This window comes from Paenibacillus humicus NBRC 102415, from assembly GCF_004000905.1.
Classification (GTDB): domain Bacteria; phylum Bacillota; class Bacilli; order Paenibacillales; family Paenibacillaceae; genus Paenibacillus_O; species Paenibacillus_O humicus.
This window is the reverse complement of the sequence record NZ_BIMD01000001.1, coordinates 226,693-341,183: the sequence shown is the minus strand read 5'-3', so window position 1 is coordinate 341,183 and position 114,491 is coordinate 226,693. Positions and strand designations below refer to the sequence as shown.

The window sequence follows — 114,491 nt, the reverse complement described above, 5'->3', positions numbered from 1 at the left end:
AAAATTAACGGTTCGACTACCGGTCTGCCCGCGCCTGTTGAATTGCGACGGGTTGTTTGCCGCGGGCGCCTGCTTGGAGACGACGGATAGATATTCGATACGGACAGGGGGCATGAAGCATGTTGATGTGGACGGGGTTTGCTTTGTTTTGCCTGGTGGCGGTCGCTTGGCTTGCTGCCGCAGCTGCGGCGGAGAACGGACTCAGAAGAAGCGGGTATCGCTCCATGACTCGCTACGCCGCTTACATCCAGTTCATGCAGGACAAAAGGGAGCTGAACAGACTCGGCATACCGCAGCAGCTCAAACGAGCTTTCGGACCGTTCGCCGCCTTCGGCGTCTCGTTCAATGCCCTGTCGCTGCTTGGAGGAGCGGCGCTGTTCTACGCTTACGCATGGAATACAGGCAGAGAATGGCTGCTTGTATGGGCCTGGCCCGTCCTCGGACTGCTGGCGCTCTCGATCCATGCCGGGCAAGCGGAGCTCATGTCTGCGGTTCCTTCAGCCGGGGGCAGCTACCATGCGGCGCTGCTTCTGGGCGGCAAGGGAAGGGGCTTCCTGACAGGCTGGCTGCAGCTTGGCGGCCAAATCAGCATGCTGGCCTTCGTGAATTTGGCGGCAGCGGATTGGATGCAGGGCTTATTGGCTTCATGGAACGGATGGAGCCATGCAGCAGGCGTTGCCATGCTGTTTGCCGTGCTGATGCTGGTCCAGCTGTCCCTGTGCCTGTTTGGCAATTACGGCTTTTCTATGCTGCAAAAAAGCGCGGCGCTGCTGCAAATCGCATCGGTCGCAGCGGTTATTGCCGTCATGACGGCCTACTTATGGCCTTCCTTCGGATTGGAGAAGCTTTATTCCGCCCGGTCGCTCGCGGCTGCCGGGGAGCCGCGAGCCGTCGGAGCGGGATGGATCATGGGACTGCTTCTGCTTTACCGGATGTTCATGGGGTCGGCGACGGCGGAGCACTTGTCGGAAGAGACGGTCGAGCCGAGAATCAGGCTTCCCTGGGGGCATGTGCTGTCGGGGGCTTATGTATACGTCGGCGGGTTCATCCTGCTTGGTCTGGCTGCTATGGCGCTTCTCCAGCTTCCGCTTGGAGCGGAGCATGATTTCTTTCTGCAGGCGGCAGCGCCTTGGGGCGGCGGCTGGAGGGTAACAGCGGCCGCAGCGGTGGGAGTCAGCCTGTGCGTATCGGGCGGATCGGTGCTGTTCGCTGCAAGCAGGCTGGCCGGAAGCCTCTCGAGGGATGAGGCGCTGCCGTTCAGCAGGCAGCTGTCCTCCATTGTTCGCAAGGGCAGGACATTCGCCTGGGGTGCATGCGCTGCCGCAGCTTGCGCGGCTCTGCTGGCGCTGGCGGCCGGCATGCTGATGAATGCGATGACGGGTGCCGTCCTCTTTTTGCTGGCGCTGGCGATTGTGCTGCAGCACAGTGCCCAGCTGATACCGCTCGTCCTGTCCATGACACGGGAAGGGAAGGATAAGCTGGCGGCCATGCAGCCTCTCTGGTCGCTCGGAAGAGCGGGCACTTATGCGAAGCCGCTCGCCGTCGCGGCGCTGGCGGCGCTGATGGCCGCCGCGGCATTCGCAGCTCCTGCCGCAGCCGCTGCTGCGGCAGCATGGCTGCTTGTCTCCGGAGGCATGTTCCTGCTCAAGGGCAGACATCGTTACGAGGGCATGGAGAAGGGAATGAGACTTAGCCAGGAAGAGCTGCTGCGGACGGAGAGGTATCATCCCCAATAAAAACGGAATACGGCTTGCGGGGCAGAGCATCGAGAGAGCGGGAAATTTCCCGCTCTCTATTTCCCGGGGAAGCGCATAAAGCAACAAGATGGAGAAAAGTTCGACAGCCGTTGTCGTCAATGCGAACCGAATGTCGAAATGGGAGGGTTTCGCACCTGCAGCCATTTCTTTCCCTCCGTCCATCCTTTATAATGGAGCCTGAAAAAGGAGGGGAGCCCATGGAATTGGGAACGATCACATCGGTCAATACCGGGCTGCCGGCCGAGATGGCCCACGGCAGACAGACGATTACGACGGGAATAAGGAAAACTCCGCGCGAGGGAGCGGTCCGAGTCGGATGGACAGGCCCGGAAGGCGACGGCCAAGGGGATCTTGAGCATCACGGGGGACCTGACAAGGCCCTATGCGTTTATGTTCATGACCATTATCCTTATTGGGAAAGGGAAATGGGCAAGCGGCTCGAGGCCGGTGCTTTCGGGGAAAACGTCACGCTGGAAGGGACTACGGAGCAGGATGTCGTCATCGGAGATATTCTGGCGGCCGGAACGGCGCTGCTGCAAGTAAGCCAGCCGCGGCAGCCATGCTTCAAGCTCGGCCTGCGGCATGGACAAGCCGACCTGCCGCTGAAGGTGCAGCAGACAGGCAAGACAGGATTCTATCTGCGCGTTCTACGGGAAGGGGACATTCAGGCCGGAGACAGCTTGACGCTTGTCAGCAGGCCGGAGCACGGGATGACTGTGGCGGCAGCCAATGTCATCTATTATTTGCACAAAACCGATAAAGCGGAAATGGACATGCTGGCGGCCATCCCTGAACTTTCCAGCAGCTGGAAAGAAACCTTAACGACGCGAATCAATAATTTGAACAAGTAAAGATAATTATGTAAACCAAAATGAGGCAAAGTTTCAAACCAGGGCCAAAAGGGGAGAAATCCCCAATCAGCCCTGAATTGAACTCGAAAAAACGTAAACCCTGGTTCACCGTGTGCGGAGCCAATGATTCGCTATGCGCTGTCCGTGGAAACGCCCTGACTCGATGAAGATTTCATTGGCTTGATGCCTGGAAGCAACGACTCCGGCGAGATAAATGCCGGGAACATTGGTTTCCATCGTCTCCTCGTCGAAGCGGGGGTAGCCCTCTGCCTCGATGGCGACGCCAACCGACATCAGGAATTCGCGGTCGGGATGGAAGCCGGTAAGAGCAAGCACGAAGTCGTTGTGAAGCTCGCGGATGCCGGCCTCATCCTGAACGACGATGGCGCGCGGCTTGATCTCGATGACTTGGGAGCCGAACAGCATGGAGATCTTGCCCTTGGCGACCAGGCCTTCAAAGATTGGTCGGACCCACGGCTTGATCGAACGCGAATAGTCCGGCTTGCGGTAGACGACCGTCACCTTGGCGCCGGCGCGGTTCAGCTCGAGCGCGGCATCGATGGCGGAATTGCTGCCTCCGATGATGGCGACCTCCATGCCGGTATAAGGATGAGCTTCCCGGAAGAAATGGGACACTTTGCCCATGTCCTCTCCCGGAATTCCGAGCCGGTTCGGATGGTCGAAATATCCGGTCGCCACGACGACGGCTTTGGCGGAATAAACTTGCTTTTCCCCGTAGCGGTTGTCGGTTTCCAGCACAAAGCCTCCATTCGGCCGGGCTGTAATCGAAGTGACCGCTTCATAGGCGTTCACGCGGACGCCGCTGCGAAGCGCCACGGTCCGGTAATAATTCAGCGCCTCAAGACGCGAGGGCTTGTCCATCGCCGTCGTGAACGGCAAGCCTCCGATCTCGAGCATTTCGGGTGAGCTGAAAAATTGCAGGTAAGTAGGGTATTGGGAGATGGAATGGACCAGATTCTCTTTCTCGATGATCAAGGAGCCGATGCCGCGGCTCTGGAATTCGACCGCTGCGGCCAAGCCGCATGGGCCTGCTCCGACGATGATGATTTCTTCTTCTTGCACTTGCTGACGACCTCCGATCATGCAACTGTAACCTATATTGTACAATTCAAGCCGGGGAGGGGCAAGCTGAGCAAGCGCCTCTGTGTACGGAGCCTCTATTTCATGTATAATGAATTCATTGATTTCAAAAGTTTATTGGGTGAGGGGGGATCTGGGATGCGGCGGAGATTCGTCATTGAAGCGGTCATGGTTGCGACTTACGGACAGCTGCTCGTTCCGAGCCTGCCGGTCGACTTCGTGCTGCCTTATTCCACCATTCTGGAGCTCTACGAAATGAAGGACAGCGAGGAGCCGATCATGGACGATCCGGCCGAGGATGTGTTCGTGCGCGGCAAAGTGGCCGAGCTGATCCAGTTTTTCGAGGATTCGCTGAACCGCAAAAAAATCGAGAGGGCTCTCCAAGTGCCGTGGAGGGAAAGCTCTCCGCTTATATTGGATGAACGGATTCAATTCACGGTCGTGAATGCCGTAGACAATGCGCATTACGGGGATTATTTCGACCCTGTGGAGACGGAGCTGCTGCTTACGGCATCCAAGCTTCAGATTCCGCTCTTGTCGGATCAGTACGAGTTCCAGGATAAGCTGATCGAGGCCGAGGTGCCGGTGCTTGTGTTCGACATCGAGGATTTCGATTATGCGCTGGAGGAGGCGCCGCAGCTTTAAGGCGGCAAAAAAAGAGGAGCAGCCCGCGGAGACGCGGACTATTCCTCTTTTTTGTTCCGGTCGATCGCCTCGGACATCGTTTTGTCGGTCAGATGCGCGTAGATCTGCGTCGTATCCGGGGAAGCATGGCCGAGCTGCTCCTGCGTCTTGTACAGGTCGTTGCGCAAATAATAGTCGGTCGCGAACGAGTGCCGGAGCTTGTGGACGGACAAATAAGGCTTGCCGAACCGCTTGGCATATTTGAGGACCATCTGCTGGATGGCTCTCTTCGTCATGCGCGAGCCCTCCTGATTGCCGTTCGCGATGGCGAGGAACATCGCCTTCTCGCGGCGGGGCGCCTTGTAGCGGCTGTCTCGAAGCTGGATATAGCCGCCCAAGTCGTCAAGCGCCTCCTGGCGGAAATAGACAGGCGTCTTGAACGTGTCGTCGTTGCTCCCTTTGCGGTAGACGTAGGTAAGCTTTTTCTTGAGGTCGATATCGTCGACGTTGAGATTGACGACCTCGGAGACGCGCAGTCCGGAGTGGAGGATGAGGCTGACAATGCACGCATCCCGGACGGAATTACGCTCGTAGGCGGACAAAGCCTGCTTGTTGTTCGCCACATCGGCGCCATAGCCGACACGGACATAATGCAGGAATTCGGAGATTTCCTCTTCCTGGAGCAGCTTTCCCTCCAGCTTCGCCGCTGTATCCTTGGGCTTGTGGGTGCGCTTGATCGCGACCTTGGCCATGATGTTCCGCTTCAGCAGCGGGTAGAAGTCGTCATCCTCGGCAATTTGGCTCAAGTAATGGAAAAGCGAGCGGAGCGAGCTCAGCTTCCGGGATATCGTCGTCCGCGTATTGGCGTGCTCGGGGCGGGAAGCCAGGTGCATCCGGTAATGGTCGATGCTGTCCATGTGCAGCTTCTCCAGCTCCAGCAAAGCGACGTCCCGCAGGGCTGGGCCTTCGGCCAAGCCTTCGGCGATCATCCAGCCGAAGAAGGTTTCGTAATCCCGTACATATTCAAGCAAGGAAGAGGGGGAGAGGTCCGGCAGCTTGTAGTTGATGAACTTCTCCACATACCAGGGCATGGAGGGGACGCGCCGGTCGAGCTCCTGACGGTCTTTTATTTTTAAAATATTCATGGCATGAACGGCCTCCAGTCTAGACCTTTATTTTATCAAGCCGGGACGTTTCCAACAATCATCTATAAGTAAGAATAGTTATGTAAACCATATTGCAGAAAATAAAAAAACAGGCCGGAAAAAGGCCTGTACCTGAAAATCGTGTTCAAGTCCATGCTTAAACAAAATGAATGGTAATATGCAGAATCTCGCTGCGGCTGAACAGCCGGATCGGCGGTCCCCAGGTGCCAAATCCGGAAGAAACGAGCACATGCATGCGGGACTTGATCATATATCCCCAATCCAGCTCGAAAAGGCGGCGAGTGACGAGATGATTGGGAGCGAACTGGCCCCTATGGGTATGCCCGCACAGCAGGAGATCGGCTCCGGCCGCCGCTGCCTTGTCGAAGGCGTAGGGCTGGTGGTCCAAGACGATCAAGGGAGCCGATGGATCGGCGCCGCGCACAAGCTCCTGGACGGAAAGACGGCCGCCGAAGGCCGGACTTTCGGCTGTTTTGTCCTTGCGTCCGGCGATGAAGACGCCGCCGGTCTCGACCAGCTCGTCCTGCAGGACCGGAATGCCGGCTTGAGCCATGGCTGCCGCATACTCATCGATATGGCCGCCGTAATACTCGTGGTTGCCGAGCACGGCGTAAGTGCCGAGCGGAGCTTTGAGCCCGGAGATCGTATCGGCCATCTTGTTGCGCAAAAACGGCTTGACGCTGTCGTCGATGACATCGCCGGGGAGCAGGATCAGATCCGGCTTCAGCTGTTCGGCCTTGCGCACGAGCTTGCGCAGATGCCTGTTGCCGACGATGTTGCCCAGATGGATATCCGATGCGACCATGATGCGGATGCCGGTTCGTCCCGGCACGGATTTGGCGATCTCAAGCGTATGTTCTCTGACGACAGGGCTCCATGCGTTCCGGGAGCCCCAGAAAAGCAGGATCGCGAGCAGCGCCAGCACCGTCCATCCGGCTGCTTGGACGTAAGCATCCGTATCGCCGCCTGCGGCGTTCCATGCGAGGCCGATAAGTCCGGCAGCGGGAAGGAGAAGAATCAAGTATTCGAGAATCGCGACATAGAAGGAAGAGACGACTTTGACTCCGCGAATGAGCGCCGAGTCCCAGACGCGGATCAACCCCATGGCCGCAAAGTAGGAAAGGGCGAAGAAAATGACGGGCAGCCATATCCAGCCCGTCTGGAGATGGTAGGATTGCATGAATGCGGATGCGGACCATCCAATATAATAGGTAATGGCCGCGTAGATGAGGATAAATACCGCGGCTCCTGCGCTTCTTTTAACCTTCATGTTGTCGTCTGGCAGCTCCTTTTTATTGTCCGCGCTGGAATCCGTTTGGACAAGAACATAGTCTTTAAATACAGGTTACAGCCTTTTGTAACTTTGTTGCAACTTCTTGGGGAGATGAGCCGTTTATAATAGGGAACGAGGGCAAATGATTCAGGGCGATCGAGAACGGGTAATATGCCAATGAATCGGCCTGCGAAGAGAAAGGGAGTCGAACCCCAATGAAAAAAACGATGTTCAGCATGATGGCTGCAGCGGCAATCGTATTCTACTTCATCTCCACGGCCAACGCGGTCGGCGGCGATTATCAGCCCGTGAAGAAGACCGCAGACACCCAAACGGACTATATTAATGGATTGACTCATAAAGACGGCAAATGGTACATAACCGCCGACAAGATCGACTGGTACGAAGGCGCTCAGGCGGATGAGCAGTTCCTCAAGCATGAGCCGGATTCCGGCTTGGACGGAGCTCCGGACGGCTATTACATCGTCAACGACGATCCTTCCGTCCAAACCTACGAGGTTGCTCCCAATGCCGAAGTGCTTATGCAGATCTATGACAAAGGAAACGACGCTGCTGATACCGAGTGGAACGAGCCGATCTCGCTCGAGAAATTCGCCCAGCTTTATCCACAGACCGATGTGCTTGATTTGAGCTATTTCCCGTATCACATCACCGTCAAGGACGGAATCGTAACGAAGATCGTTCAACAATTCGTTCCTTAATGAATGCAAAGCCCCGCTGACAGCGGGGCTTTTTTGTTTCCAACATTACTTCAATGGAAGGTCGAGCTTCCGGTTGTTCATGAGCTTGCATGCCCATGCAGCCGCGGCAACGCCGTATAGCAAGGGATAGACAATCGCGGCCAATCGAACGGAGGTGGCTGCGCCGTCATACTGCGTCAATGTGCGTACCATATGCCAGGCCGGAGGAGCAAGCCAGGCCAATCCGTTTGCCGGCGCCGGAAGCTGGTCCAGAATGCCTTGTCCCGAGAAGGAAAGGGCAATGACGGCCAGCAGCAGCAGATAGGAGATCGAGCGGGAAGATATCAACCGGCTGTTGAACAACGATGCAATTCCGACGCCAAGCACCGACATCATGATGTGGCTGCCGAATGAAAAGGCTAATTCGGACACCTCGGGAGCTCTGGCGAACTTGTGGAACAGGGCAGGGTACAGAACGGCGAATGCTGCCAAGGGAAGCGAAAAGCACCACGCGTAGAGCAGCTTGGAAGCGAACAGCCGCAGGAACGAACCCGCCTGCAGCGAGAGGATCATGTCCTGATTGGCTTCTTCCCCTTCCATGACTCCGATGCAGACCCATATCATAATCAAGAACAAGAAGGAAGAGGAAAACGCATAGCTGCCCATGACCGGATTCGGAACCTGGGCGTAGATGAACAAAAGGGCCAGCAAGAACAGCGAGAGCGGCGCCGCATAGCGGTAAGAACGAAGATGGCAGCGGCAATGGTAGGCCAGCAGGTGGCGCATTTTCAGCCCTCCTTTATCGGTATCACGACGTCGACGACCGCCCCGGCTTGCAGCAGCGCAAGGAGGAGCTGCTGCGACTGTCCATAGGGGAGATGAACAATGAAATCATCGGACCCGAGCAAATCGTTGGACTCGGCCAGCTGACGTCTGGCTTGCGGATATCTCATCAGAATTTGTGCCAGCATGTCCGGCTCGGCTCTGCCTTTGATTTCGACCTGGCTGTGGGAGGGCGCTGCCGCCGCCTGGGATGGAACGTTCGATTCCACCGAAAGGACGCCTTCCTTCAGTTGCAGCATGGTGCCGCCAAGAGCCTCGATCAGCAAGGAATCATGCACGGCTGCCACAACCGCTGTGCCTTCCATATGAATCTTCTGCAGCGCTTCCAGCAGATGAGCCTGCGATTCCGCATCCAGGCCGGACAGCGGTTCATCCAGCAAAAGCAGATCCGGCTTTTGCAGCGAAGCCTGCATGAGGTTTACTTTTTGGAGCATCCCTTTGGAATAGTGGAGCAAATAGGCGGAGGAACCGGGATCCAGCTGAAAAAGCCGATGGAGCTCGAGGATTTTGTCCGCTAAGACATGCTTGTCGATGCCGGCAATCCGTCCCATATATCGGAGGTATTCGGACGATGACAATTTCAGCTTGGGAAGATGATCGGGCGCGTAGCCGATCCGAATGGTTTTATGCGCGGCTACCTTGCGGATTCCGGAAGTAGGGGCGACCAGGTTCGCGGCAATTTTGATGAGCGTGCTTTTGCCGGAGCCATTGCTTCCCTGCAGCATATAGACATGTCCGGGATGAATGGATAAATGGACGGAAGATAATATTTTTCGCTTATGATAAGATTTGGAGATATTGGAAAGAGTGATGATCGGTTCCTGCTCCACAAGCCTTGCCTCCCCTGCGTTTTCGCTTCAGACCGTATCCAGCGTACCTTATTTGACTGTTGAAAGGCAATGTTTGGAAGATTCCGTTTGGTAGAGAAGTCGAAAGATGCTGAAATGAAGATCGATAAAGGCTCATGGACAAACCGTTGCGGGAAGTATCTGGGGGCTCCGGAATTAAAATACGGATCGCATCGAAGCCGCTCTTCTCGTGCCTTGCATCATATCGGAATGATAAAGGCGCCTTTCCTGGAGGAAAGGCGCCTTAAATGAGGTCTATGATTAGGCTTTATCTTTTTTTCGTACAGGAAGGAGCAGAGTCAGACTGACCAGGGACACGAAGATCGTGGCGCCCATATCCGACAGGATCGCGATCCAAAGCGTCAGCCAGCCCGGAATGGTGAGCAAGAGGGCGATGAGCTTGAGGCCGAGAGCTACGCCAAGATTGAAGCGGATAATCCGGTTCGTTGTTTTTGCGGTCCGGACAGCAGAAGGAAGCTTCGTCAGATTGTCCTGCATGAGTACCAGATCAGCCGTTTCAATGGCGCTGTCCGTGCCTTTTCCCATGGCAATGCCGAGATCGGCCGCCGCCAACGCAGGAGCGTCGTTGATGCCGTCGCCGATCATGGCCACCTTGCCGGACGACTTGAGCTCTTGGATGCGCTTGACTTTATCTTCCGGCAGCAGGCCGGCATACACATCGGTCAAGCCGGCTGCTTTTGCCATGCGGTCTGCGGATTGAGCGTTGTCGCCGGTCAGCATGACCGTGCGCCGGATGCCGGCTCGGCGAAGCCCCTGCAGCACCGCCGGGCTTTCCGGCCGCAGCTCGTCAGATATGCCGAACATGCCCAGCACGCGGGTATCGTCGGCAACGAGCACAAGCGTATAACCTTGCTTCAAGAACGAATCGACCGATGCTCTGATGTTGTCATAGTCGGCAAGGCCGAGGCTCTCGATGAGCTGCTGGCTGCCGAGGGTATAGGTGGCTCCGTCCTTCGACGCCTTCAGCCCGCGTCCTGCGGCCGTCTCGGATTCCAGCGGCTCGACATGCACGGAGTGCTGCTCGGCATAATCCAGAACCGCTCCCGCAAGCGGATGGGACGAACCGCTCTCGATCGCGGCCGCGATCGGCAGGAACCGGTCATCCCAACTTTCCGCGGCCGCGACATGCGGCCGGCCTTTGGTCAACGTTCCGGTTTTATCGAAGGCGATCAAGTCGATCTTGCCGAGCTGCTCCAAAAAGGCTCCGCCTTTGACCAGAATTCCTTCGCGCGCCAATCGGGTGATTCCGGCCAGGATGGCAACGGGCGAGGAGAGGATCAAAGCGCATGGACATCCTACGATAAGGACGGCCAGCCCTTCATAAAGCCAGTGGTTCCATGAACCGCCGAGCAGCAGCGGAGGGATGAGGATGACGAGCAGGGAAACAAGCATAATAAAGGGCGTGTAGTATCGGGAGAAGCGGTTGATGAACAGCTCTGTCGGCGTTTTCGATTCCTGGGCTTCCTGCACGAGCTGCAGGATTTTGGCCAGCGAGGACTGCTGGTAAGCCCGGTCGATCCGGACTGTCAGCATGCCTTCATTGTTGAGGCTGCCGCCGAAAACCTGATCGTCGATCTTCTTGTCGACAGGGAGCGACTCGCCTGTAATCGCCGCTTCGTTGACAGAGCTCTGACCGCTTACGATCGTGCCGTCCGATGGGATCTGCGAGCCTGCTTTCACTAGCACGAGATCGCCTTCGCGAAGCCGGCTTACCGGGACGGATTGCTGGCCGCCGTCGGCCAGCAGCACGGCTTCCTTCGGCGCAGCCTGCAGCAGCCGGTCCATGGAACGGCGGGCACGGCTCATGCCGAGGCCTTCAAGCAGCTCGTTGATGCCGAACAGGATGGCGACGAGCGTAGCTTCCTTCCATTCCTGAATCGCTGCCGCGCCGACCAGCGCGACGGTCATGAGCGTATCGATGTTGAAGCGAAAGCGCAGCAAATTGCGGAGTCCTCTCCAGAACGTCGACCAGCCGCTCAAAATTATCGCCGCGACATAAAAGACGATTTGCATCGTGTCGGAGAGGAGGGAGCCCGACCATGCCGCCAGAGCGAACAGCAGGAAGGAGACGCCTATGAGATACAGGGTGAAGCGGCTTCCATCTCCATGATCGTGGTCATGATGGCCGTCATTGTGATCGTGTCCGTGGCCATCGCTGCCGGTGTGAGAACCTGTTTGAGCATTGCCGGTGTCTGGGGCTTCGCCTGAAGCAGCCGCCGCTACGCCAGCAGTGCTGTTCCATTTCGATTGGCTATGGTTATGGTTATGGCTATCTTCGCTGCTGCCGTGTTCATGCTCCGACGAATGGCCTTGGCCTGATTCCGGCAATACGCAAGAAGAGGAAACTCCAGCATGAGGGCTTGAAGCCGCCGCGGCTGAACCGATCAAAGCCGCTCCGTCCGATTTCAATATTTTTCGCAGCTTATCGAGCGGCACCCGCTCGTCGATGACAAGCCGAGCCGAGGAATAATGAAGAGTAGCCGTATCGCCGTAAGGAAGCTTGCGAATTTCACGTTCGAGCTCGAGCGTGCAATTGCCGCAGCTGAGACCTTTTACCCGGTATTCCGTCATCGTCGGTACCTACTTTCCAAAAAGAGAATTAATATAACATATGATCACTTGCTCATATAATATGATTAAACCGTTGGAGTGTCAATGCAACCAGCCCATAGAGCGTCTCTTTTTTTATTATCCGTAAAAGTTCCGCTTTAACTCCCCGTTTGATATAATGAAACCACCTTAGAGAAACCGGAGTGATGAAGAATGACCGATGAAACATTCTATTCTTCGGCTGAGCGGCCTGCTTCCGGTGACGGGCGGTTGGAGACGGCCGAATCGATGGACGAGGACTCCGGGGAAGGATCGACAGCCAATCTGGATGCGGTGCGGGCATCGATGCTTGACGAGAATTCCGCCGGCCAGCTGGCCGATTGGATGAAGGCCTTTTCGGATCCTACTCGAGTGCGGCTGGTCGGAGCTCTGCTTCATGCCGAATTATGCGTGCATGACTTGACCGTGCTGCTGGACATGAACCAGTCGGCTGTATCCCATCAGCTTCGATATTTGCGCAATATGCGCATCGTCAAACGCCGCAAGGCAGGCAAAACCGTGTTTTACTCCTTGGACGACGACCATGTGGAGCAAATCTTCACGCAGACGCTGCAGCATATCCGGCATTCCTAGCCTTAGGATTGCCGATTTTTCTTGCCTCAAAAATGGCGTGAAATACATATTTTACGCAACTTCGATTTTAAAGCGATAAATGAATTCAAAGCGGGAGGTTGGAGGACTTGTACGCAACGAATCATGAGCTTCAGGACACCTATGGAACGGAGCTCGAGCTGTTCGGCATCTGGATGAAAAACCAGGGCATGACGTCTTCGACCGAAAGAGCCTACAAAGCCGATGTCGGCCAATTTCTCTCGATGATGCATCCCGCTCCGCTGGAGCAGTCCACCAAGCTCGACATCATGCGTTATTTGTCCCGCACGAGAGAAGCGGGGGCAGGGGATGAAGCGCGCAACCGGAAGCTGTCCTCGCTGAGAGCCTTTTACAAGGCGCTCAACGAGATGGAGCAGCTGAATGTGAATCCGGCCGCGCTTACAGCCAAATCCAGGCAGCAGAAAAACCGCATCCCGGTCTATCTGGAGGAGGAGCAGCTGCAGCTGCTGTTCGAGCATATCGAAGGCAGGCATCGCGAGCGCAATCTTTCGATCTTGCTGCTGATGTCCTATGCCGGACTTCGGGTCGGAGAGATCCACAGGCTCAACCGACACGACCTGACGTCCGAAGGCATGCTGTCCGTGCTGGGCAAAGGGCGCAAATGGCGTTATCTGCCGCTGCCGTCATCGCTCGCGCGGCTCCTGCTCCAAATGATGGAAACCTCCGAGCTCAAGATGAAGCAAGGAAAGGAGCAGCCGATGTTCGTGTCTCAGCTGGGCAGGCGCCTGTCGATCCGGATGATTCAGAACATGGCGGATTCCACGCTCTCCCGGCTGCAGGCCAGCTTGCCGGAGCTGTCGATGAAAAAGCTGTCGAGCCATAAGCTGAGGCATAGCTTCGCCACGATGCAGATCCGCAGCGGCACGGATATCCGGACGCTGCAGGAGCTGCTCGGGCACGCCAGCATCGAGACGACTCAAATCTATACGCATATCGACAACAAGCAGCTGCGAGAGGCTATGGATTCCGTTGCCGGCAAAATACCGACATGGGTGAAGCGTGGATAGCCGCTTGTATGTTTCAGCCGAGATCGCCTGCAGACCGCAGCTTCCGCCTTTGGCCGAAGCTGCGGTTCTTTTTTTTGGCTCGGCAACGGGAAGGCATTAGCCGCCAGCAAGGAGAGGATCTGCTGCCGAATATCCATGGATGAAAATGGATACTCTAAGCGTTACTTGCTGCATAGGAGGCGAAAACTACATGTACTCGCGGACGCAGGTCATTTTCCTTCTCCTGTTATCGCTCGGCATATCGAATCATGTTCTTATCCTGCCGCAGCTGCTGAAGACTTCCGGAAGGGATTCCTGGATCAGCGTCCTGGTCGCATATGTATTTCTGCTTGCATGGGGCCTGTTCTTTGTGCGGATATCGAAATCCATCGGCAAGGAGAAGCTGTACGGCTGGCTGAAATCGCGGATGGGCGTCTGGATCGCCGTTCCGCTTATCGCGGTTATGGCATTGAACTATTTTCTCGCGGGGTATATTGCCCTCTTCGATATGATCGAGGTCGTGACGATTTTTTTCCTGCCTTTTACGCCCATCTGGATTGTTACCGTCTTGTTCATGCTGTTTGCCCTGGGCGCCTCTTACAAAGGAGGAAGCACGCTGTTTCAAATGTCGGCCCTGCTTCTGCCGATCATCTGGCTTCTGGGGCATTTCGTATCGGCGTTTACATTCTACGCCAAGGACTACGGTTATTTGATGCCCGTCCTGGCCAACGGAGCCGGTCCTGTGCTCAAGGGAAGCATGATCGTCGTCGGCGGTACGACGGATCTGCTGCTGCTGCTTCTGCTTCAGCACAAGCTCAAAAAGCCTCTCAACTATACCAGCCTCGTCATCCTGATCACGCTGTTATGCGGACTGGTCATTGGACCCGTAACGGGCAGCCTCGCTTCGTTCGGACCGTCGGTGGCCGGCAGCTTGCGCTTTCCCGCCTTCGAGCAATGGAGGCTGCTCATTGTCGGCAAGAGGATTTCCCATGTCGATTTCCTGGCCATCCTGCAGTTGATGGCCGGCTCTCTCGTGCGGGTCGCTCTGATGCTGTTCCTGCTGACGGATATTCTCGAGACGAAATCGATCCGATTCCGTCAGTGGTGGACAACGGGAATAGCGCTCGCACTGGTCGTCATGATCCTGCTGCCGATCAGCGACATCACGATGCAGCAATTCATGGAGTTCCTTTATTATCCGGGTCTCGTCCTGTTCGGTCTGGCTATGCTGCTGATCTTGTTCATCGCCAGCTTCATTCCGCCTGGAAGAGGGTTGAGCCGAAATGAAGGATAATCAGGAGCCAAAACAGCCGCCGGCGATAGCGCATCTGGAGGAGCTGCTGGCGGCGGGCAAGCTGAAGGGGGAGCATCTGAAGCAAGAGCTTTCGGTCTACTCGGATCTATGCTTCGCTCCCGTTCCGGAAGGTTATGCATCCAGGTTCGCTGTTTTCTACTGCGATGGAATGATCGATCATGCCGAGCTGAACGAATATATGAACCCGCTTATCGCTTGGCTCGACCAAGGAGGGAGCGAGCAGGGCGGCCCGCCGGTGTCCCCGCCCATCATCGAGGCGGATACCGCCAGCTGGATGATCGATCTGCTTTTCACCGGTTATGTCCTCTTTCATCAGGCGGGAGAGCGCAGGTTCCATGCCCTCAACATCGCGGATATTCCGAAGCGGCAGCCTGCGGAGTCCAATACGGAAATTTCCATCAAAGGACCCAAGGACGCCTTCACCGAAGAGGTGAATACAAACCTGGCCCTGATCCGCAAAAGGCTGCAGACGTCCCATCTATTCAGCGAGCAGTTCGATATCGGGTCTTTGAGCCGCACGAAGGTATACCTGGTCTATCTCGAGCATAAAGCCGATCCGGTCCTAATCGACGAAATCAGGAAGCGGCTCTCCAGCTTCGAGACGGAGAGCATCATTGGGAGCGGCCAGCTGGAGCAGTGGCTGTCGGACCGTTCTTTTTCCCTGTTTCCTCTCCTCGATTACATTGCCCGGCCCGATTTTGCTACGGAATGCCTGCTTAGAGGAAGGTTCATCGTCATCGTCAACGGGTCTCCGATGGTGCTGATCGGTCCAATCAATTTCTTCGAGGTGCTCAAGTCGCCGGAGGATGTGCATTACCCGTATCATTTCGTCATGCTTCAGAGGCTGATCCGGATGGTCGGGTTTCTGATCGCCATCTTCCTGCCCGGCTTCTGGGTCGCGATAGGTTCGGTGAACGTATCCCAAATTCCTTTTCAGCTGCTGGCGACGGTGGTCGTCTCCAGAAGCGGCATTCCGCTTCCGCTGGCGCTGGAGGCGCTTACTCTCCTGATTTTGTTCGAGCTTCTTAGGGAAGCGGGGGTCAGGCTGCCCAAAGCGGTCGGCCAAACGGTGGGCATCGTCGGCGGCATCATCATCGGCGATGCCGCCGTCCGTGCAGGACTGGCTTCGCCTACGATGCTCGTAGTCATCTCGACATCGGCAGTCGCGACGTTCGTGCTCGTCAACCAATCCCTATCCGGCACGGTGAGCGTCATCCGGCTGTTCGTCCTGTTCTTCTCCTCTTACTTGGGCGTGTACGGATTCATGCTGTCCGGCATCGGCATCCTGATCTATCTTTGCCGGCTGGATTCGTTCGGGCTCAACTATTTGGAGCCGATCGCTTCCCTGCAGTTCCGGGAATGGATGTCCGCCTTGGCCTTGAATCCGCGCCAAAGGCGCAATTATACGGCAACGATGCTGAAAAAACGGAAGAAGGGATAATCTATGTTGCGGCGCGCGCTGGGCGGAATCGCGGTCCTGCTGACGCTGACATCCTGCTCGGGAAACACGGATATCGTCGATCCTCAGGATCTCAATTACGTCACCGCGATCGGAATCGACTATGTAGACGGCAAGTACGTCGGGTATTATCAAATGCTCGATTTTGCATCCGTCGCCAAAACGGAACCCAATGCGAACGATCAAAGCCCGATGATCTGGGTCGGCCATGGCGAGGGCTCCACGCTGAACGACGCGATGTTTCAAATCTATAAAACGAGCCAATCCATGATTGTCTGGTCGCATATGACGGCTGTCATCTTCGGCGAAGGAGCTATCCGGCACGGACTCGAGCATGTATTCGACAGCTTGCCCCGCTACCATGAAATCAGGCTGACGCCATGGGTATACGGGACGAAGGACAAGATGGAGGATATTCTCATGATGAACGGATTTTTCCGGCAATCGGCGCTGAATACGATTTTGCATGAGCCCAAGTCCATCTTCATTCAGAATTCTCAGCTTGAGCCCGTGCAATTGTTCGAGTTGATGCGCAGCGCTTTCGAGCCGGGAGAGACCGCTTATATACCGGCGGTGTCCATTAATAAGACGCAGTGGAAGGATCAGAAAGGGAAAGAGGAAAAGCCGTATGTAAGCGGGGCTTACTTTATCAAGGAAAAGCGGCTGCAATCGCTCGTTCCGATCAAGCAGCTGCAGGGAATGCGCTGGCTTGCCCAAGAGTCGAACCGGATTTCGCTGCTTGTGCCTTCGGAGGACAAAACGGATGTGCAGATTATCTTTCTGGATCCGAAATCCAGCATTTCCGTCCGCCCGGGCCCGATTCCAACATTCGAGGTCGAAATCCAGACCAAAGGGTATCTATCGTCGCGGCAAGACGAGAAGTATATGTCTTTGTCCCAATTGGAGGCAGCATCCAACAGGAAAATTGAAGAAGAGGTCCGCCAGATGGTCGAGCAATCCGTTCGCACCAAGACGGACCTTCTGAATTTGGAGCATGCCATGTATAAAAAAGCCAATCGGGCGTGGAAAGCGCTTGGGAACGATACCTCGCTGTTCGACATGAAGCCGGTTGTGGAAATCAAGGTCAATGCTCGAATCAGCCATTCCGGCGCTCTCAAAAATCCCATGATCGGAGAAGTCAGCCGGTGATAGTCTAAAACGGATAGATTGGAGAGGCGATCCTGTGAGGACCCGATCGGATCGAGGTGAAGCCGGCGCTAGCGTCCGAGAAGCTCCGACAGGAGCACCTTCCGCCCGCTTCTTGAGCTTTCCATCGCGCCGAGCACCATAGCCATGCTGAGAAGATTGTCCCGACAGTCCGTTTCGGCGGGGCGTTCCTGCAGCAGGGAGTCGAACAATTCGTCCAGGCAGCGGTGATGCCAGGACGCGCCGCCGGCTGCAGGGGAGGTTTCGATCCGCTTCGTCGCCTTCAAGAAGGCTTGCTCCTCCTGCTGAGGGGTGAGGATGTCCGCATATGGGCTGTCCGAGCCGTTCCATATCGCCGTTCCTGCAGAGCCTGTAATCCTCCACTGAGCTTCCCACGAGGTGGGGGCGCCTTCTGCGCACCAGGAGCCCCGATAGTTGAACACGGAGCCGTCGGACATTTCGAATATGCAGACGGCAGCCGCGCTTCCCGCATACCAGGAGCCGGCGGGGTTGAATTCATGGCAATAGACGGAGATAGGATCGGCGCCGAGAATAAGCCTCGCCTGGTCGAACGTGTGGATGGCCATATCCAGAATGAGAGGGCTTTCCATGGCATCCCGGAAGCCGCCGAAGTGAGCGCCGATAAAAAAGTCCGCTCCGGCGAAACCGGGCTTGCCGATCGTTCCTTCCTTGATAAGGCTCCGCAACGCCCGTATATTGGGGTCGAAGCGTCTGTTCTGCATGACGGCATGCGATCGTCCCGTCTCATCTGATACCCGGACGAGATCGAGGCAGCCATCGAGCGATTCAGCGAGCGGCTTCTCGGAGAATACGTCGCAGCCAAGCTTCATCGCAGCTGTGCCGATCTCATGATGGCTGGCCGGGATGGTGACATCGAACACGAGATTGGCTTCGTTTTCCCTGATTGCTTCCTCAAGCGACACATACTTCCCGCAGCTCAGCCCATGTCTCTCGGCCATGCACTCAGCGGATTCCAGACGGATGTCGACGAGTCCGACAATTTCCGTGTCCTGCCTGCCCATGGCGTATTCCACCCAAGTATTCGCCATGCCGCCGCATCCGGCGACGACAATTCGAAACATCTTCTCTTTCATTTGTATTTGCCTCCTCCAGCCTGGCCCTTCCTATCGGGCTTGTCATTCACTCTGATTGTGAGCTATAGTAAACGCTGTCAAGTGAATTATAACGCATTCCAGCCCTGTATTCTCGATCCTAAATTGCGCAAAACCACTCTTATCTTGTGCAGGTGAAGCCGATGGAGATGAACCGGGAGCATTGGGAGAACAACCCTTTGGACCGCAGCTATCCATTCAAACTGTTTTTCAACGCTTCGGGAGAAACGAAGCCTGGCCAATGCGTCCTGTTCCTGCACTGGCACGAACATTTCGAGTTCATCGTGATGCGGCGGGGACGGGCCGTATTCCATATCGGCAGCCAGGTATGCGAGGCCGAGCCGGGAACGCTGCTCGTCGTGCAGGCGGGCGATCTGCATACGGGGTTCAGCCGCGGCTCGGAGCAAGTGGAGTATGTCTCTATCGTGTTCAACGGGGCGCTGTTCAGCGATTGGGCCAAGGAAGAGGACTATGACACGCTGCTCAGCCCTTTTTGGATGGAAGAGCTTCCCTGCCTGCCTATCCGGGCCGATGCGGAGAAGAAGCGCGGCGCTTGATCGACATGGCTGTCGCGGAGTCCGGGACAGGGTTCTCCGCTTCCGGGCGGATGATCGCCAAAACCTATCTGTTTCTTGCCTTTGCATGGCTGGCTCGGACTCATTTGCCTCCGGGACAGGCGGGACGGGCAAGGGAAGCCGGATTCCGGCAGGAAAGGTTCAAGGAATTGATTCGGCACGTGGAAGACAGCGGCGCGCCCATGGGAATCAGGGAAGCGGCCAGGATGGTGAGCGTGAGCCCGCATCATTTCTGCAAGATGTTCAAGAGGCTGACCGGAAGGACGTTCACCGATTTCGTGAACCGCTGCCGGATGCGGCAGGCGGCCAAGCTGCTCTTGGAAACCGGCTTGTCCGTCACCGAAGTCGCGGAACGCGTCGGCTGCAGCAATCCCAATTATTTTACGAGGCTGTTCAAGCAATATGTCGGCATGACGCCGTCGCAGGCGAGAAATAGAGCCTTGCCTGACAGGACGCAGGCTGGCGGCACGGATTGGTAGAACCGTCCGTAGAGTCTGTTGCGGCGATGCCTTGGGCATCGGTGAGCGAAGGAACGGCATACCGGGCGATCAAGGATGCTTACTTGCATGACGGCGGCAAGTGGCGCAGTCCATGCTGACAGCGCGTTTGATGGAATAGCCGCCTCTGGCCGATGCATGCCGATGATCGGTATCAGTCCGATGGAAAACCCGCGATGAAGGCGGGTTTTTTTGTGCTTGTTTTTCCCGACCGCAGCCTCTTCAAGATGGACTCGCCGTTCATGGCCGCTTATGCGCGGCTTGCGGTCCAGACCTGCCACCGGCGGGGAGCGTCTGCATCGGCGGCATGGCGGCGCAAATTCCTTTCAAAAACAAATCCCGCCGCCAACGAACGGGCGCTTGAAAAGGTTCGCCTCGACAAGCTGAGGGAAGTCCGGATCGGCCATGACGGCACTTGGGTCGCCCATCCCGGGCTTGTCGCAGTGGCAGAGGGGGGATTCAACGAACATATGCCGGGGGCGAGCCAGCTCTTCATCCACCCGGACGGCATCGTCGGTGCCTAGCAGCTGCTTGAAGCGCCACGAGAGCCCATTACCGAAGCCGGCGTCCGCCTGAACCTGTCGGTCGGCTTGAACTATATCGAAGCCTGGCTGCGTGGAACGGGCGCCGTGCCGATCAACAGCCTCATGGAGGATGACGCTTCGGCCAAAATCTCCAGGGCGCAGCTGTGGCAATGGATCCGCCATCCAGAAGGAAATCTGGAGGACGGCAGGAAAATGAGCGCCGATCTGTACCGCAAGCTGCTGGACGAAGAGCTTGCCAAGCTGCAGGCTGCCGCTTCATTGATTTCCCGGATCGACCTTTCGGCCAGGACGCCTGCCAAGGCGTCCTTCGTCTATGTTCCGTTCCAGAAGGATGGTAGAGAACGGGTTTAACCGATTTCGGTTCTGGACGGGCCGCAGACGGGCTGGTAATCTTTTGAAATAATGAGTTCGTTGAAAAGGAGAACAGCCATCATGAAACCCGTCCGATTTCTGGAAGGAAAATCCGTTTATCTGAGACCTGTGGAAGCAGGGGATGCCGACTGGTATTACGCCGGCCTGTACGACTCCGAGACACGGATGCTCACCGGCACGCAGAAGCACTATACGAGGGAACAAATCGTCGATTACCTCCATGGCAAGGAGAAGGATGCATCCTCCGTCCTTCTTCTGATCGCTCTCCGGGATACCGATGAACTGATCGGAGACATCGCGATTCAGGACATCGACCGCAACAACCGCAATGCGGGCATACGGATCGCGCTGAACGACAAGTCCCATCAGGGAAAAGGCTACGGAAGCGAGGCTTTGCGGCTCATGCTTGATTACGGATTCGGCATTCTCAATCTGCATCGCATCGAGCTGAACGTATTCGCGTTCAACGAAAGGGCGGCGCATGTCTACGAGAAGCTCGGCTTCAAGCGCGAAGGTGTACAGCGCGAGGCGCTCTATTATGGGCATGCCTATCATGACTCCATTCTCATGGCCATTCTCGAGGATGAATACAGGCAGCTGCATCGGAAATAGTCGCCATAAGCATCCCTCCATCAGGCACAAGACCGTCACGCGCGTGGCGGTTTTTTGTCTTTTGCGGCAGCGGCGATTTGGTATAATGAAAGAAAAAAACGGGGAGGGGTCGCCATGTCTGCCGTCTTATTCGTACGCGGCAATCTGTTCATGACGGAATCGGCCGCGGCCGATTCGGTCTACGTCGAGAATGGCATCATCCGGGCGATTGGAACCGCTTCCGAGCTGGAGCTTCAGCTCAGCGGGCGTCCTTACGCGAAAGTCGATTGGAACGGGGCGCAGGTGCTGCCCGGTTTGGTCGATGCCCATATGCATCTCGGGATGCATGGCATGAAGCTCGGCATGCTCGACTTTACCGAAGCGGCATCGAGGGAAGAGATGCTGCACATGATTGCCGAGCGGGCCGCCTCCACGCCGGAGGGCGAATGGATTCTCGGACTGAACTGGAACGAGAACAACTTCCCGGACGGAACGGCGCCGCATCGGAGAGAGCTGGATGAAATCACGGAGCGGCATCCCGTCTATCTCACTCGAACCTGCTTCCATGCGTTTCTCGGCAATTCGGAAGCGTTCCGCAGAGCCGGCGTTACGGCGGACACTCCCGATCCGGAATCGGGCGCCTTCGGCAGAGATGCCGGCGGTCAATTGAACGGCTGGATCTACGAGAATGCATCCGCTCCATTCGCCGCCGTCCAGCCCGCACCGGATTACGATTTCCTGAAGAGCTCGATGAGGCGGGCCAGCGAGGACGCGCTCCGGCTCGGACTTACGGCCGCCCACACCGAGGATCTCCGGCTGCTCGGCAGCGTGGAAGCGATGCTGCGCATCCAGAGCGAGCTGAGGGAGGAAGGCTTGGCTTTCCGGACCCATCAGCTGATGTTCCACGGCTTCCTGGACGAGATCCAGGAGCTTGGGATGCGGGCGGGCAGCGGCAGCGACTGGCTGCGGATCGGAGCGGTGAAGCTGTTCGCCGACGGGGCGGTCGGCGGCCGCACGGCGCTGCTCCGGGAGCCTTATCACGACGCGCCCGCCGCGCTGGGATTGGCGATGCATACAGCGGAGGAGCTGGCAGGGATTGTCGGCAGGGCGCGGCGGCAGGGATATCCGATCGCCTTCCACGCGATCGGGGACGGAGCCGCCGAGATGATGGCGGATGTGCTGGAGGCGCATCCGCTGGCCGCGGACGCCAAGCTCCCGGACCGCTTCATCCATGCCCAGATCGTGCAGCCGGCTACGGTGGAGCGCATGAAGAGGATGAATCTGGCCGTCGATCTGCAGCCGCGGTTCGTGCCGAGCGATTTCCCTTGGGTCATGGACCGGGTCGGCCCGGAGCGGACAAGCTATCTGTACGCCTGGAAGAAATGGCTGCAGACGGGATTGCCCTGCTCCGGAGGCAGCGATGCGCCGATCGAGCCGCTGAATCCGTTCCTCGGCATCCACGCCGCCGTTACGAGGCGCAAGCCCGGCGAGCGGCATGAAGGCTATTTGCCGGAGGAGAAGCTGAGCATCTCCCAGTCCATCGGGCTGTTCACGCACGGCAGCGCGGCCGCGGCGGGGGAGTCGGACCGGAGGGGCTCGATCGGGATCGGCAAGCATGCCGACTTCACCGTCGTCGACCGCCCGATCCATGACGGTATGGATCCCGACGAGCTGCTTCATGCCAAGGCGCTCATGACGGTCGTCAACGGCATCGTCGCTTATCAAGCCTAACTTTAAATCGATAAGGGGATTGTCATGTTCAGTTATATTCTCGTGGGGGCCGTCATTCTGGCGGCGATCGGCGCTACATTGGCGGTTGGCTTTTCCAAGGAAAATCGAAATGGGAACCCTGCTTATGACCGCGCGCATGGAAAAAAATGGGCAAGGCTCAGCATGCTGTATGCCGTGACGGCCGTGCTCAGCGTCGTCGCTCTGGTCTGGTTCGTGTTCAACTAATCATTTGGGGAGGAATGCAATCATGGACTATACGTACTTGGGAAGATCGGGACTGGAGGTTTCGCGCTTCTGCCTCGGCACGATGACTTACGGCAGCTGGGATATGGATGAAAAAAGCTCTCTCGCGGTCATTGACCAGGTGCTGGATTCCGGAATCAATTTCCTGGATACAGCCGACACCTACGGCAAGGGCACCTCGGAGGAGATCATCGGCAAAGCCTTGAAGGGACGCCGGGAGAAGGTCGTCGTTGCGACCAAGTTCAAGGTGAGGACCGAGGACGGCCCCAATGGAGAAGGGGCCAGCCGCTACCGGATCATGAAGCAGGTCGAGCACAGCCTGAAAAGGCTCGGCACCGACTACATCGACCTGTATCAGATCCATCGTCCGGATCCCCATACTCCGCTGGACGAAACGCTGAGAGCGCTCGATGATCTGGTCAAGCAGGGCAAGGTTCGTTATATCGGCTGCTCCAACTTCGAGGGGTGGCGGATCGTGGAGTCGCTCTGGACCAGCGACAGGATGAACCTGGAGCGGTTCGTCTCGAATCAGCCTTCCTACAGCCTGCTGGACAGGACGATCGAGCAGGAAATACTGCCCGCCTCGGAGCGGCATGGATTGGCCACGATTGTGTATTCGCCCCTGTCCGGCGGCTGGCTGTCGGGCAAATACAGGCAGAATCAGCCTCTTCCGGCCGATTCCCGCGGCGAGCGCATGAATCTGGCTGAACCGCGCAATCAAAAGAAACTGGAAATCGTCGAGCAGCTGGCGGCACTTGCGGATCAAAAAGGCGTCAAGCTGAGCCAGCTCTCCCTGTCCTGGCTGCTGCAGCGGAAAAACGTCATTCCCGTCATCGGCGTCAAAAGCCGCGGTCAGCTCGAGGAGAACCTGGGCGCGCTGGCCGTTCAATGGACGAGCGAAGAGCTGGATGCCATCGATATGATCGTGCCGGGTCCTTTCCGGGATTATTCGCGCGACGGAAGCTTCTGGATTTCTTCCCTGTCTCTATAGATCCATGATGAGATGACAAAGAGCGGAGATGAGAGATGATCGATGGCGAAAACAAAGGCTATGGATGCTGCAGGAATAGAGGCTGAAATGGAGGCCGAGCTGTCAAGGGACGATCTGAGTACGTATTCGTCCAGGCTGAACGGATTCGTAGCCGAGTTCGAGCATGTGATCCATTCCAAGGTGAACGAGGAGTACGACAAAAATACCCGTTGGCCGGACAAGCTTGCGGACCGAATCGCCCAGTTCGGCGGAAGCTGGCGGTTCATCGTTATCTTTTTTGCCGTGCTGGCTTTATGGATCGTCATCAACAGCCTGGCGCTGACAAAGGCGATCCGCTTTGACGGGCCGCCCTTCATCCTGCTCAACCTTGTGCTGTCGTTCCTGGCGGGCTTCCAGGCTCCGATCATCATGATGAGCCAGAACCGCCAAGCGGCCCGCGACAAGCGCGAGAGCATAATCGATTATGCGATCAATTACAAGGCCGAGCTGGAAATCGACGATATGCAAGGGCATCTGCATCGCCTCGAGGCGGATTTTGCAAGCTTTCGCAGCGAAACGAAGAGGGATATGGAAGAGATCAAAGCTCTGCTGCGGTCGACTGACGCCAAAGGGAAAGCCGATTGAGTGGTCGAGCCGCGAACCTAAAGGTTTGTTTGATACTTAAGGGTGTAGATCATTAATCCAATTAATTGTATGTTCCCGATGGTTGATCCGGATTGTTGATGACATTAACAAAAAAGAAAAAAGGAAAGAGAGCACCGATCCGGCGCTCTCTTTTTTGTTGCTTGCGCACAGTCGATTGAGCCGGAGTTCTGTCCGAGCTTGCTGGATGTTCTCGCCGTTTCAAGCACGGAATGAACGGCTTGCTTAGCGGATTGAGTCCATACCGGCTGCGGCATGCCCATTCCCCTGCATTCGGTTCTTCCATCAAGCAAGCATGGATATCGAGACAGCCTGTCACGGGATCGTCATTGCTCATAGCCCGAAAGGGTTATGTGCAAAATCTCCGTTTCTTTTATGATCATGGAAGGGGAGAAACGGGCTTTGCACAGAGGGGGGAGTTTCCTGGCTATCCAGTTCAACCATGATTGCCGATTAGGAAGGCTCGTCAGACGAGCAGCCGTCCTGGCCGTATGCACGGCATGCTTGCCGGGAGCATCGGGGCATGCCGATTCGGCAGCGGCTTCCCCGACAGAGATTGGAGCGGCTTCGCTTCAAAACAGGCTGGATGCAGCCAAGCCGGGAGAAGCCGTAACACTGCCGCCCGGACAGTACGCGGAAGCGATCGTCATCTCGAAAAGACTGATCGTACAAGCCGAAGGCGTGACCTTGACCGGATCGGGCGGGGATGCTCCTGTCGTGAAGCTGGCCGCGGAAGGAGCGGAGCTGCACGGAATGGCCGTTGAAAAAGATGCTGCGGGCGAAGCTCCGGCCGTACTCATATCCGCCGACAGGGTCGTCGTGGATGGGCTTCGAATCAAGTCCCGCTCTTACGGCATCCAGCTTCGCAAATCCAACGGATCCACCATCAGGGGCTCGGTCGTCGCTCCCACGGATGATCTCAAGGGAAAATCGGCTCGCCAGACCGACAAGCGAAATGGAATCGACCTTTTTCAGTCCAACGGCAATCTCATTCAGGAAAATCGGGTGACCGGCATGTTCGACGGGATCTACATGGAGAGCAGCCATGACAATGCCGTCCTAAGCAACGAGATCGACCACTCCCGGTACGGCATTCATTGCATGTATACCAACGGCACGATCATGAGGCGCAACAGCGGCGAGTTCAACGTTACCGGCATTATGGCCATGATCGTGAAGGGAGCCGAGGTGACCGACAACGTCTTTACTCGGCAGAAAGGCAGCGTCAACTCGCAAGGCATGCTGTTCTTCGATGTGCAGAATACCCGGGTCGCAGGCAACGAGCTGACGGGAAACCGCGTCGGGCTTTACATCGAGATGTCCCGGAACAACGTATGGGAGCACAATGACGTTTCGTACAACTTCGTCGGCATTCAACTGCTGGACTCTCAGAGCAATCGGCTCGAGAACAACCGCTTCGTCTCGAATGTCATCGAAACGCAAGCGGATGGCAGCAAGGACAACGAGCTGCTCCATAATTATTGGGATGCCTTTCAAGGACTGGATCCCAGCGGCGACGGGATCAGCGATATCCCGTACGTCATGAATCCTTTTTTTCAAAGGCTGACGAAAGGAATACCGGCTTATCAGATTTTTTTCCAGTCTCCGGGCATGAGGTTTCTGGAAAGTCTCTTCACTGCGGATGCAAAGCAATGGACGCAGGATCGCGAGCCCAGGATGGAGCCTGCTTTGTCATCATCCGCTTCAACCGATAGCCGGCCGAATCCATGGAGCGCAGCGGAGACGGGAATAGCCGGAGCGGCTCTGCTCGTGGCGGCACTAACGATCATTACACTAATGGGGGTCAAAAAATCATGAAAAAAATTACGCTCGTGCTGTTCGTTTCCTTATTCACCATCCTGCTGGCTGCCGGTTGCGGCAAGCAAACCTATGAGCCGGTGCCGATCGACGAGACGGTGGACAAATGCGCCATTTGCAATATGCAGATCAAGGACGATGCTTTCGCCACTCAACTGACGACAACCGAGGGCAAGACATTCAAATTCGACGATATCGGATGCATGAACGAGTGGAAGGAGAAAAACGCGGAGGCAAAGATCGGCGGCGAATACGTTCGTGATTACAATGACAAGGAATGGATTCCTTATGACCAAGCCGCTTATGTCTACGATGCCGATTTCAAGTCGCCTATGGCGTACGGGATCTACAGCTTCAAGGACAAGGCTTCAGCGGAAGCGTTCACGAAAGAACAAGGAAAAGGCCGGCTCATGACAGCCGCGGACCTGGCTTCGCATGAATGGACGCAGAATAAAGCCCAAATGGGCATGGATATGGGAGAAGGACACTCGCATGATGAAGGCGGTGAAATGGATATGGGCGCAAATGCGGGAGCGACTGCAAATATGGGCTCCGATTCCCATTAAGCGATGAATATGCTGCATATTGCGCGAAGGGAAATCAAGCTCGGCTTCCGCAACCCGTGGGCCTACTCTTTTCTAGCGCTGTTCACCCTGTTCACCCTCGTCCTGCTGCTGATTCATTCGAGCAGCTCGATATCCGGCTACACAAGCACGACCGGTTCCATGTTAAGCCTGATCTTGTATCTGCTGCCTCTCATGACGCTGCTGATCGGCTCCTTTTCCCTGACGGCGGAAAAAGAGGAAGGGAGCTGGCAGCTGCTGTCCACCTACCCTCTGCGAACATGGTCGTTCATCCTGGGCAAATATGCCGGGCTCGCCATTGTCCTGATGACGGTCGCCGCCTTTGCGTACGGCGTGAGCGGAGTAGCCGGAGCGCTTGCAGGAGGAGGCTTCCAGCTCCGGACCTTGCTGCTGTTCCTTGTATTTTCCGTCCTTCTGATTCTGCTCTTCCTGGCCGTCGCTCTCCTGATCGGGACTGCGGCCCGCAACCGCTGGCAGGCGCTCACTTACGGTGTCGCCTTCTGGTTCTTCACCGTCATCGGCTGGCCGGCGCTGCTGATCGCGGGACTTGGGTTCGTTCCCTATCTGTGGATCAAGCCGGCGTTGATCTTCCTGACGTTTCTCAATCCGGCCGAGCTGGTGCGATTATTCGTCGTGGTGAAGCTTGGCGGCGGTTCTATCCTTGGTCCCGATTATTACAAATGGGTAGACGTCATGAGCGAGCCGCTGGGAGCCATCCTTTTTGCCGCCGTATGCCTGCTCTGGATCGTGGCGGCGTCCGGAGTCTCAGCCTGGGCTTGGGAAAGGGGGCGTTCCCGTGGATGAACCTGTTCTTAGAATCGAGGGAGCCGGCAAAACGATCAAAGGCCAGACGATCCTTCGTCCTGTGTCCTTGTCTTTGCAAAGAGGTGACGTCTATGCCCTTTGCGGCGGCAACGGAGCGGGCAAAAGCACGCTGCTGCGCATGGTGATGGGCATCCTCCAGCCGACGGCCGGGCGGATCGAAGTGAACGGCCTGAGCTGGAAGGACAATCGCCGGTCTTACGCCGAACAGATGGGCTATATGCCGGACGACTATTCTTTTGCCAGAGGGCTGACGGCTTGGGAAACGCTGAGCTTCTGGGCTTCGCTGCGGGGGCTGTCCCGCGGGAGGACCGCGGAGGTCCTGGAAGAAGTCGGCTTGACGGGAGTAAGGAACAAGCAGGTCGCCTCTTTTTCCAAAGGCATGCGCCAACGGCTGCTGTTTGCCCAGGCGCTGCTGTCGCGCCCGTCCTTGCTCGTGCTGGATGAACCGACCAACGGCCTCGATCCTTACTGGATGGATGCTTTTGTGGAGCTGGTGAAGAGGGCCGCCGAGGATGGGCATGCCGTGATTTACTCGACTCATCAGCTGCCTGTAGCCGAAGCCTCCGCGAATTACGTCCTGTTCCTGCAGGAAGGATCGGCCGTCAAGCAGGGCGCTGTTTCATCCTTTTTGGAGGAGTACGGACCAGGCGGGCTGCATGCAGCGTTCAGCGATACGCGTCGCGGATAAGGAGGATTTATGAACAGAGGCCGCTTCCGTTTCGAACGAAGGCCAAAGATCTTGCTGACTTTGCTTCTTCTGGCTGCGGCTCTTCTTGCGACCGTCGCCACGATCGCCGACAACCGGCCGCAAGGGACGGGCGCTTCGGTCAAAGAAGGCTCGGCGGCTCCGGATATCGGGGTCAAGTCACTGACCGGGGAAAGCATTCATTTATCCGACTATCGCGGCCGAGCGGTGCTCGTCCACTTTTGGGCCAGCTGGTGCGTTCCTTGCGTCACGGAGCTGCCCTTGATCAGCGAAGCAGCCCGCTCGGCTCTGACTGGAAACACGACGGCCGTCCTGGCCGTCAATGTAGGGGAAAGCCGCGGAACGATTCGTGAATTTATGGATGCCAACCATATCGACATGCCCGTATTCGTGGATATAACGGGGGAAGCGGTCAGCGCTTATCGGGCGAATGCGCTTCCGACTTCCATTCTGATCTCTCCGGAAGGAAAGATCGCCCGCATCGTCCAAGGACAATTTCAAAGTGTCGCGGACATCGAGAAATCCCTTGCTGAGGCATTATGAATACCGAAAAACCCGCTTCGATCGAAGCGGGTTTTTTTATCGTATCCATTTTCTAGCCGCAATGAATGCTTGAGATTGCTGCCCGGTGACTCCAAAGAGTCATGTTCTTTTCATCCCGCTGCTGCACAATGGGGGAACAAGGACAAAGAAGCAGGTGAAGAAGACGATGCAAACAAGAGTAAAGGTGCTTGTCGTGGATGACCACTCCATGGCGCGCGAAGGCGTTCGAGAGCTTTTAAAGGAAGATTCCGCTTTTGTCATCGTGGGAGAAGCTTCAAGCGGGAAGGAAGGCTTGGAGCTGGTCAGGCTGCTGCAGCCGGACTTGATTCTGATGGATATCCGCATGGCTGGAATGGACGGCCTGGAGACGACAAAACGGATCAAGATGGTCTACCCCTGGATCAAGATCGTGATGATGACCGTTTCGGATGATATATCCGATCTGTTCGAGGCAGTAAAAAAAGGGGCGCAGGGATACCTGCTCAAAAACCTGCAACCCGGAACCTGGCTGAGCTATCTAAGAGCGATCGTATCCGATGAAACCCCCATGTCCAAAGAGCTCGCTTCCATGGTCTTAAAGGAATTTCAAGCCTATCCTGCCGATTATTCCGCCGTGTCGCCTTTAACGAACAGGGAACGTGAAATTCTTTCCTGCGTGGCCAAAGGGCTGATCAATAAAAAGATTGCGGAGGAGCTGACGATCTCCGAGCATACCGTCAAAAATCACCTGAAGAACATCCTGGCCAAGCTTCAGCTCGCCAATCGGGTCCAGCTGACGCGGTACGCTTACGAGCAAGGTCTCATAGACCGCGACGTCCTGCCGCCGGATCGTCATCGGTTCTAGCCTGGGCATGCCGGTCACCGCTGAAGTCTCTCGATCAACCGGTACCCTTCTCCGCGAACCGTCTGGATCCATTTCGAAGATCCCGGAAGAGCTTCTTCCAGCTTGGCCCGCAGATTCATGATGTGGGTATCGATCGTCCTGGCATGAATAGATGGACTCCGCATGTTTTTTCGAAAAGCGGAAGAGCGTGTGCGGATCAAGAGCTCGTTTCTGGAAAGCACTTGATTCGGACTGTTTCTCAGGCAGGAGAGGAGCTCGTACTCCATGGGCGCCAGTACGACCGGCTTATTGTGGATCCAACAGATCAGGTGAGCCGGATCAAGCTTCAGCAAATAGGGTCGTCTCGACTTATGGAGGGGAGAAAGCACGGCAAAGGATCGGTACACAAGGGCATTCACCCGCAGGACAAGCTCCTTTTCGCTGATCGGCCAGCTGAGGCAATCATCCGCGCCATTCTCGAACGCCTGGATAGAAGACGATTTCTGCTCCTCGGCTCGGAGCAGAATAAAAGAAGCTTCCGTTTGCTTTTTAACTTCGCTGCAGATCGTGCAGCCGTCAATATCCTTAAGATTGGATTCGGCGAGGACGACATCGTAAGGCTCCTGAAGAGCTTGGAGAAGTCCGCCTGCTCCGTCCCCTTCGACGCGAACCGTCCAGTTCGCCTTCAAGCCGCTGCGCATGACTTGATTGCGGACGGAAGGCTTCTCGCTGATGACCAGAATGGTTGGCCGCTTCATGGCATCCCCCTACTTCTGTTCAGACAGCCATAGAGTGAGGTTGACGATATCGTTCTCCTCCAGCTTGGATTTGAAGCCGGGCATGCCGCCGCCTCCTTGACTGATCTGCCGGAATAGCTGCTCTTTGCTCCAGCTGCTTCCGATCGTCTTCAGGGAAGGCCCCATGCCTCCTTGGAGATTGCCTCCATGGCATGGAAGGCAGCTGGACTTGTAGATGGTTGCCGCAGCTGCCGCATCTGCGGGCGTGCTCGGAAATGCCGCGTTTTCCTGGACTGCCGTCCGCTGCGGTTCAGGCAGGCGGAACGAGAGCAAATAGACAGCCAGCACAGCCGCTAGAAGAAGGACAATCCCCATGAACCATTTCATGATTGAGTTCGCTCCTTCCATGACCTCGTTCTGAATTCTTTCTGTCCGTGATGATGCCCGCCGGCAGCAGGGGTGGAGGGGGCATCGTTTTCTTGCTTTTCAAGCTCGGTCAAATGCTTGGAGGCCTGTGCGCCGATCGCAAAGCGCTTTGCCGGCATAATCTCATATTCCGCTGATATACCGCTGAATTTCACCCTGTAAACCCCTTCCTTATCGAAAGCAGGTGAAGCCGTATAACAACCCGGAGAGGACATCACGCCCGGAACGGTGAGAGGAGGGGAGGAGCCGTCCTCCGGCCAGAATTGGAACTGGGCTTTGTAAAAGCCTTCGTACGGCTTGCCGTTTTCTTCGACCTGGATGGAAAACGTCTTGTCCATGCCCAGCTTTAGGTCAGTAGGCACTTTCATATCCACGCTAAGATGAGGAATAAAGCCGTTGGCATCTCGTCCGGACATATCGGCCGTGCAGCCGCTGAACAGGAGGGAACTCGCCGCGATCATCATTCCAGCTATGCGTTTTTTTCTTTTCAACTGCGATTCCTCCTAGGAAGAGAGCCAGCGGCGCAGAGCCGGGATCCGAGAAATGAGTACAAGGTCGACAATCAAGATGGCCAATATGGAGAGGCCGACGAGCGGCATAAGGATGCCTAGTACAGCCATGATGGCCAGAACGCCGATCATGACGCGTTTATCCTTGGGCTTGCGGGGGGCGCCTAATGTGCCTGAAGGCTTTCGCTTGCGCCACATGACATAGGATCCGGCCGAAATAAGCACAAGGCCGAGGCATGTCACTAGTCCGATGATCTGATTGGCCAGGCCGAACAGCCTGCCTTCATGAAAAGCGATGCCCAGGGTGATCAGCTTTGCCATAACACCGAAGTCCTGGTAGCGGACATCGGTAAGGACGGCGCCGCTGTATGGGTCCACATGCAGAGTGACTTCTTTTCCCGGCTTTACATGATCGGTAGATACGCTGTATACGCCGGAGTCACCCCTCGGCATGGTTATCGTATAAGGCTTAAGGACATGTTGACGCTCCGCAATGGCGGCGATTTCGTTCATAGACAGCCTTACATAACCGCCCGAGATGGAATTCGGCACGGGCGTATTTTCGGCCGCCCATGGAATATTGTCCGCAATATCCTTGGCGACGGTAATGGATTCCGGCTGCCCCGAAAAAAGGTATGCGTAGGGAGGTGTATTGGTATTGGTGGCGTTGGCCGCCCGATCGATCTGTCCGCCAAGGACGCCTGACCAAGGGAGTCCGGTCGCAATCAGGATGAGAATGAACAGGGACAGCCAGAATGCGGGTACGGCATGCAGATCACGCCAGAATGGACGGCTCCCCCGCTTGCCGAGCCTGGGCAGCACCGTTCCCCAGATGCTGAATCGGCCCCGCGGCCACCATAAATAGAGCCCTGTAACCGTGAGAACGATTCCCCAGCAAGCGGCCATTTCCACAAGACGGTTCGGCAGCGTTCCGCTCAGAAGCAGCTGGCTGTGCATCTTTTTGAAGAAGGAGGAGAAGGTTTTCTCGGCGTTCATCATCCCGTACACTTTTCCGTCATAGGGATCGGCATAAAGAACGGCCTGCGCCCCTTCATTCATGACCGAAAACGTTACCGTCGACTTCGCATCATCAGGCAGGGTAATGGACTGGATGCTCAGGCCCGGATGCTGCTGCTTGACGGCTGCCGAAAGCTGATCGGGCGAAAGCCTGGAAGCGCCGACTTCCCGAACGGTGAGCAGATCCTTGTAGAGATAACCTTCGATTTGCGGCTTGAACAGGTACATGGATCCGCTGAAAGCAAGAAGGATGAGAAACGGCGCAAAGATGATTCCGGCATAGAAATGCCATCTCCAGACGGTTTGATACAGGGCGGGAAGCAAGCCGCGATTGCCGCCCGTCCGGATGCTGCCAGTCGATGTCTGCAGCTCAGGCTCCATCTTCATCTGTATGAACAACCCCCATTCAATTAGGTCCTTATCGACCTTCATAAGTATAGGGAACCGGAACCTATTCAACATGACTCGAAGGGGTCATTTCGGCTGCAGCTTCTTTTGGGAGGGAACGCATCGGCCATTTGTGTTAACTTAAAAATGTTATGACAGGTTAACATTTCCTTTACAGGCTGCCGGTCCACTGATACAATGGCCTGGATCATTGTTAACCACATACCTTTTAATTAAGGTTAACAATAGAAGGATACGAACAGGGTGATCAAAGCGGATGGCTAGGACCGAGAAAAAGGATTGGAACCGATTTGCGGAAAAAGCGTTGAACGGAGAATGCCTGACGCTGGAGGAAGGACTTGCCCTTCTGGAGGCGGGGAATGATGAGATCCTATCGATTCTGCAGGCGGCTTTCACGGTGCGCAAGCATTTTTACGGAACGAAGGTCAAGCTCAACATGATCATCAATGCCAAGAGCGGCCTCTGTCCGGAGGACTGCGGTTACTGCTCGCAATCGATCGTATCGGCGGCCCCGATCGAAAAATACAAGCTGCTGGACAAGGACACGCTGCTTGCCGGCGCGCGCGAGGCGATGCAGCGCAAGGCCGGCACTTATTGTATCGTGGCATCGGGAAAAGGTCCGACCGATAAGGAGATCGGGCAGGTTGTCGAAGCGGTCAAAGAAATACGGGAAACGCTGCCGCTCAAAATCTGCGTCTGCCTCGGCATCCTGAAGGAAGGACAGGCGGAAAAGCTGGCGGATGCAGGGGTTCACCGGTACAACCACAATCTGAACACAAGCAAAGGAAACTTTCCGTCCATTACGTCGACACATACCTACGATCAGCGGATCGAGACAATCCTTGCGGCGAAGCGGAGCGGAATGTCTCCTTGCTCGGGAGTCATTGTCGGCATGGGCGAGACAAACAAAGAGATAGTGGAAATGGCTTATGCCCTTAGAGAGCTGGATGCGGATTCGATTCCGATCAATTTCCTGAACCCCATTCCGGGGACGCCTCTCGAAGGCTCGCAGCTGACGCCGGCCATGAAGGCTCTCAAGGTGCTGGCATTGTTCCGCTTCCTGTGCCCCTCCAAGGAAATCCGCATCGCGGGCGGCCGCGAGTTGAATCTGCGTTCCCTTCAGCCGTTTTCCCTATATGCGGCCAATTCGATTTTCGTAGGCGACTATTTGACGACGGCAGGTCAGGAGGCGATGGCCGACTATCAAATGATTGAAGACCTGGGCTTTGAGATCGAAGAGAATGCCCTCGGAACCGAGATGAATCCGGCGTGAACGAGGAAGGACGGTGCCTGGCCTGTCGGTTCGAGAAACCGTGGAGGATATCCTCCACGGCGTTTTTTTCGTCCGGTTTCAACGCTCCGAACAGGCTGGCATCAGCATATGTCAGCGGTCGAATCAATAGCCCGATCGAGCGGTTTTTTCATTTTTCACGCAGTTGTCGGAAAGAGTTGATCCTTTGTTGAACGTTTAAGGTCGAAGAAATGACAGGCATTGAATTGCAGCCAGACAACGGTACAATGAATTTAATCCTGCATGGCCAGTCGTCTTTGGACAGCTTTTCATCCACGGTTCCCGCCGGTCGGTCGCCAAGGCTGTCAATTCCCTGCAGCAAACAGAGATAAAAGCAAGGAAAGGATGGAAGCGTTTGTTCGCTTCATACTTTGTGAAAATATTCTCATACTCGGAGGCGATAAAGGTTGGCAGTAGACACGGTATTTTGGAGCAAGATGGTGACGGGCATGACGTTGGGGTTCCACGCCATTTTTGCGACGATTGGCGTCGGCATCCCGTTGATGATCGCAATCGCAGAGTTCATCGGAATCCGCAAGAAGGATCCTCACTACATCCTGATGGCCAAAAGATGGTCGCGAGGATTCATCATTTCGGTCGCTGTCGGTGTCGTAACCGGCACGGCGATTTCCCTGCAGCTGGCGCTGGTTTGGCCCCATTTCATGAAGCTGGCCGGCAATGTCATCGCTCTTCCGCTCTTCATGGAAGTGTTCGCATTCTTTTTTGAAGCGATCTTCCTCGGCATCTATTTGTACACATGGGATCGGTTCAAAAATCCGTATATCCACTGGCTGCTTACGATTCCGATCGTCGCCGGGGCAGGCATGTCCGCTGTATTCATTACAACGGTGAACGGATTCATGAACCAGCCCGGAGGCTTCGTCATGGAAGCGGGGCACTTCACGGCGGTCGATCCGGTGCAGGCGATGCTGAATACGGCGACGTTCTCCAAGGTTTTCCACGTCTTAAGCTCGGCCTACCTGACTGGAGCCGCCCTATTGGCCGGCATCGCAGCTTTTACGATGCTTAGAAAAGGCAGGAGCGCCTATCACAAAAAAGCCTTGAACCTCAGCATGGCGGCTGTCCTGCTGTTCGGCCTTCTCAACACGCTGGCCGGAGATGTATCGGCCAAGTTTTTGGCCGAGCATCAGCCGGAGAAGCTGGCAGCGGCAGAGTGGCATTTCGAGACGGAAAAAGGCGCGGATCTGATCCTGATGGGATGGCTCAACGCGGAGCATGAAATCATCGGAGCCATTCATCTGCCGAAGCTTCTCAGCTTCCTCGCTTTCGGAGACTTTAATGCCGAGGTGAAAGGCCTCGAGGAATTCCCTTTGGATGAGCGTCCGCCGCTTCTCGTTCATTACTTGTTCGATTTCATGGCCGGAATCGGATTCGCGCTGCTGGCAATAGCCTGCTTGTATTTCTTGTTCGTATTCTGGAAAAAACGCAACGAGCTCAACAAGTGGCTGCTCCGCATCCTGGCGCTGACCGCGCCGCTGTCATTTCTGGCCGTGGAGTTCGGCTGGCTGTATGCGGAGCTCGGGAGGCAGCCATGGATTATTCGAGGGTATATGCGTGTCGAAGAAGCAGCCACGACATCGCCAAGCGTACGATTGCTGTTTTTCCTTTTCCTCTTGTTGTACATCGCCTTAGCCGTCGTATGCGTGCTCGTGCTGCGCCGATTGTTCCATCATAAGCCGGCGGAAGCGGAGATGGAGACATGGATGAAAGAAAAGCGGGATTCATCCAAGGAAGGGGGCGAGAGGGCATGATCAGTTACGAGCTGATGGGCATCTCGGTGCTGTGGCTGTTTCTGTACGGCTATCTGATCGTTGCCTCCATTGATTTCGGAGCGGGCTTTTTTGCCTTTTATGCTCGATCGACCAAGCAGGATCACGTCATGAATCGTCTCATTTCCCGATATTTATCTCCGGTTTGGGAAATTACAAACGTATTTTTTGTCTTTTTCTATATCGGCATCGTCGGCTTTTTCCCCGATACGGCCTATTATTACGGCTCCGCGCTGCTTGTACCGGGAAGCATCGCCGTCATCCTGCTCGCCATTCGAGGCTCGTTTTACGCCTTTGAAAACTATGGCTCCAAAACGAACATCATTTATCTGTTTCTGTACGGAGCGACGGGGCTGCTGATTCCGGCTTCATTGTCGGTGGCTCTGACCGTGTCAGAAGGCGGCTTTATCTTGAAGGAGGCGGACGCCGTTTCTCTGGATTACTGGGCGCTGTTCACAAATCCGTTGTCCTGGAGCATCGTCGGCCTGGCGATCGTGTCCGTCTTGTTCATCAGCAGCTCTTTTCTGGCCTTTTACGCCTCGCGCGCAGAGGATCATTCCGCTCTGAAGCTGCTGCGGACCTATGCCCTGTTTTGGAGCACCCCGACGATCATTACCGCATTGACGGCGTTTATTTTTTTGGGCCAGCATAATGAGCGGCATTTTCAAAACATGATGGATTTATGGTGGCTGCTCGGGCTTTCCGTTGCCTTTTTCATGGTCGCTATGTGGCTTTTATATCAAGGACGCCGGTACGGTCTGGCTTTCATATGCATCATGCTGCAATTTTTCTCCGCCTTTTTCGCTTATGGAATCGGGCATTACCCGTATATCCTCGACCCGTACATCACGATTCAAGGCGGCGCTACCTCGCCGTCGATGGGATTTGCGCTTGTCGTCGCTTTCATTGGAGGCCTGTGCCTGCTGATTCCTTCGCTGGCTCTTGTCTTCAAGCTGTTCCTGTTCGATGCGGATTATGTCAAAGGGAAGAAATAAACCCAATGGTTCACATCCTTACAGGCCTTAGATCAAGGAGGAGAATGGTGTGAAGCGGAAAACGAGCCTGATGTCACAGCAAATGTCTGCGCAAAGAAAAAACATGGTTCTCCTTGCCGTCCTCTCGCTGGCGCTTGGCGCAGCCATAATCAGCCAGGCCGCATTGCTCGCGGAAGCCGTCCAACGGATTTTTGTGGAGAGAGCCTCCTTTTCATCGGTTGTCCTGCTGCTCGGCACGCTGCTGGCCGCGATGGCCGCGCGTACCCTGTTGTCATATGGGAACGGCAAGATCGGCCTGCGTATGGCCGCCGACGCCAAGCGGAACATGCGGGCAGCGGTGCTGCGTCATTTGACCCATGCTGACATGCCGTCGGCCCTTTCCGGCCAGACAGGAGGCAAGGTCAGCATTGCACTGGATGCCGTGGACGAGGCGGACAGCTATTTCAGCCAGTACATGCCGCGGATGATGGAAGCCGCCATGATCCCGCTCATGATTTTAGCCGTTGCGTTTTTCCAGCATGCAAATACCGGCTTCATCATGCTGCTTACCGCTCCGTTCATTCCGCTATTCATGATTCTGGTTGGACTGAAGACGAAGGCCAAATCGGAGCAGAAATATGAGCAGCTGGCCGAATTTTCCGGTACATTCCTGGATTCCCTGCAAGGACTCGTCACATTGAAGCTGTTTGGACGGACTCGCCGCCAGCAGCAGGAAATCGAACGCAGCAGCATCGGCTACAGGGATGCCACGATGGGCATTCTGCAGATCGCGTTTACGAACACCTTCATGCTGGAGTCGATCGTCATGCTGAGCATCGGCATTGTCGCATTGGAGCTGGCCCTTCAGCTGCTCGTTTTCGACTCTCTTGCTTTCCACACCGCTTTCTTTTTGCTGCTGCTCGTTCCGGAGTATTACAGCCTGCTGAAAAATACGGGAACGGCTTTTCACAGCGGCCGAACGAGCATGGGAGCGGTGCGCAAGGTCGACGAGATGCTTGCGACGGCAAGCAGCAGAAGCGGTCTGGCCGATAGCGGGGAGGGGGCCGCCGCGAAAGCCGGAACCCAGGCGATGGCGAGTAAGGACGGATGCCGCGCAGCTCCTGCGGTTGGATCGGCACTGCCGCCGGCTCTTGAGCTGAACCATGTCCGATTCAGCTATGCGCCGGAATCTTTTGAGATCAAGACAGGCCGAATCGCGATCGGACCGGGAGAGCACACCGCCATTGTCGGCAAAAGCGGCTCCGGCAAAACGACGCTGCTGAATCTCCTGTCCGGCTTGTTGCACCCGGCATCCGGGGAGATTCTGGTAAACGGATGTCCTCTTGTCGAATATGATGAGGCCTCTTGGTTCAAGCATGTCAGCTATATTACGCAGCATCCGTATATTTTCGCCGGCACATTTGCTGAAAACATTGCGATTGGAGCCGGGCGCAGCGTATCCAGAACCGAAATAGAGCAGGCGGCGGAGGAAGCCGGACTTGCTGCGGTTGCCGCCCAGTTCGAGCAGGGCTTCGATACGCTGGTGGGAGAAGGTGGCAGGGGACTGTCCGGCGGGGAAAAGCAGCGGCTGGCCTTGGCAAGGGCCTTTTTAAAGCGGCCCGCGCTTATTTTGTTCGACGAACCTACCGTAGGGCTGGATCTGCATACCGAGCGTATCCTGCAGCGCTCGATAGCGGCGCTGGCCGAAACAGCGACGATGATTACGGTTGCTCACCGATTGCATACGATTCGGAATGCCGACAAGCTGCTGTTCATGGAAAATGGAGCGGTGGTGGATTCCGGAAGCCATGAAGAGCTTCTGAAGCGGCTCCCACCGTATGCCGAGATGGTTCGCGTCCAACGAAAAGGGGGCATGGCGGTATGAGCGGGCTGGCTATTCTGTCCAAGGCGATGATTCAGGAGCGCAAGGATATCTTCCTTTCGATTCTAGGCGGTTTTATCGCCGGCATTGCAGGCGTAGGCCTCTTTTCTGCAAGCGGATATCTGATCTCGCAGACGGTATTTGCGCCGCCGCTGTATACGCTGATCGTCCTCACCTCGCTGGTCAAGCTGCTCGGCCTCATCAGGGCGGCAAGCCGGTACGCTGAACGGCTGTATTCCCACCGGGCGACGTTCTCCATGCTGAGCCGGCTGCGAACCTCCTACTTTGCCAAGCTTATTCCTTTGACGCCCGGCTTGCTGAACAAAACCCGCAGCGGCGACCTGCTTTCCCGGATCGTCGGGGACGTGGAAAGCCTGCAGCATTATTTTTTGCGGGTCGCTTACCCGCCGATCATTGTCGTCATGGTTTTTTTGGCCACGATGCTGTTCACCTCGGCCTTTTCCTTCTGGATGGCGTGTCTGTTCGTGATCGGAATGCTGGCGACGGCATTGGCGGTGCCGGGAATCGTCTTGCTGGGCCAGCGGAGGATCCATGGACGCGTCCGCCGGCAGCGGGCGTTGTTATCGGCGGAAGTAACGGAAGTCTTGTACGGCTTCCGGGATTTGAAGCTGTACGGACAATTGGCGCAGAGGGAGCAGCAGCTTCAGGAAGCTTCCGCTGCCCTGGCAGCCGAGCAGCGGCGAGCGGCGGGACATTTGCTGCGCGGCCAGCTCATGCATGCTTTTGTTACGTATCTGATTACTTGGGGCGTGCTGGCGCTCGGGGCCTATTTGATCCAGAATGGATCGCTTGCCGGCGTTTTCCTGGCGATGCTGGTGATGGCCTCGCTCACCGTGTTTGAAGAAGCGGCGGCCATGTCGGTATTGCCCGCCTATAAGCAGGATAGCGAGCATGCGGCCGGACGGCTCACGGAGACGCTGAAGCCGCCAGCTGAGCCCGCAGCGCAGCCATGCCGGTCGTTGTCTGCCGCTCATGCCGTTTCAATGGAGCTGTCGGCCGTTTCGTTTTACTATGAAGGGGAGCGGCGGCCTGCGCTGAGGGATATTTCCCTGCATTTTCCGCCCGGGTCCAAAACGGCCATTGTCGGGCCGAGCGGATCGGGAAAGTCTACGATCGTCGACATGCTGCTGAAGCTGCGTCCGCCGACGGCCGGCGAGATAAAGATGGGCGGCGTTCCGCTGACGGAACTGGAGGAGACGGGCATTTGGCAAGGGGCGAATGTCGTGCTGCAGCAAGGCCATTTCTTTCGGGGCACGATCCGGGACAACCTGCTGCTGGATGGAGACGGCTATGAAGACGGGCAATTGACGGATATGCTCGCCAAGATGCACTTGCAGCATGTATCGTTGACCGATAGGGTAGTTGAAAAAGGGGAGAATCTGTCGGATGGAGAGAAGCAGCGGCTTGCTCTGGCGCGGGCGATGCTCCGCAAAGGCCGGTTGTGGCTTCTGGACGAACCGACGTCATCGCTGGACGATGTAACCGAACAGCGCGTCATGAGGCATCTCTTCGAACAGGCTGCGGACGATACGCTTCTCCTGATCTGTCATCGGCTTGCCGGTTTGGAGGCGATGGACCGTATTGTCGTTCTGGACCAAGGCAGAATCGTGGAAACGGGTACTTTTGCGGAATTGATGGAGCAGAAGGGCTATTTGTACGAGATGAAGCAAATCGAGCTGCAGCTGATCGGAGAAGCTGGAGAGTAAAACACTTTCGGTGCAGCTGTTTTTGATAGGATGCTGTTCCAAGGGCAGAACCGGTTAGGATCTGCGCTCGGGGTGGCCGTCATCGGCAGCGTGCAGCAGCGGCAATTCTCAAAGCGGTATCGCCATGAATGCAATCCATAAGAGCAGTCGGTCATTTTGACCGGCTGTTTTTTTATTGCATTCATAGTCCTCACCCATGCTTGGCCAACAAATCCGGCCGATTTCGCCATCCACTTTTGCCAGGGGTACGATCCACCATGCTTTCTCGGATAAACGACTCCTTCCGGCTTGATGTTGAATTCTCAACATAATCCGGTGTTTTATTCATTGTATTTCAATGCCCGGCTACTATAATGAACATATGTTTATAAAGCAATTAAAATCGATAATTGTTCATGTGTTGGATAACTGTTTGGTTGCTGAAAGAAGGAGACAAACTCATGGCTAGAAAAAATCAGTTGGTATTGATGCTATTGACGATAGGCGTTTTCGGCATCTTAAATACGGAAATGGGCATCGTCGGCATTTTGCCTTCGATTGCGGACCACTTTCATGTAAGTATATCAAAGGCAGGGCTGCTAGTAAGTCTTTTTGCACTTGCCGTTGCCATATCCGGACCGATTGTTCCGCTGCTGTTTTCGGGCTTCAATCGCAAAAAAGTACTGCTGCTTGTACTGGGCGTATTCGTTCTTGGCAACATTGTCTCCATCTTCGCTTCAAGCTTTGCCGTTTTATTGCTTGCCCGTGTTATTCCAGCCTTTTTGCATCCTGTGTATGTCTCCATAGCATTAACGGCAGCAGCAGCATCCGTCCCCAAGGAAGAAGCGCCAAAGGCCATTTCAATCGTATTCATGGGCGTAACGGGGGGAATGGTGCTTGGATCGCCAATCTCCAGCTATATAGCCAGTTCAGCTTCAATCGAAATGGCCATGCTGTATTTTACGATCGTGAATGTAATTGCATTTATTGCGATCCTATTTGTGCCCTCCATGCCTGTTGAGGAAAAGCTCTCCTATGGGTCTCAGCTGAATGCATTGAAACGGTCCTTTACTTGGCTGTCCATTGCGGCCGTCATTTTTATAAATGCCGCCATGTATGGAGTCAGCAGCTACCTTGCCGTCTATCTTGCAGCCATTACCCATATACCGGGGAAAGCGATCAGCTTCATGTTATTCGTATTCGGAGGGGCAAGTATAATAGGCAACATCTTGGCTGGCAGGCTGCTTACAAAAAGCACCGCCAAATCGGTCGTATCTTTTCCTTTCGTATTGGGAGCTGTCTACCTTCTGTTCATTATGATGGGAAGGCTTGCCGTACCTATGGCCCTCATTATGTTTGTCTTTGGAATCGCAGTGGCTGTAGGAAACAATATTTCGCAATACTGCATTGCATCTGCAGCTCCTGAAGCCCCCGAATTCTCAAATGGACTGTTTTTGGCATCCGGGAACATCGGAGTTACCATCGGGACAACTGCAGGAGGATGGCTGATCACAGGCATGGGTACGCAGGCTGTAATCGCGGGTGGATTCCTGTTTTTGAGCTTGAGCCTGATATTTATCCTCCTAAGAAACCGCATCGGTCAACCAGGAGGATTCCAATCGGATCGGCTATAAGCTTCTTTCCAGCAAGGCTCCGACTTGCTTGGCCATGACTTGCGGCGGATAGGGCATTTTATTGCGGATCCACCATTCAATAACCCCGACATAAGCAGTACCGGCATACTGCAGCATCACATCTTCGTTTAAATCCTTGTTTTTTCCGCTTTCGTGTTCGATTTCACCCTTGAATCCTTCCATAAAAGAATCAAGAAGACGGGTTCTAAACGAAGAGGGGGCTTCTTTGCCGGCTAGCATCGTTGAAAAGAGCAAATAATTCTTCTCGAAGTACTCAAAATAAGGCACCAGAGCATCGGCCCAATCCAGCTTGCAGGCCCATGTATCGATTTCCTTTAATTCATCGATGTGTGCTTCAATGACTTTATCCAAGAGATCATATTTATCCTGATAATGAAGATAGATGGTGCCTCGGTTCACGTTGGCCCGATCGGCAATATCCTGAATGGTGATGGCATCGAAGTTTTTAACCGCCATCAGTTCTATAACCGCTTTTTTCAACGAGTCCTGCGTTTTCAAAATTCTTCGATCTACTTTTGCCATCTGTCTATTCTCCCTGTGCAGTCAATTTAATAAACAAAACGGGAATATCTGTTGTGAACTCGACAAATCCGTTTGATTTAACCCTTGTATTCCGCTTCCATGCTCCTATAATAATAGACATAAGTTGAATAAACAACTTATATGGTTTAATGAAAGACGTTTAGGATTCTTTTCGAAGGGGATTTATGCTTTAAGCTTCCTGTTTTCAAGCAAGTTCGAAGACTTGATATACAAATTCAAATAAGGAAGGAAAGAGATCGGATGAAGAAAAGAAAATTGGGAACCAGCGGTTTGGAAACCTCCGTGCTTGGATTCGGATGCATGGGATTGAACTATCATCGGGGTCCGGCAAAAGATCGCAGCGAAATGACTCGTGTCGTGCATTCCGCTATCGATGCCGGCATTACCATGTATGATACCGCAGAGGTTTATGGGCCTTACACCAATGAAGAGCTTGTCGGCGAAGCGCTTGCAGGCCATCGAAGCAAGGTGCAGATAGCGACAAAAGGCGGCCTTAAGATCACGGGTTCGTCCAATGAGCCTGACAGCCGGCCGGAATCCATCATCTCCTCGGTCGAAGGGTCTTTGAAACGATTGCGTACGGATTACATCGATCTCTATTATATCCATCGTGTAGATCCGAATGTACCCATTGAAGAAGTGGCGCTGACGATGCAGCAGCTGAAAAAAGACGGGAAGATCCTCCATTGGGGGTTGTCGGAGGCGAGTGCGGAAACCATCCGCCGCGCCCACGGCGTTGAGCCGCTGGCGGCAGTGGAGAGCGAGTATTCAATCTGGTGGCGGGAAGTAGAGAACAGCATATTCCCCGCGCTCGAACAATTGGGCATTGGCTTGGTTGCCTACAGTCCTCTTGGACGGGGATTTCTCACCGGAAAAATAGACAAGAATGCCTCTTTTTCCGAGAATGACAACCGAGGGGAGCTTCCCCGGTTTGCCAAGGATGCCATGGAGGCGAATCAAACGATCGTCGATTTTTTGAATAAAGTGGCCGAACAGAAGCAAGCAACCCCCGCCCAAATAGCACTTGCGTGGATTCTGTCCCAGAAGCCCTTTATTGTGCCCATTCCGGGGACGACAACTGTCAGTCGAATTTCAGAAAATGCCGCATCTGCTGAAATCGTCTTTACGGAGCGGGAGATGCTGCAGATCAATGAAGAAATCGCCAGCATCCAAATTGTCGGCGACCGTTATCCGGAAGCAGAAAAGAGAAGGACCGGCAAATAAGCATTGAACTGCGGGTGATTGCCGACCGCTCCAATCCAAACAAAAAGATTTAGTGAAAAAGGGGTTGAATTAGGATATGAAAGCAAATGTGATGTATGCTGCTGGCGATGTCCGTGTCGTAGAAGCGCCCGTTCCAACCTTGCAAAAGCCGACGGATGCCATTTTGAAAGTGGTTGCCGCCTGCATTTGCGGAAGCGATCTGCATCCTTATCACAGCATGCATGCCCATGAGCATGGCGAAGGCGAAGCGATGGGGCATGAAGTGATTGGGACCATTGAAGAAATGGGATCGCAGGTTGCCGGATTCAAAAAAGGGGATTTGGTTGTCGTTCCTTTCGCTTATGGCGACCTTACCTGTCCATTTTGCCAGGAAGGCTTGATGACTTCATGCGTACACGGCGGGTTTATGACCGGCTGCCAGGCGGAGTTTGTTCGAGTGCCTCAAGCACAGGGAAGCATGTTCAAGCTGCCTGACGAAATCGATGAGAGCTCTCCCTTGCTGCCCTCCCTGCTGACATTGTCGGATGTATACGGAACGGGTTATCATGCGGCGCTGAAGGGAGGAGTGAATGAACATACGACGGTGACGGTTATCGGCGATGGAGCCGTCGGTCTTCTTGCCGTCCTGTCGGCGAAGAAGCTCGGCGCCAAGAAGATCATTCTCATGGGCCGCCACAAGGTACGGACGGATTTGGGCCTTGAATTTGGCGCCACGGATGTTGTTCCTGAACGCGGAGAAGAAGGTGTGGCGAAGGTTCGGGAGATGACGAACGGGGAAGGCACTCATGTCGTGCTTGAATGTGTCGGACTCATGCCTGCTTATGAGATGAGCATAGGAGTCGTGCGGGCTGGCGGAGTCATAAGCCGGGTCGGCGTGCCTCAGTATGACGATGCTCCCGTTGGCTTTGCCAGTCTTTTTGGACGCAATATAACGCTTACGGGGGGACCGGCGCCAACGCGTGCTTATATGGAGGAGTTATTGCCCGACATCCTGAACGGAACTATTGAACCTGGCCGTGTATTTGATGCAACCGTTGACCTGGATGGGGTTCCGGACGGTTATCGCGCCATGGACAAGCGTGAAGCGCTCAAAGTATTGATTAGACCCTGATAGCTCAATTATGAAGCAAAGGCAGCCGGTCCTTACGATCGGTTGCTTTTTTTTGCTGCCCGTATGGCCCGGTGCCGAAAACATTTCTATGAGGAGAACCTTTTGAAGAAACCCTTTGAATGTTCACCTATGTGCCTCGTGCTTCATGGAATTGAAAGCTGAAAAATGGAGGCCCGACAGGACTAGATACGCGATTGGAGGAATAGGTTGAAAACAAAAATTGTTGGAGGAAGGTTGTTTCGGCAGAATCGGGGGGGCATTAGGCGAGGCGCGGGGCAACGGCCTCTTTTTTTCGCCTCATCCCGTTCGGGAGCTGGAATGGACTGACAGAAATGTGTTGACGCAACCGGGTACTCTAGCTATTATTAGTAATTATTACGTATTAATTAGTAATAATTACTATCAAACCGGAGGAGAGGCGATGAACCTCGAAGTTGAATTCGTCAAGCTCAATCCGACTCAGAACATGACCGTTCTCGTCAACACGCCGCTTCCGCAGGAAGCTCATGCAGCGGTCGCATCCCGCATGATGGCCTATGACAATGTGTTCGCCGAGCAGGTGGGCTTCATCGAGAAGCCGCGACAGTGCTCTGCATCCGCCCGCCTGAGCATGGCTGGGGGAGAGTTCTGCGGCAACGCCTGCATGGCGCTGGCGGCGTTGATCGCCGAGGACAGCGGGCTGCCCTCGGGAAAGGTCATGACGGTGGAGCTGGAGGCTTCAGGCGCCGAACGGCTGGTCCGCTGCGAGGCGAGCCGCGCGGAGGATCGCTTCCGCTGCCAGGTGGAGATGCCGCTTCCCCGGCGCATCGAGACCAAATCGATTACGCTCGGCGGAGAGGCCCGCAGCGTCGGGCTGGTGTGCTATGCCGAGTCTACGCATCTGGTGCTCGAGGTCGAGTCCTTCTCCGAATCGATTCGTACCGAGGCTTGCGAGCTGGCGCGGTTGCTCGGAGCGATGCTCGACGATCGACTGATCGGCATCATGCTGTACCGTCCGGAAGTGTCGGAGATGCAGCCCTTGATCTATATTCCTTCCCTCGACAGCCTCGTCTGGGAACGCGGCTGCGGCTCGGGGTCCGCCTCTGTCGGAGCTTACTTGTGCTGGAAGAAAGGACGCTCCGTTTCGCTTTCGCTTCGACAGCCCGGCGGCAAGATCGCGGTCGAGGCGGAGAGCGAAGGGGGGAGCATCAGGAGGCTGAACATAGCCGGGCTCGTCAATATCGTCGCCCGCGGCACGGCTTACATAACGGCTTGACGTAAGGAAAGGAGAGAAAACGATTGATCGTATGGACTGATTTTCACCGGACGCTGTCCGAATACGCCGACGGCTTCGCTTCACTGGCAGCTGCTTATGACGGGACGGCCGGCTCCTCGGCCGAGCTTGAGGCGGTCATCGACCGCTACTCCTCTCTCATTCTGGAGCCGCGCAACACGCTTATGTGGGAGGAGCTCATACGCCGGGAGCCGGAGGAAACGGAGCGGCTGGCCTATCGGCTGCGGGAGCGTTCGGCGCTCTGCGTAGCGCTGATGGAAAAATACCGCGCACTCAAGCTGCTGGAAGGCGCAGAGAATGACAGCGGTTATTTCCGCAACATCGAGGCCTGCATCGAGGAGGAGTTCGGCAGCTTCACGGTAACGCCGGAGTCCAGGGTGCTGATGGTCGGCTCCGGCTCGTTCCCGATGACGCCGCTGCTGATTGCCCGCCGCACAGGCGCCCAAGTCGTCGGCATCGACATCGACCCGGAGGCGGTCGAGCTCGGCCGCAAGGTCGTGAGCAGACTCGGACCGGAGCTCCCGATCCGGCTGGAGGCAAGCTCGGTCGAACAATTGGACGGGCTCAGCACGGTGACCCATATCATCTTCAGCTCCACGGTCCCCGTCAAATACGAGCTGCTCGAACGGCTGCATCCGCTCACCGGAGAACAGACCGTTGTGGCCATGCGTTATGGCGGCGGCTTGAAATCGCTGTTCAATTATCCGATCCGCCAGGCTGCGGACAGCCGCTGGCGGCTGGCAGAAAGCCTGCTGAAGCCGGGGCGGATTTTCGACATCGCCTTGTACCGCAAGGCTGCCGTGAGTCATCAGCTGGACGGGGGTGCGCAATGAGCGCGCTCGGGGACTCGCTGATTCTCGGTACGGGACCTGCGGCCGTTCAGCTGGCCGTGCTGCTGCGCAGGCAGCTGTCCATCCGGGTCGGCATTGCGGGGAGAAGCTCGCCCCGCTCGAGACTCTTCTTTGCCGCTCTCGCCCAGGGGGATGGAGCGCTGGTCGCGGACGTTCAGAATGCGGCCCACCGGGAGCTGGGTGGAACATGCATGCTCGATGCCTGGCACGAGGGCTACGACCGCATCGAGGGCGAGTGGCCGACGCTCGTGCTGGCCGTGACGGCGGACGCCTATGTCCCGGTGCTGGAGCAGCTGCCGCCGTCCGTGCTGAAGGCTGCCCGCTGCCTCGTGCTCGTCTCGCCGACCTTCGGCTCGGGCAGTCTCGTCGGCCAGCTGCTGCAGAGGCTGCAGCCCGCTGCACGGCCCGAGGTCGTCAGCTTTTCGACTTACCTGGGCGATACCCGCTGGCCGGATGGCCGGCCCGGCTCCCGCGCCGTGACGACAGGCGTGAAGCGCAAGGTATTCATCGGCTCCTCATGCGGCCGCTCGTCGGCAGTCATGGAGGAGCTGCAGGGAGCCTGCGCCCGTTCCGGCATCGCGATGGAGGCGCTGGAATCGCCTCTTGCCGCCGAAACGCGGAACATCTCGCTGTATGTGCATCCGCCGCTGTTCATGAACGAATTTGCGCTTGAGGCGGTGTTCTCCCTGGAATCTGACCGAGTTCAGACCTATGTATACAAGCTGTATCCGGAAGGGCCGATAACGCCGTCCCTGATCCGCGACATGCGCTCCTGCTGGCTGGAGATCAGCGCCATCGTTCAAGCGATAGGACTGCGGCCGATCAACCTGCTCCGGTTCATGACGGAGGAGTGTTACCCGGTACGTCCGCAAAGCCTCTCGAGCGAAGAGCTGGAGCGCTTTCCGGAGCTGGATGCCGTGCATCAGCAGTATTTGCTGTACATTCGTTATGCCTCGCTGCTGATCGATCCCTTCTCCGAGCCGGATGGGCAAGGACGCTATTTCGATTTTTCGGCGGTTCCCATCCGCAGCCTGGCCGTGAACGACGAGGGCCGATGGGAGGTGCCGCGCATGCCCAAGGAGGATTACTACCGGACGGCCATCCTGCAGGGCATCGCCCGGCGGCTCGGCGTTCCGACTCCGACGATCGATCGGCTGCTCGGCCTGTACGAGAGCCGGCTCGCCCAGGCGAGAGCGCAGCTTGCTGCCCAAGCTCTCTCGGAGGCGTTTTATCCGGGCGGCCATGAAGCCGAGCTGGAGCTGATCGTCCGCGGCCTGCCGGACAGGTCGCGCTTATTCTTTGATCCAATTTCAGGCGCTTCGGCGCCCATCCAGGAGGAAGAAATCCATTGAAGCATTCGAGAAACGCCCTATCCGCCATCTTCATCCTATTCCTGATTTTCTCCTCCGGCTGCTCCGACAGCGGGAACGAGCCTGCTGCTGAAGCGGCGAAGCAAGGCCAAGCACGGGAAATCATCTATGCTTCTTCCAAGGACATCAACGACATGAATCCTCATCTGTATTCCGGCTCGATGCCTGCGCAGGGCATGATCTACGAATCTCTCGTCGAAAAGACCGAAGACGGCATCAAGCCGCTGCTCGCGGAATCCTGGGACATCTCCGAGGACGGCATGAGCTATACGTTCCATCTGCGGCATGGCGTGACGTTCCATGACGGATCTCCGTTCAACGCGGAAGCGGTGAAAGTGAACATCGACGCCGTGCAGGCCAATGCCGAACGCCATGCCTGGATCAAGCTGTCGACCAAGATCAAGGAAGTCCGCGCAACGGATGAGTATACGGTTCAGCTCCTGCTCGACGAGCCCTATTATCCAACGCTGCTGGAGCTGTCGATGACCCGTCCGTATGTGTTCCTCTCGCCGAAAGACTTCATCAACGGGCAGACCAAGGACGGCGTCGCCGGCTACGACGGCACCGGCCCGTATCGTCTTGCCGACCAGAAGCCGGAGCAGTATGCCGTGTTCGAGGCCAACGAGTCCTATTGGGGCGGCGCGCCGCAGGTCAAGCGGATTACCGCGAAAGTGCTGCCATCGGGAGAAACGACGCTGCTGGCGCTGCAAAAAGGAGAAGTGAACTTCATCTTCACCGACGACCGCGGCGCGGACGGCGTGGACGTCGAGGCGATGCAGAGCCTTGTGGACAGCGGACGGTACCAGCTGCTTCGCAGCAAGCCGATGAACACGAAGATGATTGCCGCCAACAGCAGCAGCACAGGTCCGGTGCATGAAAGAGCGGTGCGCCTAGCCTTATGGCATGCCGTCGATCGCGAGACGATCGCCGGACAGATTCTTCATGGGGCCGAATCGCCGGCAGACAGCCTGTTCTCGGGCAATGTGGAATATGCCGACATCCCGCTGGCCAAGCGCGGCTACGATCTGAAGCATGCGGCCGAGCTGCTGGAGGACGCCGGCTGGAAGCTGGAGAACGGAGGCGAGACGCGTGTGAAGAATGGCAGGCAGCTCGCGCTCAAGCTCTATTACGATGCCGCCTCCTCCTCGCAAAAAACGGAAGCCGAGCTGATTCAGAGCGCCGCCAAAACGATCGGCATGAAGCTGGAGCTGATCGGCGAGCAGTCCTCCTCTGTCGCGGCACGCCGGGCCTCAGGCGATTATGACCTGCTGTTCAACCAGACCTGGGGGCTTGCCTACGATCCACAGAGCACGGTTTCCGCCTTTACGGCGGAGTCCTCTTACGCCCATACGACCGGCGGCATCGAAGGGGTGGAGGAGTTGTACGCCAAGATCGGACAGGTAACCGGCACCAGGGATGAGGAGAAGCGCAAGGCCCTGTACAAGGAGATTCTGACAACGGTGCATGACGAGGCCGTATTCATTCCGATTACGCATGGCAGCATGGCGGTGCTCGCCCCGAACGACCTGGAGGGCGTTGCGTTCAAGCAGACGCAATTCGAGCTTCCTTTCGAGCTTATGCACTTCAAGTAGAAGGAGGAGGCACGCATGATCCGATATGCGGCACGCAGGCTGCTGACAGCAGTCCTGCTGCTTCTTGTCATCTCGTTCCTGGCGTTCCTGCTGCAACAGCTCGCTCCGGTCGATCCCGCAGAGGCGGTCCTTCACGCGCAGGGCGTGCCGCAAGTGACGTCGGAGCTGATAGCCCAGAAAAAAGCGGAGCTCGGCCTGGACCGGCCGCTATTGCGGCAATACGCTTCCTGGCTGGCCTCCAGCGTGCAGCTGGATTTCGGCCTCTCTTATGTGACCGGCAAGCCGGTCTGGAGCCTGCTTGGCCCTGCCTTCATGCATACGCTGCAGCTGACGGCGGTTTCGGCGGCTGCGATCATCCTGCTGTCTGTCGCGCTCGGCGTCTACTGCGCCCTGCGCGAGGACGCCTGGCCGGACAGGGCTACCCGAGGCGCAGCCTTCCTGCTGACCGCGATGCCTCCGTACTGGCTGGCTGCCTGGCTCGTCTGGCTGTTCTCGGTCAAGCTGGATCTGCTGCCGACTAGCGGCATGGACTCGGCCGCCAGCTTCGTGCTGCCGACCGCTGTGCTCGCAGTAGGTTATGCAGGTGTCTACTTCCGCGTCATCCGCAGCTCGATGATTGCCGGGCGCAACGAGGATTACGTCCTGTACGGACGCGCCAACGGCTTGACGGAGAGGGCCATTACAAGGCGTGTGTTGGCCAATTCGCTGCAGGTGGCTGTGCCGATGTTCGGCATGGCGGTCCCGATCCTGCTCGGCAGCACGGTCGTCGTGGAAAACGTATTCGCTTGGCCGGGTCTCGGCACGCTGAGCGTCAAGGCGATACTCGGCCGCGATTATCCCGTCATCCAGGCGTTCGTGCTGCTGCTGGCTTCATCGTTTGTCGTGTTCAACGCCGTATCGGAAGTTCTAAGCGGGCTTCTGAATCCCCGATTGAGAAAGGACCTCTAAATGAAACGAATTTCACGGCTCTTGTCGGACCGGCTGGCGCTGCTGTCGCTTGCAGTGCTGGCGGCGATCGCCGCTGCCGGCATGCTGGCTCCGTGGCTGGCGCCCCATCCGCCGGATGAGGTGAACATGGCGCTGCGTTATGGCCCGTGGTCGCTCCATTACCCGCTCGGCAACGATCAGCTCGGCCGCTGCGTGCTGTCCCGGATTCTATACGGCATCCGTCCGAGCGTGCTGCTCGTGCTGGCTGCCGTACTCGCCTCCGTTCTGATCGGCGCGGCAGTCGGCATGGCGGCAGGCTACGCCGGCGGCCGGACGGACGCGCTGCTCATGCGGTTGTGCGATGTGATGCTCTCGTTTCCCGGCTATGTCATGACGCTCGCGGTAATCGGCGTGCTCGGCGTCGGGCTGCAGAACATCCTGCTGGCGTTCATTCTGATGAAATGGGCCTGGTTCGCGCGGATCGTACGCTCATCCGTTCGCCAGATCGCAGATGCCGACTATGTGCGCTTCGCCCGGACGCTAGGCACCGGATCGCTGGCGATTCTGTTCCGCCATATCCTGCCGGTCTGCGTGCCCGAGCTGGCTGTCGTCGCGAGCAGCTCCTTCGGCTCGACGCTGCTTCAGGTGTCGGGGCTTTCCTTCCTCGGCCTCGGCATCCAGGCCCCTCAAGCGGAGTGGGGAATGATGCTGAGCGAAGCGAGGCAGTCGATGTTTTCGCGGCCGGAGCTCATGCTGGCGCCGGGGCTGATGATTGTCCTTACCGTTTCGGCGGTTAATTTCCTGTCCGATGCGATGCAGCAGGCTGTCGATCCGCAAGCGGGCTCGTCCAAGCGCCATCAGCCGGAAAGGGCCGAGGCGGCTCTGATCGGAAGGGAGGTCGCATGAACATGGATGTGCTGGAGGTGAGCCGGCTCAGTATCGCGCATGCCGGATCCGGCGCGGCGATTGTGCCGGAGCTGTCCTTCTGTGTGAAGGAAAAAAGCTGCCTGGCGATCGTCGGGGAAAGCGGCAGCGGCAAGTCGATCGTCTGCAAGGCGATCATGAGGCTGAACGGTCCGGCGCTGCGGCAGAGCGGCAGCATCCGGTTCAAGGGCACGGAGCTGACGGAGCTGTCCGACGACCGGATCCGCGGGCTGCGGGGTGCGCAGATCGGCATGATTCTGCAGAACGGCATGCGTGCTTTCGATCCAGGACTGAGGCTTGGCAAGCAGCTGCATTCGGTGCTGAAGGCTCATTTCGGGTGGAGCCGCGAGCAGAGCAGAGAGCGGTTGTCGGAGGCGATGGAGCTGCTGCTGCTGCAAAGTCCAACGGCGGTGCTGAATCGATATCCGCATGAGCTGTCCGGCGGCATGCTGCAGCGGCTCATGATCGCGCTGACGCTCGTGCTCCAGCCGGAGCTCGTTATCGCCGATGAGCCGACGACCGCGCTGGATGCGGCCTCCCGCCAGGAAGCCATCGGCCAGCTGATTTCGCTGCGCAGGCAGGCCGGTTGCTCCATGATCCTGATCTCGCATGATTTGTCCGCCGTGGAGCGGATTGCCGACGAGGTGCTTGTCCTGCGCGGCGGCATGGCGGTGGAGCGGGGGACGGCCGCAGAGCTGCTGACTTCGCCGAGGCATGCCTATACCCGCCATCTCGTGGAGTCGAAGCATGCCTTGAGCGGCCGCTTCGTTCAAGCGCTGGGAGGACGAACACATGCTGAGCGTTGAAAAGATCGCCAAGTCGTACTCCAGTAACGGTTGGCGAGGTCCAGGCAGGCATTTGGTGCTGAAGGAGGTGTCGCTTGAGTGCCGGCCGGGTGAATGTGTCGGCATCATCGGAGCGAGCGGCAGCGGCAAGTCGACGCTCGGACGCCTCATTCTCGGATTGGAGCAACCGGACGCAGGCTCGGTCCGGATCGACGGAGAGGAGCTGGGACGCCGGTCGCGCCGAGGCGCGGTTAGCGCGGTGTTTCAAGACTACCGCTCGTCGATCCACCCGTTCTTCACGGTCCGCCAGGCGCTGCAGGAGGCGCTGGGAGGAAGCCGGCGCTCAGGCGATTCCAAGCGGGGAAGCAGCCGCAAGCTGGAGACCGCGCTGGAGCAGGTCGGATTGGACGTCTCTTATCTGGAGCGTTATCCCCATGAGCTGTCGGGCGGCCAGGCGCAGCGGATCGGCCTGGCGCGGGCGCTGCTGACCGGAGCCCGCTGGATTGTGCTCGATGAAGCGGTCAGCTCGCTGGATGCGCCCGTGCAGGTGCAGGTGCTGGAGCTGCTGCGGGAGGCTCGCGGCACCTACGGAACCGGCTATCTGTTCATCACGCATGATCTGGAGGCTGCGGCTTACCTGTGCGATCGGATCGCCGTGCTGCATGAAGGACGCATCATCGAGACAATCGAGACGGAACGGCTCGGCGAGCTGAGAACTCCATACGCGCGCGAGCTGCTCGATAAGTTCCGGCTCGGCCATGCGCTAGTTCCGCGACAGCATGCGGCCATAACAAAGGAGGAGAGGGGATGAACGGGGCGTTGTCCTGGCCGTTCATGCGGCTTTATCTGCTGACGGCGCTTTATTTTTGCGCCAATGCCATCCTGAATGTCATCATTCCGCTCAAGGGAGGCTCGCTTGGCGCCAGCAATGCGGTGATCGGCATCGTAATGGGCGCCTATCTGTTCACGACGATGCTGCTTCGTCCATGGGCCGGGCACATCATCCGCAAGCAAGGTCCGATCACCGTGCTCCGGGCCATCCTGGCGCTCAATGCGCTCGCGCTCGCCTTGTACGCATTCACGGGCCTGGAGGGATATTTCGCCGCCCGCGTCCTTCAAGGCGTCTGCACGGCCTTCTTTTCCATGGCGCTCCAGCTAGGACTGATCGACGCTCTTCCGGAAGGGGAGCGGTCCCAAGGAATTTCCATGTACTCGCTCTGCGCCACGATGCCCGGCATCGTCGGTCCGCTGCTGGCGATCGGCTTGTGGGAGGCGGACAATCCGGCTCTGCTCGCCATCGTGCTGATCGGTCTGGGCGTGCTCACGGGTGCGGTCGGCTTCACCGCCCGCGTTGGAGAATCGGCCGCACAGGAGGCGAAGCCAGAGACGAAGGACGGAAAGCCCGGCGAGGGAGCTGGCATGCTGCGATGGTTCGGAGAGCTGGTTCGACATCCCCATCTGCTTCGCTGCAGCCTGCTCATGCTCGGGGCGTCGGTCATATTCGGCGCGGCGACGACCTTCATCCCGCTGTATGCGGCGAAGGTGAGCGGCGCCAGCGCCGCCGTGTACCTCATGCTGCAGGCCGGCACGGTGGTCGCCGCCCGCTTCTGGCTGCGCAAGCGGATACCGTCCGATGGAGAGTGGCATCCCGTGTTCATGCGCCTGATCCTGCTCAGTCTGGCGGCTGCGGCGCTTTGCGTCGGCCTGGCGGCTTACGGGGGCGGCGCGCTATTTTACGCAGGCGCGTTCCTGATGGGCATCGCGCAGGCGATGGTATATCCGACGCTCACAACGTATTTGAGCTTCATCCTGCCGAAGGACAGCCGCAACATTCTCATGGGGCTGTTCATCGCCATGGCCGATCTTGGTGTCTCTCTAGGTGCAATCGCCATGGGTCCGGTCGCGGATCTGACCTCTTATTCGGCGATGTATCTGTTCTGCGCCGCCCTCGGCGCCTCGCTGCTGCTCGTATCGGCGCACGAGGCGAGAAGCCGCAGGTCAAGTTCGCTCCCGGCCTGACCGAGCTGTTTAAGGATGAAGGACAGCCATCACGCTCTCTTGCTTAGAAAACCTAAGCGGAGAGCTCTTTCTGATTTTAATCCAAACCGAGATTTGAAGGCTTCCAGGTGATTCACGATCATGCATACGACTGCTAGGCTGACCGCTATTCACGGTTGAGATGGCCTTATGCAGCTGACAGGCCGTTCGATACGATGGAGTTAGGCTGCACGACAGCTTAGGCCTTTTTCGTAGTACCGGGCTTAGGCTTGTCCGGTGGGATTATAGCGGAATCCGCTCCTAGGGCAACAGCAATACGGCGGATCTCTTGATATATGCAAGCCGTTGTTTTATATTGACATTACAGAAGGTCAAAAATAAAAGAGGGGAACGGACGAGATGACTCCACGCACGAAGGAACAGAACGAAGAAATTCGGCTGCGTCGTCTGACGCAAATAAGGAAAGCCGCTGCCGACGTTTTTTTGACGAAAGGACCCCTGTTGGAAATCCGGGATGTGGCTCAGCAAGCGGGACTCGGCTACGGCACGGTATACCATTATTACACCAATAAGGGGGATCTGCTCCATGACCTGCTCTGGGACGCGATGGAACGCGCGGCGGGATGGCTCGACGGCTCAGTGGAGGCTCGATTGGAGAACCGACCGGAAGCCATGCTGAAGATCCCGCTGGAAGCGCGCGCTTCAGCTTCTGGGGAGGCGCCGGGGGCAAGACATCTGAGCATAGCTGAGGTGGACACCGGCAGCCATGCTGCCGCGGGCTCCAAAAGCAGAAGCCGCGAAGCGGCCGCTGCCGAGGAGCTTGGCCCCGTCGCCGCTGCCGGAATGCGGCTGCTGCAGCTTTGGGCGGAGGACCGGGCCTTGTACCTGCTGTATAAGCAGGCCGGCGAGGAATTTACCGCGCTGCCCGATGCGCGCTCGGCCGCGCTCGCGGCCGCCTTCCGACGCGATGTGCTCGTACCGCTCGCCGCGCTTATGGACAGCGGGCTTGAAACGGACGGGGCAGCCGCTTCCGGCGGTGCTGCAGCGGAGCCGCCATACCGCCTGCATCGCGCGGAGATGCTGCTGTCCGCCTTGGTCGGCTGCGCCTCTCTTTCGCTTCGCCGCGGCAAACTTGGCGAAGAAGCGAGAGATATCGTCGGGTTTTTAAACTTATAGGCTGGATAGGGAGGGAATGAGCCCGGATGATCGTGATAAAGTCGCCTAGGGAAATCGAAGAAATGAAGACAGCGGGCCAAATCGTTGCGGACTGCCACCGCGAGGCGGCTAAAATAATTGAGCCTGGAATCACCACACGCGAAATCAATGACTTTGTTGCCCGGCATATGACCAAGCTTGGCGGCAAGCAGTTCACGAAAGGCTACAACGGTTTTCCCGCCGAAACCTGCACTTCGCTCAACGATGTCGTAGCCCACGGCATCCCTTCGAAGCGGGCGCTTAAGGACGGGGACTTGCTGAAGCTCGACATCGTCGTGGAATACGGCGGATGGTTCGGCGATTCTTGCTGGTGTTATGCGGTGGGCACTGTGCGGCCGGAGGCGAGCAGGTTGATGAAGGTGGCGAAGGAATGCTTGGAGCTGGGAATCGCCCGGGCTCTCCCCGGAGGCCGGCTCGGCGACATCACGTCGGCGATCCAGCAGCATGCGGAGTCGAACGGGTATTCGCTCGTACGCGATCTTCTGGCGCACGGAATCGGGCGCAGCCTGCACGAGGAGCCGAATTACGAGCATATCGGCGTAGCCGGCAAAGGCATTCGGTTGAAGGAAGGCATGGTGTTTACGATTGAGCCGATGGTCAACGAAGGCACGTTCCGCATCGCCATCGATGACGACCAGTGGACGGCGAGGACGGCCGACGGCAAGCTGTCGGCGCAATATGAGCATACGATCGCCATCACTTCGGACGGACCGCTGATATTAACGGCTCAGTAAAAAAAGCCCTGTCTTGAATTTAAGATGGGGCGCAGGGAAAAGGATGCTCATTGCTTTCTGTCGGTTGCCAGACTTGCCTTATGGCTTATGTTCTGCCTGCCGGCGGAATGCTTTGCGGATTATTGAAAACGTTGCCTGGATCGTATTTCGCCTTCACTCTCCTCAGACGAGGATAGTTTGCCCCATAGTATACCGGCCCGGAATTTTTGATCCCATGATCCGGAACGTTAATGTAGGAGCCTACGATATAAGGCTGCAGCTTCTTGCGCAATCCGCGTGCCAGAGCAATATTTTTGGCCGCATCGGACTTTTTGACCCAGGAGCTGTTCCACTCGACCTAAAACTTCGCTTTCCGCCAGTAGAACGCCGTAGATCTAGGAGCTACGCGAATTGCGGCTCCACCCCAATTGAGAAAGAAAAATCCTGCGAATTGCCCCTCAACCTGCTCCAAAAACTTCCGCATGGACATGATCGCTTTATCCGGGAAAGGATGCCGGCCGAAGCCGCTGGAGAACTGGTGATGCGATATACCGTAGCCTTCTCCGGTGCGGAATGGACTTTGAATTTGTACCTGGTGTATACGCCGAAGTTTCCGCCGCCGCCGCCTTTGGAAGCCCACAGGAGATCGGAATTGCGCTTTTTGTTGGCGCGGATGACCCTGCCCTTTGCGTCCACCATTTCAAGCCCGATCAGATTGTCTCTGACGAGGCCGACAGTCCGCTGCAAAGGTCCTATTCCTCCGCCGAGTGTGATTCCGCCAATCCCCACCGTCGGACTGTCTCCAAATGGAGCGATATAGCCTAGCGGCGCAAGCGTTTTAGCGATTCTCCCCACTGTATTGCCTGATCCTACAATCACGCTGCTCTTTTTTTTATCGAGCGAATCTTCCTCATTTTGCTTACATCGATGACAATACCGCCGTTGACCTGCGAGAGATTGACCTCCAAGGAGTGCCTTCCGCCTCTCGGACGGATGGGAACCTTGTTTTCGTTGGCCCATTTGATGGCATTAGCCACATCCTGCGTTCTTTTCGTAATAACAAACACTTTAGGAAATCGGTCTGTATGGGGATCTCAATTTTTACGCGCTACCTCGTACCCGGGATCGTCCTTAAAGATCACTTGTCCGGTAAGTTTCGTTTTGGATCTCACTTATGCCCAGCTCCATCTGCTCCTATGATGGCATTGCTTGAACCCTTACTATCCTATGAAGGACATCTCCTCTAGGGAGTGGGCTGCTGGCAGGGGGAGGGATAGATAGCCATATTAAATATTGGAGAGGCTGGACGGCATAGCCGAGACAGTTGAGATTTTTGCTCAAAGGCCGTTGACATTCTTGCTACTGCGTGATACTTTGTAGTGGTAGTAAGTGACACTTGATACCAGTCGTACAGAATAGCAAAGGGTGATTATGCTGGAAAATTTGACGGAAATGCTTAAAGGGGTCCCGCCAACATTTTAACGAAAATATACGCTAAGCCTTCGGATGTGACCGGCTTAACGTTTTTTCTTACTCTAAGCTCAAAAGTCCGGGTTACACCGCCCGGACTTTTGATCATTCAACTTCCTGTTGTTTCAGCGGTCGTAATGAATTCAGAGACGTATTCTGCCTGAAATTGAACTTATATTCGCCTAAAAAATTGATGTGCTCCCATCCAAGGGGAGATATGTGGTTTAGTAGTTCTTCCTGAAGCTTACCTTGCTTTTTACGGTGTTCAGTTGCTTGCTGGAGATAGACGGTATTCCAAACACTAATTGCATTGATGATAATGTTCAATGCACTCGCCCGTTGGAGTTGATCTTGTAGTGCACGTTCTCGCAACTCGCCATGTTTGCCGAAGAAGATCGCTCTGGCTAATGCGTTCATGGCTTCCCCTTTGTTCAATCCCCGATGGATTTTTCGTCGCAGCGCTTCGCTCGAAAGGTAATCCAGGATGAAGATTGTTTTCTCGATACGCCCCATTTCCCGCAGCGCGGTAGCTAAACTGTTTTGTCTTGCATAGGAACCGATTTTCCCCATAATAAGTGATGCCGAAACGGTGCCTTCCTGGATGGAGTGAGCCAGCCGGAGTACATCGTCGTAGTTCTCTTGAATGATCTTTGTATTAATCTGTCCGCGAAGGAGCTTCTCCAATTTAGGAAAGTCGGAAGGTTTCCCCATAGCGTAGAGCTTGGAATCAGCCAAGTCACGTAAGCGCGGCGCAAAGCGGAATCCGAGCAAATGCGTTAAACCAAAGACTTGATCGGTGTAACCGGCTGTATCCGTATAATGCTCCTCGATGGCCAAATCCGTTTCATGGTGGAGCAAACCGTCGATGACGTGTACGGCATCCCGAGCGTTCGTATTGATGACTTTCGTGTAGAAAGTGGAAAATTGGTCGCTCACGAATCGATAAATCGTAGCTCCTTTTCCGGTTCCGTAATGGGGATTCGCATCAGCGTGAAGTGCCGAAACTCCAATCTGGACGCGCATACCATCAGATGATGAGGTCGTCCCGTTCCCCCAATATGAGGGCAGCACCAACTTGTGATGAAAATTAACAAGAACAGCCTGCGCTTTATTCATCGCGTCTTCGTACAGCCGCCATTGTGTTGTATTAGCCATTTGCCGATATGAAATGCTCGGCGTAGCTTCAGCCATCTTTGTAAGCCCAACGTTTGTCCCCATTGCCATAAGGGTAGCCATAAGGATTGTCGTTTCTTCCTCGTTCGGAGCGCGATTACTGGAAGCGTGAATAAACTGCTCATGAAAATTCGTCCAGTTGGCTACCTCCATGAGCAGATCCGTTAGCTTGATTCGTGGCAGCAGATCATAGAGGGAAAGGCTGAAATTCCGGGATTCATCGGGAACATCTTTCTCCAATCGCTCAATGTGCAATTTTCCGTTCTCAAAATTAACGCCGTCCAGCTCATCGATGTGATCCGAAACCCAGTTTAATCTTTGAAGAAGTGATTCAGTCCGTTCTTCAAGATACTCCTTTGCAGACAAGTCGACGGCAAGCTTTGTCGCGTTAGGATCGATACCATTCCAATCAGCTTTCGGCACAAGGTATTCCTCGAAATCCTTGTGCTGACGGCTTCCGACAATGGATACATCCCCAGAACGAACGTAATTCCGCAACTCTGTAAGGACAGCCATTTCGTAGTAATGGCGGTTGATCGTTCCATCATCGTCGTAGACGTGCTTTTGCCAGCGATTCGAAACGAAGTTCAATGGTGCGCCTTCCGGAACCTTTCTCTTTCCGGTTTCATTCATATCGCGGATGATATCGACCGCCTTCATAAGCGGCTCTGCCGACTTGGTTGACCGAAATTCCAACGATTTTAACAGCGTTGGCGTGTATTTCCGGAGCGCATAGAATTTCTTTTCAAGTAAATCCAAATAGTCGTAATCTACTGGACGTGCCAGCCGTTTAGCTTCCTCCACAGATGCGATGATCTGATCCCACGGCATGACGGCATCAAGCGCTACAAAGGGATCAGTGCCTTCGCTTCGGGCTTTAATAAGAGCGGCTCCAAGATCGGCAAAATGAACAACCTTTTCGTTGATTGATTTACCATTTTGTTTTTGAAGTTCCTCTTGGGCTTTTCTCCCTTTTGAAAGCAGGATCATGATCTGCCGGTCGTGAATCTCGAAAGACAAGTCTGTCAAATCCTGAATCAATTCCAATAGGTACGCTACTAAAATCGCGTACTTTTTCGGATCATTAAAGCGGCGGAAGGAATGAGGTTCGTAACGTGAACCGATTTTAGAAAGCTGCCGCAGCCGGTTCGGATGAATGCCTTTCGTATCGACTTGCAGTTGCAAGTCCCGTATGTATTCGAGCTTTTCAATAACCTTCAAAAAGGAATCCGGAGAGCTGGTTCCTGGAATTTCCCTTAGCCATGCCAAGTAGGTTTTGTTGCTTTCCGGCATGGCGGTTAAGACGCGATCCAGCTTAGCAATTTGTAATTCTGTCAGTGAACTGCTAAGCAGCTTGAATATTTTTTCTTCTGTCCGTTTGCGAGTTTCCCAAACTGCTCTTTCAATTGTGGCCATTGAGGGTAATATGATTTTACGCTTACGTAAGTCTTCGAGCGCAAGCTGAATCAGGTGTAAGGGATTTCCATTTGCCATTGCATGGCTAAAAAGATGCTTGCACAAAGAACGATACTCACTCAATGTAAAGGTCTGGTAGCCATACTCCTTTCGGATTTCCTCTAGATGCTCATATTTCGTAGCTTCCCGTTCGCCGTAAGCTGAAAAAGAATCCACATCGGCATTGATTTGCTTTGCAATATAACGAAGAACTTGAACCGGCACTTCCTTTATATCAGAAAGCGTCCATCCGAGATAACGAAGTACGCACAGCTGCACGGCAAAGCCAAGTCTATTATAATCTCTTCGCCGCTGCTGGATGATTTCAAGATCATGCTGCGTAAATGTGAAATGAGTGCCCAATTCCCATTCGCCGAGATCAGGCGGTATCTGCAAATATTGCAGCCGTTCCTCCAGAGTCAGCAGTTCCCTTACTCTCGCGTACATCGTACTTCATCCCCCTATTGCCAAGCTATTTTTTCGACTTCCGCTTGCAGATCTGCACGGGTTGCCTTTACGTAAATCATCGTTGTGTCCAGACTATCGTGTCCCATAATTTGCGCCAAACGGTGCAACGGTGTGTTTTCTGCCATCACATAGCCGAACCGGTGACGTAGATCGTGGGCGCTCAATCCTTCAAGCCGGGCCGCTTTCATATATTTTTGAATCAAATGTCGTAAAGCGCGTTCGGTTAATCGATCACCGGTCTTCTCCGATGGAAATAGATAAGGACTGTCCGGAGGGAGTTCTGCCAGATATTTTTCTATAGCAGCTCTACACGTAGCGTTCAAAGGGACTTCCCGCTGTTTATTCCGTTTTCCGGATCGAACCGTAAGCTGACCGCTGCGTTTACCGATTTGAATATCTCCGGGAACCAAGTCACACACTTCCATTGTTCGTAAGCCCGTGTGAAACATCACGATTAGAATCGTCTGATCCCGAAGAGAACCGCCATGCTCGGCCGCAGCAACCAAAGCAGCTTCTTCTTTGTCTGTCATCTGCCTGGGGCTGATCTTTTCTTCAGGAACCAATTTAACCGGCTTCGAAGGGTCGCGGCGAATCCTGGATTCCGACACGGCCCACTCGAAAAAACGTTTTAAGGTTATAAGCCGCCGGTTAATGGTTGTCGGTTTCAATTCCATTACTTTTTGAGCAGTTTCCCGATATCGCGTTAATGTTGGAGTAGCCACATCTTCAATTCGAAATATAATCTCTTCCTCTTGGTGGTCGGCGGTCTCAAACCAGCCGATGAAATGTTTTAGGTCGCTTGCATACTCTTTTAGTGTTTTGGGATTCAAATCTTCGTGGGTGGTGAGAGCGTGAATGAAGTCCTGAATCGTCTGCTCGCCCTTTTCCGAAATTCCGGTCGCCTTTCTCATTAGCAAAGCCTCCAAATACTGAATTACATTAGCGGACATGATATTCTTACTTTAAACGAAACATTAGCGGACATCAAGCATATGCTTTGAAAACACTTAATGACCGCTAATCTTGATTAGCGGTCATTAAAAATCTTAAAATAGTTGCAAAATAATCGCAAGCCAAGCGTAGTAACTTATTGTTCTTCCATGTTGTCTTTTCGAAAAGAAGAATAAATGCGTCGAGTTCGAATATCGCTTAGTTATTTGCTTATTTTATTAGGAAGTAGCCCAAAACCAAAATTCCAAGTACGATTCTATAGTAACCAAATGGTTTAAAACTGTTGTTCGGTACATATTTTACGAACTTTGCAATGACTATCCAAGCAACAAAGAAGGCAGTTATAAAGCCAACACCAAGAATTACATATTGCTGTGCGGTCATTGCAACACCGCCTTTTAAAAGGGAATAGCCAGAAGCGGCAATCATTGTTGGTATCGCAAGAAAGAAGGAAAACTCTGTTGAGATTGTGCGCGAAGCTCCAAATAGCATGCCTCCAATAATGGTAGAAGCTGATCTCGAAGTACCTGGTATCATTGAGAGGCATTGTATGACACCAATTAGGAAGGCAGTTTTGAAGGTAAGGTCTTCTAATGAATTAATGCTGCTTTTTCTCTTTTTGTTTTCAATGTAAATTAAAACAAATCCCCCAATGACCAAGGCTATTGCAACTGTTGTAGGATTAAATAACGATTCTTCAACCTTTTTACCAAAGATTGCACCAATAAGTAAAGCCGGAAAAACTCCAACAACCGTTTTAAACCACAGCATCCATATTTGCTTCTTTTCTATTGCTGTCTTCTTACTTCCGAAAGGGAAGAGCTTGTTTCGAAAATAAACGATGACAGCGAGGATCGCACCTAATTGAATAATTACATCAAACATATTAGCAAAACCGCCTGTAAAATTAAAAAACTGGTTCACAATAATTAAGTGACCCGTTGATGATATCGGCAAGAATTCAGAAAGACCTTCAACAATACCCAAAATAATTGCAACAATAATATCGTACATATACATTTTCACCATCCAAATCGATAATTTTAATTGTGTTTAAGGGTTCAATCTAGTACGTAACTGAACCTAATAGTTTGCCTGGGATTTGTATTAACCAATTCTAGCCTATCGTTCTCTCCGAAGCTGTCACCAATTGTAATCTCGTAAGTATAAGTTCCCCCTATATCCAAATCAAAATGGGCTTGCCTATTGTTATTGGGCGGCAATGACCATGTTGCTCCATCCGGATTATATGAACAAAGGTTAAGTCTCGCTTTACCGTTACTTATCATTATCCTATAAGTGTGAACCCCTTTGGGATTCGGTAATAGGGCACTCGACACTCCAGCCTTGAATTGCCCAGATAACTCGTGTGCTCCTTCATTGTTATCGCAAACAATGACTCGCAGGAATCTTTTGTGCAAAAAAACCATTCCCGACACAATCAGGACGATTATCATCATAGACAAGACGGCGACCATTATCCATTCCTCCTCGTTTCATTAGCCTTTTTTATCTTAATGGATGCTAATGTTGAGTTCTCGGGAATTAAATGAAGTTTAGACTTCGATACACCGATTTGCTGGGAAGTATAGATTCCGGTATGTCCTGAAAACATGTAGCTGATGATACATGCCATAAACATATATAGCGCACTTTCAGCCCCAAAGAGCTCTATTCCCATGATAAAGCAAGCAATAGGTGTATTTGTTGCGCCGCTGAATACAGCAATAAGTCCCAAGCCAGCTAAAAAGGGTGCTGAAATATGCAAAATGCTTGCAAGAGAATTGCCAAGCGTACCACCAATTACAAATAGGGGGGTCACTTCGCCACCTTGATAACCAGCTCCAAGAGTCAGGGCTGTAAATAAAGTTTTCCAAAGGAAAGCTAAATGAGCAACTGGGTGTTCAAAGGATTCCTGGAGCAATGGGATACCCAATCCAAGATAGTCTCTCGTGCCAAATATATAGACGAGAACGATAATAATAACCCCGCCTACGAAAGTCTTAATTACAGGATTTTTAAATAGTTTTGCGAACATTTTTTTCAACCAATGAGTTAGTTCGCTAAACAAAATGCTTGCTAATCCAAACAGAACTGAAGCGATAACTACTTTAATTACAACCATTGCCGTAAGGCTTGGTATCTCGCCCATATGGTAATGGATGTGATGTATGCCCCATGCGGTTGTCACCAAGTTCCCAACGAAGCTGGCGATAAAGCAAGGGATTATTGCTTGATAACGAACAAGTCCTATTGCAATAACCTCGATGCCAAAAATCGTTCCTGCTAACGGGGTTCCAAATACGGAACCAAATCCACTGCTGATTCCACACATTAAAAGTATTTTACGATCAGTTTCATCTACCCTGAAAACCTTACCAATCAGTTCCGAGAAACTCCCACCCATTTGGACTGCTGTTCCTTCTCTCCCAGCTGAACCCCCGAAAAGATGGGTCAGGAAAGTTCCAAGCAGGACTAGCGGTGCCATTCTGAAAGGAATCGTTTCCTGCCCTTGTTGAATTTGTTCCAAAATAAGATTGTTTCCTTTTCCGGCATTCTTGCCGTATTTCGAGTACAAAAAACTCATTAACGCCCCCCCAAAGGGAAGTAAGAACAGCAGCCACGGATAATTCAAGCGTTGTTCTGTGGCAAAATCCAGACTCGCTAGGAATAATGCTGAAGCAGACCCTGAGAGTATCCCTACAATCCCACCGTAGAGAATCCATTTTAGCAATGACCCAAGTAAAGCAATGTGCATGAACTTTTCGGCATAAAGATACGCCTTAGAGTGACTTTTATTCAACTCCAATTCCTCTCCTATCGTCATTTTTGAATGTGATTAAGGGTAAAAAAATAGACTCCTACCAATGCAAAAAACACATTGGTAGGAGTCATTAGCCCGAAGGCGGTTAATGGCGAACTCCATCGCCTTATTCACATTTTTCTTATTTTAGAACAATCCATACTTGTTAGTCAATGTTTTTTTGCGTGATACAGGGGATAGAGTATTATAATGTGAATATAAAAAGCTATAAGGCATCATAACCTTGCAGTTGGGTGGCGAAAGAGTGAATAAGAATGCTTACTTGATTTCATTGATTACATTGGCAATTCCAGCCATCATCGAAAATTCCCTACAAAGTTTGGTCGGATTTGTAGATACTTTGTTCATCTCCAAGTTAGGGATTAATGAAGTCGCCTCTGTCGGGATCGCCAACAACATAATTCAAATTTACTTTGCCGTTTTCATGGCGATTTCAACCGCATCAACAATTTATATCAGTCGATACACGGGGGCAAAAGAACCTGAGAAAGTGAAACACACGATTACTCACTCTCTCATTCTTACAATAATTGTAGGGCTTTTGTTTGGATTGGTTTCTTGGCTATTTGCCGAAAATTTATTAAAGCTATTGGGCGCTAGTAATGAGGTATTAAGCCAAGGGGTTCTATATTTTCGAATTGTCACTACCCCCTCATTACTTATTTCACTTATGTATACCTTAGGGGCGATACTTCGGGGTACGGGAGATACAAAGTCCCCCATGCGAGTGGGAATTATCATGAATGTGATGCATATCGTTTTGGATTATGTGCTTATCTTTGGTGTCTTTTTTGATGGGTTCGGCATTGCAGGAGCTGGAGCAGCCACAGTAGTGGCAAGATTGATTGGAGTCATTTTATTATTTCGATCACTAATCAGTAAGCAACTGATAACCAAAGTGTTTAGTTACTGGAAAATGAATATAAGCGTATTTAAAGGTTTATTAAACCTCGGCTTGCCTACGGGCTTTGAACGCTTATTTATGCGAGTAGGGCAAGTGATTTATTTCGGGATGATTCTTCGAATGGGAACGGAGGTCTATGCTGCCCATACGATCACAGGCAACCTTACGATTTTTGCTACTATTGTCGGAACCGGGTTGGGTGTTGCAACGACGACCCTTATAGGTAAGAGCCTGGGAGCCAACGACAGCGATAGCGCAAAAAAATACGCGAAAGTCTCTATTATCATCACTTCTGTCAGTATGTCTATAATAAGCCTCATTATGTTTGCGACCTCTCCTTGGATCGCGCCAATTTTTACAACTAACGCAACTGTAACTAGCCTTATTATTATTGCTCTTGGGATCGACACTCTCGTTCAGCCAGCGATTGGGACAGTTTCTGCCTATACCTCCATTCTTCAAGCTGGTGGAGACACCAAATTTCCAATGTATTCGACCGCCATTGGGATTTGGGCAATTCGGACTGTTGGCGTTTATGTCTTCGGTATTCATTTTGGTCTAGGGATTGTTGGGGTTAGAATTGCGATTGCGATAGACAATTACCTAAGGGCTGGCTTTCTATATTATCGCTATCGTTCAAACAAATGGATAAAAAAATTAACATAGGGGGTTAAATGCGTAATAGGAAGTGTCTCATCTCCCAATTATACTATCCGCTTAAGATCAAAAGCTTAGCGTATATTTTCGTTAAAATGTTGGCGGGACCCCTTAAAGGAGCGCTTGAGGGCTGTGTTCTTGAAATTATAAGCCGCCAGGAAACCTACGGGTACGAAATTACGCGGCGGCTGAATGCCCTCGGATTTGCAGATGTTGTGGAGGGGACGGTGTATACCATCCTGATCCGGCTTGAGAAGAACAAGCTGGTGGAAATCACCAAGAAGCCATCGGACATGGGGCCGCCACGGAAGTTTTTCGCAATCAACGACGCCGGGCGCGAGGAGCTGCGGAAGTTCTGGGAGAAATGGGAGTTCGTATCTTCAAAAATCAATGAGTTGAAGGAGAACAAACAATGAACTTTTGGGAAAAAATCACGGGCAGCGACATGACGAAAGAAATGAAGGCTTTTGAATCGCGTGTTAAAAAGCTGCCGGCTGATTATCAAGAGGCATGGGAGCAAATCAATGCTTATCTTTGGCCAAATTCAGATTTCACCGGCCGCAACCTCATGCCCATTTTTGACGGCGTGCTCGGCTTGCTCGAAGAAACGGCGGGAAACGGTCAAAGTGTCCAGGAGGTTTTGGGCGACGATATCAAAGGCTTCTGTTCGGCGCTGGCCGGCGAAGAAGGAGCGAAGTCCCATCAAGACAAGTGGCGCGAGCAGCTCAATGCTGCTGTCGCAAAAAAAATAGGCAAATTAGGGGGATGATTATGAGCATACAAGACATCATCAAAGGCAAAAAAGAGTGGCGTGCGCATAAGGCGCGTGTCAAAGCGCTCCCGCCGGATTATCAGATTGTATACAAAGAGATTGAGAACTATTACTTCAAGGTCGGCCCGATCGAGCTGACCGTGGGGACGGGTTTGCTCTCGGGGATTGTCGACCTGTTTGAAGAGGGGGCCGCCTTGGGGAAAGGCGTGCTTGAGGTGACAGGCAGGGATGTAGCGGCATTCTGCGACGAATTGATCAAGGGTTCTAAAACGTACGCGGACATCTATCAAGAATCTGTTGCTCTAGAGGTCAACAAGGCGATGAAAAAAATGGCCGAAAACAAAAATAAACGGGGGGATCGGGATGGGAAAAGCAATTGAAGTGAAGGGTCTGCGCATGTCCTTCAAGGACAGGGAAGTCCTGAAGGGCGTCGATCTGGAAGTGAAGCGCGGGGAGATATTCGCCTTGCTTGGCTCCAACGGCGCGGGCAAAACGACCATTGTCAATATCCTTACTACGCTTCAACGGCAGGACGGAGGCATCGCCACCGTAAACGGATTCGACGTCGCGTCAAAACCTCAGCATGTGCGGCATGCGATCAGTCTTACCGGGCAATTTGCCGCCGTTGACGAGATATTGACCGGACGGGAAAATGTGATCCTGATTGCCAAGCTGCGCCATCTGGATCATCCAAGTCAAATTGCGGACGATTTGCTGAACCGTTTCGGCTTAATGGACGCGGCGGACCGCAAGCCGTCCACTTATTCGGGCGGCATGCGCCGCAGGCTGGACATCGCCTTGAGCCTTGTGGGCAAACCGCGGATCATTTTCCTCGACGAGCCGACAACCGGCCTTGACCCCGAGGCGCGCATCGAGGTTTGGAAGATTGTAAAAGAGCTTGCCGACGGCGGAACGACGGTATTCCTGACCACTCAGTATTTAGAGGAAGCCGAGCAGCTTGCGGACCGAATGGCCATTCTGCACGAGGGCAGGATCATCGCCAGCGGCACGCTCGCGGAACTGAAACAGCTGTTCCCGAAGACGCAGGTGGAGTACGTTGAAAAACAGCCGACCTTGGAGGAAATATTCCTCGCCATCATCGGCAAGAAGGAGGCCATCTGATGGAAACGGAAAAAACTTATTTTTTCAGCGACGTGAGCGTGATGATCGGACGCTCCATGCGTCATATTTTCCGCAGCATGGACACGATCTTCACCGTCTGCATCACTCCGATCGCCATGATGCTGCTCTTCGTCTATGTGTTCGGCGGCGCGATCGAGACCGGTACGGACAACTATGTAAATTATCTGTTGCCCGGCATATTGCTTATGGCTATCGCCACCGGAGTGGCCTATGTGGCTTACCGCCTGTTCATGGATAAGCAGCGGGGCATCATCGAGCGGTTCCGCTCGATGCCGATCGAACGTTCCGCCTTGCTGTGGGGGCATGTGCTGACCTCGGTGGTATCCAACGTCATGACTATTATCATCATCATTCTCGTCGCGCTCATGATGGGCTTCCGCTCGTCGGCAGGGATACTGTCGTGGCTTGCGGTTGCCGGCATCCTCGTACTGTTTACGCTGGCTCTGACCTGGATCGCGGCCATTGCCGGACTGTCCGCCAAGACGATGGAAGGTGCAAGCGCCTTTTCCTATCCGTTGATTTTTCTGCCCTTTATCAGCTCGGCCTTTGTCCCTACCGATACGATGCCGGCGGCTGTACGCGCCTTTGCCGAAAATCAGCCAGTGACGTCTATCGTTGAAGCCATACGTGCACTATTGTCCAATCAACCGGCGGGCAACGATATCTGGGTCGCTTTAGCGTGGTGCTTAGGAATCATGATCGTCGCTTATCTGTTTGCGGTGCGGGCTTACAAACGGAATGCCGCTTAATGTCAGCGTAAGTCGCGATTATCCAAAAAAAGGGTTGACATCAAAATGTCCTCTTGTAAATGAAAAGCTATCGTTCATTTACAAGAGGGGGGGGGCTTTTCCTTCCTTATAACCGTCCTATGGCTGCAGCAGCCATCGATGCATGTCAGGAAACAGCACGCTCCATGTGGACTCGTGATGGGTTCCGCCAGGAATAAAGTCGAATCGGATTTGCTCTTCCGGAACCCCCGATGAGATCAAGGTCTGGCAGGTCAACGCGACATGCTCGCGAGCAGCCCGATTGAAATCGGGATTGTCGGTTTCCAGCTCTCCAATGCTTAGATAGACGCGAAGCGCAGGGGAGAGATCCGACTCTTCAATCAGTTGGATGATTCCGCCACTGTCGTGCCACATGACAAAGGAAACCCCGCCTACACGGCCAAACTGATCCGGATAGCGAATAGCCGCATACAACGAGATGTAAGCGCCAAACGAACTTCCGGCAATAATGGTATGCTCCGCTTCAGGGAGAGTCCGGTAGTGGCTGTCGATATAGGGTTTAAGTGTTTTCGCCAGGAAATCCGCATACGCCTCGCCTTTGCCTCCGAACTTATACTCCGCATTGGTTGTAAAATTATATTCATGGTTGCGTTGATCACCCCCATGATCGATAGCGACCACGATCACCTCCAGCGCTGGATCCTCCAGTGCCATCTGTTCCAGTGCCTCGTCGACACCCCATTCGCTTCCCCAGGACGTCGCTTGATCAAACATGTTTTGGCCATCTTGCATGTAGTAGACCGGGTAGCTTCGATTGCTTTCATTATAACTCCTCGGCAAATAAACCCAAATCCTACGCTCCGACTCCAACTGAGGAATCGGGAATGACTCGTATATGTTTACATCGCCCGTGATGGTGTGAGCGGCCTCGTCTGTAAAAACTTCTCGCCAAGGCACAGCACTGATGATCATTGAAAGAGCCTCCAAGTCTATGCATTCACTAAAATCTGATCGAGCTGCGCCTATAAATGCAATGGATGTTCTACCTGACGTAAGATTGCTTATTCTTATTGTGCAGGGATAAAGACTGAATGGACAAACTGTAAGAACTCCTTTTAGAGGCCCAAGCAAGAAGGGAAGTCGAAAATGAACCTTGAGATTCAGAACTAATATGGCTGAAGTGAGATCGGCTGCATTGGATGGGACTTTGTTGATTCTTGATGGTCCAAATGCGATCAGAATTACCAATGACTTGAAGCGTTGCCGGCTCTGTCGGTACCTGCAGCCGATGATTGAAGTAACAGGACACGTTAGTTAAATAAAGGAAACTGACGAGGTTGCCAAGAAATATATGGAAGCCTCGTTAAGAGCAGATTAATGGAATATGTAATCAAAAAATAGAAGGTGATAAACAAGTGAACATTGAAGGTGACTGGCTCGGACAGGCGGCGTTAAAGGTGAAACGCTGGCCTAAAGATACCATAGCGGCGGGTCGTCGTCATACCGTTGGGCTTAAATCTGACGGAACGGTGACGGCTGTGGGTGATAATAAATATGGCCAATGTGATGTGAGCGACTGGCGCGATATTGTGGCGGTCGCGGCTGGTAATGTTCATATGGCGACGAACACGGGTAATGCTCATACAATCGGTCTTAAATCTGACAGTACTGTGGCGGCTGTGGGTTGGAATAAGCATGGCCAATGCGATGTAAACGACTGGTGTGATATTGTAGCGGTTGCGGCGGGTTGGCGTCGTACCATTGGGCTTAAATCGGCTGGGACGGTAGTAGCAGTGGGTCGAAATAATGAAGGTGAATGCAATGTAAGCGGCTGGCATGATATTGTGGCAGTCGCGGCGGGTGACTGGCATACCATCGGTCTTAAAATGGACGGCACGGTGACGGCTGTGGGTAATAATCGGTATCGCCAATGCAATGTAAGCGGCTGGTGCGATATTGTGTCGGTCGCGGCGGGTTATCTTCATACCATCGGTCTTAAATCGGACGGTTCGGTGACGGCTGTGGGTTTGAATAAACATGGCCAATGCGATGTGAGCGTCTGGCGCGGTATTGTGGCGATAGCGGTGGGCAGTAATCACACCATCGGCCTCAAATCGGACGGTACTGTGGCGGCTGTGGGTTGGAATGAGTATGGCCAATGTAATGTAAGTGATTGGCGCGATATTGTGGCGATTGCGGCTGGTTGTGCCCATACAGTCGGTCTAAAATTGGACGGCACGATGATTGCTGTGGGTGATAATGAATATGGCCAATGCGATGTAAGCAGCTGGCGCGGCATTCAACTACCCGGCAATTAGTTTTCAATATTAATAACTTTACGCCATTTTTCAAGCTGCAACTGCTCTATGTTTCGTTAACTAACGGGAAACGCGTGGAATACGGCGAAGTAATGCGGCACGTGATCGCCCACGAAATCCACCGCATCGGTCAATTGTCTATATGGTCACGAGAAATCGGAAAGAAGCCGGTTACTGTAAACTTGATTGGCAGAGGGTTATTCGATATTTAACGTAGCCATATCCTATTGAACTAACGGAGAACTTTAGTTCAGTGATCCAGGAATAGTTTGCCGCCGCTGCTGCTGCTCCTTCTGTCGTTAAGCTAAAGGGCAGGTTGGCGCAACTATAAGCTGAATCTCGGACTGTCCGTTGTTCCAATGGCTCAAACCGAGGAAAAAGATTATTTGATACATTTCAGTTGGTAAATCAAATCACCGATGTATAGGAGGGGTGAAATGGGTAAAAACATTCTATATTTCTTATCCTCCTTATTACTCAGTTTCATTTTATACTTTATAATATCATCAATTGCAAATATATCTACCGATATTCAAAGTGTATATGTTGTAGTCATAATTATATCGATTCAAATTTCCTTACTTACTAGTGTCGTCTTAAGTTCAAAAAGAAAATAGTTATTCAGCCACAGTGTACTTTAACTGTGGCTGTTTTTTTAAAAAGCATCGCTTACGCGATGGCCATCTTTTCTGACGGCAACGAAAAAAAAACAGCGCTCGGCTGGTTAAAACGACGTTGGTGACGCCGGCGGGATGTTCAGCTTCAGGAGCGCGGCTCGGATAGCGCATTTCCATACGGCCATTCTCGACCAGGTACCCGTGATTTTGGAAGATGCTGAATACAGGTACAGACTCAGCTTGCGATCACCGAAGAAGAACTGGATGTAATCATCAATCAACTGCTCACGGAGGTACTCCGCCTCTTGATGCGTCAGCTCCAGCACTCCTGGGAATGAGCGGCATGTGTAGCAGATCTCTTCAGCAGTTTGTGACCGAGGCATCACCCAATCAAAATGAAGTTCTTAAATGAATGTAGCCTGGGGCTTTTCCGGACAATGGAAAAGCCCCTTCCGCCATGTTGCCAGTAGAAGGGGCTACGCTTAACATACTAATCTGACTCACAAATCCAGAACATCGGCTTCTTCAACATTGCCTGGATTGAAGTATGAGTGGGATAGAGTGAGGATTGGTAACTTATTTATTGATGAATCCCAAAACAATTCATATTTTGTGTAACAATATATCTAAATGGCTGATACACAAGGAGTTGAGCTGATTTTTAGACATATGTACAAAATACGAGTTTTGTGAATAACCTTATTAAAATGAGGCTAGACTTCATCTTGTTTAGTGCTTCAATTGATTGCATGCACTGTGTTCCCAATACTCCAATTGGTTTCATGCACATCAGTTTTAATCGTGTCTTTGACTTCCTATAACTCTTCAAAATGCCTGTGATGCGCATGACATGACCAATATCAGACTACGATCCTAAGCGATTCAGCAAATCGCACAAGACCTCGCGGGCATCCCAGATCGCGGCTCGCAAAAAAATGTCTGGAATTGCATTATCGATATTTCATGTGAATATATACTGGACGGAATTTTTTATCATTAAAAAAATAACCGCGCTTGGCGCGGTTTTGTGTTATACCATTGCAATCCGTTCTGGAGTTCGAATTTTTCGGAAATTTTTGTCAACGTTCCCAATAAAAGAGCCATCCGATAGGCATTAAAAATGATTAGTCCTAAGCATCCCCGGACGGATTGATAATAGCCAGTACCTGATGGTCCTCCCATACCCCGTTGATCTTCAGATTGCTGCGGGAAATGCCTTCTTTGTGGAAGCCGGCTTTTTCAAGCACACGAATCGATCCGGGATTCCGGGGGGAGACTTCCCCGACGATGCGGTGGAACTTCAGCTCTTCAAAGGCATAACGAACCACCTGCATGACGGCCTCCGTCATATAGCCTTTGCCATTATAAGCCTGATCCAGGCTATATCCGATCATGCAGCTCTGCAGCGGTCCCCGCGCCACAAAAGTAAGCCCCGCACTGCCGATAATTCGGTCATCCTCTTTGCTGCAGATGACAAATTCGTATTTACGATCCTCCGTCATATCAATCTTGCTCTTTTTGATCGCTTGGAGCTGATGCTCTTCCGTATAGTACTCATCCTTGTTGCTTGGAGAGAATCTTTCAAAGAACTCCCGATTGCGCTTGTAAAGCTCAGACAAATCGCGGGCGTCGGCTTCTTCGGGAAACCGGACGTATACTTGCTGCTCCGACATCTGCACCATCCCTATTTATGATAATATATAGTTCATTATATCACGGGATGAATTTTCGATTATACCGTGAGTCGAATCAAGAACCGTAAGCGGCGTCGAACTCAATGATGTTGTGGTCCGGATCGAGTACGAATATTTGCGAGAATCCCGCCAGGCTGCCTGGCCTCGCTTCATAAGGAATTCCCTTTGCCTCCAATTCCGCGATCGTATTCGCGAAGCTTTTCACCCAAACGGCAAAATGCCCGTCGATCGTATCGATCGGCCCCTGCCGCAGCGTCTCTCCTAGAGGGTTCTCCAGCAGATGAAGCTGCTGTGTGCCGACCGCGTACCAAACGCCCTTGGAATCGAACGGAGGCCGCTCGAGCTGCGTGAAACCCAGGAGTCCGGAATAAAACTTGTGCGCCTGCTCCAAATTCCGGACAGAAAGGCTGACATGATGCAAATACTCATACTCAAACATGGACATGCCTCCTTATGGCCTCTTCTCGCCCAATTGGCGTGACATGGCCGACTAGTATAACAATCATTTCTCCACGGCGACAACGATTTCCTTCGACTGTTCCTTCATGAGCTTTGGAGCATGTCGAATGGGTTGAACGCATCCCCTTCTGCCCGTCAGGCTCACCGGCGCTCTTATGCGCCATGATCATGAAAAAATCCCGGCGAAAGAGCTCGCCGGGACGGTTTTCCAGGATGACAATCATTTCTTTGCGGCAACCCGCCGCAAGAGGCGCAAGACTTCAGCCCATGATCTGAATTTATTCATTCCTTACATGATATTCCATGCCTCATTAATTGATCTCCAAGTAGTCCAAGTAAACATCCCATGTTCCGTTGTCGGTTGTGCACACGAGCTGAATTTCTTGGTTTCCGGTTCCATGGCTGACGTTGTTCAGCGTATAGACGGCGGGGCTGCTGCCTCCGAAGTAGAAGCTCCCCTTCGTCACGCCGCCGATCTTCAAGTCGACTCGAGCCATCGCAGAATTGCTCGAAGCTCCGCGGAGAGAGAAAGTGTGGGTACCGGTCGTGAAATTCTGCGTGTATTTCACCAAATCATTGTTGGCATATAAGGCGACGCCGGTGAAAGGCGAGCTGATCGTCGAGGTGTACTGCCCCCCTTTGGTCATATTCTCTGCTTCCATCTTGGTCGCTGTGCCGGGTGTTCCGCCTCCGCCTCCGCTGCCGCCATCCGGCGCGACCGCCCTGCCGGTGCTCGTCGAGATCATGCCGGAGCATAGGCCGCGGCTCTGCAGATTCTGTGCGATTTGCGGAATGGCTTGAATGGTCGTCTGGTACTGGTCATGCATCAGGATCACATCGCCGTTCTGCAGCCTGCCCGCAGCCGCCACGATTTGGGCCGTCGTCGCGCCGTTCCAATCCTGGGAATCGACGTTCCAGATGACTTCGGTTAGTCCATTCTGGGCTTCAATGGATTTCAACGTCGCATTGGTTTCTCCGTACGGCGGGCGGAACAGCTTCGGAGCCGTTCCCGTAATCGACTGGATTGTCTGCTGCGTACTCGCAATTTCCGTCGACATCTGCGCGCTGCTCAGCTGCGTCATATGCGGATGGGACCAGGAATGGTTGCCGATCCACATGCCTGCCGCCTGCTGGTCGCGGACGAGGGACGGGTTGTTTTGAGCATTCTGGCCAAGGTTGAACATCGTCGCCCGCAGGCCATTTTGCTTCAGCGTGTTCAGAAGCGTCGCGGTGTTGCTTGGATTCGGGCCATCATCGAACGTCAAGCCGACATAGCCGTTCGTGCAGCTGGCGGCAAAAGCTTCAGTGCCTGATATCGCCAACGAACCCGTGAACAAAAATACGACAAGCGTCCCGATCGCGGCCCACTTTCCTGCTTTGGCTTTGATCATGAACTCTCCACCTCCCGAGTTTAAATGAGCCGTCCGGTTGTTCGGATCTCAATTGATTTCCAAGTAATCCAGGTATGCATCCCATGTCCCATCATCGGAGGTGCAGACGAGCTGGATTTCTTGATTCCCGGTTCCATGGCTGACATTGCTGATTGTATAGACCGCAGGACTGCTGCCTCCGAAGTAGAAGGTTCCCTTCGTCACGCCGCCGATCTTCAAGTCGACCTTGGCCATATTGGAGTTGCTCGAAGCGCCGCGGAGAGAGAAGCTGTGGGTGCCGGTCGTGAAATTCTGCGTGTACTTCACCAGATCATTATTGGCGTACAAGGCGACTCCGTTGAACGGGGAACTGATTGCCGAGGTGTATTGTCCGCCTTTCGTCATCGACTCGGCTTCTGTTTTGGCCGCTGTGCCAGGAGTTCCGCCTCCACCGCCTCCGCCGATCGTCAGCGTGTGGCTCGTAATATCCGCGCTTCCGCTGCTTTGGTAGCCTTCGATGGTAAGCGCGACTTCGTACATCTTGCCCATCGGCATGCCTAAGCTTTCCCATTTTTTGAAATGCTCGCTGACGGAAATCGTGCCGCCTGTGCGTTTCGTCTGGCGGACGCTCCAATACTGCTTGAACGTTGCCGTACCGATTATGGACGGCTGGTTGACCCGGGTCGTCTCGTAGATGTCATAGGTTCCCCCGTCAACGGAGAAGGTGCCCTTGAAGGTGCCGGTCGGACGATAAGTCCCCCAGTTGTCGACGATGTAATATTCCACGAGCGGATCCTTCGTCCATCCATATACGCACAGATAAGAATTGCCGCCGGGATTGAACGTAGCGTTGTAGGTGATGGAAATGTTGCCCAGCTGGGAGTATGTTTTGGTCGAGTCGAATTTCTTTCCTTTGCGGAACAGGGCGTTGTTGATGTTGCTCCACTGGGCGCTGAACGTGCCTCCGCTATTGAGCGTCATGCTCGTATTGCCGGAATCCTTCCACAGTTCATAGTCATACCCGTCCTGGGTGCCCGTCTGGTTCGAAGTGATCGTTGTGGCCGCTTCTGCGATCCCTGCAGGCAAGGCAAGCACGAAGCAGATGAACATCGCGAATAGGAATTTCACCGATCTTGGTTTCATCATTCATTCCTCCTCCATTAGATAACGAGCAAGTTAGTATGACCTGGATGCCATGCAGACCGCACGGGCCTCCGCTCTCACTCCCTTTCATGTTTTATTGTAAGCGGTTACAATAACAATCTTATCAAAGTTATTCTACATTTATCACTTAGAAAACCTTAGACGATACCCCAAAAAGCTTAGCCTTTTGAGATGGGTTTGTTTTATGTTGATTGTCTCTTAAATGCTTTCTTTACCTGGATATGGAGTCTATTGACACTAAACAGGCTGCCATTTCTTGAATAAGGATCATTCAGCAGGCCGTGCTGCCCATTAAATCCTTTGAATAGGCGGGTACATAGGAACGCGGGGCAGCATCGACATATGTTGAAAAAAATGGACTCATGGGGTGATGGTGTGGCCAAATCCAATCCGAATACCTCTTGGATCGACGAATTTTCCTCCTTGGATTTAGCTAAAATTGGACTCACATTAAACGTGATCGGAGACATATTCGGCTATTTCTCGATCCTCAAGGGAGAAGAGGAACTTAAAAGCCTCGCTGAAGAGAAAAAATAGTGAGACCTTGCCCCGCATTCAGTGTGATGAATGCGGGCGGAATAAATAAAGCCGCTCGGTACGGGGATGGGGCCGTCGATGAGATTCAGATCGAGGAACTACAAAGTCCGGAAAAGCTTGATTCGCCTCCTGTTAGGACGACAGACGGTTCAGCGGTGTTCGTTCAGATGTGGCATATGATTGTCGCCTTGGACAGAGATTCATTCGTACCGCCGACGACCTCTCCAATGATTGGTATGCCCCCATTCCTGCCGCCTGCATCACGCGCCTGAAAGAAATGAATACATCCTCCAGATTAATCGTATTGCTGTTAAAGCAATCGAAGCCGACAAATACAATCAAAGAAATGAATGCGGCACCAGCCGAATTCATTGAGCTAGTTGGCAATTGGATGAGGAGATAGAAATGAACCTAATCGAATATGTGAAAGGTTTTTATCAAGCCTGGATAGATTATCCCCTACAGGAAGGCGATGTCATTGCAGACCGATACCGCATTGTCGAGCTGCTCGGCATCGGGAGCTACGGCTTGACCTACCGCTGCCTGGATCTGCAGCGGGGACAAGAAGCGGCGATGAAGCAAGCCAAGCCGAGCAAGGGAGAGGTCGGCCGGGAGCTGCTGCGGCGGGAGATGAAGGTGCTGGACAAGCTGCGCCATCCGTCCATTCCGCGCGCCTGGGATTTGCTCGTCGATAGGAACCAGCTCTATATGGCAAGCGAGTTTGCCGGAGGACAGACGGTGGAGGAGCTGATCTTCGAGCGGGGCAGCCTGTTCTCGGAAAGAGAAGCTTTGGATTTCATCAGCAGGCTGACGGATATTGTCGCTTATGTCCACCGGCAAGGATATGTGCATCTCGATATCCGCATCCCTAATGTCATTGCCGGCAAAAATCGGATTCATCTGATTGATTTCGGCTTGGCCAGGCGGATCGGCGAAGCTGCGTCGCCGGAGCCGCCTTTCCGGTCGGGCACCAGGCTGGCTCAAGATGCCGAACCCGCATCCGATCTGTCGGATATAGGCCATTTGCTGCTGTTCATGCTGTACTCAAGCTATCATCCGACGAAGATGGCCGACACGGGATGGGAGCATGAGCTGGATATGACTTCTGCAACTCGGCAGCTTCTTCGCAGACTTCTGCAAATTGAAGCTCCTTATGAGGATATAGATGCCTTCATGCGCGATCTGGAGCAATGTCGGACGGCGCATTCGGAACAATAAAAGCCAACCGATATACGGTTGGCTCGGGCATCAGAATGAAGCTTGCAGGGGCTTCATCCTGATGCAGATGCAGTGTAGATGCACATTACAGTCAGCTGGAGCTTCTTTTACGGCTTTTGTAATAGCTGTGTCCGTTGTTTTTATGTCCATACGCGCGATCGGATGAGCTGAGCCGGCTGTGGCCGTAATGCTTTTTACCGCTGCTGGAGCTGTACCGATGGCGTCCATGCTTGGAATGCTGGGCCGATCCTAACAGTTTAGTAATAAAACGTTTGATCATGTCTTCATTCCTCCTTTGGATTTATCGGTACTACGCGCTTTCAGCAGCGTGGTTCCAAAATGCAACGCGTCCTCTTCAGGAAGACGGATACGTTTCTCTGATCCAGCCTGCCATCCAATCGTTGACTTCACGGAGATCCGCTACCGGCTGACGCGTGAACGGAAGCGACGGCATATAACCGACCGGTCCGAATTCAGGCGTTACCGTCGCCACGGCTGCGCCGCTGCGCTCTCTTCCGGCTAGAACAGCATCCCACCAACACTTGAAGGCTTGAAGAACATCCTTGTTTTCGGGTGCGGCGGGATGGGCGACCTGAGGGCCTTCCGGGTGGCCGAGCCTGGCATGGATATGCACCGTCCGTTCGATGGCAAGCCGCAAGTCCTCCTCGAACTCCTCGAGCATCGTTTCGGTTACGCAGCACCAATGGCTGAAATCCGCCGTGATGGATAGATCCGGCAGTTCCCTTAGGAGAGCCGACGTATTCCAGGGCGTGAACATGGCTCTGGAGCGATGCGTCTCATGACCGACTGTGATGCCGATCGAGCGCTCCACCTTGAGCGCGCCTTCGAAGAATAGAAGCTGCTCCCAAAAGGGCATGAAGTCTCTGGCGCTATGGGAAACAATAAGCACCGGATCAAAGGCAGCGGCGCGTTCCGCCTGGGCGGCGAACGAGGTCGCGTGATCCCCGGATGTGACGATCTGGGCAATATAGGACAACCTGTGTGCAGCGAGCTGCTCCTTGAATTCCCTCTCCAGATTAAGAGGCGGCAATGGCGCCTCGATTCCCGCATAACCCTCCCTCGCTGCCCGCTTCATCAGCTCCGAATAGGTTCCTTCCATCCCCCACAACGCCTGGAAGAGCTTGATTTGCATTCCAGCTTCACTCCTTATTCGTTTACGAAATGGCTGCCGCCAATATTCCTGCCCCTTGCCAGCCATATTTTGAAGCCCGGATTTTTATCGGGGTATACTACCGCTTCCGTCGAAAAATACCGCATCGTATATCCGCATCTGCGGAACTCGCTCCTGTTCGCTGCCGCCCCGTGGATGATCCGGGAATCGTGCAAGGAGCATTCTCCCGGTTCCAGCTCGAAATAAACGGCCTTCGACTCGTCCACGTTTTTGATTTGGGTGGAGAACGTATTCTTGGTCCCGTCAATAGCTTCATAGTCCGAAAATCCGTTGCCGTGGGTGCCTGGCAGCACCCGCATGCAGCCGTTCTCCTTCGAGCTTCGGTCTATGGCCAGCCATACGGTTACGATTTTGTCGAAAGAGCTCAATCTGCCTTTCCAGTAAGCGGAGTCTTCATGCCATGGAGTCGCCCGGCCGACATAGGGGTCTTTGCAGATGAAGTGGCTGGACCACAGTCCGATGTTGGGGCCGATGATCGGCTCGACAAGATCGAGGACTTCATCGCTGAGCAGGAAGTCGAGCAGCCGCTCGTCGCGGAAATGAGGCGTGTCCAGCTCGTCGGACAGCTTGCTTCCTTTCATGGCGAGCTGCTCCTCGAAAATATCCGTCAACGTACGCATTTTTTCGGCGCTGAACAGCGGCTTTTTATGAAGCAAATACCCGCGCTCCCCGTATGACTCGACTTCTTCTTGGTTCAATATCGTAGATTCCATGTCGATGACTTCCTCCCTTGAGCTGGCTTCGAGCTTATTGTAGCTCTGCCTCCCTCTGGGCCTCTCCTCCTCGCTTACGGAATGATACGCATATCTTCCGGTCTTCCCGCTCTTCCGGTATAATCCGGATAAATGAAACGAAGGAGCTGATCCCTTCATGGAACTGAAGGAGCATCCGGATCGCTTGACGATCGACGAGTACATGGCGGAATCGTCCCATTGCCTGTTCCGGCAGGAGCTCGATACGCCATGCCATCTGCACTGGCACGAGTTTTACGAGCTGACCTATGTCCGCTCCGGCAACGGCGTCAACCGTGTCAACGGAACGGACATCCCGATCGGCGAGGGAACGCTGTTCCTGCTGACTCCGGCCGATTTTCACGAAATTCGTCCCTTGGAAGCGTCTACGCTCAAGATCTACAATTTGATCTTCAAGGAATCGATGATTTCGGAGGAAATCCGGACGCTTCTATTCAACGGGCGCATGCTGTCGCCCATGCTGATGAAGCTTGAAGATCGGCGGGCTGGAGAGCTGTTCGCCATCCTGGATGAGGAGGACAGCCGCAGCAGCAGGACCGGAGAGCTGATCGTGCGGAACCTTCTGGGATGTCTGCTGCTGATGCTGTGCCGGGACGAGAAGGACGCGATCAGAGGCGAAGCTTCCGCAGCTCCCTTGCACCCCAGCATTCAGCAGGCTCTGTTCTATCTCCAGCATCGTTTCCGCGAGCCGTTGACGCTCAGCCAGGCTGCCAAGGCTGCAAGCCTCTCGCCCAATTATTTCAGCGAATGCTTCCGCCAGCAGCTCGGCGTCAGCTTCCAGCAGCATCTGCTCGACCTGCGCCTCGAATTTTCCCGGTCGCTGCTGCAGGCATCCTCCCTGCCCGTATCCGAGATCTGTTATGCTTCGGGCTTCAATACGCTGACTCATTTCGAGAAAATGTACAAGCGCAAATATGGGCATCCGCCCAGCCGAAGCCGTCGTGTACAGGTTGCGGGAGCCTAACCCTTGATGCTGAAGTCCGGCTTCGCCTTGTCGAACCGCGGATTGCCTCCGCATACCATAAGACCCGAGCCCCAGTCGATATGGACATTTTCCGTCGGATAATCGGAAGCATCCTTGTATTGGAACAGCACGTTCCGCCTCGTGCGCTCGCTGCGGTTGGCATCCGAGCCGTGGATCGTCAGGTAGTTGAAGAACAGCACATCTCCCGCCTCCGCAGGACATGGCAGTCCGTCCGATATCGGATATTCCTTGTGGTTCAAATAGTAAGAGCCGACATGAGGCAGGCCGCCTTGCGTGTGCGAGCCCGGTACGACCCTCAGGCAGCCGTTCTTCTCGTCCGCCATGTCCAGGTGCACGCTTGCCGCCAGCATGGAATGCTTTTCATGAGGGAAGTAGGGATAATCCTGATGCATAGGGAAGGCAGCCCCGTTTTCCGGCGGCTTGACGAGCATTTTCGAATGGTGAAGCTGGACGTCGGGTCCGATGAGCTGCGACAGGATCGCTGTCATATTGGGGTGCACGACTGCCCGCGTGAAGCAGGCCTCATGGTAATGGACATCGTGGAAACCTTTGAGCACCAGCTTCTTCAGCTCCGCCGGCGGCAGGAAGTCGCCTTGCCAGGCGGAGTTTTCGTCCCGCTTGGCCTGGGCGGCGCGCTGGATGATCCGCTCCACCGCTTCGCGCATCTCCTCCACTTCCGCCTGGCCGAATACTCCTTTGACGAGCAGATACCCGTTTTCTTTGTAAAAATCCACATCGTGCTGACCGATCATGCATGCTCCTCCTTAAAAGTAAAGATTGATTTCAAGCGGTTCTTGCTTATAATCATAGTCAAAGTCCCGATGGACGTCTTTGCGAATAGATGTCTGGTTTTTGCACGTTGACGCCAACATTTACTGGAGGACAAGCCGATGTACCGATATCAGGCAAGCGATGTCATGCTGAACAGCCGGATCATGGAAGCGATCCATCCGAATGCCCGCTTTGTCATCTACTATTGGGGAGTCGACGAGCGGCTGCACAGCAATCCGGTTCACAAGCATTCCTTTTTCGAGGCCTGCTATGTGCTCGGAGGGAAGGGGACGTATACGGACAATGGAAGGCCATACCCTCTTCAGAGCGGGACTCTGTTCCTTTCCCGTCCCGGCGTCGCCCATCAGATTGTTACGGAAGACGGCCTCAGCCTTCTGTTTGTCGCTTTTGAGCCCGATGAAGCGAAGACGGATCCGGAAATTCTCGCCGCATTCCGTGCTCTGGCCGAAGCAGAGAGAGTCTGGGTGGAAGACGGCTCCCGGACGCCGACCGCGCTGCTCTGGGAATCTCTCCTAATCCGCGAAGAGAACGCGTACAATCTCCCCGGAGCAGCGGTTGCGCCAGCCGCTTCCGCACTTCTGCTGTCTTTCCTTGAGCTCTTCGGAGAGCCGGCAGCCGCGCCAAAACCCGGCATCCCGCGCGACAACATGATTTTGCGCCGGGCCAAGCTGTACATCCGGGACAATCTGTCGAAGCCTCTCTCGCTGCCCGAGATGGCGGCGATGCTCAATGTGTCCGAACGCCATCTGTCGAGGCTGTTCTCAGGCGGCATTCATGAGAGCTTCACCGGTTATATCCGCCGGGAGCGCGTGCGCGAGGCGGCACGCCTGCTGAATGAATCCGAGCTGCCGATCAAAGAGATTTCCGAGATGGCCGGCTTTTCTTCCGTCCACTATTTCTCCCGCACGTTCACGTCCATGATGCATGTCCCGCCGGGCGTATTCCGCCGACAGGCGCGTCCGCCCCATTCTGCGCATGCCGAATAAGCCGTTTCCTTCATCGGAAGCGGCTTATCTTTCGGCTCGTAGCGGTCCTATTTACCTGCGGAGTTGAACGGGGCTATCGCTGCACCCGGTACTCCCGCGGAGTCAGCCCCGTATGCCGGCGGAACAGGACCGAGAAGAAGCTGCGGTCCTGGTAGCCGCATGCCTCCGCGACCCGCTCGACGCCCATTGAGGTGCTGCGGAGCAAACGGCATGCTTCACGAATGCGCAGCTCCTGCACGAAGCGGCTGAGAGGCTTGCCGGCCGCTTCGGCGAACAGACGGTGGAAATGCCGGACACTGAGTCCCGCCTCGCCGGCAAGCTCCTCCGCCCGGAACGGGATGCAAGGATCGCTGCGCAGCTTCCGGATAACGGCTTCGATTCCGGGGCGGTTCCCGCTCTCCCGGCAATAGCTTTTTGTTGTTCCACGGCAATGCTCCTCCAGCTCCGCCAGCAGAAGGATGAACAGAGCATGCAGTCTTGCCGTTCCTCCCGGCCGTTGATCCCGGAGCACTTCCAGTCCTTCCTCCATGATGCGGCGGACAACGCCCCTGTCATCCTTCAGCCGGAACCATTCCGGTGAGCCGGGCAGCAGATTGAGCGCCCTCCGGGCCGACTGCAGCTCGTCCAGGCCGGGGAAGCTGCTCAGGGCTGCTTCCGCCTGTCCGGGAACAAGGATAAAGTTGCCGATCAGGAGCGGAAACCGGGAGGATGTCGATCGGGGCCGGAACACATGAGGGGTTCCGAGCGGCAGGACAAAGACATCCCCGGCTTGCACATCCATGGAATGCTCCCCGACGTAATGCACTCCCGTTCCCTCCATCACCAGACAAATCTCCGTGAATTCATGCCGGTGCAGCTGCAGCTCGAACGATTCCGATACCCGGTTGACATAGTAAGGGCGGTTGTCGTCGAAGAACAGATGCGCCGGCGTGACCGCAACCGACTGCTGCGCCATCCGAATCCCTCCTTTTTGTCAGGATAACCAACCGATTTGGCCTGATCAACCCCTTTTCTACAAATGCCTGCGCTTACAATAAGAAAAAGACAACGCCATCAAGGCCATGCTTGGCCATCCCAGCCCGAAAGGAAGCGGAGCAATCATGACCGAGCGCACCTGGCAAGCCCAATGGATATGGGGAGGCTTGGAAGCGAGTCCGCGGAACGAATGGCGCTGCTTCCGCCGCAGCTTCGACCATCCTCTCTCTGCAGAGAAGGAAGCCGCCCTTCACATCAGCGCCGACTCCCGCTACGTCCTCTATGTGAACGGCGCCTTGACCGGCCGCGGGCCGGTGAGGTGTTGGCCGGAGGAGCAGTCCTACGACAGCTACGATATCGGCCGCCTGCTGAAGCCCGGCCAACGCAACGCGATTGCCGTGCTTGTGCTCCACTTCGGCATCTCGAACTTCTGCTATGTGCGCGGGCAAGGCGGTCTCATTGCGGAGCTCGAAACCCCCTCAGGGATCAGCCTGCCTACCGGCGGGGACTGGGAAACCGCCCTGCTCGGAGGCCAGCTGCCCAGCTCGCCACGGATGTCCTGCCAGCAGGCATTCGCCGAAGTCATCGATGCCGGCGGGCAGGACGAAGGCTGGACGACGGGAGCATCCCGGCTCATGGACTGGTCGCCTGCGGCGGCTGTCTGCGCTGCCGGAGAAGGACCCTGGAAAAAGCTCGTATCCCGCGACATCCCGTTCTTGACGGAAGAGAAGCGATATCCATCCCGTATTGCCGGGCTGAGCCGCGTCAAGCCTCCTGCCTTCATGGCTGCCATCGATCTGCGGACAATCATGGTTCCGGACAGTGCCGGCCACGCCAACCCTGTCAGCTATTGCGGATTTCTGGCCTCTGTGCTCCAGCTGGAGGACAAGGGCCGTGTCACGATCGGTTTTCCCGGAGGAGCTCGGCCCGGGGGCATTGTCGTGGACGGCGTCTCCATCGATGCGTACCGGGGCGTCCAGCCGGAACGCTATTACGATCTGGAGCTTGCCGCCGGCCCCCATACGCTGCTTATCGACGTCACCTCCGGCGACCACGGAAGCAGCTTCCATCTTGGCGTGGATGCGGATGTGCCGTTCGCTCTTGCGGCTCCGGCGCAAGCGCCTGGAGGAGAGCGGCGCCATCCCGCTTCTGCTGCGCGATTACCGGAAATGACCTCCCCGAAGGCTCCTTTTTCCGCAATCGGACCGTTCGACGCCGTCAAGCATGTCGATCACCGAGCCGGCAGAGAGCTCGATACCGATCATCCGCTCTATGCGCGCCTGAAGGCAGGCAAGGTCTCTATGGACGATCCCGATTTGAGAGGCTGGCTTCGCCGCATCGATCCCCGCCTGATTACCGGGCAGGATGCCTTCGGGCTCAGCGTCTGGCAGCGCGAGCATGAGCGGCTGGCCGTGCCGGCCTCGCTTCAGAACGCCGTGCTGGCCGTGCCGGAGCCGGCCGAGCTGCCGCTGTTCCCCGGCTGGGACTGCGAGCTTGTCGTCGATCTCGGCGAGCAGCGCTCCGGCTTCATCGGATTCGAGCTGGATGCTGCGGCAGGAACGGTCGTGGATATTTACGGCATCGAGCATATCCAGCATGACTTCAGGCAGCATACGTACGGACTGGACAACACGCTGCGCTACATATGCCGCGAGGGCAGGCAGAGCTATTTGTCCCCCGTCCGGCGGGGCTGCCGCTACTTGATCCTGACCGTAAGATCGGCAGACCGTCCCGTTCTGCTGCAGGAGATTCATATCCTCCAAAGCTCTTATCCCGCAGCCGACAACGGCAGCTTCCGCTGCTCGGATGCCCTTCTGAACGAGATCTGGCGCATCAGCCGCAGGACGACGAGGCTGTGCATGGAAGATACGTTCGTCGATTGCCCTTCGTACGAGCAGGTGTTCTGGGTAGGCGACGCGCGCAACGAGGCGCTGGTCAACTACTATGTCTTCGGAGCGACCGAGATCGTGAAGCGCTGCCTGAAGCTGGTTCCGGGCTCCGCCTCCGATACGCCGCTGTATTTGGACCAGGTGCCGAGCGGCTGGAGCAGCGTCATTCCCAACTGGACGTTCTTCTGGATCATCGCCTGCGAGGAGTTCGTGGAGCATACGGGAGACTTGGAGTTCGCCCGCGGAATCCTGCCGCATATCCTCCGGACGATCGAAGCCTATTCCTCCCACATTGACAGCTCAGGACTGCTGAACATGCGGGGCTGGAACCTGCTCGACTGGGCTCCGATCGACCAGCCCGGCGAAGGCATCGTCACCCATCAGAACCTGTTCATGATCAAGGCGCTTCGCCAGGCGGCCCGGCTGGCCGAAACCGCGGGCGAATCCGGCACGGCCCATCATTGGCTGGAGCAGGCGTCGTCCCTGCAGGCCGCTGTCAACGAGAGCCTCTGGGATGAGCGGCAGCAGGCCTATCTGGACTGCATCCATGCCGACGGCAGGCGGTCATCCGTATTCAGCATGCAGACTCAAGTCGCTGCCTACCTGTGCGAGGCGGCTGACGGAGAGCGCCTGGCCGCTCTGGAGCAATACCTGGCGGAGCCGCCGGCTGAGTGGGTCCAGATCGGAAGCCCGTTCATAAGCTTCTTCTATTATGAGGCGCTCTCCAAGCTGGGCCGCCATGAGCTCATGCTGGACGACATCCGCCTTCACTATGGCCGGATGCTGGAGCATGGCGCGACGACCTGCTGGGAGATGTACCCCGATTTCGCGGAGAACCGGGCCAATCCCGATCTGCTTACCCGCAGCCACTGCCATGCCTGGTCGGCCGCTCCCGGGTATTTCCTCGGCGCGTCCATTCTTGGCGTCCGCAAGCTGTCGGCAGGCTGGCGTTCCGTAGAGATCGCTCCCCAGCCTGCAGGCTTGAGCTGGGCCGAAGGCGTCGTGCCGCTGCCGGACGGAGGCGAGATCAACGTCAGCTGGCGGGTTGCAGGGAAGTATATTTCGCTTCGGATCGAAGCGCCATCCGACATCGCCATTCAAGTGACATGGCCGGAAGGCCATGCAGGCACGGTGGAGCAATTGACGACGGCGCGGATGTGAACGTTCGTTGGGCCGCGCCGGCTGCATTGCCAGTAGATAAGCCCATGATCGGCCACCCTTCCCGCGATGCGACTAGATAAGCCCATGTTAGGTCACCTTGCCTGAGATGCGACTAGATAAGCGAATGATCGGCCACCCTGCCGGCGATGCGGCGAAATGCATAGGCCCATGATGTGAAGCTCCAAGTGCCGTAGTCCCGTGATGTGAAGCTCCAAGTGCCGTAGTCCCGTGATGTGAAGCTCCGTTCTGCAAGGGCAAGCAAAAAAGAACGCGTTCGGTTCAGGAAGCCGTGGAAGACTTGTCCTGATCCCGAAACGCGTTCTTTGTCATTGCATGAAACGCTATCACCGATCGGTTGCAAAACGGGCGAGTTAAGCCTTGGGCCAATCGTCCGGCATGCGCTGCGGCAGCTCGTTTAGCCGACCTCGCGCTCAAGTGTGACATATTGGGTGTAGCTTTCTTTCTGGACGCTGATCGAAGCTCCGAGGAAACGGGCAATATCCCTCGCCGGGACGTACAGGCTGCCCCTCACGACAGTTGCCGGATAGGAAAGCTCTGCGTTTTTCCCGTTGATCTGAATCGACCGGCTGTCTTTTTGGAACCAAGCCGTCTTGCCGGTCGCAGCATCCTGCAGACTCCATTTCTTCTTTGAGGAATCGTACATAAGGGTTCCTCCCATGCGCTCCGCAACGCTTCTCAGCGGCACCAGCGATTGTCCGGATGCCGTCAGGATGAACGAATCCGGTCCGAACGGGAAGAACAGAGCCGTTTGCCGGCCGGCTTGCAGCTCGTTTTTGAGGATCTCGTATGCGGCGCTTCCTTTATCGAAATCCTGCATGATCCGGAAGCTCGGGGCGTCCGCCCAGCGATTCGAAGACCAGCTGTCCTTGCCGGCTGCCGGCTTGTCCGCGGCCACCTCTTCATTGACATGCCACTGTTCCCGCTGGATAACCAGGCTGATTCCTTGGATCGGAAGCTTCTCCCGCTCCACCGTGGCTTGCTCCGGCTGCCATACGGCTGCAGCGCTCAAGCTGCGGATATGCAGAGAGGAATCCAGCAGCAGCTCCGCCTTGAGCGAGGAGCCCTTCGTCAACAGATCCTCGAGCCCCCCTTCCTCCTCCGCCTGGTCCATGCTGTCCAGACCGGATGCAAGGCCGTCGCGGATGGACTCGACCGCGCTGGCGACGAGCTCGTCCTTGCCCGCTGCGGTCAAAGGCTCGCCGTTGTCGTCGGCCGCTTCAAGCTCGGGATGCGCCAGAATGACATCGTACAGGGCGCTGATGGACTCATTCAGCCCGTCGGGATCGGACGCCAACTCCGCTACATATTTTTTGAGCCAGCTCCAAAGCTCCATGCCCTGCCACTCTGTCGTCACTTTCCAGGCTGCTTGGCCTCCGCCGTATACGTCAGCGGATACAGGAAGCACGGAGAGGCGTTCGGGGTTCGGCAGCTTGGAGATCCAGAATCCGCCTGCCTTATCCACCAGCTCGCGGCCGATCAGCGCGGATTGCAGCGGGTCTACCGAGCCGCCGATTCCGACAGCGGAAGCGCCGAGGCTGTCCCCGTAGCTGTAATCCTCGTCATTCATAGGGATGACCAAGGGCTTTTTAAGTCCTTCGATCCGGATAACGGCCTGCTGTTCATCCGCTTGTGCGGAAAAGCCGATGCTGCGGCTTCCGAACAGCAGCGCGCCGTGAAGCGATTGACGCTTTTCGTTCTCGACTTTCCATGAATCGATGCGCACCTGCACATTTTCCAGCAGCTTCATTGCCTGCTCGCTGCGAGCGCTGACATCTTCAAAGGCGAATCGGCTGAAATCCACGCTCAGCATCAAGCTGCCCCGGCTTTCGCCGGATTGCGTCGCAAGCGATTTGGCGATAGCGCCGTTCAAGTCCAGGCCTCCGACCGCCTGACAGCCTGCGGCTGCGAGCATCAGCAAGCAAAGGCCGAACAAGGCCGTTTTCCGAATTTTGTTCCATCCCGACTCTCTCATCGACGACATTTCCCCTTTTATTTCTTTTGAATGCTAGATTATTTTATCACAAGAGGATAGAGATGGAAGAGAGTCAAGCGGGAAACGGCTTCCCGCCGATAGAAACGAAACGGATCTAGACTTTTCAAGGATTTAAAAGATATACTTAATGGAATTTCCAAAGGAAGGGAATCCAGCGATAGCGATGTCAAAAATGAACCGAATTGTTTTAAGCATTCCAATGGTCTTCATCCTCGTCTTGATCATGTCCGAGCTGCCTCTCTTGCTGCAGCCGGACGGGAGCCACTCTATCCGGCTCGATTGGCCTCAGGGCGCAGCAAGCATCAAGGCGTATTTTTCCGGCATCCCGACCGGCGATTCCTTCCGGTTTCTATCCGGACAGAACACGCTTTCCTTCTGGGAGCAGATCGGAAGCTATTTCATCATTTCATTCGGTTATCTCGCCTGCGGAGCTCTGATCGGGACGACGATTGGCGTCCTGATCGGAATCTATTTCTCGTTATCCCGTGCGGAATGGCTGAAGCGGACCGTGGAATTTTTGGGCGCGATGCCCGATTTCGTATCCATCCTTCTCCTTCAATTTCTGGTCGTATTCGTGGCATCGAAAACCGGAGTCGTCCTTTTTCAAATCGCGACCTTATCGGTCAAGGAGCCTGCGATCGTGCTTCCCCTCGTATCGTCGATTCTCATTCCGGCCAGCTATATGATTCGAAACGTAACGATGCAGATGACATATACGCTGGCCGAAGATTATATCGGCTTTGCCAAAGCCCGCGGATTAAGGAAACTCTACATCGTTTTCTATCATGCTCTTCCCAATGTGCTTCCTTTCATACGAGCGGATCTGCATAAGTTTCTGGGAATTTTGATCGGGAATATCTTTATCGTGGAGTATTTGTATAATCTGCATGGCTTGACGATGCTCTTGTTCAGCAATGTCTACTCCTATAGCGGATACCAATTCCCGCTTGTCGTGAATGGACTCCTCACGCTGCTTCTTCTATACGCCGTTATTTATACGTTGCTGAAAACTTATCTATGGGGATGGGAAAAGGTGTTGTCTCGATGAACAAAACGCTGCTGGCAGGTTTGATTCTCACAACGGCAATTATAGGCGCAGCCATTTTCGGCAAGTTTTTTATCCGGCATGATTTGGACGAGCCGTTGAAAATTCATTATGCAGTCGACAGCAGCGGAAAAGGAACGATTGTTGCGCCGCCGCTTCCTCCAGGCAAGGATTATCCGCTTGGAACCGACTATTACGGCTATGACCTGATGACCCGGATTTTGGTTGGCGCCAAGTACACGATTTTCTTAGCCGTCGCGATTGCTTTTGCCCGAGTGTTTTTCGGCGGAATCGCGGGCATGCTGCTGGGTTACTTCGCCAGGAAGCCCGCAAAACGCCGAGAGCCGGCGACAACCTGGAAGCTGCTGAATGGAATTCCGATTTTTTTGGTCATTTGGCTGCTGCTGGCCGGATTATCGATCAATTCCAGCCTTTCGCCGATTCGGTTGTGCGTCGTGATGGGAGCAGTGCTTGCCGCCGTCGGGATTCCGTCGGTTGTCATCTCGATCAAGGAAAAAACGGAGCTTATTCGAGAAAAGCCGTTCATCCTCGCTGCTCGATCAATCGGCACGGGCCACCGGAAAATGATCGGCGCCCATCTCTTTCCCCACTTGAAGGACAGCTTCCTGATCTTGATCGTCCAGGAAATCGTGCTCGTCTTGACTCTGTTCGGGCAATTGGCCATCTTCCATCTGTTCGTTGGAGGAACAGTCATGACCTTCGATCCGATCGAATACAACAGCCGCACCAATGAATGGGCCGGATTGATCGCGGCCGGACGGAGCAGCCTGGACGTCTACCCATGGATCCTGTTTGTTCCTCTCGCCGCTTACCTCGTCCTTATTCTGGGATTCCAGCTGCTTGCCAGAGGCCTTCAAACCCTGTTCAATCAAAAATACACGAAGCCCTCCCGTCTTTAGCCTGCTGCACGCATGAACTGAACCGGAACCGATCCTTCTTCCTGGTCATCATCCATGGAAGTAACGAAAAAGCGGATGCCCATAGGGCATCCGCTTTTTCGTTCTTGAGCCTTTCAAGCGAGCTGCATCGACATCCCGTTCATGCCTTCGACGGCATGCGATGAACGTTTTTGTCTGTTGCCTATGGACAAGACTATGTCTGCGGTCCGCCCGCTGCGTTGTCGGCATGCGCCCTCGAAGCGCTCGGCCCGTCATCGCCCTTGTCGAATAGGGTCGCCATCGTCGGCGCTCCACGCTGAATCAAGCCGGTTCTATTCCTTTGCTGCGTTCCTTTCCCCCGGCCTTGCTGCACAAGAGCCTTCAGTCCCAGTTGGATATTTTTCTTCCGCTTATGACACCGGCATGAGAGGAAACCGCACTGGTTTCCCCGTTTTATAAATGCCATTCAGTCTGGTCAACCTCAGGAAGGAAGGCTCGGCCAATGGTTTTCGCGCTCTGTCGACAACATGTGAAGAAATAATATTAATGTGATATTAATCCATCTATTTACGATTCATTTCGACATGAAAATCGATTTTTATTTTGATTCAATCGGTCTATATAATTTGGACAAGTTCTAAATGTACAATACGTACTAGTTTTGAAATGAAATAACAACTGGTATTGTTATTCATTTGTAAACTAAAAAAAGAGCGGGAGGATTGATTGTTGAGAAGAATTTTTCGTTTAAGCTGCGGATTTTACTTCCTGATCGGTGTTACCAGCGTTGTTTTGGGCTCTCTTTTGCCCCAGCTATTGACCGCCTACAATCGCTCTTACAGCGATGGCGGAACGTTGTTGTTTTTGCAGTTTCTCGGCTTTTTGGCTGGTGTGATGGCGTCTCCTGTCATGTCGGCCCGGCTAGGACGGAAGAGGCTGCTGATCCTGGCCTTGGCATCCATTGCCGTTGGGTATTTCGTGATGGGCTTTTTGCCCGATTGGACCTGGATCCTCATCATGACCATAGCCGCAGGCTTCGGCTCCGGCATGATCGAATCCACCATCGGAGCCTTCACGATTGAATTCGCGGAAGAACAAAAAGCGGTTGCGATGACCAAGCTGGACGTTTATTTCGGTGTCGGCGCGCTGCTGATTCCGGCCTTGGCCAGCCTGTACATCTTCCTCGAACTGTGGCGCTTCACCTTTTTCACCCTTTCGGCCATGACCATCCTGCTGCTGCTGCTCTGGAGCAAGGTTCCCGGCTCAAGCTCGGCAGGTATTCATGAAGCCGGACCGGCGGAACCCGGCCATCGGAAGCTCCGGTATTCGGGAAGGAGCCTTCGGATCTTGATTCTATTCGCGGCTTTCTTCTTCGTCTATATGGGCTTGGAGCTGGGACTCATGAATTTCCTTCCTTCTCTTTTCATCGAGACGATTCATGCCAAGGATTCCGCAGCTTCATTGAGCGTTACGATTCTGTGGGCTGCCATGGTGATCGGCCGGCTGTTCGTAGGGAGAATCGCGGAGTCGATCCGATATATCCCTTTCTTGTTCTGGAGCGCAGCTGGAACGCTTCTGCTTCTCTCCGCCATGGCCGTCATCTCCAGCGAATGGGCTCCCTATCTGCTCGTGTTCGGAGTCGGTCTATGCATGTCGGGGCTGTTCTCCATCGCTCTCGTGTATGCCGATACACTGCTTCCCGGACAGACCGAAAAAACAACCAGCATCCTGATCGCTTCGGGCGGGATAGGCGGCGCGGTTCTGCAATATTTGATCGGCTGGAGCATGGCCCAAGGCGCCGCCATCCATACGATCTGGCTGTTTGCGGGCTTTAGTGCTGTGCTGCTTTTGTCCATTGGTCTGGCTGATAAATGGAGCGCCGCGCATAGAAGCGTTCCCCTGATCCAGCCGGGCAAGGAGCTGTAGGGACTTCGGATTTCAATCGAAAGGTCATTGTTGAGGAGGTGATGCGCAACTACGTGGGGCTCCGACGAAGTCATCCTTATTCATAGTGGAGGTAAACTCATGCAAACCTTGACAAAAGACCGGTTCAGGTACGGAAAAGGAATCAAGCTGATCGATGATTCAGGAGCCGAATACCTCGATGGAGTATCCGGCACCTTCAACCTTTCTCTCGGCTACAACCATCCCTATGTCGTGGAAAAAGTGCAGGAGCAGGTCGGCAACCTTACCCATATGTCCTCTTCTTTTACCGAGCCTTATGTGAATGAAGTGCTGGATCATCTGGTCGAATATGCTCCCAACGGGATCAATGCCGGCTGGATGCGGGATATCACCGGCTCCACCGCCAACGAATGCGCGACGAAAATCGCTCAGAAGTATACCGAGTCCACGGATATCATCAGCCTGTTCTTGTCCCATCACGGCCAAACCCAGTTTGCGACAGGCATTTCAGGCAACGCTTTCCGGCGCAGGAAATTCCCCAACTCCGCCGCCGCGAATTCCCTGCATGTGCCCGCTCCCTATTGCTACCGGTGCCCCTTCAACGCTTCGCGCCCGAATTGCGGGTTTCAATGCATCGAAGCCATTTCCGACCATATCGAATATGCGAGCTCGGGATCGGTCGCCTGCATGATTATCGAGCCCATTCTGGGCAATGGCGGGAATATCATCCCCCCTGACGGCTACTTCGAGCGCCTCCGCAAATTATGCGATGAATACAACCTCATCCTTATCGCCGACGAGGTCCAGACCGGCATCGGCCGCACCGGCTACATGTTTGCAAGCGAGCTCTTCGACATCCGTCCCGATATGATCACCCTTGCCAAAGGGCTCGGCGGAATCGGCGTGCCGGTGGCGGCGGTGCTGATGCAATCCCGCTTGGATGTGCTGGAGAAGCATGAGCATTCCTTCACGTCCGGCAGCAATCTGATCTCGGTTACAGCCGCCAAATCAACCTTGGATGTCGTGTCCGAGCCGGGCTTCCTTGACGAGGTGAAGCTGAAAGGCGAAATATTGGGCGAGCTGCTGGGCGAGCTGGCGGAAAAGCACTCGTGCATCGGCGAAGCGCGCGGCGTAGGGCTTATGTGGGGCCTTGAAATCGTCGACAGCGAGGACGCTCCCGATGTGGCGAAGGCAAATGCGGCCATCGAGCGGGCATTCAGCGATCAGCGCCTCATCTTGAGAGGATCGCGGTACGGCTTCGGCAACGTCGTGAAGGTGAGGCCTTCCCTGACGGTCACCGCGGATGAGCTCGTGGAAATCGTCGGCAGATTGGACTCGGTTCTGGACAGTCTTGAATACAGTTGAGGAGGAGAAACGGATGCAAGCATTGGTGTACAATTCGGCTTGGGATGTCGCTCTCGAAGAAAGGCCCGTACCGGCCATCGAGAAGGATAACCAGGTGCTGGTCCGCATCAAGGCCACTGGCGTATGCGGCACGGATCTCGGAATCGTGAGCGGGAAATATCAGGCGTCGTCCTCCATCATCCTCGGCCATGAATCGGCGGGAGAAGTGGTCCTTGTCGGCAAGTCCGTCACGACGCTTATGCCAGGAGACCGGGTCGTGATCGATCCGACCTACTACTGCGGCCAGTGCGGGATGTGCAGGACGGGACGGCAAAATCACTGCGCCCATAAATCCGTCACGGAAACGGGCGTCAGCGCCGACGGCACCTTCACCGACTATTATGTGGCCGAAGACCGCTTTCTGTATAAGCTGCAGGACCATGTCAGCTATGAGGAGGCGACCTTGACCGAGCCGCTCAGCTGCATTCTGACCGGCATCAACCAAATCAACCTTCTTCCCAGCTTCCGGACGATCGTTCTGGGTGCCGGGCCGATCGGCATTCTGTACAGCCATGCGCTCGCATCGAAAGGCGTAACGGGTTCTCTGGTGGACATTTCCAAGGAAAGGCTGCTCAAGGCGGGCTCGATCGCTCCGGCTCGCTGGGAAGCCTATGATTCGTTCCAGGCAGCCGTCGAGGCGGCCGATCCGTCGGGGCGGCAGGTCGACCTGATCGTAGACACGACAGGCGTGGTCGGCACTCAGGTCATCTCCAACCTGGCGAACGGCGGCTACCTGATGCTGGTCGGCTTAAGAGACGGCACAAGCACGTTCAATCCGAAGGAAATCGTGGACCGGAGCTTGAAAATCATCGGCTCCATCGATTCATTGGGAACCTTTTCGACCGCCCATTACTTGATCGAGCAGCGCATCGTTCCCGCCAAAGAAATCATTACCCATACGTTTCCGCTGGACCGGTACAAGGAAGCCTTTCACGCTCTCGGATGCGACTTGAACGAAAGAACGCTCAGTGCGTCCTCCCATGCGATCAAGGTCATTCTTCAATCCAGCTGATCCGTACCAATCAATCTGGGAATCAAGGGAGAGAAAGCCATGAACGCATGGAGTCTATCCGATTGGAAAGAAAGCCCGATACAGGCGGTGCTGTTCGATATGGACGGCGTGCTCGTCGACAGCGAGCCGATTTATTTCGAAATCGAGCGAAGCTCGTTTCTCCACTTCGGCGCTTCCGTCGATGAAGAGGAGCATCATGGCTATGTCGGCATTACGCTGGAAACGATGTGGCGGCGGGTGTTGGACAAGCATCGGATCCACGCCGGACTCGAGCAGGTTTTGTCCCATCACAAGGAAATGGTGTTGACGGCTCTGGCCCGGCACGAACGTCTCGAGGCCATGCCCGATGTCGAATGCTTGCTGAGGTATTTCCAGGAAAGGCAAGTTCCGCTCGCTGTCGCCTCCTCCTCCCCTCGGGCATTGATCGAGATCATCATGGAGCGCACCGGGCTCGGCAAGTACTTCGACGTCGTGGTCAGCGGCGAGGAAGTCGATCGAGGCAAGCCGGCGCCGGATATTTTCCTTCGCGCGGCGAGCTTGCTGAATGCGGAGCCTGCCTCCTGTCTCGTCATTGAAGATTCGCGCAATGGAGTCCAGGCGGCGAAGAGCGCAGGGATGAGATGCATCGGCTTCCGCAATCCGGGATCCGGCAACCAGGACCTTGCCATGGCCGATGTCCTCATAACGGCTTATGGAGAGCTGCTGGATATCCGGCATACGCTGCCGATCTCTCCGCTTGTTCTGGAGAAGAAGGCCTGATGGCAATGGAGCAGCAGATTACGTAGATGAGACAAAAGCCCAAGGATCCTGCCTCCGGAACGAGGCGGGATCCCTGGGCTTCTGGCGGATGGGATCAGTCCTCGACAGGCTCGACATGGACATCCGTATCAGGCTCGGCCAGCACCCATCGGGTGAAGGCGACCTTGAGTCCTCCGCTCGTAGGCGCGCAGAGGAAGGGACCGGCTTGCCAATCTTCGCGGCTCGGCAAAGGACTGACGCGGATCGTTCTCCAGGGATGACGCTCCGTTCTCGCTCTCACAATGACCGCATCCTCCAGCCGGGATGCCCGGATCGTCACGACTTCCCCCGCCCATTCCGGAACCGGGGAAAGCGACCAGTCCGACAGTCCCGAAGTGACTACGGCTCCCACATGCGGGATGCCGTCGTTCATTTCGATGCCGGCTTTTATCCATTGCTCCGAATGGCTCCACAGCATGAGTCCTGCCTGATCGTACAGATGATCCATGCCGTCAAGGCGGAATCCGACCTCGATGGCCTTGTCGCCATTCCATGGAGCAAGCAGGGAGTGGCCGCTGTCGCGCTGGAATCCGTACATCGTTTTTTGCCAGAAGTCGCTTCCTTCCACTGCCTCCACATGAAGCTTGCCATCGATTTCTTCCCAGGACAACGGCTTTGTCAGCCATTCTCCGCTTGACCAGGCTATTTTCTCGGACATGTTTGTTCTCCTTCGGTTAGGATTTCCATATTTCCACTAAGTATAAAAGAGATGGGCTTGTCTGCCTACAGCTTTTCCAGCCGTTCTTTGGCGGGAAGCGCAAGGATGCGCGGATTTCCGGGCGGCTTCCCTTTCAGGCTCCGCCTTGGCGATCCGGCTTTTTTCTCATCGTCAATACGGCCTGGATGATTTTTTTCTCATGGTTTTCTAACAAACGGGCTCAACCGCAAGGGCGGTCAGGACTTTCGTCCACATTGGGAAGTAGTGGGGATTACGGCTGTGTTATGGTGTTCCCAGGCGATCACGACAGCCATCATCAACCTACTATACCGAGCGGGAGGAACTCAACCATGCAACCTCGCAACCATCGAGTGAGAACCAAGCTGCTAGGCGTTGCGCTGAGCCTGTCCATGGCCTTTTCCGGAGCTATGCTTTTGGATCCGAGCACGACTCATGCTGCGGCTGCAAATGGGAATGCGAATGCTTCCACAGCCGATGCTGTTGTTGCAACGGGAATGCAATACTTGGGCGTGCCGTACAAATTCGGGGCAAGCTCCGGATCAACGGATGCTTTCGACTGCTCTTCGTTCATGCAATATATTTTCAAGAAAAACGGCATCGATCTGCCCCGCTCGTCCAGGCAGCAAGCCGCTGTCGGCACGCCGGTGGCGAAGGACCGGCTGCAGCCGGGCGATCTCGTGTTCTCGGATACGAATCGGGACGGAGTCATCAACCACGTGAGCCTCTACATCTGAGACGGCAAGCTGCTTCATACTTACCGTGTCGGCATCGGCGTCACCGTCTCGACATTTGCCGGCAGTACTTGGGACAACACGTTTGTGACCGCTCGTCATGTCCTTCCTGGCGGCAGCGGTACGGTGGATCTCCCTCAATCGGACGAGCAGGCCTCCGTAGCTGCAACGACCGGCAAATCGATTGAAGCGGCGAAACCGGCCGCTTCGGAAGGCAAAAAAAGATATGACTGGAAACCGTCCAGACATAGCTGACCTGACTGCACGCCACATTGAATTCCATAAAAGGCTCTCTGCTTGTTGTTCGAGGCAGAGGGCCTTTTTTGGCGTAAAGCCCGAATGGCGCGGCAAAAGGGCTCGACCTTTGATGAAATGGATTGGATTATAAGTCTGTTTGGACTCCGCCTGATACATTTTTTTATTTATCTCCGTCTTTCCTACATCCATGCAAGAGAACAATAAGCCCATCGTCCTGCTTGCAAACATGCATAGGAGTGAAACAATCATATGAAAAGATCCATGATCGGAATCATTTTCGGCGGCCGCTCGACTGAATACGAAGTTTCCCTTTCCTCCGCAGCTGCGGTCATAGACAGCTTGGACCGGAACAGCTATGAAATCGTTAAGATCGGCATTACCAGACAAGGAGAATGGTACCGGTACGGCGGCGATTCCAGCGCGATCCGCGAGGACCGCTGGAGGTCGCATCCAAGCTGCGTACCCGTTGTATTGTCCGCCAACCGCGCTTTTCCAGGCTTGATCGAGCTTGCAGGCACGGAATTCCGATTCACCCCGCTCGACGCCCTCTTCCCTGTCATGCATGGCAAAAACGGAGAAGACGGCACGATGCAAGGCCTTCTCGAGCTGTCCGGCATTCCGTTCGTAGGCTGCGGCATGCTGTCCTCGGCGGTATGCATGGACAAAACGATGGCGAAAATCATCGTTCAGTCCGACGGAATCAACGTCCCTCCATCTGTCAGCGCCATAGCCGGCGATTCGATGGAAGATACCGTCGCGGCTGCGGAACAGCTCGGATATCCGCTCTATGTCAAGCCTTCGCGGTCAGGCTCGTCCATCGGCATCACCAAGGCACACGGGCGGGACGAGCTGCTGGCCGGAATCGGGAAAGCTTGGGCTCACGACAGCCGCCTCGTCATCGAGCGGCATATCGAGGGCTTCGAGCTGGGATGCTCGGTACTCGGCCATGAGGATCCGATTGCCGGAGAGCTCGATGAAATCGCGCTGCACGGGGAGTTTTTCGACCATGCGGAAAAATATTCGCTGAGCACGGCCTCCATCCATCTCCCTGCCCGCATCGACGCAGGCACAGCCCGGGAAGCAAAAGAAATGGCGCTGCGCATCTACCGGATTCTGGGATGCAGCGGACTCGCCCGGGTGGATCTCTTCCTCGGGAAGGACGGACGGCTGTATTTCAATGAAGTCAATACGATTCCGGGGTTTACGGAGAAGAGCAGGTATCCCGGCATGATGCGCGAAGCGGGAATCGGCTTTCCCGAGCTGCTCGACCGCTTGATCCATGATGCGTTGAAGGAACCGCGTATATGAAGGCCGATACAAGTCCGCCATGGCGATCCGAACCGGCATCAGCCCTGGCAGAGAGCGTGCGGGTCCCTTTGAAGCAGATGCATGAAGGCTATCTGATTCTCGTCAATCGGAATTATCCGGTCAGGACGGAAGAGATGAAGCTGGCGCCGCTTCCATCCGGCATGATCCAGGCCTTCAACGCGGAAGAGCCGACCCGTTCCCTGGAGTGCGAATGCGGACGGCAGCTGGCCGCCCTGCTGGCAGCATGCCGGGGCTTGGACAGCATCGCGGTCGTGAGCGGCTACCGTTCCAAGCAGGCGCAGCAGAACCTGTACGACAATTCCATACGGGAAAACGGGATCGCCTTTACGGAAAGCTACGTGGCAAGGCCAGGCGCAAGCGAGCACCAGACCGGCCTTGCCGTCGATGTCGGCCTGGCGTCCGACGGCATGGATTATATCCGTCCATCGTTCCCCACGGAGGGAGCATGCGGACGGTTCAAGAGACTGGCGGCCGATTACGGATTCATCGAGAGATACAAGGAGAGCAAGTCATCGCTTACGGGAATTGCCGGGGAGCCATGGCACTACCGCTATGTCGGCTTTCCTCATGCGGCCATCATGGAGAGGGAGAATATGTGCCTGGAGGAATATGCAGGGTTCATCCGCCAGTTTGCGGGCGGAGACAACCATCTCGCGTTCGGCAACAGGTTTGAAATCTATTATGCGGCCGCCGCCGGCGAGCTGACCTCGGTTCCGATTCCGGCGGCGCATCAAGGCAGCTGGCGCATATCCGGCGACAACTGCAGCGGATTCGTCGTGACGGTGACGTATCCGGGCGGAAAACGGCATGGCGGCTGAAGCCAGGTTCGGCAGCCTCGACCGGTTCAAGCTCCTGGCCGGCCTGCTCGTCGTTGCCAACCATACCAGCCCTTTGACGACGTACAGTCCGTTTGCCGATTTCCTGCTCAGCGGACTTCTGTCAAGGGTTGCCGTTCCCTTTTTCTTCATGGCCTCCGGCTTCTTTTTCTTCCGCTCGCTGCCCCGCAAGCCGTCCCGATGGGCCGCGTTGAAACAGTTTATGTCCCGGATCGGATTCCTTTACGCGGTGGGAATTCTCCTTTATCTGCCCCTTAATGTGTATTCAGGGGATTTCAACTCATCCCGGAATTTCGGTTCTTATGTCAGCGGCCTCTTCTTCAACGGCACCTTCTATCATCTCTGGTACCTGCCCGCTCTCATGATCGGAGTCGGCATCGTCTTTGGGCTGAAGGCCGCGCTTCCCGGCAAGGCTGTCATAGGCATTGCGGCCGGACTGTATGCCATAGGCTTGCTTGGAGACAGCTACTTTGGTCTTACGGCGTCCGTAAGCCCCGCTCTTGCCGCGGTTTTCAACTCCTCGTTCCATTGGTCGGACTACACGCGCAACGGCATCTGGTTCGCTCCGCTGTTCATTGCGATGGGAGCCGGCGCTGCGCAACGGTCTCTTCCGCCCGCTTCCGCTCCCAAGCTGGCCGTTGCATTCCTCTTCTTCCTCGCGCTCACTCTGATTGAAGGGATCTGGCTGAAGCAAGCGGACTTCGCCCGTCTGGGAGCCATGTATGTCTTTCTGGTTCCTGCCATGTACAGCCTCTTCCATCTGCTATTGAGGCTGGGAGGCAAGAAAAGCCTTCTTCTCAGGCAGCTGAGCACCTGGATCTACGTCGTTCATCCATGGATGATCGTTGCCGTTCGCGGAGCAGCCAAGCTCCTTGGCTTGCAGGCTCTGCTCATCGGCAACAGCCTGATCCATTTCATCGCGGTCGCTGCAACGTCTGCGGCTCTATCGTTAGGAGGTGTCATCATGCTCACCAAGCTCAAAAGCACAACCGCCGCGCGCAGCCGCGCTTGGGCCGAGATCGACCTGGCCAATCTGGACCATAACGTGAAGGAATTGCAGCGCATCCTTCCTTCGGGCACCGCCTTGATGGCTGTCGTCAAGGCGAATGCTTACGGCCATGGAGCTGCACCGGTAGCCGAGCGGCTGTACAGTGCCGGCATCTCTTCCTTTGCCGTGGCCGAGATCGACGAAGGGATCGCCCTGCGCAGGCAAGGCATCCAAGGCGAGATTCTCGTTCTGGGCTACACCCCGTCGGACCGGCTGGACGAGCTTCTTCATGCCGATCTCGCGCAGACCGTCGTAAGCGCGGAAGATGCCGAGCGCCTGCAGGCATTCGGCAAGAGAATCAACGTCCATATCAAGATCGATACCGGCATGAACCGCCTCGGAGAGCCGTTCGGCCATACGGAAAAAATTTTATCGATGTACAGACACAGCCATCTGCATGTCATCGGCACTTTCAGCCATTTGGCATGCGCGGACAGTCCCGACGAGGAAGACCGGGCTTTTACCCGGCTCCAATATGAACGGCTGCTGGAAGTCGCGGCGAAAATCCGGTCCGCAGGACATGACCCGGGCAGGCTCCATATCCAGAACAGCAGCGGCATTCTCAACGGCTTCGGATGGAGCTTCGACACAGCGCGTCCAGGCCTTGCCTTGTACGGCTTGAATTCCGCTCCGGAAGGCCGGATTCCGGCCGATATCGAGCTGCGCCCGGTTCTCTCCCTCAAGGCCAGCGTGACGCGGGTGAGCCGGGTCGAATGCGGGGAAGCGGTCGGATATAATCGGGGCTTCACGGCTTCCCGCGCCACTGTGCTGGCTACCCTGTCGATCGGTTACGCCGACGGCATCCCGAGAAGGCTGGCGGAGACAGGCGGCTCGGTTCTGCTGCATGGCAAGCGCGCGCCAATCGTCGGACGCATCTCGATGGATCAGATGACAGTCGACGTGACGGAGATCGAAGGAGTCAGGCAAGGAGATGCCGCTACGCTGATCGGCCGGGACGGAGCCGAAGCCATTGCGGCCGAAGAGGTGGCGGCATCCGCCGGAACGATTGTGAACGAGGTGCTCAGCAGGCTGGGACCTCGGCTGCAGCGGATATACTTGTCTTAAGCGGATGCCGCTCCATCTGCATTATTTTCTCTTCCCAGCCCGCAGCGAATCATAATCAAATTACCGGCGTGCGCGGAAAGAGCGGCGCAGCTCCTCTACCCAAAGCTCCGAAATCTCCCAGGGGTTGAAGCGGCCTCCCTTGCCTCCATTCCGATCAAGCTTTTGTCCGGCTCGTGGATACTGGCGATGAGGCGACGACGCTTTTCACGGTCCAATCGCCCGGATAAGAGGAACCGGCGGGTGAATCGGACACGAAAGCGGATGGCGATGATTTCGGCGGTTCGTTTCCTGATTCGGGAACGAACATTTAACCGCGAATAATGTCTTTTTTGCAGGCTGGAATCCCTTAAAAGGCATCGTTTCGTTGAGATTTCATGTCCATTCCGTCTTGTCGCCTATCCTTTTGCGCAGTCTTGTCGTCTGTCCTATTGCGCTCTCTCGACTGCTTGTCTCTTTAGAGCCTGAATAGCTCCGATATGCAGCCCTTCATGAAAAATCGTACGGATAAGCACCTGCTCGACGGTGTGCATCCCCATTTCGGTCGGCGGTAATTCCTCATCCAGTCGATCCTGATATCGTTCTTGAATCTCGGCAGGCTGCTGCTCAAGCATCTGCAGAAGCTCGGAGAAGGAAGGCGTCTCCGTCGTGAACGAGGACGGGCTTGAGCCGTATCCGAACCACAGATTGAAGGCTGCGGCAACCGGCTGCTCCTCTTGAGTGAGCGCATGAATCCAGGCGTATTGATCCGTGAAAATGTGGCCCAGGTTCCAACGGATGTTATTGTTGAAGCCAGCCGGAATCACCTCGGCCTGCGCTTCCGTCACCTCCGCGGCAAGCTCCAGGAGCTCCCTTCGATAAGCGTGCAGCTGTTGGAACAACACCTCATGTCTAGAATTCATTTGTTCCCCACCCTTTCTTAATCTCTATATTACAATTGGATAAAGCCCGTTGTTTTTCCTACAGGCGCATAAAAAAACAGGAGCGGCTTCATGCCGCTCCTGAACATTCCTTCGTGACCTTGCTTCCTTTCATCCGCATCGGGCTGAGTTGTGCAGTCAGACAGAGCCTGCGATCAGAACGTGCTGACCTTGGTCGTATCGGAGCACCAGCGCAGGTTGAACAGCTCGCGGAACAGAACCTCCCGCGCTTCCGGGCTGTCGATGTAGCGAAGAGCCTCCGCCGCATGTCCTCGTACATAGCGGTTCGGATCCTGCAGAGCTTCAGCCAGCTCAGGCACGGCATCCGCCGCCGCTCCCTTCAAGCGCAGCAGCGAGAGAGCCGCCATGAACCGCACTTGATTGTCCTCGTCGCGCAAGCCCCGGATGAGCGCCGGCACGATGCGCTCCGCCGGACTTCCGATCATTCCGAGCGAATCGACGACCTGGCGGCGAACCTCGGCCGACTGTCCGGATAACAGCGCGGCAAGCCTCGGTACCGCAGCTCCGGCTAGCTCTCTCAGCTCGCCAAGGGCGAATGCGGCATGACAGACCGTCGCGGCGTCGGAACTGTCAAGCGCTGCCTGCAGGCCGGCGACCGATCCTCTTCCGGCAGCCGACAGGCCGTAGGCAGCCAATCGGGAAATTCGGCTGTTCTCCTGCCGGAGAGCCTCCTCCAGAGCGGCGATTCCTCCTTGGCCTCTGGCTGCCAGGCTGTAAGCCGCGTTGAGGGCTGAGCGCTCATCCGATCCTGCCAGAGCGGCCGCAAGCCTTTCAACGGCTTCCGCATCGTCCGGCTGCGTATCGGCCAGGCTGCCGATTCGTCCGGAGAGCCAGTTCCACGTCTCTTCCCAGATGACAGCCTGATGAGATTCCGCGGCTGCCGCTTCTTTCGAAGGCGCCCAGATCGGATTCCGGCAGTCCCAGGATGGAGCCGACGGCGCCGTCGTGCGCATGAATTCAAACTTCAGCATATAACGGGGCTGGCCAAGCACGTTGGCTGTGGAACGATGCCAGATGTCGTAATGGATGAGAGCGAAGGTGCCGGCGCCGCCCTGCGCAGTCACTTCCTCCTTCGGATTCTCGTCCTCGAACATGCGGGACTCCAGCAGCTGGGTGCCCGGGAAGATCCCTGTCGGTCCGAGCTCGACAGGGGTGTCCTGCGGGAAATACATGATCATCGCCCACCAGGGATGATGGTTTCTCATCCGGTCGTAGCCCCAGTAGCTGTCCTTATGCCAGCCTCCCGGCTGCGGAGAGGCGTTGAAGTGGCCGTGGCGGTGGGTGTGCAGCAGGTAATCGGGACCGAGCACGCTGGTAAGCGCGCCGGTCACGACCGGATGGTCGAATACTTTCTGCAGGTCCCGTATCCGGGGCAGAATGTTGTTGCCGGGATTGCCTTCCTCGTTGTAAACCTCGTTCAATTGAGACACCAGGCCGTCATGGAACTCCTGCGGAAAGTCGGTTTGGAGCAGCAGCACTCCGTCGCGGATAAAGGCTTTCATTTGTTCGTCTGTGAGCAAAGCCGGCTTGTGGTTATTGGTCATGATCGATGTCCCTCCCGGAATCTGATACACTGATTATAGTTCGCGGTTCCGAGGGGGAGAATGGAAGTTCCTAAGGGATTAGGGGACAAAACTAAGCAATGGGGCTGGACGAATCATGCTTCGACAAGAAGAATCCACTCTGCTGGAATTGCTCGACAATCTGCAGGTTCGGGTTCAGGTCGCCCACCGCACCCAGTGCACGGCGGACTGGCGGGATCTGGACTTCGTGCCGGAATTCAACCGGCTTTACTTCATCCTGGACGGGACAGGCTGGCTCCAGGTGGACGGCCGGGAGTGCTTTCCGAAGCCGGGCCAGCTGTGCCTGATGCCGGCCTTCGTCAAGCAGTCGTATTCGGCTGTCGCGGACAAGCCGCCTTTCTCCAAATACTGGTGCCACTTCAATGCCGGCGTCGGCCCGTTCGACTTGTTCCAGTGGATCGACGCCCCGCTCTGCATCGATGCGCCGGACCCGCAGCGGATGCAGAGCCTGTTCGCCGAGCTGGCGGAGCTGCATTCCAGCCCCTCCCTCGTTTCGCTTCTCCGGGAGAAGGCGGTCATGCTGGAAATCCTGTCCTCCTTTCTGGAAAGCATCCCGGTGCAGGTGCTCACCCATCGGAGCGAGGACATGCAGAGAATCCGCATCATCCAGGACTATGTGGAATCCCATCTGCAGGAAAGCTTGAGCATCAACGATCTGGCGGCTTCCCTTCATCTCCACCCGAACTATTTCATTTCGTACTTCAAGAAGCACTTCGGGATGCCGCCGGCCAAATACATCAGCCGCAAACGGATGGACATGGCGCGCAAGCTGCTTGCCTCCACCTCCCTCAGCATCAAGGATGTCGCGGAACGGACCGGATACCCGGACACCCACTATTTCGCCAAATGCTTCCGCAAGGAAACGGGACTCAGCCCGACGGAGTTCCGCTCATCCTATGCATGACAAAAAAAACCAGCTTCAGCCGATCCCGTCGGCAAAAGCTGGTTTTTTTATCGTTGGCCCGCAGCGCGAGGCCGGTCAGTACAAGCTTTCCAGCTCGTCGATCAGGGAGCCGACATAGGCTGCGGCGGTGCGGATCGGATCGGGCTTCGACATATCGACGCCTGCGAGCCGGATCAGCTCAAGCGGACTCATCGAGCCGCCTGATTTGAGAACCTCCAGCCAGCGATCCACCGCGGGCTGTCCCTCCTCCCGGATGAGCTGCGCTGCCGCCGTCGATACGGTCAGTCCAGCCGCATAAGTGTAAGGATACAGGCTCATATAATAATGCGGCTGGCGCATCCAGGTCAGCTTGGCATCGTCATCGATGACGACATCACCGCCCCAGAACGAAGAGAGGATGTCTCCCTTCAGCTCGCACAGCTTCACGGCCGTGATCGGCACGTCCTGCATGGCGAGGCCGTAGACTCGGCGCTGAAGCTCGCCTTCGAGCAGGTGGGTGACGAAGTTGTGGAAATAAGTGCCGAGCAGCTGGGATATGACCCAGCGGCGCATGCGGGGATCCTCCGAGCGCGACAGCAGATGGTCCGCCAGCAGCAGCTCGTTCATCGTCGATGGCGCTTCGATGAAGTAAAGCGACGGCCTGGCGTTCGTCGGGCGCTGATAACGGCTTCCAAGCATCAGATGGCCTGCATGCCCGATTTCGTGGGCGAGCGTGAATGCGCCTCTCATGCTGTCCGCCCAGCTGATCAGAATATAGGAGTGGACGCCGGGAATCGACATGCAGAACGCGCCGGTTCTCTTGCCGGCGTTGTCCGCATAATCGACCCAGCGGTCCCGGAACGCATCCGACACGATCTCGCCGTACTCGGGACCAAGGACGGCAAGAGCTTCCTTGATCAGCTCTCCCGCTTCCTGGAACGTAATGCCGGGACTGAAATCGGGGTCGAGCGGAGCTTTCAGATCCGCGAACGTCATCTCGTCCAGCTGAAGCACCCGCTTCTTGAGCGCCGCGTACTTGCGCATATGAGGCGCCAGCTCTTCCTGCAGAATGTCCAGGATGTTGGCGTACATTTCGGTCGTGACCTGCTGCGGCGTCAAGAGCATGTCCGTGACGGAATCATATCCCCGCAGGCGCGACTCGATCACCTGCCGCTTCACTTCGGTGCCGTAGGCTTCGGCGAAGGTGTTGCGGTAGCTGCGCAGCGTTCCGCTGAACGCTTTGAACGCATTGCGCCGCAGCTCGGTATCCGGCGATTCCGCGTATTTGTTCTCATAGAGCGCAAACGAAACCGGCAGCTCATTCCCGCTGCCGTCCTTCGCGGCCGGGAAGGTCATATCCGTCAGCTTGCCGCGTTCATAGATGCGGTATGGCGCGCCCAGCACTTCGCCGAAGGAAGCCAGAACCTTTTCCGTCTCCGCCGTCAGCCGATGGGGCTTCGTCTGCAGCAGCAGGCCGAGGCTCCGCTCGAAATCCCGCAAAGCGGGCTGCTCGCTCATGTACGCGGCGACCGTTCCGTCCGGGAGCGAGATGATTTCGGATTTGATGAAGGAAAAGGCGGAGCCGGCCTGCGAGGAAAGATCGCGCGCTTTGGCGGCGTTCATCTGATTGTCCGGATCGATGCTGTCTCCGGATTGATGCAGATGGGCATACGCGTATACCCGGCTGATCCGGCTCTGCAGCTCTTCCTGCGCGACCAGACAGGCGAGCAGCTTGTCCGCGCCTTCGCCCAGCGTGCCTTCGTATTTCGTGACGGAAGGCAGATCCTGCACAATGGCATTCCATTCCTGCTCCCAGGCTTCCTTCGATTCAAAAATGTCGCGCAAATCCCAAGTCGTCTCTGCGTCGACCTCGGACCGGGTCAAGATTTTCGACATGATCAACACTCTCCTTCCGGATATATCCAGGCTTGGCATCTCCAAATATCACCATTGTATCATGGCTGTCTATGCCGCCAACTGGTTTTGGATGGAAAACAGAGTTGAAACTGGAAGCCGTTTTCCCTATACTCAAAATGACACGAAGTTCATTTTGTGGGAGGATACAGGAATGTCGCCCAAACTATCTGACGAACGCAAAGAACGTCGAAGGCAACAAATCCTTGAAGCGGCGAAGCGCGTATTTGCCGAGAAAGGGTTCGGAGCTGCGACACTCAAGGATATCATCGAGGAAGCCGGAATGAGCCGAGGATGGATTTATTTGTACTATCCGACCAAGGAGGAAATTTTTGAGGCGCTCCTGGACCATCAGGATGCCGATCACGAACGGTACCTTGCAGGGCTTGAGGCATCGTCGACATCGGTATGGGAGCTGATCTCCGCTTCGTATTCCATGCGGTTGAATGAATGGGCGAGTTCATCGGATCGCGGCCTCATGCCGGCATTCTACGAGTATTTCCTGGTCGGCTGGAGAGATGAGGCGCGCCGCGAGCTTCTTCGCCGCCGCTACGAGAAGGGCATCGTTCAATTCGCTGAGCTTCTCCAAACCGGCATCGACCGCGGGGAGTTCAATCCCGTGCTGGGCGTGCTGGACATATCCCGGCTTGCCGCTTCTTTTCAAGAGGGCATTGTAACGCATACCTACGCGGTTGGAGCCGCCAAGGCGAATTCCCCGATGCAGATCGAAGCGCTTCTGGACTATTTGAAGTCTCTGCTTCGGCCTGCGACGGACAGCCGCCGGCCATCCAGAGAGGAAACGCTATGAAGACGCTGTTTCGCAATTCGACGTTCAACAAGCTGTTCTTCGCGGCCTTCTCATCGCAGCTGGGCAGCGTAGTCGGCAATATGGCATTCGCCTTCTATCTGGTCGACCGGTACAGCGAAAAGCCTTCGCTGGCGACGACGGCCGAGCTTATGTACTCTCTGCCGACACTGGCGGTATTCTGGATCGTCGGCGTCATTGCGGATCGATTCGACCGCAAGATCATCGCGGCGTACAGCGACTGGATACGGGCGGGCCTTACCGCGCTGCTGCTTCTGTTCGTCCATTTCGACCTGCTGTTCGCCTGCTTTCTGGTTTTGTTTCTCCGCAGCGCGATCTCCAAGTTTTTCGGTCCCGCCGAAATGGGGCTGCTGCAAGGCAGCATCCCTCAGGACGCTTATGTACAGGCATCGGGCCTCAATCAAATGGTGCTGGGCATGTTCATGCTTTTCGGCATGAGCCTCGGCGCGGCCGCCTATCATTTCATCGGAATTGAAGGCGCTATCATCGTGGATGCCGTCAGCTTCCTCGTCTCCGGCCTGTTGATTTCGAGGGGGGATTTCCCTGCCCATGCCCGCACTCCGAACGGAATGAGCCGTCTCCGAGATCTCCGCTTCTCCCTGCTTCTCAAGGAATTTTGGCAAGGCCTCCGGTATCTGATGGGCAATCGGCTGTTAGTGGTCCTGATCAGCGGATTTCTGTTTTTCGGCCTGGTCAACGGCGTGTTCGCCGTGCTCCCCCTCTTTGCCATGAAATACAAGCTGAGTCCCGATCAATACGTCGTCCACTCCTCGCTGATTACGGTCTTCCTCGGAATTGGCTTCCTCATCGGCAGCCTGCTCGGCCCATGGATGATACGCCGCCTGACGAGAGCTCCGATTCTGATCGGCGGCCTATTCCTCTCCAGCCTGCTTATTGCCGGACTCGGAATGGCCGAGCGAATCGAAATCTATTTCATCCTCATCCTTTTCGCCGGAATCGCCATCGCCCCGATCAACATCGCGCTCGGGAGCTGGATGCCGGAGCTGGTGCCTCCGGATCGAATGGGCCGTGTCAACGCTTTGATCGAACCGGTCATGATGCTCGGCCATTCGCTTTCCCTCGGGTTTATCGCCTTTGCTTTTCCGGCTTGGATCTCCATTGCTTGGCTGCATTATTCGGTTGCCCTATGCACGGTGGCTGTCAGCGCGTTTTATTTGACTTCTCTTCCCCCGCTTGTCCGCAAGCTTCGGGGCCAAGGAGCCGAGCGGGCTGCGGCGGCCGAAGGAGAACAAGCCTAGCTTTTCGGCGGAGGAGGAGGTTAAGAATTACCTGGAAACCGATTATGGATTGAACACCTGCAGGGTGGCTGGAAAAGCATTTGCAGGCATGACCGAAGACGACGGTTTCTTGCTTGGCCGGATGCATGGAAAGACATCGATTATCCCATATGGATTCAGCCTCAACGATTGTTCAGCGTCGTGCCAGAAAAGGAAAGCCGGTAGGCTGTCGGGGTCAAACCGGTCTTTTTCTTGAACCACTTCGAAAATTGCTTGTCGTCCCCTGCCCCGACTTTTTCCGCTACTTCCTTGACTCCGAGCCGGCTGCCTGCCAGCAGATTCTTGGAGGCGTCCAGCTTCAAGGCGTGGACATAGGCCAGCAGGCTGACCCCGAACTTGCGCTTGAACAGGCGGGCCAGATAGTCTTTGTTGTAGCCGATCCGACTGGCTGCGGATTCGAGGGAGATCGGCCTTTCATGAGCATGCAGCCTTATCCAGGCCAGCAGCTCGGCCAGCCGCGGATCCGTCTCCTGCAGCCCGGCCGAATCATGGAGCTGCTCTCCCAGCTCGATCAGCAGAGAGGTCAGAAAATAGTCGCCCGCAGCCGCGATGGCATATCCTCCACTGGCCGCGTGAAGCAGCTGCCTGGCCAGAATATGAACCCGGCTCGGAAAGGAGCAGCGCGCATGGCGAGGGATCAGGCTTTGAGGCTCCCCCGATGGCGGCTCGGCAGGATCGAAGTGGAACCAGTAGAAGGAAACGCCAGGAGCGGAAAGCTTGTACCCGCGGTGACGCTGCCCTGGAAACAAAATCAGGATGTCGCTTTCCCTCAGCTCCAGCAAGCGGCCGTCCACTTCCAGGAATACGACTCCGGAAACCCCGATCATCAGTTCATGGTCCTCAATGATTCGATCCATATGGGACCAATCCTCGTCGGAAATAAACCTTCCCCCTTCATGAAACCGGTAAGGCTGACGCAAATGCAAGGGCAAATAATCCATCCTCCACCTCCGAGGCTTTCCGCCATGAAGTCCGTTTTTGACACTTAATCTACGGGATTGCCTGCCGACAAAGGCGTCTCCGTTTTTTTATGATGGAATCAGCGAGCCGCAGCAGCGGCCGCGAATCCTTGCATGAAGGAGAATTCCACGATGAGCGATAATAACGCGACGAAGCCTGGAACGAGCGTCCGCGTCGAGGATGGCTACTGGACCCCCTATCAGAGACTGGTGCGGAATACCGTTCTTCCCTATCAGTGGGAGGCTCTCCATGACCGGATCGCAGGCGCCGAGCCCAGCCGGGCGATAGCGAACTTCCGTATTGCAGCAGGGCTCCAGGAAGGACGCTTCGAAGGCTTCGTCTTTCAGGACACGGATCTCTACAAATGGCTTGAAGCCGCATCCTATCAACTCGGATCGGCCTTCGACCCGGAGCTGGAGCGTCAAGTGGAAGAAGCGGCCAGGCTCATCGGAGCCGCCCAGCAGGCCGACGGCTATCTCAATACCTACTTCACGGTGGCCGAACCCGGCAAGAGGTGGACCAATCTGGCCGACTGCCACGAGCTGTACTCTGCGGGACACTTCATCGAAGCCGCTGCGGCCCGCTATTCCTGCACAGGAAAGACGGACCTGCTCAACATCGCCGTCAAGCTCGCGGACCATATCGACTTCGTATTCGGACCCGAGCCGGGCAAGCTCCGCGGCTATGACGGCCACCAGGAAATCGAGCTTGCGCTCGTCAGGCTGTACGAAGCCACAGGCGAGCGGAAGTACTTGGATCTGGCCGGCTTCTTCATCGACGAGCGAGGACAGAAGCCGGACTTCTTCCATCTGGAATGGGAAAAGCGCGGCCGTACCAGCCACTGGCATCCAGGCGTACAGAAAACCCCGCCCTCTCTGCACTACCATCAAGCCCATCTGCCCGTCAGGGAGCAGGAAACGGCGGTCGGCCATGCCGTCCGGGCTGTCTATATGTACGCTGCGATGGCCGACCTGGCCAGGCTGCGCCAGGACGAAGGACTGCTGGCTGCCTGCAGGAAGCTGTGGAGCAGCATCGTCCATAAGCAGATGTACGTGACGGGCGGCATCGGGTCCACTCCCATCGGGGAAGCGTTTACAATCGACTACGATCTGCCCAACGACACGAACTATTCGGAGACATGCGCCTCGATCGGGCTGATCTTCTTTGCCCGGCGCATGCTTCTGCTCGAAGTCAGCAGCGAGTATGGAGATATTATGGAGCTTGCGCTGTACAACACGGTCTCTTCCGGCATGTCGGCAGACGGCAAGCATTATTTCTACGTCAACCCGATGGAAGTCTGGCCGGAGGCCAGCAGAGGGAATCCCGGCAAGCACCATATCAAAACGGAAAGGCAAGCCTGGTATGGCTGCGCCTGCTGTCCGCCCAATGCCGCGCGGCTCCTCTCTTCCCTGGGACATTATATTTTCACATCGGATAACGAGAACCTTTATGTTCATCTCTATATCGGCAGCGAGGCTGAAGTCCAGCTCGTCGGCGGCAAGGCGGCCATCAAGCTGGAGAGCGGAATTCCGTGGAAGCCGGAAGCGAGCCTGACCATCACGGATCTCCCAGCCGGCAACCCGTTCTCCATTGCGCTTCGGATGCCTGCCTGGTCCAGCACCCTCCGCCTCGAAATCAACGGGCAGGAGGCCGATCCGGACATCAGGAGCGGGTATGCTTATCTGTACAGGCGCTGGGAGCAGGGCGACGTCATCGACATCGGCTTTGCCATGGAGCCCCGGCGGATTTACAGCCATCCGCAGCTTCGGGCTGATGTCGGCAAGGTAGCGCTGCAGCGCGGTCCAATGATCTACTGCCTGGAGGAAGCCGACAACGAGGCCCCTCTGGCCGCGCTCTCGCTGCCTTCAGTTTCCGAGATTACGGAGGTTCCTTCTGAGTGGAGCACCGGAGCAGTACTGCTGCAGGCTCGCGGCGAGAGGCTGCGCGCTCCGCTGGAGGAGGAAACTTCCCTGTATCGTCACTCTCCACCCGTTGTCGAAACCTGCAAGCTCACCTTTGTCCCTTATGCTCTCTGGGGCAACCGGCGTTCTGGCGAGATGGCCGTCTGGCTGCGTGAATCGCTTTAGTCCGTCCGAAAACAAGCTCTTGTCACAGCCAATCGTCCTTTCCTTGCGGCTTACATTTCAAGGACGTAGAGGCGTGAAGTCTCTTCCCATATCTCTCCCGGCTTCAAAGAGACGAGGCCGATGGCTTCGGGATCCATGCCGACGTTCGGAGCGTTGACCAGATTGATCTGGGGCTCCGGACAGAAGAAGCCTTCGGCCGCTTCGTTGTTCCAAATCATCCATAGCCGATAGGAAGTCCCGGCGTCATAGATGAGCTTCTGCCCTGCTTGCCGGTCGCTGAGCTCGATCCGGTTGCGATCGAATGGTTGGAAACTCCCCGACCCGAAGCTTCGCGCCGCCGTAAGGAACGAGGATGATCTCTTGTTCCTTCTGCCCTTCCGCATCGGGATTCAGAGGCGGGGAATCCGCATTGTTCCCTGCCATCGGCCAATTGCGGACGAGCCTGCCCTTGGTCTTCAGCTTGACGGGAGACTGCTCCGCGAGGAAAGGCTGGGAAGGAATCTCTCCGCTCGCGAATTCGAAGCCCGCGCCTTCGACAAGCCCGTACCGCCATGCTGTCGTCGGATAGATCTCCCAATCGCTGAATTTCTCCCGAGAGATATGCGGCAGCCAGTTCTCGCCAATGGGAAGCGCGTATACAAGCGGGCCGCGTTCCACGCTGAGCGCATACAGATTGCGCGAGATCAGCTCGACCTTCATCGGCAGGCTCAGCTCGACGGCATCGCCGTCGTTCCACTCCCGCTCCACGAGCGCAAAGCCATGGTCAACCTGCAGCTGCACATGCTTGCCGTTGATGGACAGAGCCGGCTCCGCGCACCAAGCCGGGATGCGCAGATGCAGGGCGAACTTCTCCGGTCCGGCGAGCGACAATCCGATGGAGACGTTCTCGCGGAACGGATACCCGCCGCCGACGGTCAGCTCGGCTTCGCTGCCGCTCCCGACAACGGCCTTCACGATGCATGGAATGTAAGAGACGGCGGCAAGTCCGCCTCGGCGGTCCGACATCCAGGCATGCGCGGCCAGCTTGGGCCAGCCTTGATGCATATTGGCCGTACAGCAGCCGAAGTTCGGCTCCAGGCCGAACAGATTGGCCTCGTCGCCGTTGCTCCAGTCCCGTTTGGCTACGTTGCAGATGATCTGGTTGACCTGCTGGTCGTATTGATGGGAAGTCCAATCGGCCGATATCGCTGCAGGAAGCGCGTTGAAGGCGACCTTCTCCAGGATGTCTCCGAACCGTCCATCCCCAAAAATGCGAACCAATTGCTCCAAGGTGAACATGTACTCGACGACGGCGCATAGCTCCACGCCTTGGGAAGGATGCGTTCCGGACAGCCATTCATCGCCGGAGAACATGCCATGGGCCTGGCCGTGATAAGCCATCAGGCTGTCGATGCCGCGGTGGACGGCCGATCGGAGCTTCTCGTCGCCTGTCAGCTCGTAGAGCAGGCCCGGCGTCTTGATTCCCATCGCCA

At 55.3% G+C, this 114,491-nt stretch carries 107 protein-coding genes, 3 pseudogenes and 1 riboswitch (2 of these 111 only partly in view); of the genes and pseudogenes, 72 read left to right on the top strand and 38 right to left on the bottom strand.

Going from position 1 to position 114,491, the window contains the following annotated elements; genetic code table 11:
• From PHU01S_RS01580 to PHU01S_RS01570, 3 genes are all read left to right on the top strand, one after another.
• Positions 1-8 carry the final stretch of a DUF3298 and DUF4163 domain-containing protein gene (locus tag PHU01S_RS01580; RefSeq protein ID WP_021878174.1) on the top strand. The gene continues 601 nt to the left of window position 1, outside the view, so only the last 8 of its 609 coding nucleotides appear in the window; its start codon lies beyond the left edge, outside the window; the stop codon is at positions 6-8.
• Positions 9-119: 111 nt separating this feature from the next.
• Positions 120-1,736, top strand: coding sequence for an amino acid permease (locus PHU01S_RS01575; RefSeq protein WP_127505736.1), 1,617 nt, complete (start codon positions 120-122; stop codon positions 1,734-1,736).
• A 218-nt stretch (positions 1,737-1,954) separates the two neighbouring features.
• Positions 1,955-2,608: an MOSC domain-containing protein gene (locus PHU01S_RS01570; RefSeq protein WP_127505734.1), complete on the top strand. Its 654-nt coding sequence runs from the start codon at positions 1,955-1,957 to the stop codon at positions 2,606-2,608.
• A 105-nt stretch (positions 2,609-2,713) separates the two neighbouring features.
• Here PHU01S_RS01570 and PHU01S_RS01565 read toward each other — a convergent pair whose 3' ends face one another.
• Positions 2,714-3,712, bottom strand: a complete 999-nt coding sequence (locus PHU01S_RS01565) for a YpdA family putative bacillithiol disulfide reductase (protein ID WP_127505732.1) — start codon at positions 3,710-3,712, stop codon at positions 2,714-2,716.
• Between the two features lie 135 nt (positions 3,713-3,847).
• On the opposite strand from PHU01S_RS01565, the gene PHU01S_RS01560 reads away from it, so the two are divergent.
• Positions 3,848-4,354 (top strand): hypothetical protein, encoded by a 507-nt coding sequence (locus PHU01S_RS01560; RefSeq protein WP_021878179.1) that lies wholly within the window; start codon positions 3,848-3,850, stop codon positions 4,352-4,354.
• A gap of 38 nt (positions 4,355-4,392) precedes the next feature.
• Here the strand turns inward: PHU01S_RS01560 and xerS are convergent, their stop codons facing one another.
• Together xerS and PHU01S_RS01550 are read right to left on the bottom strand one after the other, a co-directional pair.
• Positions 4,393-5,478 carry a tyrosine recombinase XerS gene (gene xerS, locus PHU01S_RS01555; RefSeq protein WP_048748205.1) on the bottom strand — a complete coding sequence of 362 codons (1,086 nt, stop codon included), beginning with the start codon at positions 5,476-5,478 and terminating at the stop codon, positions 4,393-4,395.
• Between the two features lie 157 nt (positions 5,479-5,635).
• Complete coding sequence (locus PHU01S_RS01550; protein WP_127505730.1) at positions 5,636-6,769, bottom strand: metallophosphoesterase; 1,134 nt, start codon at positions 6,767-6,769, stop codon at positions 5,636-5,638.
• Positions 6,770-6,987: 218 nt separating this feature from the next.
• On the opposite strand from PHU01S_RS01550, the gene PHU01S_RS01545 reads away from it, so the two are divergent.
• Positions 6,988-7,494 carry a hypothetical protein gene (locus PHU01S_RS01545; protein ID WP_021878182.1) on the top strand — a complete coding sequence of 169 codons (507 nt, stop codon included), beginning with the start codon at positions 6,988-6,990 and terminating at the stop codon, positions 7,492-7,494.
• 45 nt (positions 7,495-7,539) lie between these two features.
• Here PHU01S_RS01545 and PHU01S_RS01540 read toward each other — a convergent pair whose 3' ends face one another.
• The 3 genes from PHU01S_RS01540 to PHU01S_RS01530 all read right to left on the bottom strand — a co-directional run bounded on the left by PHU01S_RS01540 (position 7,540) and on the right by PHU01S_RS01530 (position 11,756).
• A complete protein-coding gene (locus PHU01S_RS01540) occupies positions 7,540-8,259 on the bottom strand; it encodes a hypothetical protein (RefSeq protein WP_127505728.1) in 720 nt (239 codons plus the stop codon).
• A 2-nt stretch (positions 8,260-8,261) separates the two neighbouring features.
• Complete coding sequence (locus tag PHU01S_RS01535; protein WP_127505726.1) at positions 8,262-9,146, bottom strand: ATP-binding cassette domain-containing protein; 885 nt, start codon at positions 9,144-9,146, stop codon at positions 8,262-8,264.
• A gap of 279 nt (positions 9,147-9,425) precedes the next feature.
• Positions 9,426-11,756 (bottom strand): heavy metal translocating P-type ATPase, encoded by a 2,331-nt coding sequence (locus PHU01S_RS01530; protein WP_127505724.1) that lies wholly within the window; start codon positions 11,754-11,756, stop codon positions 9,426-9,428.
• Positions 11,757-12,023: 267 nt separating this feature from the next.
• Between PHU01S_RS01530 and PHU01S_RS01525 the strand changes: the two genes are divergently transcribed.
• From PHU01S_RS01525 to PHU01S_RS01505, 5 genes are all read left to right on the top strand, one after another.
• Positions 12,024-12,368 carry an ArsR/SmtB family transcription factor gene (locus tag PHU01S_RS01525; protein ID WP_048748211.1) on the top strand — a complete coding sequence of 115 codons (345 nt, stop codon included), beginning with the start codon at positions 12,024-12,026 and terminating at the stop codon, positions 12,366-12,368.
• A 107-nt stretch (positions 12,369-12,475) separates the two neighbouring features.
• On the top strand, positions 12,476-13,414 hold the full coding sequence (locus PHU01S_RS01520; protein ID WP_246029112.1) for a tyrosine-type recombinase/integrase: 939 nt from the start codon (positions 12,476-12,478) through the stop codon (positions 13,412-13,414).
• Between the two features lie 190 nt (positions 13,415-13,604).
• Positions 13,605-14,687: an endospore germination permease gene (locus tag PHU01S_RS01515; protein WP_048748200.1), complete on the top strand. Its 1,083-nt coding sequence runs from the start codon at positions 13,605-13,607 to the stop codon at positions 14,685-14,687.
• The gene (locus tag PHU01S_RS01510) at positions 14,677-16,149 is read left to right on the top strand and encodes a spore germination protein (protein ID WP_127505720.1); all 1,473 of its coding nucleotides are present in this window, start codon (positions 14,677-14,679) and stop codon (positions 16,147-16,149) included. Before PHU01S_RS01515 ends, PHU01S_RS01510 begins: the two co-directional genes overlap by 11 nt.
• 3 nt (positions 16,150-16,152) lie before the next feature.
• Entirely contained in the window at positions 16,153-17,316 is a 1,164-nt protein-coding gene (locus PHU01S_RS01505) for a Ger(x)C family spore germination protein (protein ID WP_021878192.1), read from the top strand.
• Between the two features lie 68 nt (positions 17,317-17,384).
• Here the strand turns inward: PHU01S_RS01505 and PHU01S_RS01500 are convergent, their stop codons facing one another.
• On the bottom strand, positions 17,385-18,428 hold the full coding sequence (locus PHU01S_RS01500) for a Gfo/Idh/MocA family protein (RefSeq protein WP_127505718.1): 1,044 nt from the start codon (positions 18,426-18,428) through the stop codon (positions 17,385-17,387).
• A 167-nt stretch (positions 18,429-18,595) separates the two neighbouring features.
• Here PHU01S_RS01500 and PHU01S_RS01495 point away from each other — a divergent pair, with 167 nt between their 5' ends.
• The 10 genes from PHU01S_RS01495 (at position 18,596) to PHU01S_RS01460 (ending at position 24,615) form a co-directional block, all read left to right on the top strand.
• A complete protein-coding gene (locus PHU01S_RS01495; RefSeq protein WP_218032395.1) occupies positions 18,596-19,003 on the top strand; it encodes a cupin domain-containing protein in 408 nt (135 codons plus the stop codon).
• Between the two features lie 5 nt (positions 19,004-19,008).
• On the top strand, positions 19,009-19,500 hold the full coding sequence (locus tag PHU01S_RS01490; protein ID WP_246029119.1) for a helix-turn-helix transcriptional regulator: 492 nt from the start codon (positions 19,009-19,011) through the stop codon (positions 19,498-19,500).
• On the top strand, positions 19,494-19,619 hold the full coding sequence (locus PHU01S_RS26850) for a hypothetical protein (protein WP_281279714.1): 126 nt from the start codon (positions 19,494-19,496) through the stop codon (positions 19,617-19,619). The genes PHU01S_RS01490 and PHU01S_RS26850 overlap by 7 nt, the downstream gene beginning before the upstream one ends.
• Before the next feature lie 93 nt (positions 19,620-19,712).
• A complete protein-coding gene (locus PHU01S_RS27045; RefSeq protein WP_049867329.1) occupies positions 19,713-20,042 on the top strand; it encodes a hypothetical protein in 330 nt (109 codons plus the stop codon).
• 3 nt (positions 20,043-20,045) lie between these two features.
• Positions 20,046-20,414 (top strand): hypothetical protein, encoded by a 369-nt coding sequence (locus PHU01S_RS27040; protein ID WP_373864514.1) that lies wholly within the window; start codon positions 20,046-20,048, stop codon positions 20,412-20,414.
• Positions 20,415-20,495: 81 nt separating this feature from the next.
• Positions 20,496-21,047, top strand: a complete 552-nt coding sequence (locus PHU01S_RS01480; protein WP_373864512.1) for a GNAT family N-acetyltransferase — start codon at positions 20,496-20,498, stop codon at positions 21,045-21,047.
• A gap of 114 nt (positions 21,048-21,161) precedes the next feature.
• On the top strand, positions 21,162-22,757 hold the full coding sequence (locus tag PHU01S_RS01475; protein ID WP_127505709.1) for an amidohydrolase: 1,596 nt from the start codon (positions 21,162-21,164) through the stop codon (positions 22,755-22,757).
• 24 nt (positions 22,758-22,781) lie between these two features.
• Positions 22,782-22,982: a hypothetical protein gene (locus PHU01S_RS01470; RefSeq protein ID WP_021878199.1), complete on the top strand. Its 201-nt coding sequence runs from the start codon at positions 22,782-22,784 to the stop codon at positions 22,980-22,982.
• 22 nt (positions 22,983-23,004) lie between these two features.
• Positions 23,005-23,991 (top strand): aldo/keto reductase, encoded by a 987-nt coding sequence (locus PHU01S_RS01465; protein ID WP_048748194.1) that lies wholly within the window; start codon positions 23,005-23,007, stop codon positions 23,989-23,991.
• Between the two features lie 42 nt (positions 23,992-24,033).
• On the top strand, positions 24,034-24,615 hold the full coding sequence (locus PHU01S_RS01460) for a DUF1003 domain-containing protein (RefSeq protein WP_021878201.1): 582 nt from the start codon (positions 24,034-24,036) through the stop codon (positions 24,613-24,615).
• Positions 24,616-24,676: 61 nt separating this feature from the next.
• On the opposite strand, the gene PHU01S_RS26200 is transcribed toward PHU01S_RS01460, so the two are convergent.
• Positions 24,677-24,970 carry a hypothetical protein gene (locus tag PHU01S_RS26200; RefSeq protein ID WP_127505707.1) on the bottom strand — a complete coding sequence of 98 codons (294 nt, stop codon included), beginning with the start codon at positions 24,968-24,970 and terminating at the stop codon, positions 24,677-24,679.
• A 44-nt stretch (positions 24,971-25,014) separates the two neighbouring features.
• Between PHU01S_RS26200 and PHU01S_RS01450 the strand changes: the two genes are divergently transcribed.
• The 6 genes from PHU01S_RS01450 (at position 25,015) to PHU01S_RS01425 (ending at position 29,953) form a co-directional block, all read left to right on the top strand.
• Positions 25,015-26,451: a right-handed parallel beta-helix repeat-containing protein gene (locus PHU01S_RS01450; protein WP_218032394.1), complete on the top strand. Its 1,437-nt coding sequence runs from the start codon at positions 25,015-25,017 to the stop codon at positions 26,449-26,451.
• Positions 26,448-27,017 (top strand): nitrous oxide reductase accessory protein NosL, encoded by a 570-nt coding sequence (locus PHU01S_RS01445; protein WP_048748192.1) that lies wholly within the window; start codon positions 26,448-26,450, stop codon positions 27,015-27,017. The genes PHU01S_RS01450 and PHU01S_RS01445 overlap by 4 nt, the downstream gene beginning before the upstream one ends.
• A 3-nt stretch (positions 27,018-27,020) precedes the next feature.
• On the top strand, positions 27,021-27,839 hold the full coding sequence (locus tag PHU01S_RS01440) for an ABC transporter permease (protein ID WP_048748191.1): 819 nt from the start codon (positions 27,021-27,023) through the stop codon (positions 27,837-27,839).
• A complete protein-coding gene (locus PHU01S_RS01435; protein WP_048748190.1) occupies positions 27,832-28,548 on the top strand; it encodes an ABC transporter ATP-binding protein in 717 nt (238 codons plus the stop codon). The genes PHU01S_RS01440 and PHU01S_RS01435 overlap by 8 nt, the downstream gene beginning before the upstream one ends.
• A gap of 51 nt (positions 28,549-28,599) precedes the next feature.
• On the top strand, positions 28,600-29,109 hold the full coding sequence (locus PHU01S_RS01430; RefSeq protein WP_164762938.1) for a TlpA family protein disulfide reductase: 510 nt from the start codon (positions 28,600-28,602) through the stop codon (positions 29,107-29,109).
• Positions 29,110-29,275: 166 nt separating this feature from the next.
• Positions 29,276-29,953 carry a response regulator gene (locus PHU01S_RS01425; protein ID WP_048748189.1) on the top strand — a complete coding sequence of 226 codons (678 nt, stop codon included), beginning with the start codon at positions 29,276-29,278 and terminating at the stop codon, positions 29,951-29,953.
• A 14-nt stretch (positions 29,954-29,967) separates the two neighbouring features.
• Here PHU01S_RS01425 and PHU01S_RS01420 read toward each other — a convergent pair whose 3' ends face one another.
• The 4 genes from PHU01S_RS01420 to PHU01S_RS01405 are packed head-to-tail and all read right to left on the bottom strand — an operon-like array spanning position 29,968 to position 33,008.
• Entirely contained in the window at positions 29,968-30,690 is a 723-nt protein-coding gene (locus tag PHU01S_RS01420; protein WP_048748188.1) for a response regulator transcription factor, read from the bottom strand.
• Between the two features lie 9 nt (positions 30,691-30,699).
• Positions 30,700-31,056 (bottom strand): c-type cytochrome, encoded by a 357-nt coding sequence (locus tag PHU01S_RS01415; RefSeq protein WP_049867335.1) that lies wholly within the window; start codon positions 31,054-31,056, stop codon positions 30,700-30,702.
• On the bottom strand, positions 31,053-31,586 hold the full coding sequence (locus PHU01S_RS01410; protein WP_049867336.1) for a hypothetical protein: 534 nt from the start codon (positions 31,584-31,586) through the stop codon (positions 31,053-31,055). Before PHU01S_RS01410 ends, PHU01S_RS01415 begins: the two co-directional genes overlap by 4 nt.
• Positions 31,587-31,598: 12 nt before the next feature.
• The gene (locus PHU01S_RS01405; RefSeq protein ID WP_084781264.1) at positions 31,599-33,008 is read right to left on the bottom strand and encodes a PepSY-associated TM helix domain-containing protein; all 1,410 of its coding nucleotides are present in this window, start codon (positions 33,006-33,008) and stop codon (positions 31,599-31,601) included.
• A gap of 277 nt (positions 33,009-33,285) precedes the next feature.
• Here PHU01S_RS01405 and bioB point away from each other — a divergent pair, with 277 nt between their 5' ends.
• The 6 genes from bioB to PHU01S_RS01375 all read left to right on the top strand — a co-directional run bounded on the left by bioB (position 33,286) and on the right by PHU01S_RS01375 (position 42,306).
• The gene (gene bioB / locus PHU01S_RS01400; RefSeq protein WP_021879631.1) at positions 33,286-34,302 is read left to right on the top strand and encodes a biotin synthase BioB; all 1,017 of its coding nucleotides are present in this window, start codon (positions 33,286-33,288) and stop codon (positions 34,300-34,302) included.
• A gap of 425 nt (positions 34,303-34,727) precedes the next feature.
• Positions 34,728-36,092, top strand: a complete 1,365-nt coding sequence (locus PHU01S_RS01395) for a cytochrome ubiquinol oxidase subunit I (protein WP_021879632.1) — start codon at positions 34,728-34,730, stop codon at positions 36,090-36,092.
• Complete coding sequence (locus tag PHU01S_RS01390; RefSeq protein WP_048748511.1) at positions 36,089-37,105, top strand: cytochrome d ubiquinol oxidase subunit II; 1,017 nt, start codon at positions 36,089-36,091, stop codon at positions 37,103-37,105. Before PHU01S_RS01395 ends, PHU01S_RS01390 begins: the two co-directional genes overlap by 4 nt.
• An 82-nt stretch (positions 37,106-37,187) precedes the next feature.
• Positions 37,188-38,969, top strand: coding sequence for a thiol reductant ABC exporter subunit CydD (gene cydD / locus PHU01S_RS01385; protein WP_373864511.1), 1,782 nt, complete (start codon positions 37,188-37,190; stop codon positions 38,967-38,969).
• Positions 38,966-40,693 (top strand): thiol reductant ABC exporter subunit CydC, encoded by a 1,728-nt coding sequence (cydC, locus tag PHU01S_RS01380; protein WP_049867338.1) that lies wholly within the window; start codon positions 38,966-38,968, stop codon positions 40,691-40,693. The genes cydD and cydC overlap by 4 nt, the downstream gene beginning before the upstream one ends.
• Before the next feature lie 440 nt (positions 40,694-41,133).
• Complete coding sequence (locus tag PHU01S_RS01375) at positions 41,134-42,306, top strand: MFS transporter (protein ID WP_127505703.1); 1,173 nt, start codon at positions 41,134-41,136, stop codon at positions 42,304-42,306.
• Here the strand turns inward: PHU01S_RS01375 and PHU01S_RS01370 are convergent.
• Complete coding sequence (locus PHU01S_RS01370) at positions 42,301-42,849, bottom strand: TetR/AcrR family transcriptional regulator (RefSeq protein ID WP_049867340.1); 549 nt, start codon at positions 42,847-42,849, stop codon at positions 42,301-42,303. The two genes, PHU01S_RS01375 and PHU01S_RS01370, sit on opposite strands and share 6 nt — an antisense overlap.
• Positions 42,850-43,110: 261 nt before the next feature.
• Here PHU01S_RS01370 and PHU01S_RS01365 point away from each other — a divergent pair, with 261 nt between their 5' ends.
• From PHU01S_RS01365 to map, 13 genes are all read left to right on the top strand, one after another.
• A complete protein-coding gene (locus PHU01S_RS01365; RefSeq protein WP_127505701.1) occupies positions 43,111-44,094 on the top strand; it encodes an aldo/keto reductase in 984 nt (327 codons plus the stop codon).
• Positions 44,095-44,170: 76 nt separating this feature from the next.
• Entirely contained in the window at positions 44,171-45,205 is a 1,035-nt protein-coding gene (locus PHU01S_RS01360; RefSeq protein ID WP_049867342.1) for a zinc-binding dehydrogenase, read from the top strand.
• 421 nt (positions 45,206-45,626) lie between these two features.
• Positions 45,627-46,460 carry a histidine racemase CntK family protein gene (locus PHU01S_RS01355; RefSeq protein WP_127505699.1) on the top strand — a complete coding sequence of 278 codons (834 nt, stop codon included), beginning with the start codon at positions 45,627-45,629 and terminating at the stop codon, positions 46,458-46,460.
• Positions 46,461-46,483: 23 nt separating this feature from the next.
• Positions 46,484-47,311: a class I SAM-dependent methyltransferase gene (locus PHU01S_RS01350; protein ID WP_127505697.1), complete on the top strand. Its 828-nt coding sequence runs from the start codon at positions 46,484-46,486 to the stop codon at positions 47,309-47,311.
• Positions 47,308-48,681 (top strand): opine metallophore biosynthesis dehydrogenase, encoded by a 1,374-nt coding sequence (locus PHU01S_RS01345; RefSeq protein ID WP_127505695.1) that lies wholly within the window; start codon positions 47,308-47,310, stop codon positions 48,679-48,681. The genes PHU01S_RS01350 and PHU01S_RS01345 overlap by 4 nt, the downstream gene beginning before the upstream one ends.
• Positions 48,678-50,291, top strand: coding sequence for a staphylopine-dependent metal ABC transporter substrate-binding lipoprotein (cntA, locus tag PHU01S_RS01340; RefSeq protein ID WP_127505693.1), 1,614 nt, complete (start codon positions 48,678-48,680; stop codon positions 50,289-50,291). The genes PHU01S_RS01345 and cntA overlap by 4 nt, the downstream gene beginning before the upstream one ends.
• Positions 50,292-50,306: 15 nt before the next feature.
• Positions 50,307-51,239, top strand: coding sequence for a nickel/cobalt ABC transporter permease (gene opp1B, locus PHU01S_RS01335; RefSeq protein WP_127505691.1), 933 nt, complete (start codon positions 50,307-50,309; stop codon positions 51,237-51,239).
• Positions 51,240-52,124, top strand: a complete 885-nt coding sequence (gene opp1C / locus PHU01S_RS01330; RefSeq protein WP_127505688.1) for a nickel/cobalt ABC transporter permease — start codon at positions 51,240-51,242, stop codon at positions 52,122-52,124.
• A gap of 2 nt (positions 52,125-52,126) precedes the next feature.
• Entirely contained in the window at positions 52,127-52,948 is an 822-nt protein-coding gene (locus tag PHU01S_RS01325) for an ABC transporter ATP-binding protein (RefSeq protein ID WP_127505686.1), read from the top strand.
• Positions 52,935-53,738, top strand: a complete 804-nt coding sequence (locus tag PHU01S_RS01320) for an ABC transporter ATP-binding protein (protein ID WP_127505684.1) — start codon at positions 52,935-52,937, stop codon at positions 53,736-53,738. The genes PHU01S_RS01325 and PHU01S_RS01320 overlap by 14 nt, the downstream gene beginning before the upstream one ends.
• Complete coding sequence (gene cntE, locus PHU01S_RS01315; RefSeq protein ID WP_127505682.1) at positions 53,735-54,946, top strand: staphylopine family metallophore export MFS transporter CntE; 1,212 nt, start codon at positions 53,735-53,737, stop codon at positions 54,944-54,946. The genes PHU01S_RS01320 and cntE overlap by 4 nt, the downstream gene beginning before the upstream one ends.
• Positions 54,947-55,324: 378 nt before the next feature.
• Positions 55,325-56,101: a TetR/AcrR family transcriptional regulator gene (locus PHU01S_RS01310; protein WP_127505680.1), complete on the top strand. Its 777-nt coding sequence runs from the start codon at positions 55,325-55,327 to the stop codon at positions 56,099-56,101.
• Between the two features lie 26 nt (positions 56,102-56,127).
• Entirely contained in the window at positions 56,128-56,874 is a 747-nt protein-coding gene (gene map / locus PHU01S_RS01305) for a type I methionyl aminopeptidase (RefSeq protein ID WP_048745982.1), read from the top strand.
• Between the two features lie 85 nt (positions 56,875-56,959).
• On the opposite strand, the pseudogene PHU01S_RS01300 reads toward map, so the two are convergent.
• The 5 genes and pseudogenes from PHU01S_RS01300 to PHU01S_RS01280 all read right to left on the bottom strand — a co-directional run bounded on the left by PHU01S_RS01300 (position 56,960) and on the right by PHU01S_RS01280 (position 65,128).
• Positions 56,960-58,025 (bottom strand): annotated as a pseudogene (locus tag PHU01S_RS01300) (FAD-binding oxidoreductase).
• 403 nt (positions 58,026-58,428) lie between these two features.
• A complete protein-coding gene (locus PHU01S_RS01295) occupies positions 58,429-61,398 on the bottom strand; it encodes a Tn3 family transposase (RefSeq protein ID WP_127505678.1) in 2,970 nt (989 codons plus the stop codon).
• 14 nt (positions 61,399-61,412) lie between these two features.
• A complete protein-coding gene (locus PHU01S_RS01290; RefSeq protein ID WP_127505676.1) occupies positions 61,413-62,330 on the bottom strand; it encodes a tyrosine-type recombinase/integrase in 918 nt (305 codons plus the stop codon).
• A 250-nt stretch (positions 62,331-62,580) separates the two neighbouring features.
• The gene (locus PHU01S_RS01285; protein ID WP_127505674.1) at positions 62,581-63,384 is read right to left on the bottom strand and encodes an undecaprenyl-diphosphate phosphatase; all 804 of its coding nucleotides are present in this window, start codon (positions 63,382-63,384) and stop codon (positions 62,581-62,583) included.
• Positions 63,385-63,847: 463 nt separating this feature from the next.
• Positions 63,848-65,128, bottom strand: coding sequence for a voltage-gated chloride channel family protein (locus PHU01S_RS01280; protein ID WP_218032397.1), 1,281 nt, complete (start codon positions 65,126-65,128; stop codon positions 63,848-63,850).
• A 120-nt stretch (positions 65,129-65,248) separates the two neighbouring features.
• Positions 65,249-65,309: riboswitch (Fluoride riboswitch) on the bottom strand.
• 129 nt (positions 65,310-65,438) lie between these two features.
• On the opposite strand from PHU01S_RS01280, the gene PHU01S_RS01275 reads away from it, so the two are divergent.
• The 6 genes from PHU01S_RS01275 to PHU01S_RS01250 all read left to right on the top strand — a co-directional run bounded on the left by PHU01S_RS01275 (position 65,439) and on the right by PHU01S_RS01250 (position 69,419).
• Positions 65,439-66,764: an MATE family efflux transporter gene (locus PHU01S_RS01275; RefSeq protein WP_127505670.1), complete on the top strand. Its 1,326-nt coding sequence runs from the start codon at positions 65,439-65,441 to the stop codon at positions 66,762-66,764.
• Positions 66,765-66,850: 86 nt separating this feature from the next.
• Positions 66,851-67,171 carry a PadR family transcriptional regulator gene (locus tag PHU01S_RS01270; protein WP_127505806.1) on the top strand — a complete coding sequence of 107 codons (321 nt, stop codon included), beginning with the start codon at positions 66,851-66,853 and terminating at the stop codon, positions 67,169-67,171.
• The gene (locus tag PHU01S_RS01265) at positions 67,168-67,524 is read left to right on the top strand and encodes a DUF1048 domain-containing protein (protein ID WP_048745979.1); all 357 of its coding nucleotides are present in this window, start codon (positions 67,168-67,170) and stop codon (positions 67,522-67,524) included. Before PHU01S_RS01270 ends, PHU01S_RS01265 begins: the two co-directional genes overlap by 4 nt.
• A 2-nt stretch (positions 67,525-67,526) precedes the next feature.
• Positions 67,527-67,907, top strand: coding sequence for a DUF1048 domain-containing protein (locus PHU01S_RS01260; protein ID WP_127505668.1), 381 nt, complete (start codon positions 67,527-67,529; stop codon positions 67,905-67,907).
• A complete protein-coding gene (locus PHU01S_RS01255; RefSeq protein ID WP_127505665.1) occupies positions 67,891-68,649 on the top strand; it encodes an ABC transporter ATP-binding protein in 759 nt (252 codons plus the stop codon). Before PHU01S_RS01260 ends, PHU01S_RS01255 begins: the two co-directional genes overlap by 17 nt.
• A complete protein-coding gene (locus PHU01S_RS01250) occupies positions 68,649-69,419 on the top strand; it encodes an ABC transporter permease (RefSeq protein ID WP_127505663.1) in 771 nt (256 codons plus the stop codon). Before PHU01S_RS01255 ends, PHU01S_RS01250 begins: the two co-directional genes overlap by 1 nt.
• Before the next feature lie 117 nt (positions 69,420-69,536).
• Here the strand turns inward: PHU01S_RS01250 and PHU01S_RS01245 are convergent, their stop codons facing one another.
• Entirely contained in the window at positions 69,537-70,370 is an 834-nt protein-coding gene (locus tag PHU01S_RS01245) for an alpha/beta hydrolase (RefSeq protein WP_127505661.1), read from the bottom strand.
• 449 nt (positions 70,371-70,819) lie between these two features.
• On the opposite strand from PHU01S_RS01245, the gene PHU01S_RS01240 reads away from it, so the two are divergent.
• Together PHU01S_RS01240 and PHU01S_RS01235 are read left to right on the top strand one after the other, a co-directional pair.
• Positions 70,820-71,716 carry an RCC1 domain-containing protein gene (locus PHU01S_RS01240; protein WP_048745988.1) on the top strand — a complete coding sequence of 299 codons (897 nt, stop codon included), beginning with the start codon at positions 70,820-70,822 and terminating at the stop codon, positions 71,714-71,716.
• Between the two features lie 77 nt (positions 71,717-71,793).
• Positions 71,794-71,928, top strand: a pseudogene (locus PHU01S_RS01235) (DinB family protein); the annotation flags it as partial.
• A 512-nt stretch (positions 71,929-72,440) separates the two neighbouring features.
• Here the strand turns inward: PHU01S_RS01235 and PHU01S_RS26195 are convergent.
• From PHU01S_RS26195 to PHU01S_RS01210, 5 genes are all read right to left on the bottom strand, one after another.
• Entirely contained in the window at positions 72,441-72,659 is a 219-nt protein-coding gene (locus PHU01S_RS26195; RefSeq protein ID WP_127505658.1) for a hypothetical protein, read from the bottom strand.
• 804 nt (positions 72,660-73,463) lie between these two features.
• Complete coding sequence (locus tag PHU01S_RS01225; RefSeq protein ID WP_127505656.1) at positions 73,464-74,006, bottom strand: GNAT family N-acetyltransferase; 543 nt, start codon at positions 74,004-74,006, stop codon at positions 73,464-73,466.
• Positions 74,007-74,082: 76 nt separating this feature from the next.
• Complete coding sequence (locus tag PHU01S_RS01220; RefSeq protein WP_048745964.1) at positions 74,083-74,466, bottom strand: VOC family protein; 384 nt, start codon at positions 74,464-74,466, stop codon at positions 74,083-74,085.
• A gap of 331 nt (positions 74,467-74,797) precedes the next feature.
• Entirely contained in the window at positions 74,798-75,877 is a 1,080-nt protein-coding gene (locus tag PHU01S_RS01215; protein ID WP_021877284.1) for a polysaccharide deacetylase family protein, read from the bottom strand.
• A 48-nt stretch (positions 75,878-75,925) separates the two neighbouring features.
• Positions 75,926-76,999, bottom strand: coding sequence for a glycoside hydrolase family 11 protein (locus PHU01S_RS01210; RefSeq protein ID WP_048745963.1), 1,074 nt, complete (start codon positions 76,997-76,999; stop codon positions 75,926-75,928).
• Between the two features lie 363 nt (positions 77,000-77,362).
• Between PHU01S_RS01210 and PHU01S_RS25545 the strand changes: the two genes are divergently transcribed.
• The gene (locus PHU01S_RS25545) at positions 77,363-77,557 is read left to right on the top strand and encodes a hypothetical protein (protein WP_021877286.1); all 195 of its coding nucleotides are present in this window, start codon (positions 77,363-77,365) and stop codon (positions 77,555-77,557) included.
• A 405-nt stretch (positions 77,558-77,962) separates the two neighbouring features.
• Positions 77,963-78,775: a serine/threonine protein kinase gene (locus tag PHU01S_RS01205; RefSeq protein ID WP_048745960.1), complete on the top strand. Its 813-nt coding sequence runs from the start codon at positions 77,963-77,965 to the stop codon at positions 78,773-78,775.
• A 91-nt stretch (positions 78,776-78,866) separates the two neighbouring features.
• On the opposite strand, the gene PHU01S_RS01200 is transcribed toward PHU01S_RS01205, so the two are convergent.
• From PHU01S_RS01200 to PHU01S_RS01190, 3 genes are all read right to left on the bottom strand, one after another.
• A complete protein-coding gene (locus tag PHU01S_RS01200; protein ID WP_021877289.1) occupies positions 78,867-79,055 on the bottom strand; it encodes a hypothetical protein in 189 nt (62 codons plus the stop codon).
• 75 nt (positions 79,056-79,130) lie between these two features.
• On the bottom strand, positions 79,131-79,928 hold the full coding sequence (locus PHU01S_RS01195) for a sugar phosphate isomerase/epimerase family protein (protein WP_048745959.1): 798 nt from the start codon (positions 79,926-79,928) through the stop codon (positions 79,131-79,133).
• A 14-nt stretch (positions 79,929-79,942) separates the two neighbouring features.
• A complete protein-coding gene (locus PHU01S_RS01190) occupies positions 79,943-80,680 on the bottom strand; it encodes a phytanoyl-CoA dioxygenase family protein (RefSeq protein WP_048745987.1) in 738 nt (245 codons plus the stop codon).
• 157 nt (positions 80,681-80,837) lie between these two features.
• Between PHU01S_RS01190 and PHU01S_RS01185 the strand changes: the two genes are divergently transcribed.
• Positions 80,838-81,683: an AraC family transcriptional regulator gene (locus PHU01S_RS01185; protein WP_049867352.1), complete on the top strand. Its 846-nt coding sequence runs from the start codon at positions 80,838-80,840 to the stop codon at positions 81,681-81,683.
• Here PHU01S_RS01185 and PHU01S_RS01180 read toward each other — a convergent pair.
• Positions 81,680-82,456, bottom strand: coding sequence for a phytanoyl-CoA dioxygenase family protein (locus tag PHU01S_RS01180; RefSeq protein ID WP_127505654.1), 777 nt, complete (start codon positions 82,454-82,456; stop codon positions 81,680-81,682). The genes PHU01S_RS01185 and PHU01S_RS01180 overlap by 4 nt on opposite strands.
• 138 nt (positions 82,457-82,594) lie before the next feature.
• Between PHU01S_RS01180 and PHU01S_RS01175 the strand changes: the two genes are divergently transcribed.
• Positions 82,595-83,482: a helix-turn-helix domain-containing protein gene (locus tag PHU01S_RS01175; RefSeq protein WP_127505652.1), complete on the top strand. Its 888-nt coding sequence runs from the start codon at positions 82,595-82,597 to the stop codon at positions 83,480-83,482.
• Positions 83,483-83,555: 73 nt separating this feature from the next.
• Here PHU01S_RS01175 and PHU01S_RS01170 read toward each other — a convergent pair whose 3' ends face one another.
• Positions 83,556-84,437 carry an AraC family transcriptional regulator gene (locus tag PHU01S_RS01170; RefSeq protein WP_127505650.1) on the bottom strand — a complete coding sequence of 294 codons (882 nt, stop codon included), beginning with the start codon at positions 84,435-84,437 and terminating at the stop codon, positions 83,556-83,558.
• A gap of 145 nt (positions 84,438-84,582) precedes the next feature.
• Between PHU01S_RS01170 and PHU01S_RS01165 the strand changes: the two genes are divergently transcribed.
• Positions 84,583-87,507, top strand: coding sequence for a family 78 glycoside hydrolase catalytic domain (locus tag PHU01S_RS01165; RefSeq protein WP_246029111.1), 2,925 nt, complete (start codon positions 84,583-84,585; stop codon positions 87,505-87,507).
• 415 nt (positions 87,508-87,922) lie between these two features.
• On the opposite strand, the gene PHU01S_RS01160 is transcribed toward PHU01S_RS01165, so the two are convergent.
• A complete protein-coding gene (locus PHU01S_RS01160) occupies positions 87,923-89,500 on the bottom strand; it encodes a copper amine oxidase N-terminal domain-containing protein (protein ID WP_164762936.1) in 1,578 nt (525 codons plus the stop codon).
• 193 nt (positions 89,501-89,693) lie between these two features.
• On the opposite strand from PHU01S_RS01160, the gene PHU01S_RS01155 reads away from it, so the two are divergent.
• The 6 genes from PHU01S_RS01155 to PHU01S_RS01130 all read left to right on the top strand — a co-directional run bounded on the left by PHU01S_RS01155 (position 89,694) and on the right by PHU01S_RS01130 (position 96,545).
• Positions 89,694-90,569, top strand: a complete 876-nt coding sequence (locus PHU01S_RS01155) for an ABC transporter permease subunit (protein WP_164762935.1) — start codon at positions 89,694-89,696, stop codon at positions 90,567-90,569.
• Positions 90,566-91,486, top strand: a complete 921-nt coding sequence (locus PHU01S_RS01150; protein WP_049867356.1) for an ABC transporter permease — start codon at positions 90,566-90,568, stop codon at positions 91,484-91,486. Before PHU01S_RS01155 ends, PHU01S_RS01150 begins: the two co-directional genes overlap by 4 nt.
• Before the next feature lie 708 nt (positions 91,487-92,194).
• Positions 92,195-93,391, top strand: coding sequence for an MFS transporter (locus PHU01S_RS01145; RefSeq protein ID WP_127505643.1), 1,197 nt, complete (start codon positions 92,195-92,197; stop codon positions 93,389-93,391).
• A 99-nt stretch (positions 93,392-93,490) separates the two neighbouring features.
• The gene (locus tag PHU01S_RS01140) at positions 93,491-94,735 is read left to right on the top strand and encodes an aspartate aminotransferase family protein (RefSeq protein WP_048745405.1); all 1,245 of its coding nucleotides are present in this window, start codon (positions 93,491-93,493) and stop codon (positions 94,733-94,735) included.
• Positions 94,736-94,748: 13 nt separating this feature from the next.
• On the top strand, positions 94,749-95,786 hold the full coding sequence (locus PHU01S_RS01135) for a zinc-dependent alcohol dehydrogenase (RefSeq protein ID WP_049867359.1): 1,038 nt from the start codon (positions 94,749-94,751) through the stop codon (positions 95,784-95,786).
• A gap of 39 nt (positions 95,787-95,825) precedes the next feature.
• On the top strand, positions 95,826-96,545 hold the full coding sequence (locus PHU01S_RS01130; protein ID WP_049867360.1) for an HAD family hydrolase: 720 nt from the start codon (positions 95,826-95,828) through the stop codon (positions 96,543-96,545).
• A 94-nt stretch (positions 96,546-96,639) separates the two neighbouring features.
• Here the strand turns inward: PHU01S_RS01130 and PHU01S_RS01125 are convergent, their stop codons facing one another.
• Positions 96,640-97,242 (bottom strand): DUF1349 domain-containing protein, encoded by a 603-nt coding sequence (locus PHU01S_RS01125; protein WP_021877302.1) that lies wholly within the window; start codon positions 97,240-97,242, stop codon positions 96,640-96,642.
• 451 nt (positions 97,243-97,693) lie between these two features.
• Complete coding sequence (locus PHU01S_RS26955; protein ID WP_307721770.1) at positions 97,694-97,834, bottom strand: hypothetical protein; 141 nt, start codon at positions 97,832-97,834, stop codon at positions 97,694-97,696.
• Here PHU01S_RS26955 and PHU01S_RS26950 point away from each other — a divergent pair.
• The 4 genes from PHU01S_RS26950 (at position 97,773) to vanT (ending at position 102,530) form a co-directional block, all read left to right on the top strand.
• Positions 97,773-97,997, top strand: coding sequence for a C40 family peptidase (locus PHU01S_RS26950; protein WP_307721769.1), 225 nt, complete (start codon positions 97,773-97,775; stop codon positions 97,995-97,997). The genes PHU01S_RS26955 and PHU01S_RS26950 overlap by 62 nt on opposite strands.
• Before the next feature lie 504 nt (positions 97,998-98,501).
• Positions 98,502-99,560 carry a D-alanine--D-serine ligase VanG gene (gene vanG, locus PHU01S_RS01115; protein WP_127505641.1) on the top strand — a complete coding sequence of 353 codons (1,059 nt, stop codon included), beginning with the start codon at positions 98,502-98,504 and terminating at the stop codon, positions 99,558-99,560.
• 68 nt (positions 99,561-99,628) lie between these two features.
• Positions 99,629-100,399, top strand: a complete 771-nt coding sequence (locus tag PHU01S_RS01110; RefSeq protein WP_373864510.1) for a M15 family metallopeptidase — start codon at positions 99,629-99,631, stop codon at positions 100,397-100,399.
• Positions 100,389-102,530, top strand: a complete 2,142-nt coding sequence (gene vanT / locus PHU01S_RS01105; protein WP_127505637.1) for a serine racemase VanT catalytic subunit — start codon at positions 100,389-100,391, stop codon at positions 102,528-102,530. The genes PHU01S_RS01110 and vanT overlap by 11 nt, the downstream gene beginning before the upstream one ends.
• A 425-nt stretch (positions 102,531-102,955) precedes the next feature.
• On the opposite strand, the gene PHU01S_RS01100 is transcribed toward vanT, so the two are convergent.
• Positions 102,956-103,429, bottom strand: a complete 474-nt coding sequence (locus PHU01S_RS01100; RefSeq protein WP_127505635.1) for a DinB family protein — start codon at positions 103,427-103,429, stop codon at positions 102,956-102,958.
• Between the two features lie 173 nt (positions 103,430-103,602).
• Positions 103,603-105,012, bottom strand: a complete 1,410-nt coding sequence (locus tag PHU01S_RS01095) for a HEAT repeat domain-containing protein (protein ID WP_127505633.1) — start codon at positions 105,010-105,012, stop codon at positions 103,603-103,605.
• Positions 105,013-105,127: 115 nt separating this feature from the next.
• Here PHU01S_RS01095 and PHU01S_RS01090 point away from each other — a divergent pair, with 115 nt between their 5' ends.
• Entirely contained in the window at positions 105,128-105,955 is an 828-nt protein-coding gene (locus PHU01S_RS01090; RefSeq protein WP_049867366.1) for a helix-turn-helix transcriptional regulator, read from the top strand.
• Positions 105,956-106,030: 75 nt separating this feature from the next.
• On the opposite strand, the gene pepF is transcribed toward PHU01S_RS01090, so the two are convergent.
• Positions 106,031-107,830, bottom strand: a complete 1,800-nt coding sequence (gene pepF, locus PHU01S_RS01085; RefSeq protein ID WP_127505631.1) for an oligoendopeptidase F — start codon at positions 107,828-107,830, stop codon at positions 106,031-106,033.
• A gap of 172 nt (positions 107,831-108,002) precedes the next feature.
• Here pepF and PHU01S_RS01080 point away from each other — a divergent pair, with 172 nt between their 5' ends.
• A complete protein-coding gene (locus PHU01S_RS01080) occupies positions 108,003-108,656 on the top strand; it encodes a TetR family transcriptional regulator (protein ID WP_049867369.1) in 654 nt (217 codons plus the stop codon).
• Positions 108,653-109,933 (top strand): MFS transporter, encoded by a 1,281-nt coding sequence (locus PHU01S_RS01075; RefSeq protein WP_127505629.1) that lies wholly within the window; start codon positions 108,653-108,655, stop codon positions 109,931-109,933. Before PHU01S_RS01080 ends, PHU01S_RS01075 begins: the two co-directional genes overlap by 4 nt.
• Before the next feature lie 161 nt (positions 109,934-110,094).
• On the opposite strand, the gene PHU01S_RS01070 is transcribed toward PHU01S_RS01075, so the two are convergent.
• Positions 110,095-110,829, bottom strand: coding sequence for a helix-turn-helix domain-containing protein (locus tag PHU01S_RS01070; RefSeq protein WP_164762933.1), 735 nt, complete (start codon positions 110,827-110,829; stop codon positions 110,095-110,097).
• A 234-nt stretch (positions 110,830-111,063) separates the two neighbouring features.
• Here PHU01S_RS01070 and PHU01S_RS01065 point away from each other — a divergent pair, with 234 nt between their 5' ends.
• Positions 111,064-113,019 carry a glycoside hydrolase family 127 protein gene (locus PHU01S_RS01065; protein WP_127505625.1) on the top strand — a complete coding sequence of 652 codons (1,956 nt, stop codon included), beginning with the start codon at positions 111,064-111,066 and terminating at the stop codon, positions 113,017-113,019.
• 50 nt (positions 113,020-113,069) lie between these two features.
• Here the strand turns inward: PHU01S_RS01065 and PHU01S_RS01060 are convergent.
• Positions 113,070-113,315 (bottom strand): annotated as a pseudogene (locus tag PHU01S_RS01060) (aldose 1-epimerase); the annotation flags it as partial.
• On the bottom strand, positions 113,263-114,491 hold the 3' portion of the coding sequence (locus PHU01S_RS01055) for a beta-L-arabinofuranosidase domain-containing protein (protein ID WP_049867373.1). Its footprint extends 679 nt past the window's final position; only the last 1,229 of its 1,908 coding nucleotides appear in the window; its start codon lies beyond the right edge, outside the window; it ends in the stop codon at positions 113,263-113,265. The gene PHU01S_RS01055 and the pseudogene PHU01S_RS01060, both read right to left, overlap by 53 nt.

What these genes read in the sequence shown, in the direction of transcription:
- PHU01S_RS01575 (WP_127505736.1), top strand. Translation starts at nt 120, where the DNA reads ATGTTGATGTGGACGGGGTTTGCTTTGTTTTGCCTGGTGGCGGTCGCT.
- PHU01S_RS01570 (WP_127505734.1), top strand. Translation starts at nt 1,955, where the DNA reads ATGGAATTGGGAACGATCACATCGGTCAATACCGGGCTGCCGGCCGAG.
- PHU01S_RS01565 (WP_127505732.1), bottom strand. Translation starts at nt 3,712, where the DNA reads ATGATCGGAGGTCGTCAGCAAGTGCAAGAAGAAGAAATCATCATCGTC.
- PHU01S_RS01560 (WP_021878179.1), top strand. Translation starts at nt 3,848, where the DNA reads ATGCGGCGGAGATTCGTCATTGAAGCGGTCATGGTTGCGACTTACGGA.
- xerS (WP_048748205.1), bottom strand. Translation starts at nt 5,478, where the DNA reads ATGAATATTTTAAAAATAAAAGACCGTCAGGAGCTCGACCGGCGCGTC.
- PHU01S_RS01550 (WP_127505730.1), bottom strand. Translation starts at nt 6,769, where the DNA reads ATGAAGGTTAAAAGAAGCGCAGGAGCCGCGGTATTTATCCTCATCTAC.
- PHU01S_RS01545 (WP_021878182.1), top strand. Translation starts at nt 6,988, where the DNA reads ATGAAAAAAACGATGTTCAGCATGATGGCTGCAGCGGCAATCGTATTC.
- PHU01S_RS01540 (WP_127505728.1), bottom strand. Translation starts at nt 8,259, where the DNA reads ATGCGCCACCTGCTGGCCTACCATTGCCGCTGCCATCTTCGTTCTTAC.
- PHU01S_RS01530 (WP_127505724.1), bottom strand. Translation starts at nt 11,756, where the DNA reads ATGACGGAATACCGGGTAAAAGGTCTCAGCTGCGGCAATTGCACGCTC.
- PHU01S_RS01525 (WP_048748211.1), top strand. Translation starts at nt 12,024, where the DNA reads ATGGACGAGGACTCCGGGGAAGGATCGACAGCCAATCTGGATGCGGTG.
- PHU01S_RS01515 (WP_048748200.1), top strand. Translation starts at nt 13,605, where the DNA reads ATGTACTCGCGGACGCAGGTCATTTTCCTTCTCCTGTTATCGCTCGGC.
- PHU01S_RS01510 (WP_127505720.1), top strand. Translation starts at nt 14,677, where the DNA reads ATGAAGGATAATCAGGAGCCAAAACAGCCGCCGGCGATAGCGCATCTG.
- PHU01S_RS01505 (WP_021878192.1), top strand. Translation starts at nt 16,153, where the DNA reads ATGTTGCGGCGCGCGCTGGGCGGAATCGCGGTCCTGCTGACGCTGACA.
- PHU01S_RS01500 (WP_127505718.1), bottom strand. Translation starts at nt 18,428, where the DNA reads ATGAAAGAGAAGATGTTTCGAATTGTCGTCGCCGGATGCGGCGGCATG.
- PHU01S_RS01495 (WP_218032395.1), top strand. Translation starts at nt 18,596, where the DNA reads ATGAACCGGGAGCATTGGGAGAACAACCCTTTGGACCGCAGCTATCCA.
- PHU01S_RS01490 (WP_246029119.1), top strand. Translation starts at nt 19,009, where the DNA reads ATGGCTGTCGCGGAGTCCGGGACAGGGTTCTCCGCTTCCGGGCGGATG.
- PHU01S_RS01480 (WP_373864512.1), top strand. Translation starts at nt 20,496, where the DNA reads ATGAAACCCGTCCGATTTCTGGAAGGAAAATCCGTTTATCTGAGACCT.
- PHU01S_RS01475 (WP_127505709.1), top strand. Translation starts at nt 21,162, where the DNA reads ATGTCTGCCGTCTTATTCGTACGCGGCAATCTGTTCATGACGGAATCG.
- PHU01S_RS01470 (WP_021878199.1), top strand. Translation starts at nt 22,782, where the DNA reads ATGTTCAGTTATATTCTCGTGGGGGCCGTCATTCTGGCGGCGATCGGC.
- PHU01S_RS01465 (WP_048748194.1), top strand. Translation starts at nt 23,005, where the DNA reads ATGGACTATACGTACTTGGGAAGATCGGGACTGGAGGTTTCGCGCTTC.
- PHU01S_RS01460 (WP_021878201.1), top strand. Translation starts at nt 24,034, where the DNA reads ATGGCGAAAACAAAGGCTATGGATGCTGCAGGAATAGAGGCTGAAATG.
- PHU01S_RS26200 (WP_127505707.1), bottom strand. Translation starts at nt 24,970, where the DNA reads ATGAGCAATGACGATCCCGTGACAGGCTGTCTCGATATCCATGCTTGC.
- PHU01S_RS01450 (WP_218032394.1), top strand. Translation starts at nt 25,015, where the DNA reads ATGGAAGGGGAGAAACGGGCTTTGCACAGAGGGGGGAGTTTCCTGGCT.
- PHU01S_RS01445 (WP_048748192.1), top strand. Translation starts at nt 26,448, where the DNA reads ATGAAAAAAATTACGCTCGTGCTGTTCGTTTCCTTATTCACCATCCTG.
- PHU01S_RS01440 (WP_048748191.1), top strand. Translation starts at nt 27,021, where the DNA reads ATGAATATGCTGCATATTGCGCGAAGGGAAATCAAGCTCGGCTTCCGC.
- PHU01S_RS01425 (WP_048748189.1), top strand. Translation starts at nt 29,276, where the DNA reads ATGCAAACAAGAGTAAAGGTGCTTGTCGTGGATGACCACTCCATGGCG.
- PHU01S_RS01420 (WP_048748188.1), bottom strand. Translation starts at nt 30,690, where the DNA reads ATGAAGCGGCCAACCATTCTGGTCATCAGCGAGAAGCCTTCCGTCCGC.
- PHU01S_RS01415 (WP_049867335.1), bottom strand. Translation starts at nt 31,056, where the DNA reads ATGAAATGGTTCATGGGGATTGTCCTTCTTCTAGCGGCTGTGCTGGCT.
- PHU01S_RS01405 (WP_084781264.1), bottom strand. Translation starts at nt 33,008, where the DNA reads ATGAAGATGGAGCCTGAGCTGCAGACATCGACTGGCAGCATCCGGACG.
- bioB (WP_021879631.1), top strand. Translation starts at nt 33,286, where the DNA reads ATGGCTAGGACCGAGAAAAAGGATTGGAACCGATTTGCGGAAAAAGCG.
- PHU01S_RS01390 (WP_048748511.1), top strand. Translation starts at nt 36,089, where the DNA reads ATGATCAGTTACGAGCTGATGGGCATCTCGGTGCTGTGGCTGTTTCTG.
- cydD (WP_373864511.1), top strand. Translation starts at nt 37,188, where the DNA reads ATGTCTGCGCAAAGAAAAAACATGGTTCTCCTTGCCGTCCTCTCGCTG.
- cydC (WP_049867338.1), top strand. Translation starts at nt 38,966, where the DNA reads ATGAGCGGGCTGGCTATTCTGTCCAAGGCGATGATTCAGGAGCGCAAG.
- PHU01S_RS01375 (WP_127505703.1), top strand. Translation starts at nt 41,134, where the DNA reads ATGGCTAGAAAAAATCAGTTGGTATTGATGCTATTGACGATAGGCGTT.
- PHU01S_RS01370 (WP_049867340.1), bottom strand. Translation starts at nt 42,849, where the DNA reads ATGGCAAAAGTAGATCGAAGAATTTTGAAAACGCAGGACTCGTTGAAA.
- PHU01S_RS01365 (WP_127505701.1), top strand. Translation starts at nt 43,111, where the DNA reads ATGAAGAAAAGAAAATTGGGAACCAGCGGTTTGGAAACCTCCGTGCTT.
- PHU01S_RS01360 (WP_049867342.1), top strand. Translation starts at nt 44,171, where the DNA reads ATGAAAGCAAATGTGATGTATGCTGCTGGCGATGTCCGTGTCGTAGAA.
- PHU01S_RS01355 (WP_127505699.1), top strand. Translation starts at nt 45,627, where the DNA reads ATGAACCTCGAAGTTGAATTCGTCAAGCTCAATCCGACTCAGAACATG.
- PHU01S_RS01345 (WP_127505695.1), top strand. Translation starts at nt 47,308, where the DNA reads ATGAGCGCGCTCGGGGACTCGCTGATTCTCGGTACGGGACCTGCGGCC.
- opp1B (WP_127505691.1), top strand. Translation starts at nt 50,307, where the DNA reads ATGATCCGATATGCGGCACGCAGGCTGCTGACAGCAGTCCTGCTGCTT.
- opp1C (WP_127505688.1), top strand. Translation starts at nt 51,240, where the DNA reads ATGAAACGAATTTCACGGCTCTTGTCGGACCGGCTGGCGCTGCTGTCG.
- PHU01S_RS01325 (WP_127505686.1), top strand. Translation starts at nt 52,127, where the DNA reads ATGGATGTGCTGGAGGTGAGCCGGCTCAGTATCGCGCATGCCGGATCC.
- PHU01S_RS01320 (WP_127505684.1), top strand. Translation starts at nt 52,935, where the DNA reads ATGCTGAGCGTTGAAAAGATCGCCAAGTCGTACTCCAGTAACGGTTGG.
- cntE (WP_127505682.1), top strand. Translation starts at nt 53,735, where the DNA reads ATGAACGGGGCGTTGTCCTGGCCGTTCATGCGGCTTTATCTGCTGACG.
- PHU01S_RS01310 (WP_127505680.1), top strand. Translation starts at nt 55,325, where the DNA reads ATGACTCCACGCACGAAGGAACAGAACGAAGAAATTCGGCTGCGTCGT.
- map (WP_048745982.1), top strand. Translation starts at nt 56,128, where the DNA reads ATGATCGTGATAAAGTCGCCTAGGGAAATCGAAGAAATGAAGACAGCG.
- PHU01S_RS01295 (WP_127505678.1), bottom strand. Translation starts at nt 61,398, where the DNA reads ATGTACGCGAGAGTAAGGGAACTGCTGACTCTGGAGGAACGGCTGCAA.
- PHU01S_RS01290 (WP_127505676.1), bottom strand. Translation starts at nt 62,330, where the DNA reads ATGAGAAAGGCGACCGGAATTTCGGAAAAGGGCGAGCAGACGATTCAG.
- PHU01S_RS01285 (WP_127505674.1), bottom strand. Translation starts at nt 63,384, where the DNA reads ATGTACGATATTATTGTTGCAATTATTTTGGGTATTGTTGAAGGTCTT.
- PHU01S_RS01280 (WP_218032397.1), bottom strand. Translation starts at nt 65,128, where the DNA reads ATGCACATTGCTTTACTTGGGTCATTGCTAAAATGGATTCTCTACGGT.
- PHU01S_RS01270 (WP_127505806.1), top strand. Translation starts at nt 66,851, where the DNA reads ATGTTGGCGGGACCCCTTAAAGGAGCGCTTGAGGGCTGTGTTCTTGAA.
- PHU01S_RS01265 (WP_048745979.1), top strand. Translation starts at nt 67,168, where the DNA reads ATGAACTTTTGGGAAAAAATCACGGGCAGCGACATGACGAAAGAAATG.
- PHU01S_RS01260 (WP_127505668.1), top strand. Translation starts at nt 67,527, where the DNA reads ATGAGCATACAAGACATCATCAAAGGCAAAAAAGAGTGGCGTGCGCAT.
- PHU01S_RS01255 (WP_127505665.1), top strand. Translation starts at nt 67,891, where the DNA reads ATGGGAAAAGCAATTGAAGTGAAGGGTCTGCGCATGTCCTTCAAGGAC.
- PHU01S_RS01250 (WP_127505663.1), top strand. Translation starts at nt 68,649, where the DNA reads ATGGAAACGGAAAAAACTTATTTTTTCAGCGACGTGAGCGTGATGATC.
- PHU01S_RS01245 (WP_127505661.1), bottom strand. Translation starts at nt 70,370, where the DNA reads ATGATCATCAGTGCTGTGCCTTGGCGAGAAGTTTTTACAGACGAGGCC.
- PHU01S_RS01225 (WP_127505656.1), bottom strand. Translation starts at nt 74,006, where the DNA reads ATGTCGGAGCAGCAAGTATACGTCCGGTTTCCCGAAGAAGCCGACGCC.
- PHU01S_RS01220 (WP_048745964.1), bottom strand. Translation starts at nt 74,466, where the DNA reads ATGTTTGAGTATGAGTATTTGCATCATGTCAGCCTTTCTGTCCGGAAT.
- PHU01S_RS01215 (WP_021877284.1), bottom strand. Translation starts at nt 75,877, where the DNA reads ATGATCAAAGCCAAAGCAGGAAAGTGGGCCGCGATCGGGACGCTTGTC.
- PHU01S_RS01210 (WP_048745963.1), bottom strand. Translation starts at nt 76,999, where the DNA reads ATGAAACCAAGATCGGTGAAATTCCTATTCGCGATGTTCATCTGCTTC.
- PHU01S_RS25545 (WP_021877286.1), top strand. Translation starts at nt 77,363, where the DNA reads ATGTTGAAAAAAATGGACTCATGGGGTGATGGTGTGGCCAAATCCAAT.
- PHU01S_RS01205 (WP_048745960.1), top strand. Translation starts at nt 77,963, where the DNA reads ATGAACCTAATCGAATATGTGAAAGGTTTTTATCAAGCCTGGATAGAT.
- PHU01S_RS01200 (WP_021877289.1), bottom strand. Translation starts at nt 79,055, where the DNA reads ATGATCAAACGTTTTATTACTAAACTGTTAGGATCGGCCCAGCATTCC.
- PHU01S_RS01195 (WP_048745959.1), bottom strand. Translation starts at nt 79,928, where the DNA reads ATGCAAATCAAGCTCTTCCAGGCGTTGTGGGGGATGGAAGGAACCTAT.
- PHU01S_RS01190 (WP_048745987.1), bottom strand. Translation starts at nt 80,680, where the DNA reads ATGGAATCTACGATATTGAACCAAGAAGAAGTCGAGTCATACGGGGAG.
- PHU01S_RS01185 (WP_049867352.1), top strand. Translation starts at nt 80,838, where the DNA reads ATGGAACTGAAGGAGCATCCGGATCGCTTGACGATCGACGAGTACATG.
- PHU01S_RS01180 (WP_127505654.1), bottom strand. Translation starts at nt 82,456, where the DNA reads ATGATCGGTCAGCACGATGTGGATTTTTACAAAGAAAACGGGTATCTG.
- PHU01S_RS01175 (WP_127505652.1), top strand. Translation starts at nt 82,595, where the DNA reads ATGTACCGATATCAGGCAAGCGATGTCATGCTGAACAGCCGGATCATG.
- PHU01S_RS01170 (WP_127505650.1), bottom strand. Translation starts at nt 84,437, where the DNA reads ATGGCGCAGCAGTCGGTTGCGGTCACGCCGGCGCATCTGTTCTTCGAC.
- PHU01S_RS01165 (WP_246029111.1), top strand. Translation starts at nt 84,583, where the DNA reads ATGACCGAGCGCACCTGGCAAGCCCAATGGATATGGGGAGGCTTGGAA.
- PHU01S_RS01160 (WP_164762936.1), bottom strand. Translation starts at nt 89,500, where the DNA reads ATGAGAGAGTCGGGATGGAACAAAATTCGGAAAACGGCCTTGTTCGGC.
- PHU01S_RS01155 (WP_164762935.1), top strand. Translation starts at nt 89,694, where the DNA reads ATGAACCGAATTGTTTTAAGCATTCCAATGGTCTTCATCCTCGTCTTG.
- PHU01S_RS01150 (WP_049867356.1), top strand. Translation starts at nt 90,566, where the DNA reads ATGAACAAAACGCTGCTGGCAGGTTTGATTCTCACAACGGCAATTATA.
- PHU01S_RS01140 (WP_048745405.1), top strand. Translation starts at nt 93,491, where the DNA reads ATGCAAACCTTGACAAAAGACCGGTTCAGGTACGGAAAAGGAATCAAG.
- PHU01S_RS01135 (WP_049867359.1), top strand. Translation starts at nt 94,749, where the DNA reads ATGCAAGCATTGGTGTACAATTCGGCTTGGGATGTCGCTCTCGAAGAA.
- PHU01S_RS01130 (WP_049867360.1), top strand. Translation starts at nt 95,826, where the DNA reads ATGAACGCATGGAGTCTATCCGATTGGAAAGAAAGCCCGATACAGGCG.
- PHU01S_RS01125 (WP_021877302.1), bottom strand. Translation starts at nt 97,242, where the DNA reads ATGTCCGAGAAAATAGCCTGGTCAAGCGGAGAATGGCTGACAAAGCCG.
- PHU01S_RS26955 (WP_307721770.1), bottom strand. Translation starts at nt 97,834, where the DNA reads ATGAACGAAGAGCAGTCGAAAGCATCCGTTGATCCGGAGCTTGCCCCG.
- vanG (WP_127505641.1), top strand. Translation starts at nt 98,502, where the DNA reads ATGAAAAGATCCATGATCGGAATCATTTTCGGCGGCCGCTCGACTGAA.
- vanT (WP_127505637.1), top strand. Translation starts at nt 100,389, where the DNA reads ATGGCGGCTGAAGCCAGGTTCGGCAGCCTCGACCGGTTCAAGCTCCTG.
- PHU01S_RS01100 (WP_127505635.1), bottom strand. Translation starts at nt 103,429, where the DNA reads ATGAATTCTAGACATGAGGTGTTGTTCCAACAGCTGCACGCTTATCGA.
- PHU01S_RS01095 (WP_127505633.1), bottom strand. Translation starts at nt 105,012, where the DNA reads ATGACCAATAACCACAAGCCGGCTTTGCTCACAGACGAACAAATGAAA.
- PHU01S_RS01090 (WP_049867366.1), top strand. Translation starts at nt 105,128, where the DNA reads ATGCTTCGACAAGAAGAATCCACTCTGCTGGAATTGCTCGACAATCTG.
- pepF (WP_127505631.1), bottom strand. Translation starts at nt 107,830, where the DNA reads ATGTCGAAAATCTTGACCCGGTCCGAGGTCGACGCAGAGACGACTTGG.
- PHU01S_RS01080 (WP_049867369.1), top strand. Translation starts at nt 108,003, where the DNA reads ATGTCGCCCAAACTATCTGACGAACGCAAAGAACGTCGAAGGCAACAA.
- PHU01S_RS01075 (WP_127505629.1), top strand. Translation starts at nt 108,653, where the DNA reads ATGAAGACGCTGTTTCGCAATTCGACGTTCAACAAGCTGTTCTTCGCG.
- PHU01S_RS01070 (WP_164762933.1), bottom strand. Translation starts at nt 110,829, where the DNA reads ATGGATCGAATCATTGAGGACCATGAACTGATGATCGGGGTTTCCGGA.
- PHU01S_RS01065 (WP_127505625.1), top strand. Translation starts at nt 111,064, where the DNA reads ATGAGCGATAATAACGCGACGAAGCCTGGAACGAGCGTCCGCGTCGAG.